At 65.8% G+C, this 113,877-nt stretch carries 113 protein-coding genes and 1 pseudogene (1 of these 114 only partly in view); 57 read left to right on the top strand and 57 right to left on the bottom strand.

What is annotated here, in order from left to right; translation table 11 throughout:
- The 5 genes in view from CWS39_RS12625 to CWS39_RS12605 are tightly spaced (at most 1 nt apart) and all read left to right on the top strand, a layout consistent with a single transcriptional unit that may run on beyond the window.
- On the top strand, positions 1-80 hold the 3' end of the coding sequence (locus tag CWS39_RS12625) for an MCE family protein (RefSeq protein ID WP_199178097.1). It extends 949 nt beyond the left edge of the window; 80 of the gene's 1,029 nt are visible here — the last part of the coding sequence; its start codon lies beyond the left edge, outside the window; its stop codon occupies positions 78-80.
- On the top strand, positions 77-1,465 hold the full coding sequence (locus tag CWS39_RS12620) for an MCE family protein (protein ID WP_102143279.1): 1,389 nt from the start codon (positions 77-79) through the stop codon (positions 1,463-1,465). Before CWS39_RS12625 ends, CWS39_RS12620 begins: the two co-directional genes overlap by 4 nt.
- Positions 1,462-2,919 (top strand): MCE family protein, encoded by a 1,458-nt coding sequence (locus CWS39_RS12615; protein WP_142386840.1) that lies wholly within the window; start codon positions 1,462-1,464, stop codon positions 2,917-2,919. The genes CWS39_RS12620 and CWS39_RS12615 overlap by 4 nt, the downstream gene beginning before the upstream one ends.
- Entirely contained in the window at positions 2,916-4,055 is a 1,140-nt protein-coding gene (locus CWS39_RS12610) for an MCE family protein (RefSeq protein ID WP_102143252.1), read from the top strand. The genes CWS39_RS12615 and CWS39_RS12610 overlap by 4 nt, the downstream gene beginning before the upstream one ends.
- 1 nt (position 4,056) lies before the next feature.
- The gene (locus CWS39_RS12605) at positions 4,057-5,517 is read left to right on the top strand and encodes an MCE family protein (RefSeq protein ID WP_102143251.1); all 1,461 of its coding nucleotides are present in this window, start codon (positions 4,057-4,059) and stop codon (positions 5,515-5,517) included.
- 17 nt (positions 5,518-5,534) lie between these two features.
- On the opposite strand, the gene CWS39_RS12600 is transcribed toward CWS39_RS12605, so the two are convergent.
- From CWS39_RS12600 to CWS39_RS12580, 5 genes are all read right to left on the bottom strand, one after another.
- A complete protein-coding gene (locus CWS39_RS12600) occupies positions 5,535-5,726 on the bottom strand; it encodes a hypothetical protein (RefSeq protein ID WP_102143250.1) in 192 nt (63 codons plus the stop codon).
- A gap of 272 nt (positions 5,727-5,998) precedes the next feature.
- Entirely contained in the window at positions 5,999-6,613 is a 615-nt protein-coding gene (locus tag CWS39_RS12595) for an isochorismatase family protein (RefSeq protein WP_102143249.1), read from the bottom strand.
- On the bottom strand, positions 6,610-7,800 hold the full coding sequence (locus CWS39_RS12590) for a cytochrome P450 (RefSeq protein ID WP_199178090.1): 1,191 nt from the start codon (positions 7,798-7,800) through the stop codon (positions 6,610-6,612). Before CWS39_RS12590 ends, CWS39_RS12595 begins: the two co-directional genes overlap by 4 nt.
- A gap of 32 nt (positions 7,801-7,832) precedes the next feature.
- A complete protein-coding gene (locus CWS39_RS12585; RefSeq protein ID WP_306768831.1) occupies positions 7,833-8,066 on the bottom strand; it encodes an SDR family NAD(P)-dependent oxidoreductase in 234 nt (77 codons plus the stop codon).
- 16 nt (positions 8,067-8,082) lie between these two features.
- Positions 8,083-8,910, bottom strand: coding sequence for a mycofactocin-coupled SDR family oxidoreductase (locus CWS39_RS12580; protein WP_102143248.1), 828 nt, complete (start codon positions 8,908-8,910; stop codon positions 8,083-8,085).
- Positions 8,911-9,082: 172 nt separating this feature from the next.
- On the opposite strand from CWS39_RS12580, the gene CWS39_RS12575 reads away from it, so the two are divergent.
- Entirely contained in the window at positions 9,083-9,910 is an 828-nt protein-coding gene (locus CWS39_RS12575; protein ID WP_102143247.1) for an enoyl-CoA hydratase/isomerase family protein, read from the top strand.
- Positions 9,911-9,919: 9 nt separating this feature from the next.
- Here the strand turns inward: CWS39_RS12575 and CWS39_RS12570 are convergent, their stop codons facing one another.
- The 4 genes from CWS39_RS12570 to CWS39_RS12555 are packed head-to-tail and all read right to left on the bottom strand — an operon-like array spanning position 9,920 to position 13,832.
- The gene (locus tag CWS39_RS12570) at positions 9,920-10,699 is read right to left on the bottom strand and encodes an SDR family oxidoreductase (RefSeq protein WP_102143246.1); all 780 of its coding nucleotides are present in this window, start codon (positions 10,697-10,699) and stop codon (positions 9,920-9,922) included.
- Between the two features lie 29 nt (positions 10,700-10,728).
- On the bottom strand, positions 10,729-11,805 hold the full coding sequence (locus CWS39_RS12565; RefSeq protein ID WP_102143245.1) for an acyl-CoA dehydrogenase family protein: 1,077 nt from the start codon (positions 11,803-11,805) through the stop codon (positions 10,729-10,731).
- The gene (locus CWS39_RS12560) at positions 11,802-12,950 is read right to left on the bottom strand and encodes an acyl-CoA dehydrogenase family protein (RefSeq protein ID WP_102143244.1); all 1,149 of its coding nucleotides are present in this window, start codon (positions 12,948-12,950) and stop codon (positions 11,802-11,804) included. The genes CWS39_RS12565 and CWS39_RS12560 overlap by 4 nt, the downstream gene beginning before the upstream one ends.
- Positions 12,951-12,962: 12 nt before the next feature.
- The gene (locus tag CWS39_RS12555) at positions 12,963-13,832 is read right to left on the bottom strand and encodes an SDR family oxidoreductase (RefSeq protein WP_102143243.1); all 870 of its coding nucleotides are present in this window, start codon (positions 13,830-13,832) and stop codon (positions 12,963-12,965) included.
- Between the two features lie 109 nt (positions 13,833-13,941).
- Here CWS39_RS12555 and CWS39_RS12550 point away from each other — a divergent pair, with 109 nt between their 5' ends.
- The 3 genes from CWS39_RS12550 to CWS39_RS12540 are packed head-to-tail and all read left to right on the top strand — an operon-like array spanning position 13,942 to position 17,148.
- Complete coding sequence (locus CWS39_RS12550; protein WP_102143276.1) at positions 13,942-15,168, top strand: Zn-ribbon domain-containing OB-fold protein; 1,227 nt, start codon at positions 13,942-13,944, stop codon at positions 15,166-15,168.
- Positions 15,165-16,325, top strand: a complete 1,161-nt coding sequence (locus tag CWS39_RS12545) for a thiolase C-terminal domain-containing protein (RefSeq protein ID WP_102143242.1) — start codon at positions 15,165-15,167, stop codon at positions 16,323-16,325. The genes CWS39_RS12550 and CWS39_RS12545 overlap by 4 nt, the downstream gene beginning before the upstream one ends.
- A gap of 13 nt (positions 16,326-16,338) precedes the next feature.
- Positions 16,339-17,148: an enoyl-CoA hydratase/isomerase family protein gene (locus tag CWS39_RS12540; protein WP_102143241.1), complete on the top strand. Its 810-nt coding sequence runs from the start codon at positions 16,339-16,341 to the stop codon at positions 17,146-17,148.
- A 3-nt stretch (positions 17,149-17,151) separates the two neighbouring features.
- Here CWS39_RS12540 and CWS39_RS12535 read toward each other — a convergent pair whose 3' ends face one another.
- The 5 genes from CWS39_RS12535 to CWS39_RS12515 all read right to left on the bottom strand — a co-directional run bounded on the left by CWS39_RS12535 (position 17,152) and on the right by CWS39_RS12515 (position 22,215).
- Complete coding sequence (locus CWS39_RS12535; protein WP_102143240.1) at positions 17,152-17,988, bottom strand: PaaI family thioesterase; 837 nt, start codon at positions 17,986-17,988, stop codon at positions 17,152-17,154.
- Positions 17,985-18,725 carry a FadR/GntR family transcriptional regulator gene (locus CWS39_RS12530; RefSeq protein WP_102143239.1) on the bottom strand — a complete coding sequence of 247 codons (741 nt, stop codon included), beginning with the start codon at positions 18,723-18,725 and terminating at the stop codon, positions 17,985-17,987. Before CWS39_RS12530 ends, CWS39_RS12535 begins: the two co-directional genes overlap by 4 nt.
- Positions 18,726-18,829: 104 nt before the next feature.
- Positions 18,830-19,972 carry an acyl-CoA dehydrogenase family protein gene (locus CWS39_RS12525; protein WP_102143238.1) on the bottom strand — a complete coding sequence of 381 codons (1,143 nt, stop codon included), beginning with the start codon at positions 19,970-19,972 and terminating at the stop codon, positions 18,830-18,832.
- A 13-nt stretch (positions 19,973-19,985) separates the two neighbouring features.
- Positions 19,986-20,981: an acyl-CoA dehydrogenase family protein gene (locus tag CWS39_RS12520; protein WP_233213481.1), complete on the bottom strand. Its 996-nt coding sequence runs from the start codon at positions 20,979-20,981 to the stop codon at positions 19,986-19,988.
- Between the two features lie 28 nt (positions 20,982-21,009).
- Entirely contained in the window at positions 21,010-22,215 is a 1,206-nt protein-coding gene (locus tag CWS39_RS12515) for an acyl-CoA dehydrogenase family protein (RefSeq protein WP_102143237.1), read from the bottom strand.
- Positions 22,216-22,329: 114 nt separating this feature from the next.
- Here CWS39_RS12515 and CWS39_RS12510 point away from each other — a divergent pair, with 114 nt between their 5' ends.
- From CWS39_RS12510 to CWS39_RS12500, 3 genes are read left to right on the top strand one after another with little or no spacing between them, the layout of a single operon-like run.
- Entirely contained in the window at positions 22,330-23,832 is a 1,503-nt protein-coding gene (locus tag CWS39_RS12510; protein ID WP_102143236.1) for an aldehyde dehydrogenase family protein, read from the top strand.
- On the top strand, positions 23,829-25,040 hold the full coding sequence (locus CWS39_RS12505; RefSeq protein WP_102143235.1) for a CaiB/BaiF CoA transferase family protein: 1,212 nt from the start codon (positions 23,829-23,831) through the stop codon (positions 25,038-25,040). Before CWS39_RS12510 ends, CWS39_RS12505 begins: the two co-directional genes overlap by 4 nt.
- On the top strand, positions 25,040-25,987 hold the full coding sequence (locus tag CWS39_RS12500; protein WP_102143234.1) for a VOC family protein: 948 nt from the start codon (positions 25,040-25,042) through the stop codon (positions 25,985-25,987). Before CWS39_RS12505 ends, CWS39_RS12500 begins: the two co-directional genes overlap by 1 nt.
- A 17-nt stretch (positions 25,988-26,004) precedes the next feature.
- Here CWS39_RS12500 and CWS39_RS12495 read toward each other — a convergent pair whose 3' ends face one another.
- From CWS39_RS12495 to CWS39_RS12475, 5 genes are read right to left on the bottom strand one after another with little or no spacing between them, the layout of a single operon-like run.
- Positions 26,005-26,928, bottom strand: coding sequence for an SDR family NAD(P)-dependent oxidoreductase (locus CWS39_RS12495; protein ID WP_102143233.1), 924 nt, complete (start codon positions 26,926-26,928; stop codon positions 26,005-26,007).
- A gap of 9 nt (positions 26,929-26,937) precedes the next feature.
- On the bottom strand, positions 26,938-28,128 hold the full coding sequence (locus CWS39_RS12490; RefSeq protein WP_102143232.1) for an acetyl-CoA hydrolase/transferase C-terminal domain-containing protein: 1,191 nt from the start codon (positions 28,126-28,128) through the stop codon (positions 26,938-26,940).
- Positions 28,125-29,270: an acyl-CoA dehydrogenase family protein gene (locus CWS39_RS12485; RefSeq protein WP_102143231.1), complete on the bottom strand. Its 1,146-nt coding sequence runs from the start codon at positions 29,268-29,270 to the stop codon at positions 28,125-28,127. Before CWS39_RS12485 ends, CWS39_RS12490 begins: the two co-directional genes overlap by 4 nt.
- Position 29,271: 1 nt before the next feature.
- Complete coding sequence (locus CWS39_RS12480) at positions 29,272-29,499, bottom strand: hypothetical protein (protein WP_233213480.1); 228 nt, start codon at positions 29,497-29,499, stop codon at positions 29,272-29,274.
- 17 nt (positions 29,500-29,516) lie between these two features.
- Positions 29,517-30,668, bottom strand: a complete 1,152-nt coding sequence (locus CWS39_RS12475) for an amidohydrolase family protein (RefSeq protein WP_102143229.1) — start codon at positions 30,666-30,668, stop codon at positions 29,517-29,519.
- Positions 30,669-30,816: 148 nt separating this feature from the next.
- Here CWS39_RS12475 and CWS39_RS12470 point away from each other — a divergent pair, with 148 nt between their 5' ends.
- Positions 30,817-31,626, top strand: a complete 810-nt coding sequence (locus CWS39_RS12470; RefSeq protein ID WP_102143228.1) for an SDR family NAD(P)-dependent oxidoreductase — start codon at positions 30,817-30,819, stop codon at positions 31,624-31,626.
- Positions 31,627-31,629: 3 nt separating this feature from the next.
- Positions 31,630-32,544 carry a TIGR03619 family F420-dependent LLM class oxidoreductase gene (locus CWS39_RS12465; protein WP_102143227.1) on the top strand — a complete coding sequence of 305 codons (915 nt, stop codon included), beginning with the start codon at positions 31,630-31,632 and terminating at the stop codon, positions 32,542-32,544.
- 131 nt (positions 32,545-32,675) lie between these two features.
- Here CWS39_RS12465 and CWS39_RS12460 read toward each other — a convergent pair whose 3' ends face one another.
- The 5 genes from CWS39_RS12460 to CWS39_RS12440 form a co-directional block, all read right to left on the bottom strand.
- Entirely contained in the window at positions 32,676-34,268 is a 1,593-nt protein-coding gene (locus CWS39_RS12460) for a transposase (protein WP_233213479.1), read from the bottom strand.
- Between the two features lie 141 nt (positions 34,269-34,409).
- Positions 34,410-34,958, bottom strand: a complete 549-nt coding sequence (locus CWS39_RS12455) for a nuclear transport factor 2 family protein (protein ID WP_142386839.1) — start codon at positions 34,956-34,958, stop codon at positions 34,410-34,412.
- A gap of 15 nt (positions 34,959-34,973) precedes the next feature.
- Positions 34,974-35,582, bottom strand: coding sequence for a TetR/AcrR family transcriptional regulator (locus CWS39_RS12450; RefSeq protein WP_102143224.1), 609 nt, complete (start codon positions 35,580-35,582; stop codon positions 34,974-34,976).
- 3 nt (positions 35,583-35,585) lie between these two features.
- Positions 35,586-36,380, bottom strand: coding sequence for an SDR family oxidoreductase (locus CWS39_RS12445; protein ID WP_102143223.1), 795 nt, complete (start codon positions 36,378-36,380; stop codon positions 35,586-35,588).
- 14 nt (positions 36,381-36,394) lie between these two features.
- On the bottom strand, positions 36,395-37,393 hold the full coding sequence (locus CWS39_RS12440) for a DUF7064 domain-containing protein (protein WP_142386838.1): 999 nt from the start codon (positions 37,391-37,393) through the stop codon (positions 36,395-36,397).
- A 91-nt stretch (positions 37,394-37,484) separates the two neighbouring features.
- Here CWS39_RS12440 and CWS39_RS12435 point away from each other — a divergent pair, with 91 nt between their 5' ends.
- A complete protein-coding gene (locus CWS39_RS12435; protein WP_158240337.1) occupies positions 37,485-39,131 on the top strand; it encodes a PEP-utilizing enzyme in 1,647 nt (548 codons plus the stop codon).
- Here the strand turns inward: CWS39_RS12435 and CWS39_RS12430 are convergent, their stop codons facing one another.
- Both CWS39_RS12430 and CWS39_RS12425 read right to left on the bottom strand, forming a co-directional pair.
- A complete protein-coding gene (locus CWS39_RS12430) occupies positions 39,132-39,737 on the bottom strand; it encodes a MarR family transcriptional regulator (protein WP_102143220.1) in 606 nt (201 codons plus the stop codon).
- On the bottom strand, positions 39,734-41,275 hold the full coding sequence (locus tag CWS39_RS12425) for a pyruvate, phosphate dikinase (RefSeq protein ID WP_233213478.1): 1,542 nt from the start codon (positions 41,273-41,275) through the stop codon (positions 39,734-39,736). Before CWS39_RS12425 ends, CWS39_RS12430 begins: the two co-directional genes overlap by 4 nt.
- A 239-nt stretch (positions 41,276-41,514) precedes the next feature.
- Between CWS39_RS12425 and CWS39_RS12420 the strand changes: the two genes are divergently transcribed.
- Positions 41,515-42,033: a TetR/AcrR family transcriptional regulator gene (locus tag CWS39_RS12420; RefSeq protein ID WP_233213477.1), complete on the top strand. Its 519-nt coding sequence runs from the start codon at positions 41,515-41,517 to the stop codon at positions 42,031-42,033.
- A 100-nt stretch (positions 42,034-42,133) separates the two neighbouring features.
- Here the strand turns inward: CWS39_RS12420 and CWS39_RS12415 are convergent, their stop codons facing one another.
- From CWS39_RS12415 to CWS39_RS12395, 5 genes are all read right to left on the bottom strand, one after another.
- The gene (locus tag CWS39_RS12415) at positions 42,134-43,270 is read right to left on the bottom strand and encodes an acyl-CoA dehydrogenase family protein (protein ID WP_102143218.1); all 1,137 of its coding nucleotides are present in this window, start codon (positions 43,268-43,270) and stop codon (positions 42,134-42,136) included.
- Positions 43,267-44,760: a class I adenylate-forming enzyme family protein gene (locus CWS39_RS12410; RefSeq protein WP_102143217.1), complete on the bottom strand. Its 1,494-nt coding sequence runs from the start codon at positions 44,758-44,760 to the stop codon at positions 43,267-43,269. The genes CWS39_RS12415 and CWS39_RS12410 overlap by 4 nt, the downstream gene beginning before the upstream one ends.
- A 231-nt stretch (positions 44,761-44,991) precedes the next feature.
- Entirely contained in the window at positions 44,992-45,822 is an 831-nt protein-coding gene (locus CWS39_RS12405; protein WP_102143216.1) for an alpha/beta fold hydrolase, read from the bottom strand.
- Between the two features lie 3 nt (positions 45,823-45,825).
- A complete protein-coding gene (locus CWS39_RS12400; protein WP_102143215.1) occupies positions 45,826-47,046 on the bottom strand; it encodes a cytochrome P450 in 1,221 nt (406 codons plus the stop codon).
- A gap of 18 nt (positions 47,047-47,064) precedes the next feature.
- Positions 47,065-48,219 carry a thiolase family protein gene (locus tag CWS39_RS12395; RefSeq protein WP_102143214.1) on the bottom strand — a complete coding sequence of 385 codons (1,155 nt, stop codon included), beginning with the start codon at positions 48,217-48,219 and terminating at the stop codon, positions 47,065-47,067.
- A gap of 135 nt (positions 48,220-48,354) precedes the next feature.
- Between CWS39_RS12395 and CWS39_RS12390 the strand changes: the two genes are divergently transcribed.
- From CWS39_RS12390 to CWS39_RS12375, 4 genes are read left to right on the top strand one after another with little or no spacing between them, the layout of a single operon-like run.
- Positions 48,355-49,854, top strand: a complete 1,500-nt coding sequence (locus tag CWS39_RS12390; protein ID WP_102143213.1) for a class I adenylate-forming enzyme family protein — start codon at positions 48,355-48,357, stop codon at positions 49,852-49,854.
- Between the two features lie 11 nt (positions 49,855-49,865).
- A complete protein-coding gene (locus CWS39_RS12385; protein ID WP_102143212.1) occupies positions 49,866-50,177 on the top strand; it encodes a hypothetical protein in 312 nt (103 codons plus the stop codon).
- Positions 50,178-50,179: 2 nt separating this feature from the next.
- Complete coding sequence (locus CWS39_RS12380) at positions 50,180-51,067, top strand: alpha/beta fold hydrolase (protein ID WP_102143211.1); 888 nt, start codon at positions 50,180-50,182, stop codon at positions 51,065-51,067.
- 23 nt (positions 51,068-51,090) lie between these two features.
- Complete coding sequence (locus tag CWS39_RS12375) at positions 51,091-52,068, top strand: NAD-dependent epimerase/dehydratase family protein (RefSeq protein ID WP_199178094.1); 978 nt, start codon at positions 51,091-51,093, stop codon at positions 52,066-52,068.
- On the opposite strand, the gene CWS39_RS12370 is transcribed toward CWS39_RS12375, so the two are convergent.
- From CWS39_RS12370 to CWS39_RS12360, 3 genes are read right to left on the bottom strand one after another with little or no spacing between them, the layout of a single operon-like run.
- Positions 52,065-52,904: an enoyl-CoA hydratase-related protein gene (locus tag CWS39_RS12370; RefSeq protein ID WP_102143209.1), complete on the bottom strand. Its 840-nt coding sequence runs from the start codon at positions 52,902-52,904 to the stop codon at positions 52,065-52,067. The genes CWS39_RS12375 and CWS39_RS12370 overlap by 4 nt on opposite strands.
- 17 nt (positions 52,905-52,921) lie before the next feature.
- The gene (locus CWS39_RS12365) at positions 52,922-53,560 is read right to left on the bottom strand and encodes an NAD(P)-dependent oxidoreductase (protein WP_102143208.1); all 639 of its coding nucleotides are present in this window, start codon (positions 53,558-53,560) and stop codon (positions 52,922-52,924) included.
- A 26-nt stretch (positions 53,561-53,586) separates the two neighbouring features.
- Positions 53,587-54,816: an amidohydrolase family protein gene (locus CWS39_RS12360; RefSeq protein WP_102143207.1), complete on the bottom strand. Its 1,230-nt coding sequence runs from the start codon at positions 54,814-54,816 to the stop codon at positions 53,587-53,589.
- A gap of 148 nt (positions 54,817-54,964) precedes the next feature.
- Here CWS39_RS12360 and CWS39_RS12355 point away from each other — a divergent pair, with 148 nt between their 5' ends.
- Positions 54,965-55,576 carry a TetR/AcrR family transcriptional regulator gene (locus CWS39_RS12355; RefSeq protein ID WP_102143206.1) on the top strand — a complete coding sequence of 204 codons (612 nt, stop codon included), beginning with the start codon at positions 54,965-54,967 and terminating at the stop codon, positions 55,574-55,576.
- 99 nt (positions 55,577-55,675) lie between these two features.
- On the opposite strand, the gene CWS39_RS12350 is transcribed toward CWS39_RS12355, so the two are convergent.
- The gene (locus CWS39_RS12350) at positions 55,676-56,323 is read right to left on the bottom strand and encodes a TetR/AcrR family transcriptional regulator (protein ID WP_102143273.1); all 648 of its coding nucleotides are present in this window, start codon (positions 56,321-56,323) and stop codon (positions 55,676-55,678) included.
- A gap of 120 nt (positions 56,324-56,443) precedes the next feature.
- Here CWS39_RS12350 and CWS39_RS12345 point away from each other — a divergent pair, with 120 nt between their 5' ends.
- Complete coding sequence (locus tag CWS39_RS12345; RefSeq protein ID WP_102143205.1) at positions 56,444-57,451, top strand: Rieske 2Fe-2S domain-containing protein; 1,008 nt, start codon at positions 56,444-56,446, stop codon at positions 57,449-57,451.
- 164 nt (positions 57,452-57,615) lie between these two features.
- Here CWS39_RS12345 and CWS39_RS12340 read toward each other — a convergent pair whose 3' ends face one another.
- From CWS39_RS12340 to CWS39_RS12330, 3 genes are read right to left on the bottom strand one after another with little or no spacing between them, the layout of a single operon-like run.
- Entirely contained in the window at positions 57,616-58,632 is a 1,017-nt protein-coding gene (locus CWS39_RS12340) for a DUF2889 domain-containing protein (RefSeq protein WP_199178089.1), read from the bottom strand.
- 9 nt (positions 58,633-58,641) lie between these two features.
- Entirely contained in the window at positions 58,642-59,067 is a 426-nt protein-coding gene (locus CWS39_RS12335; protein WP_102143204.1) for a Zn-ribbon domain-containing OB-fold protein, read from the bottom strand.
- Between the two features lies 1 nt (position 59,068).
- Positions 59,069-60,253 (bottom strand): thiolase family protein, encoded by a 1,185-nt coding sequence (locus CWS39_RS12330; RefSeq protein ID WP_102143203.1) that lies wholly within the window; start codon positions 60,251-60,253, stop codon positions 59,069-59,071.
- A gap of 106 nt (positions 60,254-60,359) precedes the next feature.
- Here CWS39_RS12330 and CWS39_RS12325 point away from each other — a divergent pair, with 106 nt between their 5' ends.
- The 3 genes from CWS39_RS12325 to CWS39_RS12315 are packed head-to-tail and all read left to right on the top strand — an operon-like array spanning position 60,360 to position 63,589.
- On the top strand, positions 60,360-60,818 hold the full coding sequence (locus CWS39_RS12325) for a MaoC family dehydratase (protein ID WP_102143202.1): 459 nt from the start codon (positions 60,360-60,362) through the stop codon (positions 60,816-60,818).
- Between the two features lie 17 nt (positions 60,819-60,835).
- Positions 60,836-62,029, top strand: coding sequence for a thiolase family protein (locus CWS39_RS12320; protein ID WP_102143271.1), 1,194 nt, complete (start codon positions 60,836-60,838; stop codon positions 62,027-62,029).
- A 6-nt stretch (positions 62,030-62,035) separates the two neighbouring features.
- Positions 62,036-63,589 carry a class I adenylate-forming enzyme family protein gene (locus tag CWS39_RS12315; RefSeq protein ID WP_102143201.1) on the top strand — a complete coding sequence of 518 codons (1,554 nt, stop codon included), beginning with the start codon at positions 62,036-62,038 and terminating at the stop codon, positions 63,587-63,589.
- Here CWS39_RS12315 and CWS39_RS12310 read toward each other — a convergent pair.
- On the bottom strand, positions 63,586-64,071 hold the full coding sequence (locus CWS39_RS12310) for a CAP domain-containing protein (protein WP_102143200.1): 486 nt from the start codon (positions 64,069-64,071) through the stop codon (positions 63,586-63,588). The two genes, CWS39_RS12315 and CWS39_RS12310, sit on opposite strands and share 4 nt — an antisense overlap.
- A gap of 51 nt (positions 64,072-64,122) precedes the next feature.
- Here CWS39_RS12310 and CWS39_RS12305 point away from each other — a divergent pair, with 51 nt between their 5' ends.
- Positions 64,123-64,482: a DUF732 domain-containing protein gene (locus CWS39_RS12305; RefSeq protein WP_102143199.1), complete on the top strand. Its 360-nt coding sequence runs from the start codon at positions 64,123-64,125 to the stop codon at positions 64,480-64,482.
- Here CWS39_RS12305 and CWS39_RS12300 read toward each other — a convergent pair.
- On the bottom strand, positions 64,461-65,726 hold the full coding sequence (locus CWS39_RS12300) for a TetR/AcrR family transcriptional regulator (protein WP_255413008.1): 1,266 nt from the start codon (positions 65,724-65,726) through the stop codon (positions 64,461-64,463). The two genes, CWS39_RS12305 and CWS39_RS12300, sit on opposite strands and share 22 nt — an antisense overlap.
- 14 nt (positions 65,727-65,740) lie before the next feature.
- A complete protein-coding gene (locus tag CWS39_RS12295) occupies positions 65,741-66,049 on the bottom strand; it encodes an acyl-CoA synthetase (protein WP_102143197.1) in 309 nt (102 codons plus the stop codon).
- Positions 66,050-66,149: 100 nt separating this feature from the next.
- On the opposite strand from CWS39_RS12295, the gene CWS39_RS12290 reads away from it, so the two are divergent.
- The 5 genes from CWS39_RS12290 to CWS39_RS12270 all read left to right on the top strand — a co-directional run bounded on the left by CWS39_RS12290 (position 66,150) and on the right by CWS39_RS12270 (position 71,598).
- On the top strand, positions 66,150-67,328 hold the full coding sequence (locus tag CWS39_RS12290; protein ID WP_102143196.1) for an amidohydrolase family protein: 1,179 nt from the start codon (positions 66,150-66,152) through the stop codon (positions 67,326-67,328).
- Between the two features lie 77 nt (positions 67,329-67,405).
- Positions 67,406-67,846: a lipoprotein LpqH gene (locus CWS39_RS30035; protein WP_255413006.1), complete on the top strand. Its 441-nt coding sequence runs from the start codon at positions 67,406-67,408 to the stop codon at positions 67,844-67,846.
- Between the two features lie 16 nt (positions 67,847-67,862).
- Positions 67,863-68,057 carry a ferredoxin gene (locus CWS39_RS12280; protein ID WP_011724409.1) on the top strand — a complete coding sequence of 65 codons (195 nt, stop codon included), beginning with the start codon at positions 67,863-67,865 and terminating at the stop codon, positions 68,055-68,057.
- A 77-nt stretch (positions 68,058-68,134) separates the two neighbouring features.
- Complete coding sequence (locus tag CWS39_RS12275) at positions 68,135-70,429, top strand: acyl-CoA dehydrogenase family protein (RefSeq protein WP_102143195.1); 2,295 nt, start codon at positions 68,135-68,137, stop codon at positions 70,427-70,429.
- Positions 70,414-71,598: an acyl-CoA dehydrogenase family protein gene (locus CWS39_RS12270; RefSeq protein ID WP_102143194.1), complete on the top strand. Its 1,185-nt coding sequence runs from the start codon at positions 70,414-70,416 to the stop codon at positions 71,596-71,598. The genes CWS39_RS12275 and CWS39_RS12270 overlap by 16 nt, the downstream gene beginning before the upstream one ends.
- A gap of 11 nt (positions 71,599-71,609) precedes the next feature.
- On the opposite strand, the gene CWS39_RS12265 is transcribed toward CWS39_RS12270, so the two are convergent.
- Positions 71,610-72,599 (bottom strand): acyl-CoA dehydrogenase family protein, encoded by a 990-nt coding sequence (locus tag CWS39_RS12265; RefSeq protein ID WP_102143193.1) that lies wholly within the window; start codon positions 72,597-72,599, stop codon positions 71,610-71,612.
- A 93-nt stretch (positions 72,600-72,692) separates the two neighbouring features.
- On the opposite strand from CWS39_RS12265, the gene CWS39_RS12260 reads away from it, so the two are divergent.
- The 6 genes from CWS39_RS12260 to CWS39_RS12235 are packed head-to-tail and all read left to right on the top strand — an operon-like array spanning position 72,693 to position 79,125.
- The gene (locus tag CWS39_RS12260) at positions 72,693-74,249 is read left to right on the top strand and encodes a class I adenylate-forming enzyme family protein (protein WP_102143269.1); all 1,557 of its coding nucleotides are present in this window, start codon (positions 72,693-72,695) and stop codon (positions 74,247-74,249) included.
- Positions 74,246-75,058 (top strand): crotonase/enoyl-CoA hydratase family protein, encoded by an 813-nt coding sequence (locus tag CWS39_RS12255; protein ID WP_102143192.1) that lies wholly within the window; start codon positions 74,246-74,248, stop codon positions 75,056-75,058. Before CWS39_RS12260 ends, CWS39_RS12255 begins: the two co-directional genes overlap by 4 nt.
- The gene (locus CWS39_RS12250) at positions 75,058-75,915 is read left to right on the top strand and encodes a mycofactocin-coupled SDR family oxidoreductase (RefSeq protein WP_102143191.1); all 858 of its coding nucleotides are present in this window, start codon (positions 75,058-75,060) and stop codon (positions 75,913-75,915) included. Before CWS39_RS12255 ends, CWS39_RS12250 begins: the two co-directional genes overlap by 1 nt.
- Before the next feature lie 9 nt (positions 75,916-75,924).
- On the top strand, positions 75,925-77,220 hold the full coding sequence (locus CWS39_RS12245; protein ID WP_102143190.1) for an FAS1-like dehydratase domain-containing protein: 1,296 nt from the start codon (positions 75,925-75,927) through the stop codon (positions 77,218-77,220).
- 7 nt (positions 77,221-77,227) lie between these two features.
- Positions 77,228-78,370, top strand: coding sequence for an acyl-CoA dehydrogenase family protein (locus CWS39_RS12240; protein WP_102143189.1), 1,143 nt, complete (start codon positions 77,228-77,230; stop codon positions 78,368-78,370).
- Positions 78,367-79,125 carry an enoyl-CoA hydratase gene (locus tag CWS39_RS12235; protein ID WP_102143188.1) on the top strand — a complete coding sequence of 253 codons (759 nt, stop codon included), beginning with the start codon at positions 78,367-78,369 and terminating at the stop codon, positions 79,123-79,125. The genes CWS39_RS12240 and CWS39_RS12235 overlap by 4 nt, the downstream gene beginning before the upstream one ends.
- A 30-nt stretch (positions 79,126-79,155) precedes the next feature.
- On the opposite strand, the gene CWS39_RS12230 is transcribed toward CWS39_RS12235, so the two are convergent.
- The gene (locus tag CWS39_RS12230) at positions 79,156-80,019 is read right to left on the bottom strand and encodes a thioesterase family protein (RefSeq protein ID WP_102143187.1); all 864 of its coding nucleotides are present in this window, start codon (positions 80,017-80,019) and stop codon (positions 79,156-79,158) included.
- A 117-nt stretch (positions 80,020-80,136) separates the two neighbouring features.
- Here CWS39_RS12230 and CWS39_RS30165 point away from each other — a divergent pair.
- Positions 80,137-80,247, top strand: a pseudogene (locus CWS39_RS30165) (CAP domain-containing protein); the annotation flags it as partial.
- 143 nt (positions 80,248-80,390) lie between these two features.
- Here the strand turns inward: CWS39_RS30165 and CWS39_RS12220 are convergent.
- A complete protein-coding gene (locus CWS39_RS12220; RefSeq protein ID WP_199178093.1) occupies positions 80,391-81,284 on the bottom strand; it encodes an LLM class F420-dependent oxidoreductase in 894 nt (297 codons plus the stop codon).
- Positions 81,285-81,333: 49 nt separating this feature from the next.
- Complete coding sequence (locus CWS39_RS12215; RefSeq protein ID WP_102143185.1) at positions 81,334-81,930, bottom strand: flavin reductase family protein; 597 nt, start codon at positions 81,928-81,930, stop codon at positions 81,334-81,336.
- Between the two features lie 236 nt (positions 81,931-82,166).
- Here CWS39_RS12215 and CWS39_RS12210 point away from each other — a divergent pair, with 236 nt between their 5' ends.
- Complete coding sequence (locus CWS39_RS12210; RefSeq protein ID WP_102143184.1) at positions 82,167-82,955, top strand: SDR family NAD(P)-dependent oxidoreductase; 789 nt, start codon at positions 82,167-82,169, stop codon at positions 82,953-82,955.
- Here the strand turns inward: CWS39_RS12210 and CWS39_RS12205 are convergent.
- Positions 82,931-84,151: a CaiB/BaiF CoA transferase family protein gene (locus CWS39_RS12205; protein WP_431306122.1), complete on the bottom strand. Its 1,221-nt coding sequence runs from the start codon at positions 84,149-84,151 to the stop codon at positions 82,931-82,933. The genes CWS39_RS12210 and CWS39_RS12205 overlap by 25 nt on opposite strands.
- A gap of 130 nt (positions 84,152-84,281) precedes the next feature.
- Between CWS39_RS12205 and CWS39_RS12200 the strand changes: the two genes are divergently transcribed.
- A complete protein-coding gene (locus CWS39_RS12200) occupies positions 84,282-85,361 on the top strand; it encodes a CaiB/BaiF CoA transferase family protein (RefSeq protein ID WP_102143183.1) in 1,080 nt (359 codons plus the stop codon).
- Positions 85,362-85,387: 26 nt separating this feature from the next.
- Positions 85,388-86,128, top strand: coding sequence for an alpha/beta fold hydrolase (locus CWS39_RS12195; protein ID WP_102143182.1), 741 nt, complete (start codon positions 85,388-85,390; stop codon positions 86,126-86,128).
- Positions 86,129-86,136: 8 nt separating this feature from the next.
- Here the strand turns inward: CWS39_RS12195 and CWS39_RS12190 are convergent, their stop codons facing one another.
- The 10 genes from CWS39_RS12190 to CWS39_RS12145 are packed head-to-tail and all read right to left on the bottom strand — an operon-like array spanning position 86,137 to position 96,035.
- On the bottom strand, positions 86,137-87,366 hold the full coding sequence (locus tag CWS39_RS12190; RefSeq protein WP_102143181.1) for a CaiB/BaiF CoA transferase family protein: 1,230 nt from the start codon (positions 87,364-87,366) through the stop codon (positions 86,137-86,139).
- A gap of 8 nt (positions 87,367-87,374) precedes the next feature.
- Positions 87,375-88,529: an acyl-CoA dehydrogenase family protein gene (locus tag CWS39_RS12185; RefSeq protein WP_102143180.1), complete on the bottom strand. Its 1,155-nt coding sequence runs from the start codon at positions 88,527-88,529 to the stop codon at positions 87,375-87,377.
- 23 nt (positions 88,530-88,552) lie between these two features.
- The gene (locus tag CWS39_RS12180; RefSeq protein WP_102143266.1) at positions 88,553-90,043 is read right to left on the bottom strand and encodes an aldehyde dehydrogenase; all 1,491 of its coding nucleotides are present in this window, start codon (positions 90,041-90,043) and stop codon (positions 88,553-88,555) included.
- Between the two features lie 13 nt (positions 90,044-90,056).
- Positions 90,057-90,842 (bottom strand): enoyl-CoA hydratase/isomerase family protein, encoded by a 786-nt coding sequence (locus CWS39_RS12175; protein WP_102143179.1) that lies wholly within the window; start codon positions 90,840-90,842, stop codon positions 90,057-90,059.
- Positions 90,839-92,371: a class I adenylate-forming enzyme family protein gene (locus CWS39_RS12170; protein WP_199178088.1), complete on the bottom strand. Its 1,533-nt coding sequence runs from the start codon at positions 92,369-92,371 to the stop codon at positions 90,839-90,841. Before CWS39_RS12170 ends, CWS39_RS12175 begins: the two co-directional genes overlap by 4 nt.
- Positions 92,371-92,895 (bottom strand): aromatic-ring-hydroxylating dioxygenase subunit beta, encoded by a 525-nt coding sequence (locus tag CWS39_RS12165; RefSeq protein ID WP_102143177.1) that lies wholly within the window; start codon positions 92,893-92,895, stop codon positions 92,371-92,373. Before CWS39_RS12165 ends, CWS39_RS12170 begins: the two co-directional genes overlap by 1 nt.
- Positions 92,892-94,187 carry an aromatic ring-hydroxylating oxygenase subunit alpha gene (locus CWS39_RS12160; RefSeq protein ID WP_199178087.1) on the bottom strand — a complete coding sequence of 432 codons (1,296 nt, stop codon included), beginning with the start codon at positions 94,185-94,187 and terminating at the stop codon, positions 92,892-92,894. Before CWS39_RS12160 ends, CWS39_RS12165 begins: the two co-directional genes overlap by 4 nt.
- Positions 94,184-94,642, bottom strand: coding sequence for a Zn-ribbon domain-containing OB-fold protein (locus CWS39_RS12155; protein WP_102143176.1), 459 nt, complete (start codon positions 94,640-94,642; stop codon positions 94,184-94,186). Before CWS39_RS12155 ends, CWS39_RS12160 begins: the two co-directional genes overlap by 4 nt.
- Positions 94,639-95,757, bottom strand: a complete 1,119-nt coding sequence (locus tag CWS39_RS12150; protein ID WP_102143264.1) for a thiolase family protein — start codon at positions 95,755-95,757, stop codon at positions 94,639-94,641. Before CWS39_RS12150 ends, CWS39_RS12155 begins: the two co-directional genes overlap by 4 nt.
- A gap of 32 nt (positions 95,758-95,789) precedes the next feature.
- Entirely contained in the window at positions 95,790-96,035 is a 246-nt protein-coding gene (locus tag CWS39_RS12145) for a hypothetical protein (RefSeq protein WP_102143175.1), read from the bottom strand.
- A 195-nt stretch (positions 96,036-96,230) separates the two neighbouring features.
- On the opposite strand from CWS39_RS12145, the gene CWS39_RS12140 reads away from it, so the two are divergent.
- The 10 genes from CWS39_RS12140 to CWS39_RS12095 all read left to right on the top strand — a co-directional run bounded on the left by CWS39_RS12140 (position 96,231) and on the right by CWS39_RS12095 (position 108,239).
- The gene (locus CWS39_RS12140; protein ID WP_102143174.1) at positions 96,231-97,160 is read left to right on the top strand and encodes an alpha/beta fold hydrolase; all 930 of its coding nucleotides are present in this window, start codon (positions 96,231-96,233) and stop codon (positions 97,158-97,160) included.
- A complete protein-coding gene (gene hpaH, locus CWS39_RS12135; RefSeq protein WP_102143173.1) occupies positions 97,157-97,978 on the top strand; it encodes a 2-oxo-hept-4-ene-1,7-dioate hydratase in 822 nt (273 codons plus the stop codon). The genes CWS39_RS12140 and hpaH overlap by 4 nt, the downstream gene beginning before the upstream one ends.
- Positions 97,975-98,745: an aldolase/citrate lyase family protein gene (locus CWS39_RS12130; RefSeq protein WP_306768830.1), complete on the top strand. Its 771-nt coding sequence runs from the start codon at positions 97,975-97,977 to the stop codon at positions 98,743-98,745. The genes hpaH and CWS39_RS12130 overlap by 4 nt, the downstream gene beginning before the upstream one ends.
- On the top strand, positions 98,742-99,860 hold the full coding sequence (locus tag CWS39_RS12125) for an LLM class flavin-dependent oxidoreductase (protein WP_102143172.1): 1,119 nt from the start codon (positions 98,742-98,744) through the stop codon (positions 99,858-99,860). Before CWS39_RS12130 ends, CWS39_RS12125 begins: the two co-directional genes overlap by 4 nt.
- Positions 99,861-99,973: 113 nt before the next feature.
- A complete protein-coding gene (locus CWS39_RS12120; RefSeq protein WP_102143171.1) occupies positions 99,974-101,146 on the top strand; it encodes an acyl-CoA dehydrogenase family protein in 1,173 nt (390 codons plus the stop codon).
- 19 nt (positions 101,147-101,165) lie between these two features.
- The gene (locus tag CWS39_RS12115) at positions 101,166-102,188 is read left to right on the top strand and encodes an acyl-CoA dehydrogenase family protein (RefSeq protein WP_102143262.1); all 1,023 of its coding nucleotides are present in this window, start codon (positions 101,166-101,168) and stop codon (positions 102,186-102,188) included.
- Positions 102,185-103,336, top strand: coding sequence for an acetyl-CoA acetyltransferase (locus tag CWS39_RS12110; RefSeq protein ID WP_102143170.1), 1,152 nt, complete (start codon positions 102,185-102,187; stop codon positions 103,334-103,336). Before CWS39_RS12115 ends, CWS39_RS12110 begins: the two co-directional genes overlap by 4 nt.
- A complete protein-coding gene (locus tag CWS39_RS12105; protein WP_102143169.1) occupies positions 103,337-104,833 on the top strand; it encodes a class I adenylate-forming enzyme family protein in 1,497 nt (498 codons plus the stop codon). It abuts the gene before it with no gap.
- 9 nt (positions 104,834-104,842) lie between these two features.
- The gene (locus CWS39_RS12100; RefSeq protein ID WP_102143168.1) at positions 104,843-105,658 is read left to right on the top strand and encodes a mycofactocin-coupled SDR family oxidoreductase; all 816 of its coding nucleotides are present in this window, start codon (positions 104,843-104,845) and stop codon (positions 105,656-105,658) included.
- A gap of 118 nt (positions 105,659-105,776) precedes the next feature.
- Positions 105,777-108,239 carry a CaiB/BaiF CoA transferase family protein gene (locus CWS39_RS12095; RefSeq protein ID WP_102143167.1) on the top strand — a complete coding sequence of 821 codons (2,463 nt, stop codon included), beginning with the start codon at positions 105,777-105,779 and terminating at the stop codon, positions 108,237-108,239.
- A gap of 108 nt (positions 108,240-108,347) precedes the next feature.
- On the opposite strand, the gene CWS39_RS12090 is transcribed toward CWS39_RS12095, so the two are convergent.
- On the bottom strand, positions 108,348-109,028 hold the full coding sequence (locus CWS39_RS12090) for a TetR/AcrR family transcriptional regulator (protein ID WP_102143166.1): 681 nt from the start codon (positions 109,026-109,028) through the stop codon (positions 108,348-108,350).
- 140 nt (positions 109,029-109,168) lie between these two features.
- Here CWS39_RS12090 and CWS39_RS12085 point away from each other — a divergent pair, with 140 nt between their 5' ends.
- The 6 genes from CWS39_RS12085 to CWS39_RS12060 are packed head-to-tail and all read left to right on the top strand — an operon-like array spanning position 109,169 to position 113,842.
- Entirely contained in the window at positions 109,169-110,305 is a 1,137-nt protein-coding gene (locus tag CWS39_RS12085) for an amidohydrolase family protein (RefSeq protein WP_102143165.1), read from the top strand.
- Positions 110,306-110,309: 4 nt separating this feature from the next.
- Positions 110,310-111,509 carry a thiolase C-terminal domain-containing protein gene (locus tag CWS39_RS12080; RefSeq protein ID WP_102143164.1) on the top strand — a complete coding sequence of 400 codons (1,200 nt, stop codon included), beginning with the start codon at positions 110,310-110,312 and terminating at the stop codon, positions 111,507-111,509.
- Complete coding sequence (locus tag CWS39_RS12075; RefSeq protein WP_102143163.1) at positions 111,506-111,949, top strand: Zn-ribbon domain-containing OB-fold protein; 444 nt, start codon at positions 111,506-111,508, stop codon at positions 111,947-111,949. Before CWS39_RS12080 ends, CWS39_RS12075 begins: the two co-directional genes overlap by 4 nt.
- 13 nt (positions 111,950-111,962) lie before the next feature.
- The gene (locus CWS39_RS29530; protein ID WP_102143162.1) at positions 111,963-112,172 is read left to right on the top strand and encodes a hypothetical protein; all 210 of its coding nucleotides are present in this window, start codon (positions 111,963-111,965) and stop codon (positions 112,170-112,172) included.
- Between the two features lie 15 nt (positions 112,173-112,187).
- Positions 112,188-113,648 (top strand): aldehyde dehydrogenase family protein, encoded by a 1,461-nt coding sequence (locus CWS39_RS12065; protein WP_102143161.1) that lies wholly within the window; start codon positions 112,188-112,190, stop codon positions 113,646-113,648.
- Positions 113,645-113,842, top strand: a complete 198-nt coding sequence (locus CWS39_RS12060; RefSeq protein WP_102143160.1) for a hypothetical protein — start codon at positions 113,645-113,647, stop codon at positions 113,840-113,842. Before CWS39_RS12065 ends, CWS39_RS12060 begins: the two co-directional genes overlap by 4 nt.
- The last annotated feature ends 35 nt before the right edge of the window (positions 113,843-113,877 follow it).

Here is a 113,877-nt window from a genome sequence, read left to right as displayed (position 1 = left end):
TCAAGCTCAATGGGAAGGGCGGTCAGCCGGTGTATGTGAAGCTCGCCGGGCAGGACTCGGGGAGGTGCACGCCGAGATGAAGTCCTTCCAGGAAAGAAATCCGCTTGTCGTCGGCGCCATCGGGCTGGGGATATGCCTTGCGCTGATGCTGGCCGCGCTGCAGTACGACAAGTTGCCGTTCATGTCCCAGAAAAAGGAGTACTCCGCATATATCGCTGAGGCCGGCGGGCTCCTGTCGGGCGCCGAGGTGCGGGTGAGCGGGGTCGCATCGGGCGAAGTGGGAAGCATCAAGCTGGACGGTTCGCGCGTGCTGGTCACGTTCGACGTCAAAGACGACATCAGGCTGGGCGAGCGCACGGAGGCGGCCGTCAAGACAAACAGCGCCCTCGGGAGCAAGATCCTCGAGATCACTCCGCGGGGAGACGGCGAACTGTCGGGACCTATACCTCTGGACAGAACAAAGTCGGCGTATCAACTGCCGGACGCGATCGCGGATCTCACCACCGCGATCAGCGGGCTCGACACCGACCAGTTGTCCGATTCACTGAAGGTGCTGTCTGAGACTTTCGCTGACACTCCACCCGACGTGCGCGCCGCGGTCGAAGGGGTGGGACGGTTCTCGCAGACCCTGAGCGAACGGGACGCGGAACTGCGCAGTCTGCTGTCCAATGCCGACAAGGCGACGGGGATTCTGGCCGAGCGCAGCGACAAGATCGTCAGCTTGGTGCACGACACCAACGAGTTGCTCGCGGCGCTTCGTAGCCAGAGCGCTGCGCTGGACGCGTTCTTCAACAACCTATCGGCGGTGAGCCACCAGCTGGAGGGGTTCATCGCCGAGAACCGGACAGAGCTCAAGCCGGCGCTGGAGAAGCTCAACGGCGTGCTCGCCATCGTCGACAACCACCGCGAGCAGGTGAAACTCGCCGTCAAGGGGCTCAACCGCTACGCGCTCGGTCTGGGCGAGTCGGTATCGTCGGGTCCGTTCTTCAAGGCCTATCTGGTCAACCTTCTCCCTGGCCAGTTCGTCCAACCGTTCATCGATGCGGCCTTCTCCGACCTCGGGCTGGATCCCAACGTGCTACTGCCCTCGGAGATGACCGATCCGCAGGTGGGCCAGCCCGGCACGCCAGCGCTTCCGGTTCCGTACCCGCGCACCGGCCAGGGCGGAGATCCGAGGCTGACGATTCCCGACGCGATCACCGGCAATCCCGGTGATCAGGGCTGCGGACCGCCCGGCTTGCCGCTGCCCGGGCCCACCGGCTGCTACCCCTACCGGGAGCCGCCACCAGCTCCGCCGCCAGGCGGCCCGCCGCCGGGACCGCCAGCTCTGGCGCCGCCCGGACAGGAGTCGACGCTGACCCCGCCGCTGCAGATTGTGGAGCCCGCACCCGGCGAGCAGACACCCCCGGCACCCCACGCCGCCGGCTCTGCGCCCGGGCCCGTGTCCTCGGAGGGAGGCCAATGAGCATTCTGAGTTCCCGCGTGGGAAAGATCGGGCTGGCCGCTGCGCTGGCGGTGCTTTTGGTCGTCGGAGTCGTGACGGTCATGAGGCCGGGTGCAGGCCAGCGCGTCACGGTGGTCGGCTACTTCGAGAACAGCAATGGGATCTACACCGGCGACGACGTGGTGATCCTCGGTGTCCCCGTCGGCACCGTGGAAAAGATTGAGCCGCAACCCTTCCGGTCCAAGATCACCTTCTCGTTCGACGAAGAGTACAAGGTGCCCGCGGATGCGAAAGCCGTCATCCTCTCACCCGCATTGGTGACAGCCAGGGCTATCCAATTGGTCCCGGCCTACAGCGGCGGGCCCACAATGCAGGACGGAGCTGTGATCCCGCAGGAGCGCACTGCAGTGCCTGTTGAGTTCGATCAGTTCCGCCAACAGCTGGAACGGCTCGCCGACACTCTGCAGCCGACATCGCCCGGCGGGGTGAGCACCCTTGGTGAGTTCATCAACACCGCTGCCGACAACCTGCGCGGTCAGGGCGCGAACATCCGTGAGACTCTGATCAAGCTGTCGCAAGCATTCTCGGCCCTCGGCGACAACAGCAAAGGCCTTTTCGGCACTGTCAAGAACCTTTCGATTCTGGTCTCTGCGCTGCAGGACAGTACCGACGTCCTACGACAACTCAATGAGAATCTAGCGGCGGCATCCGGGCTCGTCGCCAACGACCGGAACGAAGTCGGTGCCGCCGTGCGCGATCTCGCGGCAGTAGCTGACGATCTGCGGAGCTTTGTGGCCGAGAACAGGGATACCCTCGGCACCACCTCAGAGAAACTGGCCGGCGTGACGCAGGTGCTCAATGACAACCTCGCCGACATCAAGCAGTTGTTGCACGTCGCCCCCAACGCGTTCCAGAACTTCTTGAACATTTATCAACCTGCGCAGGGCACCTTGACCGGTGCCTTGGCGGCGAACAACCTTGCCAACCCGCTCCAATTCATCTGCGGTGCAGTCCAAGCCGCATCGCGGATGGGTGCGGAACAGTCGGCGAAGTTGTGCGTCCAGTACCTGGCGCCCATCGTCAAGAACCGCCAGATCAACTTCTTCCCATTCGGGCTGAACCCGTTCGTCGGCGCGACCGCACGGCCGAACGAGGTTACCTACAGCGAGGATTGGCTGCGCCCCGACTACATTCCGCCTACCGGTTCGTCGGAGGGACTGCCGGCGGAGGCTCCTGCGCTGCCAGCATCCGATGTACCGGCGCCCGGCGGCCCGCTTCCGCCCCCGGGCAATGTGTTCACCCGCTTCGGCGAGCCTGCCAACCCGAACCATGGTCAGGCGCCGTTTGTGCCGGGTCGGCCCAACGAGCCGGTGCCGCTCAACCCGGGTGATGCGCCGGTAGTGCCCGCGCCCGTATCCACTGATCCGGCCGCCGGGTTGCCCGGCATGATGGTGCCCCCGGGAGGTGGGCAGTGAAACGGAACGGCCAGTGGTACACGGTCAGCGGCCTCCTCGCGCTGGCAGCGATTACCGTCTCAGGTTGCGCCGACTGGCGGGGACTGAATTCATTGCCCCTGCCTGGGACTGCGGGTGGTGGCCCAGGCGCCTATACGATTCAGGCGGAACTGCCGGAAGTCGTTAATCTGCAGAACAATTCGCGGGTCCGGGTGAACGACGTAACGGTCGGCAACGTCACTAGGATCGACCGTCAGGGATGGCACGCGCTGGTGACCATTCGGTTGGACGGGAACGTCGATCTACCTGCCAACGCCACCGCAACGCTGGGGCAGACCAGCCTGTTGGGTTCGCTGCACATCGAGTTGGCGCCGCCGACCGATGTGCCGCCGCAGGGCAAGCTGAAGGACGGTTCGCTGATTCCACTGTCGAACTCGAGCACGTATCCGACCACCGAGGAGACACTCAGTGCGCTGTCGTTGTTGCTCAACGGCGGTGGCGTCGGCCGGATCGAAGAGATCACCAAGGAACTGAGCACGGCCTTCGCCGGCCGCGCCGACGACCTACGAAGCCTACTCACACAGCTTGACCTGTTCGTGCAGTATCTCGACGACCAGAAAGACGACATCCTTGCCGCCGCAGATAGTCTGAACAATCTGGTCGGTCAGATTGCAGAGCAAAAGCCAGTCGTCGACAGGGCTCTCAAAACGGTTCCGCAGGCGCTCTCGGTCCTGCGGGACGAGCGCGAGACCATCGCCGAGGCAGTAGACAAGCTCGGGAAATTCAGTGCGCTGGCCGCCGATTCGGTCAATCAGACAAAAGAGAATCTGGTCAAAGAGCTCAAAGACCTTGGCCCGGTATTGGAATCACTTGCCAATGCGGGCCAGGATCTGACGCGTTCGCTGGACTTCTACTCCACCTTTCCGTTTCCCAAACCCACACTCAGCAAGTGGTTACGCGGCGACTACGCAAACCTGACCGCAGTGATCGATCTGACCTTGAGTCGTCTCGACGCATCCTTCTTGACCGGCACATTTCTGGAGGGCGAGCTGACAGAGCTCGAAATGCAATGGGGTCGCACCATCGGTCAGATGCCCAGTCCGTACACGGCCCGCAATCCGCTGGTCGTTCCGTACCACTTCAACCAGGGGCCGTGACGTGAACCTAACCAGGCGGATACTGATCCAGTTGGCCGTCGTGGCGGTGGTCGCGCTGGCCGGGGTCGCGGTGATGTTCTTCCCCGTGTTGAATCTGCAAGCGAAGTGGTTCGGCATCGGCCGTTACACCGTGACCGTGCAACTGCCGCAGGCGGGCGGCTTGTATGAGCGTGGCAACGTCACATACCGCGGCTACAACGTGGGCGAAGTGAAATCCGTTCACCTCACCGACACCGGCGTCGAGGCCGATATGCTGCTCGACTCCGACATCAAGATTCCGTCGGACGTCAACGCCGAGGTACACAGCGTATCGGCGATCGGTGAACAGTACATCGACCTGCTTCCGCGCTCCGCCGATGCGCCGCCGTTGAAGAACGGTGATGTCATACCGCGTGACCGAACCACTGTGCCGCCGAATATCAGCTCGCTGGTGGACGCAACCAACAAAGGGCTGCAAGCGATCCCTCAGGACAACCTCAAGACCGTGGTGGACGAGGCGTACCTCGCGTTCGGCGGGCTCGGCCCAGAGCTCGCTCGATTCGTGCAGGGTGCCACGGCGCTGGCAATCGACGCACGCGCGAACATCAACGAGCTGACCACGCTCGCCGACAAATCCAAGCCGATCCTGGATTCACAAACTGAAACGTCGGATTCCATCCAGGCATGGGCGGCGAACCTTGCCACTGTGACCGACCAGTTGCGCAACGAGGACGCGAACCTGGCGACGGTTCTCCGGGATGCTACGCCTGCGGTCGACGAAGCTCGCGCGCTCTTCGATCAGCTGCAGCCGACGTTGCCGATTGTGCTGGCGAACCTTGTCAGTGTGGCGGAAGTGGCGGCGGTGTACCGGGGCAACGTCGAGCAGCTCCTGGTTCTGCTGCCGCAAGGTGCGGCATCGATTCAAGCCGTCGGTGTGGCGAACCGAAACACGAAGCAGGACTACATCGGGGGCTTCCTGAGCTTCAACCTGAATCTCAACCTTCCCCCAGCGTGCACCACCGGGTTCCTACCCGCCCAGCAGCTACGGTCGTCCGCACTCGAAGACTATCCACCGCCTCCCGAGGGTGATGTGTATTGCCGGGTTCCGCAAGACGCGCCATTCAATGTGCGCGGGGCCCGCAACACGCCGTGCGTGGAGAAGCCGGGCAAGCGCGCCCCGACGGTGGACATCTGTGAGAGCGACGAGCATTACGTGCCGCTCAACGACGGCTACAACTGGAAGGGTGATCCCAACGCCACCCTCTCGGGGCAGGATGTTCCTGCGCCGCGGGATCCGTCGGCACCCGGCGCGGGCCCGCCGCCGGCCGCGCCGGCGCCCCCGCCCATTGCGGTCGCGGAGTACGACCCTTCATCGGGCAGCTATGTGGGGCCGGATGGCCGCACGTACACACAATCAGATCTTGCCCACGGCGGAGAACCAAAGACCTGGCAGGACTTGGTGGTACCTCCGGCCGGGAACTGACCGATCGCTGAGAGGGCCTACGCCACAGGAGATTTGGTGAAAATGAGGGTCAGATTGTCGAACTGATCGGCCCGGTAGTCCGGCATGCCGGTCGGAACGATTTCGTGATTTCGTGCCAGCATCCGTTCCCGGTAGCTGTGAAAGTGCCGTTCGACGGTGACGCCGGTACGAGGACCTCCGCTTTGGCCCAGCCCGGCATCTTCTTGCATTCGCCCTGACCGTTCGGGGGCGCCAAGCACACCGTGACATCAGTGGGCTGTGCGGACGGGTCGCAGACTTTCGGATCCAGGGTAGCCCGAACCGCCTTGGCCCCGCCGGGAAGCAGGACCAGCTCCGGCGGCGTCAGGACGTACTGACAGCCCGCTGATCCCGCGGATGATTCATCGACCGGTGACGCAGTTGCCAAACCCGCGGCGCCCGAGAGTGAGATCACCGCGATTGCAGATGCGAACGTCGAACGGAGCAGGGTCATTTCGGCATCCTAGTCTGTGGCAGCCCATTCGGTGATGAGTTTGGCCACGGTGGTGATGCGGCCCAGCACCGCAATCGTGTTGTCCAGCACCTGGTTTCCATATTCGGCTGGTGTCCCGCCCACGGCGTCGCGCGGAACGACGAGGTGGAAGCCGGCCTGCGTGAGATGTCCGGCGGTGATGGGCAGCGCGAGATTCAGCGACACCCCAGCCAGGATGACCGTGTGCACGCCAAACCCTTTCAAAACCGGCAGCAACTCGGAATCCATGGTGGGGAAGAGGCCGTGATGTCGCGGCAAGACCAGGTCATCGGCTGCCAGAAGCTCCGGGACTACCTGGGTTTCGGCTTTTCCAGGTGCCCATCCCGCGGTCGCCGGGCCCAACGCACGCCACAGCCGGGCCGTGCCCGTGTGCGTGCCACCCAGTGTCCCCTCGTAGGTGGCGTGAACCACGAGGTGGCCGGATGCGCGGGCGGCATCGAGGAGCTGACGTAAGCTCTCGACGAGACCGGCGGAGTCAGCCGCCAACGCAGGCAACACCGAATCCGGCCCGAGAACACCGTTTTGGCATTCCACGCAAACGACGGCAATGCCATCGGTGCTGGGCCTGCCGGTGGCGGGCGTCATCGGTTCGACCTGTACCGTAGGGGCAACGTTTCGAGCCCGAATGTGTTGGCGGGGAAGGGAATCTCGGGTATCCAGCCTGGGGCCAGCTCGAACTCGGGAACCCGCTTCAGCCACTCGTTCACAATCAGGGTCAGCTCCATTCGAGCGAGATGGGACCCGAGGCAACGGTGCGGTCCGCCACCGTATCCCCAGTGCCGGTGCACCTTTCCATCCATCACCACATCGTCGGTGGATATGTCGTCACTGCCGTCGCGGTTGATGGCGGCCAGAGGTAGGCGAACCGGTGTATCAGGCGGCAGTGTCACGCCGGCGATGGTGACGGTCTGGGTGGTGAACCGCGGCACAAGGGGCGCCGGAGGCTCCAGTCTGACGATCTCTTCGATGAAGACGGCTACCTGGTCCGGGTCTTCTCGTAAGGTGGTTCTCAGCTGGGGATTACGCGCCAGTTCCAGCAGCGCAGAACCCATAGCCGACGTGACGGTGTCCAGGCCCGCGAGAACGAAGAGGAAGCCGAGCCCCAGCGCCTCGGCGTCGTTCAAGGCGTCCTCGCCGGTGAGCACCTGCGACAGGATGTCATTGCCCTTGTCCTGACGACGCTCGTTGATCGCCTCGGTCAAGTAGGTGAACAGTTCGAGCGCGGGCGTGGTGTCGACGCCTTCCAGCGTGGGGTGCTCCGACAGCGCGATGACGGCGTCCTTCCATGCGATCAGCCGATCACGGTCCTTCAGGGGAAGCCCGAACAGCGTGAGAAACACCTGCGACGGGTACGGAATCGCGATGTCGGCCATGGCATCACACTCGCCCTTGGCGGCCGCGGCTTCGACGATGTCAATCGCCTGCTGCTGCAGTGACGGCAGCATGTCCTTGAGCGTGTGCGGGCTGAAGAAAGGTTGCAGGATCTTACGGAATCGGGTGTGTTCGGGCGGGTCGAAAGCGATCGGCACCAGCGGCAGCGGGCTGCCGAGGGAGTCGAATGCCTTCTTCGAGGAGAAGAGTTCCGGGTGGCGCAGCGCCGCAAGGACATCGTCGCGCCGGGTGAGGTAGTACCAGCCGTCCATGAGCACGACCGGGCCGGCGTCTCGGAGAACTTTCCACCCGATTCCGCGGTCGGCGGCCATCGGCAGTGAGGCCCAATGAAGTTCGGGCACGCCCTCGATCACGGGACGACGATCCTGGTCAACACTCATTGCGCGACTCCCACTCGCTTTAGTCCTTGCTCTCAGAAAGCCGAATGGTGCAAACCTCCGTCGACCTCGATCCACGCCCCGGTGACTCCCATCGCCACACCGCCGTCAGCGCGAATTGCATCCACGGCGTCGTCGACATCGACCTTCGTTCGTGCCAGAACCGCGACCCGGCAGCCCTCCGCCGCAAGCATTCTGGCGACTTCGAACCCGATTCCCTTACTGCCACCGACGACCAGCGCCGGCTTGCCCGCGATCCCGTAGTCCACGAGTCGGCCTTGCTCGTTAGCGCCGCACGTCCATGCCCGCGTCCACCTTCAACATGCTTCCCGTGAAAGAGCGGCCCGCATCGCTGATCAGAAACAGAATCGCGTTGCTGACATCGCGTGGCTCGATCAACGGCAGGTCCGGCAGCGCAGTCTGAACGGCGTTGACCATGCGAGGATTCTCCTCGATCACCCTGAACAACGCCGGATTGTCGGTGATCATCGGAGTCGCGCAGTTGGTCGGCGCCACCGCGTTGACGCGGATGCGGTCAGGGGCGAGCATCGCCGCATAAGCACGAACCAAGCCGACGACGGCGACCTTGGACATCAGGTAGGCGTCACTCCCGCCGCCACCATCGGTCAAGTCCAAGAGCGCGATCATTGAGCTGGTGGCGATCAGATTGCCACCTTGGCCGCGCTCTTTGAGATGGGGGATGGCGACCTGGAAGGTATTCCAGACGCCGATCAACATGATGTCGAGGCCCAGCCGCAGAGATTCCGAGGCGTCGCGCTCGTCGGGGTTGGTCAAGACCACCCCGGCATTGGCGATCGCGGTGTCGATATGGCCGAATTGCTTCACGCCCGCGTCGAAGGCTTCCTGCAGCGCGGCCTTGTCGCGGACGTCGGCTTTCCGGAAAAGCATCTCCTGACCGGTCTTCTCGACGAGGCGAGCAGTCTCCTCGAGTTCCTCGTAGGTGCCCAACTTGTAGGGCACGGCGTCGAGGTCCTCGCAGATGTCGACACCGACGATGTTCGCGCCCTGTTCGGCGCACATCACGGCGTGCGATCGGCCCTGACCACGCGCGGCTCCGGTGATGAAGACGACGCGGCCGTCGAGTGAACCCATTGATGTATTCCTCCGGTGGTCGTTCGAGGTAGTCGCGCTCAGCCGCGCGCTGCTTTGCTGGTGATGCGTGTGAACTGCGCCACGTCGATGATGTTACGCCGCGAACTTGGAATCATACAACTATTTGGCTAATTTGAAGGAGCAGGCAGATCATGCTCCGGAAGGCACACCTATGTCCCACGCGCTCAATGGCGGCCCCCGCCCACCCGACGGCGACTGGCTCGGCACGCCGTATCTGACGTTCGAACGCGAAGGCCCGTTCGCGATCTGCACGCTGGACCGGCCGGCCGCCCGCAACGCGATGACGCCGGCGATGTACTTCGGCATCCGCTATGCGATCAACCGGGTCAATGCCGACCCGGATCTCGCCGGGCTGCTCATCACCGGGACTGGTGACGTGTTCGCGCCGGGCGGCGATCTGGGCCAAGCCGGCGAAGACAACTGGATGGACTTCGCGACGACCATGGGTATGGACGTGACCCCGTTCGACGTGCTGCGGCAGTCCGCCAAGCCGGTGGTCGCCGCCGTCAACGGGCTGTGCCAGGGCGGCGGTTTGCAGATCGCGATGTGCAGCGACCTGGCTGTCGTCAGTGAACGCGCCACCTTCCGGGTCCCGGAGTTGTTCCGTGGGATCGCCGATACCTATTACAGCCAGATGCTGGCACGCCTGATCGGGCCCGTCCGCACCCGAGACCTGATGTTCACCGGACGCACGCTGTCGGCTGCCGAGGCGATGGAGTGGGGCATGGTCTCGCGCGTCGTCCCGCACGACAAGCTCTACGACGTGTCGCGCGAGCTCCTCGCGCAGTGCTGTCGAACCGCGCCGGCCGCCAGGGGAGTGATCAAGGCCAGTTTGGACAACTACATGGGCCTCTACGACCGGATCGGCATGCAGGCCAGCATGTTCGGGCCCGAAACCCGCGAAGGTTTCCTCGCATTCAAGGAGAAGCGGTCGCCGACGTGGGTCCATCCGGACCTGCGCGTCGACGGCCGCCTCTGACCCACACGCCTACTTCGGCGTGAACCGCTGCGCACCGTCGAGGCGCATGACCTCGCCGTTGACATAACCGTTGCTCAGCAAAAAGGCTGCGGCGTCGGCGAATTCGCTCGGGGCGCCCAAACGCTTCGGGAACGGGATATTGGCCGCAAATTTGGCGATGGCCTCCTCGCCGACCGATTCCATGATCGGCGTCTTCATCGTTCCCGGGGCGATGGTGTTGACCCGGATGCCCGCCGAACTCAAGTCACGGGCCGCCGCGATGGTCAACCCGATCACCCCGGCCTTTGCTGCGGCGTATGCGGTCTGCCCGATCTGGCCCTCGTAGCCCGCGATGGACGCGGTCAGTACGAGCGCACCCCGTTCACCGGACTCGAGGGGCTCGGCTGCCGCGATCGAGGCGGCAACAAGCCGTGCCACGTTGTAGGTCCCGGTGAGATAGAGGTCGATCGTCTTGGTGAAGCCGTCGAGATCGGCCGGCTTGCCGTCGCGGCCGACGATGCGCTGCGCGACGCCGAAGCCGCCGTGCGCGACGACCGCATAGCGCAACCGGCCAAGCTGATTGGCCTGTTCGATGGCACCCAGAACGGAGTCCTCGCTCGTCACGTCGGTACTGACGAACTCGGCGCGGCTGCCCAGCTCGTCGGCCAGCGCCTTGCCTTTGTCGGCGGCGAGATCGGCGATGACCACGCCGAGCCCGTCGGCGTGCAACCGCCGCACGGTGGCCTCACCCAGGCCACCCGCACCGCCACTGACGATCGCCGATGCGCCTTTGAATTGCTTGATGGTCACGAGTTCTCCTTATTGTCAACTGTTTTCGGTTAGAACAGATTGCCGATCACCAGGTCCCACGGCTCGTCGACCGTCAGCGCCATGCGGCCAAGTCGGCGAGCGTGATGCGCGGTGCTTCCGTAGTCGTCGGTCCAGCTCTGCGCCCGCATGGTCGCCGACCACAGCGGGTGCTCGACGGTGACGCCGATCGCGCCATGCAGCTGATGCGCGATCGTGGTCACCGACCCGACGGCCCGGCCCACCGCAACTTTCGCGACGGTGACCGCGTACTCGGTTTGCGCCGAATCGAATCCGTGATCCGCCGCCGCAGCGACGGCCAGGGTCGCGGCGGCCCTGGCGCGTTCGATGTCGCCGGCCATCCCCGCCAGCGCGTGCTGGACCGCCTGAAACTTGGACAGCGGGCGGCCGAACTGGACGCGCTGGCTGGTGTGCTCGACCGTCAATGCGGCGGCGGCGTCGAGTGCACCGATGATCTGCACACAGCGGCACCATGCGCCGCGCAGTGCCAGTTCGCCGGCGACCGCGTTGTCGACGAGGGTTAACTGGTCGGCGATGACGTCGAAAGCGATCCGATCGCGTGGCTCTCCGGCGAGGTTGTGGCCGTCCTCAACGGTGGCGGTGTCGACGTCGAGGACCCCGACCCGCGCCCCGTCGCGACCACGCGCGAACAGCAGCACCGCCGCGGCCGCTCTGGTCCACGGCACGTCGCTCGCCGTCCCCGTGACCCGACCGTCGGTGAGTTCGGCGTCGGCGATCGCGACGGTCAGGGGACCGTCGGGAACATCGATGCCGGCCTGCGCGCCCAGCCAGGCGGCCAGCGCATCTGTCTCGGCCAGCGGCACCGCGCCTGCGTGCCGCGCCACGCCGTAGAGCACGATCGCGAGCTCCTGCGGACCGGCGTCCAGGTCCGGCGTGCTCGTCAAACGGGTGAGCCCGGTGTCCTCGAGATTGCGCCACAGGTCGGCGTCGAACTCCTCGGGGACCCGACGGCGACCGAGCCTGGCGTCGAAGGACCGCCGTGCGATGTCGTCGACCAAGTGGCGCAGCTCGGCGCCGTCGTCGTCTGCGGTGCCGGTGGCAAGAACCCCGCCTGAAAGTGCCGTCACCGCAACCCCATTTCGCGGGCGACTACGCCTCGCAACACCTCGTTGGTGCCGCCGCGCAGGGTGAACATCGGCTTGTGAAGCCATGCCGTGGTCAGCATCGCTGACAGCTCGGGGTTCGGCGCCGACCCCTCCACGAGGTCGGCGACCAACTCGACCGATTCCGCCTCGAAGCGGGTCCCGAGATCTTTCACGAGCGCCGCCAGGCTCGCCGCATTCCCGCCTTCGGTGAGTGTGCGGGCCACAGAGAGCGACAGCTGGCGCAGCGAGACGAGCCGCGCAAGCAGATCGCCGACGGCCACGGCCGTCCGGTCGTCGGGGACCGGACCGTCTGCCAGCGCGCGGATCGCCGACAGCAGCAGAGGGCCGGTGGACAGGATGCGCTCGGGTCCGCTGCGCTCGAAAGACAGTTCCGAAGTGACCTGCTGCCAACCGTTGCCGACCTCCCCGAGCACGTCGGCGTCGGCGACGAAGACCGAATCCAGATTGACCTCGTTGAAGTGGTGTGCCCCCGACATCAACAGGATGGGTTCAACGCGCACGCCCTTGGCATCACACGGCACCAGGAACTGACTGAACCCGGCGTGTCGGTTATCCGGGTCCGGTGGGCTGGTGCGGGCAAGCACCACCACCTGATGAGCGTGGTGGGCGCCGCTTGTCCACACCTTGGTGCCGGAAAGGACCCAACCACCTTCGGCCCGAACGGCTTTGGTCGCAACGGCCGCGAGGTCCGATCCGGCTCCATGCTCACTCATGCCGATCGACGAGTACAGCTTGCCCGCAACGATCTTCGGTAGCAGCCGTTCGCACTGCTCTTCGGACCCATATGACAGCAGAGCGGGCGCCACCTGACGGTCGGCGGTCCAGTGCGCCGCCACAGGAGCTCCCGCGGCGATCAGTTCCTCTGTCACGACGTAGCGGTGCAGGTGCCCCACCTCGTGGCCGCCGTAGCGCTTCGGGATCGTCAGCCCGAGAAAACCGGCCGCACCCAAGCGCGCCGAGAACTCCTCGTCCCACTGCCCCAGCCAGGCGTCGACTGCCGGCTCCCAGCCGAACTCAGCATGGTCGGCCCGCAGGAAATCCCGCACAGCGGAACGCAGTTTGACCAGTTCGGGTTCACGGGCCGTCAACGCATCAAACGAACTCACCGGACGAAACTCCTACACCGTCGGCAGCGGGGTCGACGACAGGTAGAAGTTGGGGGTCAGGTCCTCGTCGCGGGCGGCCAACCGATACTCCGACAGGTCGTCGTCGTCCCATCCCTCTTCCCGCAGAATTTCCTCGTCGGTGTAGAAATGCCCGCTGCAATCTGTGGCCGGTCGGGTCACCAGGGCGTGCACCGCGTCGGCCATGATCTGCGTATTGCGTGCCTGGGCACGCACGACGTCCTCGCCCATCGCGACGATCATTCCGGTGCTCGCGACCGTCGTCGCGGGCCACAGCGAGTTGACGGCGATTGGGATCGACGCGAACTCTTCGGCCCATCCGAGCGTCAGCAGACTTTCGGCGTACTTGCCGACCGTGTGTCCGACGTGTGCGCCGACCCATCGCGGGTCGAGATTCAGGGGTGGCGAGATGTTGACGATGTGGGCGTTGTCGGAGTTTCGTAGGTAGGGGTACGCGGCCTGCACGACGGCGAACGGCCCTTCGACATTGACACCGAGCAGGCGGTGGAAGTTTTTCGGCGGCAGATTCGGGGTGGTGCGCAGATCCAGTGCGCCCGCGTTGTTCACCACGACATCCATCCCGCCGAACTCCTCGGCAGCGGTGGCGATGGCGCTGGCTACTCCGTCGGCGTCGCGGACGTCGACCGGGAGCGCCAGCGCCCGGCCTCCGGCGCTGCGCACTGCCTCGGCGGTCTCGGTCAGTGTGCCCCCGATCTTCGGGTTCGGTTTTTGGGTCTTGGCCAGCAGTGCGACCGCCGCTCCGTCGGCGGCGGCGCGGATGGCGATTTCGCGACCGATGCCGCGGCTGCCGCCGGTGACGACGACAACGCGATCCTTGAGGGTGCGAGGACCAAGAGCTCTCACGACGCTGTCTTCTCCCTGGCTAGGTCGCCGATGACATGAAATGCTATAACTATATAGCTCATTACCAAATTTGTAGCACCGCGGTGCCCCAGTGGAGGACAACGAAGCCATGACGCACGTCGTCTCGATCGGCACCTATCTGCCGCCATGGACAGTGCGTGAACGACGGGTCAAGGGGCCGGACGAGGACGCGCTGACAATGGCGGTCGCGGCAGGTCGGGCCGCTGATCCCGACGCGACCGCGGCACGTGTTGTGCTGGTGTCGCGTGATTTCCCGCTGTTGGAAGGCGGCAACGGCGCGGTGCTGCTGGCTGCGCTGTCGCTGCCGGCTGACACCCCGGTGGCCGAAGTGCTCGGCGGCGCGCCCGCCGTGCTGGACCAACTCGTGAGCGCTGTACCGGGCACCCTGATCATCGGCGCCGACGACAACGATCTCGCGGTGGGCGCGGCGGCCGCGTTGACGGGCGATGAGGGCGTACCCGTGGCTGCGGCCGCTCGCCAGACCCGCAGCCTGCCGTTGACCGCGCGCGGCGAGGACGGCACCCGGCACACCTACGCCGACCCCCGACTGCAGCGCGAGGTCGGGGTGCGCTCGACGCTCGCCCGACTGGGCCTGCGCGGGACCCGCACGGTGGTTGCGGTGGCAGGCGCTCCGCCCGCCCAACTCGGTAGCGATCTCGACACATCCGGCGCCGTCGCGGACGCGACGGCCTCGGCCGCGGCGAGTATCCGACTGCTGGCCGATGCGATCGAGGCGGGCGCGGAGGGCCTGCTGCTCGCCGTCGAACAGGCCACCATCAGCGCGGCCGAACTCGCGCTCAACGGCACCAGGCCGCGAATATTCCGCGACGAGTTTCCGCCGCGCGACCTGCCGAAGACCCGCGTCGCCGACGGCGTAGGAATCCCGATCTCGATGCCCGCCTACGCTCGTGCGTTCGAGCCCAAGATTCGTTGGGAAGCGGCGGTTTTCGACGAGAGTCCAGGCATCGACTCCGCACCGCAGTTTCCGCCGCGACTGCGCGTGAACAACGCCGGGCAGCTGGCCACCGAGTACCGCCTCGAGCCGTTGCCGCGCACCGGCACCGTGTACACCCACACCACCGTGCGGATACCGGTGCCCGACCTGCCGAGCCCGTATTCACTGGCCGTCGTGCAGCTCGACGACAGCCCGGTGCGGGTGCTGCTGAAGGTGACCGGCGTGCCCGCGGGCGCGGCGACGATCGGACAGGAGGGGATCGTGGTGCTGCGCAAGATCGCCACCCGCGCTGGAATTCCCGATTACGGGTACGCGTTCTGGCCGGGACGTACGCTCGTGGCCCGAGGAGCTAAGGCATGAGAAACGTCGCCATCGTCGGGGCCGGGATGACCCCCTTCGCCGAACACTTCGAGCTGGGCATCAAGGACCTGGTGCCGATGGCATACGCCGAAGCGGTCGCCGGTATCGACAAGGGCATCGACAAGACCGAGATTCAGGCGGCGTGGTTCGGTGAGCTGTCCACCACCGACGGCTTCCCGTCGGGCATCCTGGCCGACACCCTCGACCTCACCGACATCCCCGTCACCCGCGTCGAAAATGCCTGCGCCACAGGCAATGACGCGATCCGCAACGGAACCATGGCGATCGCGTCGGGACTCTACGACGTGGTGCTCGTGGTCGGGGCCGACAAGGTCCGCGAGACGTCGTCGAACACCACGTTCTGGGACTGGGCGGCGATGACCCGCGACAACGCGTGGGACTATCCGCTGGGGCTGGTCGCGCCCGCGAACTTCGCCTTGCACGTGATCCGGTACCTGCATGAGTCGCCGGCGACCAAGGAACACATGGCGATGGTGGCGGTCAAGAACCACTTTCACGCGCTGAAGAACCCGAAAGCCCAGCTGCGCTACGAGATCACCGTCGAGCAGGCACTGGCGGCGCCGATCGTGGTCGAGCCGTTCGGGCTTTACGACTGCACCCCGCAGAGCGACGGCGCGGCCGCGGTGATCCTCGCGGCAGAGGACGTCGTGGATCGCTACACCGACCGACCGGTGTGGGTGCGTGGGGTGGGGCTCGGCATGGATCGCGTGATGCACCAGCACAAGAGCGACATGACGACCTTTCCGCCGACGGTTCGTGCGGCCAAGACGGCGATGGCCATGGCCGGCGTCACGCCGCGTGACATCGACGTCGCCGAGGTGCACGACTGCTTCACCGGCGTTGAACTCATCAGCTATGAAGACCTCGGCTTCGCCAACCGGTTCGAGGCCTACAAGCTGGTCGAGGGGCGTGAACATTACGTCGGCGGCTCGATCCCGGTCAACCCCAGCGGCGGCCTGAAGGCCAAAGGACATCCGCCTGGCGCCACCGGGGTGGCCCAGTGCTACGAACTGTTCAACCAGCTTCGTGGTCAGGCCGAGAACCAGGTTGACGGTGCCCGAGTTGGGTTGGCCCACAACATCGGTGGTCCGACGGCTGTCTCGGCGGTCACCATCCTTTCCAACGAGAAGAATTGACGGGACGATACACATGACTACTTCCGAAATCGCGACCCTGCCCGGATACGAGGAGTTCGCCCCGTGGCTGCTCGTCGAGAAGCGCGGCGGTGTGCATGTGGTGAGCATCAATCGTCCCGAGGCGTTCAACGCGGTCAACGAGGAAGTTCACCACGCGTTCGCCACCATCTGGCGTGTTCTGTCGGCAGACAACGACGTGAACGCAGTGGTGACAACCGGTGTGGGCAAGGCGTTTTCGGCTGGCGGCGACATGGTGATGTTCGGCAGGCTCATCGATGATCCGGTGGCGCGTCAGTTCCAGATCGCCGAGGCGCGCACGGTCTTCCTCGAGGTGATCAACTTTCCCAAGCCGCTGGTGTCCGCGGTCAACGGTCCTGCGGTCGGGCTAGGCTGCTCGATCGCGCTGCTGAGCGACTTCCTGGTGATGGGACAGAGCAGCTACCTGGCCGACCCGCACGTCGCAGTCGGACTGGTCGCCGGTGACGGCGGAGCCGCGATGCTTCCGCTGCTCATCGGGTTGATGAAGGCCAAGGAATACGTGCTGCTCGGTGACCGGATCACCGCGTCGGACGCCGAGAAACTCAACCTGGTCACCAAGGTCGCCGCGGACGACGCGGTGCTGGACGAGGCACTTGCGCTCGGTGAGCGACTTGCTGCACTGCCGCCGCAGGCGTTGCGCGCCAGCAAGATCGCGATGAACATGCATCTGTCTCGTGCCGCGCTTGGCGTGCTGGAGTACGCGCTGGCCGAGGAGTACACCTCGTTCAGCACGCCGGAGTTCAAGGAGCGGGTGGCGGCTTTTCGGGCTCGGTCGAAGAAGTAGGCGTCAGCGGTAAGCCGTCACCCTGGCGGTAAGCGCCACCCGGCCGTCGTCACCGATGGCCTGCGCGTCGGCGACCCCGGAGCTGCGGCCGACGCGCACCGGAGCGGCGACGTAGTGGGAGCTGCCGCCCGCGAAGAACGGGCGCAAAAAGTTGACCCGCAGCGACGCCGTATGCAGATGGGCCACGGATCGGTCGGAGTTCAGCACAGCCGACGCTGCCAATTCCAAACCGGCCGATGCCATGCCGCCGTGGATGATGCCGATGTCGTTGTTGAGGTCGGGATCGGGGTGCTGACGCAACACGACTGCGCCGTCCTCGCCGGTATCGATCTGCACCGCCATGAGATCCGCCAACGTCGGCGCCTCTACAAGCGACGTTCGCGGCGGTTGTTTGGCGGTAACGCCGTCCGCGGGAACGAACGCGGAACGCACTGTGCCGGTGCCGATCTCGGTGTCACCGCAGGTGAGCGTGCAGATCGACAGCGGCGCATTCCCGACCGAACCCACCGCGCGGGCGGTGGCCACCACAGGCGGGGCGCCCGCCTCCATAGCGTCGGTGACGTCGGCGCTGACCTCCAGCGAGAGTTCGCTCGACACCGTCCACCGATCCGTTTGGCGCCGATAGTGATTGACCACCCCGGCGGCGGCGTCTACAAGGATTGCCAGCGGCCCGACGGCGGGCGCGCCGGTGACCGGATTGCGCAAGCCCGAGATCGGCATCGACATCACGACCGTCGCGTCGGCGAGGCTCGCCGCAACAAACTCGATCCCGAACCGGATCTGTACCGCGGCGGGCGTCTCGATGTCGTGCTGAACTTCTCGCTCGTCTACCCCGGTCATTCGAGGAGGTCTACGACAGTGGACAATTCGGCACCCGACAACACGAATGCCTCGGCCTTCTGCAGATGCTTCTTCCACAGCTCGCCGGCCTTCTCCGCCTCGCCCGCTTTGATCATGTCCAACACCATGCGGTGCGTCTTCACCGAACGACTCACCGCCTGCGCGGCGCGAGTGCCCTCGGTCGGTTGCAACGACCGATTGGCCTTCTCCACGATGTGATGGAGCATGTCGCTGACGATCTGCAAAGTCTTGTTGCCCGACAGCCGGGCGATCGCGGCGTGAAAATCGGTGAGCTGGTCGACAGTGTCGCCGCCCGGTTGCAGCTCGGCTTCGCGTTCGACGATCTGCTCGAGCTCGGCGATCACTGCCGGATTGCGGTCCTTCGCGAGTTGGACAACCATCGGGGTCTCCAGGGTCACCCTGGCGTCGTAAACGTCCTTGAGAGTCACTCCCTCGTACTCGAGGATGAGCCCGGCGTAGCGGGCCAGTGTCTGACGTCGCGGCCGGGTGACCCGCGCGCCGCCGCGCACGCCGCGCTGCACCTCGATGAGCGACTCGGACTCCAGCACACGGAATGCTTCGCGCAGGGTCGGCCGGGACACCCCGAACCGCTCCATGAGCTCGGACTCGGGCGGCAGCATGGTGCCTTCGGGGATCTCGCCGCGGATGAACATCCTGCGCAGCACGGTGGCCACCCGATCGGCCATCTTCGGTTCCCGAAGGCTGGTGACCTCCATATCGACCTCCACGCTCCCTTGACGGAATCAACTAACTATTTGGCAGGTTAACCGAATCACCGCCCTTGGCCGGGAATTAAGCGCCTCGCAGTGACCAACGTCATCTAGAAACCCATGGCACGCCCCATCAGATCCTTCATGATTTCCGTGGTGCCGGCGTAGAGCCGCTGTACCCGCGAATCCCGCCACAGCCGGGCCACTTCGTACTCATTGATATAGCCGTACCCGCCGTGCAGCTGCAGGCAGCGGTCGATGATCTCCCACTGGACTTCCGAGGTCCACCACTTCAGCCCCGCCGCATCGGCGGCGGAGAGGGTGCCGTCGTTGACCGACAGCACGCACTGATCGAGATACGTCTGCGCGGCGTCGAGCTTGGTCTGCATCTCGGCCAGAAAGTGTCGGTTGACCTGGAATGTGCCGATCGGCTGTCCGAAGGCGGTGCGCTCCAGTGCGTATGCCTTCGTCAGCTCCAACGCCCGTCGCGCCGCAGGAAGCGCGTAACACGCGACGCCGACGCGCTCGCTGGGCAGGTTCGACACCAGGTGGTAGAAGCCGCGGTTGAGCTCGCCGACGAGATTTTCCTTGGGCACCCGGACGTCTTCGAAGAACAACTCGGCGGTGTCAGCGGAATACTGTCCGATCTTGTCGAGCTTGCGCCCGCGGGTAAAGCCCTCCATCCCGTCTTCGATCATCAAGAGGCTGATGCCCTTGTGACGCGCCGTCGGGTCGGTTTTGACGGCGGTGAGCACCAGATTGGAGAGCAGCCCGTTGCTGATGAACGTCTTCTGCCCGTTGACGACCCAGTGGTCGCCCTCGTCGCGTGCGGTGGTCTTGATGCCCGCCAGGTCGGAGCCGGCGGCGGGCTCAGACATCGCGATCGAACCGATCAGCTCACCGGAGATGAACCCGGGCAGCCAGCGTTGCTTCTGCTCCTCGGTGGTGAGGGTGTTCAGGTACGGCATCAAGATGTCGTTCTGCACGCCGAGACCGATGCCGACCGAGCCGGTCATGAACATCTCCTCGGAGATGATCTGGTTGAACCGGAAGTCTTTGACGCCGAGGCCGCCGTATTTCTCGTCGAACTCCCAGCCGATCAGCCCGTGTTCACCCGCGGCAAGCCATGCCTCGCGGCTCACCTTGCCGTCGCGTTCCCACTTCTCGATGTTCGGCACGCATTCGCGCTCGAAGAAGGCGCGCGCGGTGGCGCGGAAGTCGTCGTGCACTTCTTCGAATATGTTGCGCCGCATTCGTTTCCTCTCCTCAGCCCCAGTTGACGACCGCGGGCAGCGCACGGCCCGGCGCGTAGATCTCGAATAGTCTCTCGGCGAGCAGTCCCTCGAGCTGTTGGTGTGAACCACACAGCGAGTCGATCTGGAAGCCGCGGGTGACATAGCGGTGCAGATCGTGTTCGGCGGTCAACCCGATCGCGCCGCACACCTGCAGCGCGGCGTCTGCGATCGCCCGGTGCGCGCGGCCCGCGGATGCCTTCGCGGCCATCGCCGAGAGGCTTCCGCCGTATCGCCATGTCTCGTTCAACAGCGCGCGGGCGCCTTCCAGGCTTGCCGATGCATCAGCCAGCAGATGCCGTGGCGACTGGAATGAGCCTATGGGAGAACCGAATTGGACGCGGACGCGGACGTGCTCGACGGCGATACGCAATGCCTCGTCGGCCAGCGCGACCAGTTCGGTGGCCAGGGCGCGGTGCGCGGCGGCGATCGCGTGGCCCCACTCGGTCGACGCGTCGGTGAGATCGCCGGCCAGCGGTCCGCTCACCCGCGTCCAGAACACCGTCGGGTCGAACGTGTCGAGTCGTTCACCGAGCAACTGATCGCTGTCGACAACGCCGAGCGACACCGCGCCCATCGGGCCGGACGCCGGGACCGCGAGTCGCCCACCACTTGGCAATGGCCCCAACACGATTCCGGCCACCCGCTGGGCGTCGGAGCCCGGTGCGCAGCCGTCGGCCGCGTCGGGCAGCACGATGCCGTCGACGGGTCCGTCCAACAGCGGCTGCAGTTCGGCCAGCATCACGGCGCTGAGGCTGTCGGTGTGTGCCAGCGAGCGGCCCTGGGCGCGAAAGAGCAATTCGCACGCCTCGACCGGGTACTCCGCCTCGATGTCCGACCATCCCAGCTCGGCCAGCGCGGGACCGATCACGGTGTGCGCGTCTGCTCCCTTGCCTGCGATCTGGTCGAACAACCGGAACACGGCCTCCTCGACCATCGGCCACGTTTCGTCGGTCAACGGGTCGCTCATCTTGGCCCTCTGCTCTTCGCGCAAGCGCTCATCGTTTTTCCTTCGGGAGTCCCAGCAGGTGGTCGGCGATGATGCCGCGCTGCACCTCGGCGCTGCCGCCCATGATCGTCGCGGCGCGGGTGTACCACCACTTCGCCCGAATGGCGTCGAGCTCTCTGCCGTCAGCGCCCGCCCCGGCGATCAGCCACTCGCGGCGGGCGTCCATGATGAGGTCGTTGATGTCTCTTTCGGCCTTGGCGCACAGCAACTTGTCGACGCTGCTGTTCGGGCCGACGGCACGGCCCTCGGCGAGCGCGCGCACCGTAGTCGCGGCGCGTGCCTGCGCGGCCAGCACCGCAACGTAGAGCTGGGCGAACCGGCGTCTGTCCGCTGACGACGAGCCGTGCTCGGCCATTTCGGCGCGCAGCCAACTCAATTCGGTCAGCGCCGTCGTCAGTGAGGCGTAGCCGTACATTCCGCGCTCGTACTGCATCAGGTGCATCACCACACCCCAGCCGCCGTCGACCTCACCGAGCAGTCGCTCACGCGGCACCCGAACGTCATCGAAGAACACCTCGGCCAACTCGCGACGACCGCTGGCCAGTGCGATGGGGCGCACCGTGATGCCGGGGCTGTCCGCGTCCACCAGGAAGGTGCTCAACCCTCGGTGGCGGCTTTCCGGGGTGCCGGTGCGGACCAGGGCCAAAAACCTCGTGGCGGTGGGGCCCTGGCTGGTCCAGATCTTCTGCCCGTTCAGGATGAAGCCGCCCGCGCCGTCGTCGACGGCGCGGCTCCGCAGCCCCGCCAGATCGCTTCCTGATTCCGGCTCGGAGAAGCACTGTCCCCACCACTCGGCGCCGCGCAGGTAATTCGGCAGATACTGCGAGGCGAGTTCGGGCGCGTACTTGATCACGGCCGGGCCGAGCACCTCGAGCGTCCAATGCTGTTCGGGAACCGGCAGCATCGCCGCGGCGAGCTCCTCGAAGTACACCGCGCGGTGGATTTCGGTTCCTCCGTAGCCGCCTGCCAGTTCGGGCCAGCCGTAGCGGTTCCACCCGGCCTCGTACACGCGCGACAGCACGACGGCGTGGTACGCCAGCTCGTCTTCGGTGTTGTCAAATGACGAGTTGCGCCACTCCTCGGCCCAGTCGAGGTCACGCAGGTAGCGCCGGAAGTCCTCGCGGTAAGACGCGACGTCCGAGACATACTGCTGCTGGCGGCTGGCGTTCACGACGTCGTCGACAGGGGCTGACAACTGGCACGCCTTTCCTGGGTCGAGGGGCTGTACGGTCGGGGGTAGAATCCGCTAAACAATTATCTATAACAGGTACACTAACGCACGACCCCACCTTCGCCATAGGGAGCGCCAATGACGGCATCACCGGTCGCCGCAGCCACCGTCTCGTTCAACCCCGAATCCCGTCTCTACATCGACGGGCGATTGCGTGAATCGTCGACGGGAAAAACCGCCGACAACATCAACCCGGCCACCGAGGAAGTGCTCGGTGTGTGCACCGACGCCGGTGCCGAGGACATGGACGAGGCCATCGCCGCCGCACGACGCGCCTTCGACACCACCGACTGGTCGACCAACCACGAATTCCGCCAACACTGTCTCATGCAGCTGCACGACGCGCTGCAGGAGGAGAAAGAGGATGCGCGCGCCGAGCTGATCGCCGAGGCCGGCTCTCCGGTGGGAATGACCTACATCGCTCAACTGGACTGGCCCCTCGCCGACGCGGTCCGGTGGCCGGCGCAGTACATCTCGAAGTTCACCTGGGAACGTCAGCTGGACGTCGACGCGAAGATGGGCGAGCCCTACAACCGTGTGGTGGTCAAGGAGCCGATGGGCGTCGTCGGCGCGATCACGCCCTGGAACTTCCCGGTGGAGATCATCGCCAACAAGGTGGGGCAGGTGCTGGCCACCGGCAACACCATGGTGCTCAAGCCCGCCATCGAAACACCGTGGAGCGCACTGCGATGGGGCCGCATCATCGCCGAGAAGACCGACATCCCACCGGGAGTCGTCAATGTCGTCCCGGCGTCGGACAACGACGTGGCCCAGCGGCTGGTCACCGATCCGCGAGTCGACATGATCTCCTTCACCGGCTCGACCGCGGTGGGCGAGCTCATCGGGCGGCTGTCCGCGGCAACCATGAAGCGCAATCTCATGGAGCTGGGCGGCAAGTCGGTATACCTGCTGCTCGAGGACGCCGACCTGGCCAGCACGGTCCCCGGGTGCATCGGCGCCCTGATGCATTCGGGCCAGGGCTGCGCGCTGACCACCCGAATGTTGGTGCCCCGCAATCGTTACGACGAGGCCGTCGAGCTGGCCACCGCGACGTTCGCCTCGGTCACCGTCGGCGATCCAACCGACCCGGCCAACTTCTGCGGCCCGCTCATCTCGGCCAAGCAACGCGACCGCGTGCTGGGCTATATCGAGGTGGCCAAGGAGCAGGGCGCCAGGGTGACGGTCGGCGGCGGGAAGCCCGAGGGATTGGACCGCGGGTACTTCGTTGCGCCGACGGTTCTGGCCGACGTGGCACCCGACCACCGTGTCTTCCAGGAGGAGATCTTCGGTCCCATCATCACGATCACGCCCTACGACAATGGTGACGACGGTGCCGTCGAGATGGCCAACAACTCGGTCTACGGGCTGGCGGGCACCGTGCTGGGCTCCAACGAGCGTGCGATGGCCGTTGCCCGGCGAATTCGGACCGGGTCGGTGAACATCAATGGGGCCATCTTCTACGGCGCCGATGCGCCGTTCGGCGGCTACAAGATGAGCGGGATCGGCCGCCAGAACGGCATCGAGGGTTTCGAGCAGCACCTGCAGACGAAGGTCATCGCCTATCCCTTGGAGTCGGCGTGAGCGACATCCTGCGCGGAATCCGCGTCGTCGAACTGGCCGCCTGGACGTTCGTCCCGGCCGCCGGGGCGGTACTGGCAGACTGGGGTGCCGACGTCATCAAGATCGAGCACCCGGAGACCGGCGACCCCCAGCGAGGCCTGATCAGCTCGGGCATCGTCACCGGTGCGGGGGGAGTGAACCACTTCATCGAGCAGCCCAATCGTGGCAAGCGCAGCATCGGCCTGGACACCTCGACTCCCGAAGGGCTGGAGTTGTTGATGAAGCTGCTGGAGACCGCCGACGTCTTCGTCACGAACCTGCTGCCCGACTCGCGGAAGCGGATGGGGATCGACGTCGAGCAGGTGCGCGCGCGCAACCCGAAGATCATCTACGCCCGCGGGCACGGCTACGGCACCAAGGGTGATTTGGCTTCGCAGGGCGGCTTCGACTTGGCGGCGTACTGGGCCCGCGGCGGGATCGGCGAAGCATATGCGGCCGGCGACGGTTCGTATCCGCCAATCCAGCGGCCGGCATTCGGCGACTCCTACGGCGGGCTCGCCATTGCGGGCGGGATCGCCGCGGCGCTGCTGAAGCGGGAGCGCACCGGCGAGCCGTCCGTCGTGGATGTCTCTCTTCTCAACGCAGCGATATGGCAGTTGGGGCCCGATATCGTCGGCTCGGGCGTGACAGGCCAGGACATCCCGAAGTTCAACCTCGACGAGATGCCCAACCCCGTAGCCAGTATCTACAGGACCCGAGACGGCCGATTCATCGCGTTCGTGCTGTTGCAGGCCGACCGGTTCTGGGCGGACTTCTGCACCCGGCTGGGGCGGCCGGACCTGATCGACGATGAGCGGTTCGCCAACGCGATGGTGCGTTTCGAAAATCGCAAGGAGTGCATCGCGGAGATACGTAGTGCGTTTGCGGCGGAGGATCTTTCCCACTGGGAGAAGGCGTTCGCCGGATTCGACGGGGTGTGGGACGTCATGCGCACCGCCCACGAGCTGCACTCCGATCCGCAGGCGATCAAGAACGGTTATCTGCCCCGGGTGACGGATGCCAACAACAACGAGTTCGCGCTCGCCGCCAGCCCGGTGCAGTTCGATGAGACGCCGCTTTCGCTCTCGTGTGCGCCTGGTCACGGGGAGCACACCGACGCGCTCCTGGCCGAGCTGGGTTTCAACGAGGACCAGATCATCGATTTCAAAGTGAAGTCGGTCGTTCTGTAGTGGTGTCCGACGACCTTGCACGCCGCTTCCTGCACGTCAACTTGAATTGCGCGTCGCTGGACTCGACCGAAGACCTCTACGTGAGACAGCTGGGGCTCTCCGCGCGCATGCGGACCGATCCCAAGGTGCCAACCGATGGCTCGATCCTTGGTCTCGATGGCGAAACCTACTGCGCCACATCGTTTCTCTACGATTCGCGCGGTGGTCGAAGCGGTTGCGCGCTGGAGGCGATCGAGTACCACAGCCCAGCGCTGAAACGCGACGAAAGCACTGATCCGGCGCGCCCGGGCATCCGGTCGGCGTTGATGACCGTGGCCGACTTGGCAGGCACTGTCGCGAGATTGCGTGACGGCGGCGTCACGGTGGGCGACCCCGTCGACGGACTGATCTCCGGTGCAAAGTCGGTTCTCGCAATAGATCCCGACGGCGTTGTCGTAGAACTCGCGGAGATTCCCGGTGCCGATGCATCCGGCGGCGCTTTGTTCGGCGGAGTCCGTATCGCGGCGATCGATGCGGTAGCGACCGGCGAGTTCCTGACGGCGATCGGATTCGTCGAGGTGCAGGCGCCCACACTGGTCGACGTGTCCGGTGATCAATTGGTTCCGCGCGGGTCAGCCGACGCGGTGGAATGTGTGGTGTCGCGGTACGCGGTCCCCGAGGATGCCCATCAGTTCAGTCTCATGGTTGTGCAGCACCCCGGGACCCGCCACCAGGATCCCGTGCCTTGGGGCGGCAACCACCAGGGGCTCTACCGGTGTGCGATGCGGGTCGAGGACACGGACAAGGCACTGGCCGCAGTGCCGGATTCCGTTGAAGTGATGGGAGATCCGGTCTGGTGTCCGCTGCCCGGCACCAAGATCGAGGGCCTCTACATCGCTTTCCTGCGCTCACCCGACGGGGTCGTCTTCGAATTCGTCGAACGGCCACTGAAGTTCTTCAGCCGCTGAGTCTTCTGGCCGCGGTTCTAGGCAGTCGGCAGTGGGCCCGCCAGGCCGCGCGGTGACGTGCTGTACAGCCAGCTGACCGCTTGGCCGATTTCGGAGAACTGCAGCGACGCACCGTCTTTGGCGTGATACCGGGCCGGCGCCTCCGAGAAGCCCTCGATGCGGCTCAGCGTGTGCCCGTTGACGCGCAGGATCTGTCCGGTCAGCCACGACGACTCCGGCGACTGTAGCCACGCCACCACGTCCGAACTGCGGGCGGGGTCCAGCGCAGGGTCATCGGCCTTCTCGCCGCTAAAGAAGTCCTCACTGATACGGGTCACGGCCAGCGGCGAGATCGCGTTCACCGCAACCCCGTAACGACGCATCTCCATTGCGGTGACGACGGTGAGGTTGGCGATGGCGGCCTTGGCCGCACCGTAGGCGCTCTGGCCGACATTGCCCCACAGTCCCGCGCCCGACACCGTATTCACGATGCGCGCGTCGATCTGGTTGCCCGCCTTGGCCTGTGCGCGCCAGTACTGGCAAGCATGTCTCGTCACTGCGAATGTGCCCTTGAGATGCACGGCGATCACCGCGTCCCAGTCCGCCTCTGTGGCATTGGCCACCATCGCGTCGCGCACGATGCCTGCATTGTTCACCACACCGGTAAGAGTGCCGAATGTCTCGATGGCGGTGTTGATCATGTCGGCGACGTCGTCCCAGGATGCGACGGAACCGGTGTGGGCCACGGCCTTACCGCCCGCGGCCTCGATCTCGGCGACGACGTCGGCGGCGGGCCCTGCCCCGTCACCGGCCGTGCCGTCGCGACTCACACCCGGGTCGTTGACGATGACCGAGGCGCCCTGAGCGGACAGCGCCAGGCAGTGTCCGCGCCCGATGCCTCGCCCGCCGCCGGTGACCAAGACGACGCGTCCGGAAAGTGGTCCAGTCTCGGGTCTATTCACGGTGCTCCTCTATTCGAACAATGCGCTGATGAGTCGCCTGCGCTGCTCCCAGTCAGCGCCACGTAGGTCGGCATGTCCCGACTCGGTGACGATCAGGTCGATGTCATGGGCGGGGGTGGAAGCGGGCCGGCTGAGCGTGTCAACCAACGGTGAACGCCCGTTGACTGCCGTCGGGACGGCGATGATCGACAGACCGCCACGGCTCATCCGGGCCGCCGCGCAGTAGTCGGGATGCCCGCCGATACCCCCGACCACTTTCGCGCCGCGGCCTTCGACGTTGACCTGGCCGTACGGGTCGATCTCGATGGCGGTGTTGACAGCGACAAAGGGCTCACCGCGGGACAGCCGGGTGAGGTCGTGGGTGTAGTCGACGCCCCGCAGAATGGGCTTGCCGTCCGCCCAATCCCACAACTCGTGGGTGCCGAAAAGATAAGTGGCCGACGGCGTGTCGATCAGCATTCCGCGCTTGTCCAGGTCGACTACCGCGTCGGTGAGCATGCCGGTGTCGATGCGCAGCGGCACCCGCGTGCGTCGCAGCAATGCAGTTCCGAGTTGCCCGGGCCCGTACTGCAGCCGGGCGCCCTCGGGCACGAAGCGCAGCACCGCGTCCGCAAGTGCGTTGTGGACGGGTTGCGGGTCCTTCGGGGGGATTTGGGCCGGCCCTTCGTCGTTTCGTCCGGACACGTGGACCACCGCGGGATCCAGCGGTGGACCCGCGTCGGCGCAGGGCGCGGCGCCGTCGAGGACTGCGAGCACCGGCACGCCGGCGTCCGCAAGTCCTCGTTGCCAGGACACCTCGGTGCTGAACAGCAACCTCCCGTCCCGCTCGACGACGCGGGTAACCAGCACGTCGGGACGCAGGACTCCGGTCAGCAACGGGGGTATTGCGCTCAGCCGGGTGGGCACGAAACGTGCTGTCGGGCAGGCCAATGCGCTGCGCAGACCCCAACCTGGCATCAACGCGACAATCTCGGCGAACGCGTTGGGGTCGAGGCCGTCGAGCGGCGTGGGTACCCAGCCCAAGATCAGCCGCACCGAACCGATGTCGCGGGCGGCCGCGGAGATGACCGCCGACACCGGTGTGCCGTCATCGAGACAACGCAACGCGCCGACGCCGTCGCCGATCGCGACGGTGCCGCCTGGGCGCAGCTGATCTCGCAGCGCAGCGGCGAGCCCAGACTGGATGAAAGACGTTGTCAACGAGGCTCTTTGGGGAGACCGAGCACGCGCTCACCGAGGATGTTGCGCTGAATCTCGCTGGTGCCGCCGAGGATCGTCTGGGCGCGGCCGACCAGCATGTGGTGCACGAGCTCGTTGTCCGCAGGATCGGCGCAGGCATCGGTGCCGAGCACTTCGGTCGCCATATCGCCCAGGTCGCGGTCGGTCTCCGAGGTCATCAGCTTGAGCACGGAGAACGCCGCCGACGAGGTGTCGCCCGCGTCGATGGCGCGCTGCCACGTGTAGCGCAGCAGCCACATCCGCGTCCACAGCTTGGTCATCGAACGCGCCAATACCGGGTCGAGCAGATCGTGCTCCCGGGCCGCCTCGACCATCCGCTCGTGCAACCGGAACATCGCCACCGCCTGCGACCCCAGTGTCAGCCGCTCTCGGCCGAGCGTCATGATCGCGATCGCCCAGCCCTGGCCGACCTCGCCGATCAGCGCGTCGTCACCCACCTCGACGCCGTCGAGGAACACCTCGTTGAACTTGCTTTCGCCGTCCATCTGCGTCAGCGGCCGCACACTCACGCCGGGGGAGGCCATCGGGATGACAAACATCGACAGTCCGCGGTGCCTGTCGGCGTCCGTGCGGGCGAGCAGCAGTCCGTAGTCGGCGGAGTTCGCCGCCGAACTCCAGACCTTCTGCCCGCTGATCCGCCAGCCCGTCGCCGTCTTTTCCGCCTTGGTGCGCACGCTCGCGAGGTCGGAGCCGGCGCCGGGCTCGGAGAACAGCTGTGTCCAGATGTCGTCGCCGACCCGGATTCGTTCCAGGTAGCGCGACTTCTGCTCGTCGGTGCCGAACTTGATCAGCACCGGCCCGGCGAGGTCGATCGCGGTGATGGCGAGCTGACGTGGAACGCCGGCGCGCGCGCACTCCTCGGCGAAGATCGCCTGGAACGCGACCGACGCGTCGGCGCCGCCGTACTCGGCGGGCCAGTGCAGGCAGACGTATCCGTGTTCGGCCAGGTACTTGTGCCAGACCCGGCCGGGCGCCACGTCGGCGGCGGTCGGCGTCGGCCCGTAGTCGCGCAGACCTGACGGCCTGGGAGCATTTTCGAGGAATGCGCGGATCTGCGACCGAATCGCGGCAACGTCTTCGGTGCGTCGGGTGGCTACCGGCACATCACTTCCTGTCGCGATAGTTGGTGTACTCGTCGCGTATCGACTCCATGGCGTTGAGCCGCCGTTGCAGCAGCTGGATCTCCGGATCGTCGGTGCTCTTGGCCGTCAACTCGTCCAAGCGGGACCGGGTGTGACCGATTTCGTCGACGAGGCGTTCGCGGGCCTCGTCCTTGGTCAACAGATCCTGATCAGTCCAGTCCGAGACCGGCAGCTGTTCGATCCGGTCCATACGGTCCTCTCCCTCGCTCATGCCGCCCGCGGGAAGTTGTAGAACTTGCGGGTGTTGAGCTCGACGATCTTGTGCACCTCGTCGTCGGGTACGTCCTTGAACGTCTCGGCGGCACGCTCCCGGCTCTTCGGCCAGTACGAGTCGGAGTGGGGGTAGTCGCATTCCCAGGTGATGTTGTCGATCCCGATGACGTGGCGGTTGTCGACGCCGAAGTCGTCCTCGATGAAGCAACCGTGGATGTGCTTCTTGAACAGGTAGCTCGGCGGGTGGTCCTGGTTGATGTTGTTGTAGAAGCGGTGCTTGCGCCAGACGCTGTCGGCGCGTTCGAGGATGTAGGGAATCCAGCCGATGCCGCCTTCGGACAACCCGATCTTGAGGTTGGGGTGCCGGTAGAGGGTGTTGGAGAACAGCCAGTCGGTCATCGCGGTCATCGACATGGTGCCCATCAGGGTGATGAACACCGCGAACGGGGCGTCCGGAGCGATCGGTGGTGGGAAGCCGCCGGACCCGAAGTGCTGGGCCAGCACGAGGCCGGTCTCCTCCATCGCCGACAGCAGCGGATCCCAGTGATCGGAGTGCACCGACGGAAGCCCCAGCTTGTCCGGCAGGTCCGGGAAGGTCACGACCTTCGCGCCTTTGGCAGCGACGCGGTAGACCTCCTTGACACTGGCGTCGAGGTCCCAGAACGGCAGCATCGCTACCGGGATGAACCGGTCTGGGGCGGTGGCCGCCCACTCGTCGAGATGGAAGTCGTTCCATGCCTGCGAACACAGCTTGGCCAGTTCCTTGTCCTCGCCCTCGGCGAACACCGCACCGGCGAAACGCGGGAAGGACGGGAAGCACGTCATCGCCTTGACCCCGTCGATGTCCATGTCGGCGACCCGGGCCTTGGGGTCGTAGCAGCCGGGGATCATGTCGTCGTAGCGCACCGGCTCGATGCCGTACTCCTCAGGCGGCTTGCCGGCGACCGCATTCAAGCCGATGTAGGGATAGATACGGCCTTCGTACTCCCAGACCTGGCACATCTGGCCGTTGTCGGGACGCTCCCACTCGATGATCTTCGGCCCGGCCTCCAAGTACTTCTTGGGCAGCCGGTCGCTCCACACCTTCGGGTGCTCGATCAGATGGTCGTCGACGGAAATCAGGTCCATCCATGGCTGCAACGGCACTGGTGCCTCCCTCAGAGAGCTAAACAGAAAAACATTTAGTTATTTTGTTAGAGTAGCCACCGACGACCGCTGCGGCAAGCACGCGGTCCGTCGGCCCGCTGTAGATAGAAAGGCAGTCACGCGTGATCGGTTCCGACGGACGGCGATCATGAACTTCGATCTCGAGGGCAAGCGGGCACTCGTGACCGGAAGCAGTTCCGGCATCGGGGCGGGAATTGCCGGCACTCTCGCTGCCGAAGGAGTGTCGGTGGTTGTACACGGCCGCAACGCAGAACGGGCTGTGGCGGTGGCCGAGCGCATCAGGAGCGAGGGCGGGCAGGCTGCCACGGCGGTGGGCGATCTGGCCACCGAAGACGGGGCGGACGGTGTGGCCCACGCCGCGGTTGAGGCTTTCGGAGGCATCGACATTCTGGTCAACAACGCCGGCGGAACGTCGGAGACCGGTACGCAGTCGTGGTTCGCACTTCCCGTATCGGAGTGGGGGGTCACCTACCAACGCAATGTGCTGTCGGCGGGGTATCTCATTCACGCGCTGGTGCCGGCGATGAAGGAGAACGGCTGGGGCCGCGTCATTCAGATCGCATCCGCGGCAGGAATCATTCCGACCTCGGGCCAACCGGATTACGGACCGTCGAAAGCAGCGATGATCAACATGTCGATGGGGTTGTCAAAAGCGTTGGCCGGCACCGGCGTCACGGTGAACACCGTGATGCCCGGGATGATCATGACCGATGGGCTGCGCGACTTCCTGCGGATCTTCGCGCAACGCCGCGGCTGGGGCGAGGACCTCGACCGGGCCGCGGAATACGTGCTGAAAGGGACTGGCCAGACCGTCCATCGGATCGGCCAAGTCAGCGATGTCGCCTATGCCGTGGCGGTACTTGCAAGTCCGAAAGCGGAGTTCTTCAACGGCATGAACCTCCACATCGACGGCGGCGCAACCGGATCGATCTACTGACCCATGAAGTTCACAGTCGAGTACCCCAGCGACGTTCCGACTGCCAGCCGGGAGTTCCGCGACCCCGGCGTCATGCGCGCTCTCGCAAGTCGCGTCGAAGCGCTTGGCTTCGACGCCATCGCGCTTGCTGACCACCCGGCGCCGTCGGCGAAGTGGCGGCGCTCGGGCGGCCACGACACGTTCGACCCGACGGTGGCACTGGCCTTCTTCGCTGCTGCCACCACCGCGATGAGGCTCATGACGCACCTGTATGTGCTGCCGTTCCGCAATCCCTACCTGGCCGCGAAAACGCTCACCTCGTTGGACATCGTTTCCGGCGGACGATTGATTGCCGGGGTAGGCGCCGGCTACCTGCGCTCTGAATTCTCCGCTCTCGGAGTCGATTTCGACAGTCGCGCAGAACTCTTCGAAGAGTCGCTTGGTGCGTTGCGCCGGATCTGGACCCATCCCGAGCAACCGGTCAGCGGGTCGCATTTCGCGGCCACCGGAGAGATGAATCTCGACACACCCGTCCAGAAGCCCCATCCACCACTGTGGATCGGTGGCAACAGCGTGGCGACGATGCGACGCGTCGTCGAACACGGCAGCGGCTGGAGTGTGGTGGTTGCACCCGCGACCGTGGCGTCATCGGTGCGTACCGCGGCCATCGAAGGAGTGGACGACTTCTCCCGAGCGGTCGACAAGCTCCGTACCCTACTGGCCGCGGCCGGCCGCGACCCGGGCGGTGTCGAAATCCAAGTCGCCGCACCGACAGTCGACTTCGACGACTCCGCTGCCGTGGCCGCTCTCGACGACTACGTGATGGGCATGACCCGCGCCGGCGCCACCTGGATCCTCGCTCATGTCGACGCCACCTCGGCGTCCGCGGCCGAGAAGTACCTGACGCGCTTCGCGGACCATTTCGGTGTGGCCGGTTAGCGATTCACGTTCCTTGGCAGCGGTCATGTGGCCCTAACGGGTTGATCGCACGCACCTGGTGGGTGTCGCGATTTGTGAGTGGTGGCCGGTTAGGCATGGTGAGCGCTGACAGCTGTGGGGCAATCGGGGGTTTACCCCGTGGCGAGCGCTCTGTGGTGGAGTCGGGTGAGGTTGAGTACCGCGGCGGCTAGGTGCAGTTCGGCGTTTACGGCGTGCATGCCTCGGCGGGCGAAGCGGCGTAAGCCGATTCGGTCTTTGAGGTGTCCGATGACGGGTTCCACGGTGGCTGATCGGCGTTTGTATTTCTCGGCGTTTTCGGGTTGGCGCATCTTGTGGCGCATCGCATCCAGTGGCGACAGATCCGGCGGTGGCGGCCCGTGGGCCGGGTTGTGTTTGGCGCCGTGGTGGACCTCGCGGCATTTGCCGGGGGCGATCAGCCTTGGCGGGTCCTCGCTGGTGAGGTTGTCTTCGGTGAAGTAGCCGTTATCGGCCAACGCCAAGCCGATCGTCTTACCCAGCGCCTCGGTCTGGGTGGTGGCCGCGGCCAGCGCGGGTGTGAAGCAGTTGGTGTCGTTGGCGTCTTGGGAGACGTGCACGCCGATCACGAGGTGGTCGTCAGAGGACACGATCTGGCTGTTGTAGCCCTGCACGATTCCGCCGCCGGAGCCTTCGGTCATCAACCGGGCCTGGGGGTCGGTCAGGTTGACCACCACCGCGCCGCCACGCTGGGCGCGGCGGGCATCTTTGTAGGCGCGTATCCGCGCCGCGGAGCCCCGCCGATCTGCCAACCCCGCGGCCTGCTCGGCGCGTGCCTGCTCCAGCGCAGCCTGCCAGCGCTTGAGGATCCTACGTAAATCTTTGCGCCGCTCGGTGATTGGCTTACCGCCCCCGTCGCCCAGCTCAGCCAGCCGCTGCTGGTCACGGGTGATCCTGAGCTCATAGAGACGCACCTTGTCGATGCCCGCCGGCGGCGGACCGGTCGGCACTTCACCGGCCTCGGTCCGGCGCAGGTAGTCCTGTTGGCGGGCCGCATCAGCGGCGTCAGCTTCGTCGTGGCGGGCGTCTTGGCGAGCGATCTCTTCCATAGCTTTCTTGATCGCGGCGGCCCGACCTGCCTTCGTGCCCAACTGCGGCGGCGGTGACTGGGGACCGCCGGCGGCGTCCTCGGCGGCGTCCTCGGCGGCGTCAACGTCGGCTGCCTCACGCACCGCGTCGGCGGCGATACGGCGGGCCTGCTCGCGCACCCAGTCCTGGGAGCGGTTGGCCGATTTGGCCGCGTTGGCCGCGATCTTGGTGCCGTCAATGGAGATCACCCCTACCGACACCATCCCGGCTTCCGCGCACAGGCGCAGCACCTGGGCGAACACCTCGACAAACGCCCGGTCGTGGGCGGCGCGGAACCGGGCGATCGTGCTGTGATCCGGCGGGTCCTGCGCGCACACCACCCGATAGGCCACATGATCGGTGCACAGCTGTTCAATGCGGCGCGAGGACCGCTCCCCGCAGGCATAGGCATAGATCATCAACGCCAACAACATGTCGGGGTCATAGCCGGCGCGGCCGACCCCACCAGTGCGGCGGGTGGCGTGAAACTCCGACGTATCAAGGCGATCCACGACGTCGAGGACAAACCACACCAGATGCGAACCAGGCAGCCAGTCCGTCATATTCGGCGGCAGTAGGAACTCCTGATCACGCTGCACCAGACGATACGAACGAGCCATACCTCATCGTTTCGCGAGCGACACTCAAGACCAAGCACCGCGACCGGCATTTCGCAACAGCCACCTGGTGCGAGTAATCAACCCGTTAAGCACGCCGAGCCCGGCGCGCAGGATTATAAGCTCAGTCTCGGCGCAAGCGATTCACGTTCGCAGGCCGCGCGGAAACGCGGTGAAGAACGCGTATGACGGATCGTCGGCGCCCATTGTTCCCGCAGCGAGGCCCCTGGTGATGGATTCGTCGCGCAGCTTCGCCGGAACGGTCATGTCCTGCGCCCAGTCGATGACGCACTTGCGGTGGGCGAACTTCCACTGCCCTTCGCTCTTGGAATAGCGATCGAGATAGCGCCCACCCGTGATCAAGAGATACGCGCCATCCTCTTTCTCAAAGCGGTGATACGCGATGATGTAGGCCTCGCCCTCCGCGCTTTCCGGCCCGGTGACCCGGATCAGATGATTCGTGATGTTGTGTTGGATCGCCGCCAGTTGGGCCGTCATCATCTCGATCGAGTCGAGGAACTCCTGCGCCGTGTTGGTGGTGTTGAAGCCGTGTTCGTCAAGTGCGCCCGTCTGGTAGAGGCTGCGGGCGAGCGCGACGTCGCCGCGGTCGACGGCGTGGCAAAACTGCAGGACGAGGTCTCGGATCGCGTCCTTGGCGACGAGCGTGTCGGTGTCAATGTTGGCCGTCGTCATGGTGTTTGACACTCCTTATCGCGGACGTGGCAGTGCGGCGGTGATCGGCATCCGGTCTTCGACCTGACGCCACCGATATTGGGCATCCTCGACGGAGCAGTCGAGCAGGTCGGTCAGGGCCGAGCCGAGGATCACCGGGCCAAACGTCACGACCAACAGCATGGCCGCAACAGTGCGCAGTTCCTCCGGCGCCTCGGCCAGGTCCGCGGGCGCCTTTTCGCGCAAGTGCTCGGTGGTCTGATCGACGGCTTCGGAGAACCATCGCTTGGCATTCGGCGTGGCCTCGATCAAGATGCGGCGAATGTAGGCCGCCAGCTTCGGGTTTCCCGACATCAGGTCGTCGAAGGCGACGAGTTCCGGTCGGGCGGCGTCGACGCGGGCGCCGCCTGTCGCCGCGCTCGCGGCGTCGACGAGCCGGGCCGTCACCCAGGTGCGCACATCGTCGGCCAACTCGGCCTTCGTCTTGTAGTGGTGCTGCACCACGCCGACGGATACGCCGGCGTGCGCGGCCACCTGGCGGATTGTGGTGGCGTCCAGCCCTTGCTCGCCGACAAGGTCCAGCGCTGCGGCGCGCACACGCGCCTTGGTGGTCAGGTCGCTTTCGTCGATGCCTGGGTTCGCCATGGGTTAGAAGGCGCTGCGGTGCGAGCCGCCGTCGACGTTGATGAACTCGCCGTTGATGTACCCGCCAAGCTCGGAGGCCAGGTACACCACCAGGCTGGCTTCCTCTTCCGGACGCCCCACACGGCCGGCGGGGATGTCGGCGGTCACGCCGCTGAGCACCTGCTCGGCGGTGATACCACGTTCGGCCGCAACCTTGTTGACGTATTCATGCATGCGCTCGGTTCCGATCCAGCCGGTCGCGACGGTGTTGACGGTGATGCCGTAGCTACCGAGTTCGTTGGCCATCGACTTGTTCAGCCCGACCGCCGCCGCGCGGGTGCTGTTGGCCAGCATGTGCCGCAGGCCCGGTGGTGGTTCCTTGGCCGCGCCGGATCCGACGTTGACCAGGCGACCCCACCGCTGCTGCTTCATGTGCGGCAGGCAGGCCCGCGCCATGTACACCAGGCTGATCGTCATGCTCTTGAACGCGTCGATGAGGTTCTCGTCCGTCAGGTCATCGAACGTGGCCGGGCCGGGACCGTGCACGTTCGACACCGCGATGTCGGGAGGCCCGAACGCCTCGGTGGTCTCGGCCACGGCGCGAATCACGTCGGCCTCCAGCGTCAGGTCGGCCGACACGCCGATGGCCTCGCCGCCGCTGGCCCGAATGGCGGCCACGGTTTCGTCGATAGCCTCCTTGCCCCGCGCGACGACGGCGACCTTGCAACCTTCCTGCGCGAACATCTCGGCGGCCTTACGGCCGACGCCACGGCTTGCCCCGGAGACGAGCGCGACCTTGCCGGCGATACCCAAATCCATTGTCAGCTCTCCATTTATTGTGTCGGTGCGTTGCCGATAGGTAGGTCTGCGCCCATCGCGAACTGTCCGTCGCGGACTCGGTCGCGATATAGGCTGAACGACCAGGCGTCTTGGTCCTGGCCGTAGAACGAGACGCCGCGGTCGTCGCCGTGGCCCTCCCAGTGCATCGCGGTGACCCACGAGAACAGGTTGGGGCGGGCGTGGAACGGCGCGCCGTTGACCGCTTCACCGGTGACCTCGAGCCGCCGGCCTTCTTCGTCAATCCCGGTGACCCGCACGACTTCCGGGCGACCGGAGGGGTGCCTGCGCACCACCTCGCGTGAGGCCGTCTGCAGATGGCGGACCTGTCCGCCGATCACTAAAACGCCGCCGACGCAGGCATAGTCGGTCTCCGACGCGCCAGCGCACATGAGGTGCCACGCGAATTCGGGCGACGCGACGCCCAGCGTCGTCGTGGCGTATCCCATCCCGTCGCCGAGATCCGGGCGTGGGCCCCACGACCGGTCCCGCCCGACGTACGAGTCGACGACGTGGCGTTGCCCGTCGATCTGCAGCCAGCCGCGAGCGTGCCCGAGTTGGTCGTAGTGGCCCTTGCCCAGGAACCGCAGATCGTGCTTGAGCACCTCATAGGGCGGCGCGATGCCCTCCCACGTGACGTTGAACGACACCTTCTGCCGCAGAGACGACGGAGAGGTGTAGCGCAGGCGGTACCGCATCAGCGGCTCGAGACATTCGACGCTGACACCGTTGGCGAAGCTCACGTTCGGCAGCGCGCCATCGGGCATCGGCAGCTGTTGCTGCCAGTCGTAGAGCCGCATCTCGAACGGGGATGTGGCGAACCCCTCCCACACCGCGACGCCGCACGCCGAGATGCCCAGGTTTGCCCGCAACCAGGGGTAGACGATGCACGACAGCCCGGATTCGGGTGCGTCGAAGTTGAAGTAGTAGGTCTCCGACCACCAGAAGTCATCCGACACCGGGGCATGCATCGCGTCGTCGGCTGGGGTGATCACCACCCGACTTTCGCACCATCGACCGCGTGTGTCAATGCTAATGTATCGAAAACCATACAAATACATCGTAGCAGCGTATGCTCTCATCGACGTGGCTGAGGAAAGGACGACGATGGCCCATCGCGACCTGCTGGCCGACCAAGACAATCCCGTGCACGGGGTCAGCGCCCCCGACGCCTTCTGGAGCTCGTCGAACATCGGCGAGGCGATGCCGGGCGTCATGACGCCATTGAGTTGGTCGATCTGGAGCACGCCCGCCGAATGCAGCATGCGCGAGCCCTTCGTGTCGATGGGGGTGCTGCCCCGCAAGGAACGCGGCGTGCCCGCCGACCCGACGGAGCGGACTGTCAACATCTTCTTCGGCAGGGTCGCCGGACGCGTGGATTTCCTGACCCGGATGGGTGATTCGCTGCCGGGGACCACCGGCGCGCGACTGGCCGAGCGCATCTACGGCATCGTGCCGCCGAACTACCGACCGCACCGCCGACGTCGGCGCTATCCGCTGATTGCGGTCCGCTCCACGACCGCCTTCCTGACCCTGCCCCGAAAGCTGCGCGCCAATCAACGTGAGACGGACCGGTGGTGGCGCAACCGCATCGGCGCGGTGGCCACGATGACCTACGACGAGGTCGTCGCACAGCTGGCCGAGGCGCGAGAGCGCTTCCTGCGCAGCGTGATTCTCGACGGCCAGGCGGTGGCGTGCGTCGTACAGCCCGCGTTCGAAGCGCTGTCGGCCTTGATCGAGCACACCGGCGTCGGCGACCTCACCGCACTGACGAGCGGCTACGGCGATCACGCCGAAACCGCGATGGTCCATGACCTTTGGGCCGCATCGCGTGGCCGGCTCGCCGAGGAGGAGGTGGTAGCCCGGCACGGCTACCACGGCCCGAGCGAGGGAGAGCTGTCGGGCCGCGTCTGGCGGGAGGACGCGGCTCCGTTGCGCAGCGCGCTCACCGGATGGGCCGCTGTCTCCGAGGAATCCGATCCGCTGATCGTCGAGCAGCGCAAGCGCCGCGAACGCGAAGACCTGGAGAACCGGCTCGTCGCCAGCCTGCCCACCTGGCAGCGGCCCGTTGCACACCTGGTGCTTTGGATGGCCGAGCGCGGAACACCGATGCGTGGCGTCGCCAAAGCGGCGTTTCTGCAGTCACTGGACATGGCGCGGGCGTGCGCGCGGAGGATCGGTGTCCTGCTCGCCGAGCGTGGCCTGCTCGCCGATCCCGAAGATGTGTTCTTCCTGACGGTCGACGAGATCACGGCGCAACGGTTCGACGACCTGACCGCGCTGGTGGCCCGACGCCGGCAGCGCCATGAGCAGTACCGCGCGATGGCTCTTCCGGAGACGTGGCAGGGCATGCCCACACCGCGCGAGCACGTCTCGACCGACGGCGTCACCGAGTTGCAGGGTGTCGGAGCGAGCGCTGGCGTGGTGGAAGGCAGAGTGCGGGTGATCCTCGACCCGGCGGATCCGGACGCCGAGGTGGAGCCTGGTGAAATCCTGGTCACTCGGATGACCGACCCGAGCTGGGCGTCGTTGATGTTCTTGTCCAGCGCTCTGGTGGTCGACATCGGCGGGACGTTCAACCACGCCGCAATCATCGCCGGCGAGTTGGGAATTCCCTGCATCGTCAACACCAAGGACGGCTCCCGTGCGCTGCACACGGGCGACTATTGCCGCATCGACGGGAGCACCGGGACCGTCAAGATCCTGGAGCGCGCGCAGTCCCCGAAAGGCTGATCAACCATGGCCGGCCCGCGCCTCGTCCTCGCGCGTGAGCCCGGCGGCGCCGATCAGTTCCTCGTGCAGTTCGAACCAGACGGTGTGATACGAGTCGATGATCGGGCGGGTCAGCCAGGCGGTATCCCCTGAATGGACTTTATCCAGCGCGGCACGCAGCTTGTCTGCGTAGGCGGCCAGGCGCGGGAGTTGCGTTGCGGCCGTGGTGATTACGGGCATCACCTGCTCGTGCACACGATCCAGGCGCGCGAGCACCGCGACGTCGTAGTCTGCATCGTCGTGGGTGTTCGGCGATCCGTCTTTGAGCTGCCAATCTGACACCAGTTCCTTGAAAGCGGCGTTCACACTGCGGAAGTCGTCGTATGCGGAGGCGAGGGCGTCCTGGTCGATTCCGGCGCGTTCGGCGGCCAGCAGCTCGCGCAGCCGCTCACGTCCCGCCTCGGTGAGGCGCAGCGACTTGCCCGCCAGCAGGAGACCGGACTCGGTCAGCGAATCCACCACACGTGTCATGGCGGCAGGGTCCTCGCCGATCGTCTGCGCCAATGCGTCGGTATCGGCGATCCGGCCCTTCAGGCGAACCCCTTGGAGGACTTGCAATTCGGTCACGGCGTGTCACCCTCCTGTGTTCGCTGGATCGCGGTCAGCATGGTGACCAAGGGCGTGTCGCCGGGCGCGCCCGCCCGCAAGGCGCTGTGCCGGTAAGCGATCTCGGTCAGTTCCTTCAGATCGGGGGAGTCGTCCTCTGACCACGCGGTCAGCTCCAGAACGCCTTCGCGGACTTCACCTTCGTTCCCGTCGACGGTGATCAGCTTTCCGTCGAGTGCTTCGGCCACGCCGCGTCCGCAGCCGACCACAGACGGGCGGCCGAGCTCGCGGCTGACGACCGCTGCATGGCTGGTGGCGCCGCCCGTCTCGGTCACGATGCCACGAGCCGCGAGCATGCCGGCCACGTCATCGGGGCTCGTCGCCGTCCTGACCAGGATCACGTCCTCATCACGCTCAGCGGCATCGATCGCCTCGTCGACGTCGGTATATGCCCTGCCTGTCGCCACGCCGGGCGAGGCGGCCAGACCGGACGCCAAAAGCGTCGCCGCTAAACGTGTTTCGGGCTGCAGCGCCGGCATCAACAGCGTGCGGACGTCGTCTGGGGTGACGCGCGAGAGCGCCTGGACGTCGTCGATCAATCCCTCGCGTCGGAAGGCGAGGGCGAGGCGAACCGCGGCCTGTGCGGAGCGTTTAGCCCTGCGGGTCTGCAGCAGCCAGAGCTTGCTGTCCTCGACGGTGAACTCGATGTCCTGCACGTCGCGGGTCAGCTCTTCCAGTGATCGCGCCGCGCGCATCAGCTCGTCGTACACCGACGGGAGCTGTTGTGCCAGCGCCGAGATCGGTTCGACGTCGACTGTGCCGGAGACGACGTCTTCGCCTTGCCCGCCGGCGAGCCATTCACCGAAGGGGGTGTTTGCGCCCGTTCGGGGATCACGGGTGAACAGCACACCCGTGCCCGATTTGGTGTCGCGGTTGCCGAACACCATGGCCTGGACCACCACGGCAGTACCGGCAATGTCGTTGAGACCGTGGTGACGCCGGTAGGTGACGGCGCGGTCGCCGTTCCACGACTTGAACACAGCTTGGATCGCATCCCGCAGTTGCCGATGTGGATCGTCGGGGACGTCTGCGTGGTCGTCGGCAAGCACGATGCTGCGATACATCCGGCGGAACCGCTCATGGGTATCGCGCGCGAACGATTCGCTGAATTCCTGCGCCATCGCCTTTTCGACGGCGTCGTTGATGCCGAGGTTGAGGACCGTGTCGAGCATGCCGGGCATGGACTGGGCCGCACCGCTGCGCACGCTGACCAGAAGCGGCCGCGGCCCCGCGCCAAACGTGCGTGACGTCTCATCCTCGAGTCGGCCGATCTCCGCGAGCACGTCCGGCCAGATCGCTTCCATCGTGGCGACCGGATCGTCGAACCAGCGTGCGCACGCATTGGTGCTCACGCAGAACGCGGGCGGAACCGGAAGACCATGCGCCCGCATTGCGTTGACGCCGAACCCCTTGTTGCCGACGACTTCCCGCGACAGCGCGGCGGAGCCGTCCAAGGGAATGACATCGGGGATGCGGCCCGCCGCAGATCTGCTGATCACCGTGCCCGCCTACGATGCGACTGTATCATTAAACAATACAAACACATCGTCAGCGAAACAGGCAACGGTACCTCCGGCGGTGTTGTCGACCTACGTACGCAGCCGCCCTCTAATGTCTTTGTCGGACACAGACGCATTTCGGAAAGACGGCACCCACACCGATGACACCGCGCGATCGATCGCCTAGTTCCCGCAAAGGGTTGGACACCACGCCCAGGGAGCGAATCCGCTACGCGGCGATGGAGTTGTTCGCTGAGCGGGGGCGTCGGGGGCCGACGCTCAAGGCCGTGGCCGAACGCGCCGGGGTGTCGCCGGGGCTGGTTCAGCATCACTACAAGACCAAGCAGGGGCTGCTGGCCGGTGTCCAGTCGTGGGTGGCCGAACAACTCGCCGACATCGGGGGAGAACTGTCGTCCGGTGAGGCGAACCTCGGCGTCGACTCCGCCCGATACGACGCCTTCCTGGCGGCGAATCCGGTTGTGGCCGCATACCTTCGACGCGTACTGCTCGAATCCACGGCGATCGGCAATACCGAGTGGTTCACCGACGCCGTCGCGCTTCGGCGCGAACGACTCGGTGGCGACGAACCCGAACGCTCGGAAGTGACGGCGGCGATGGTGGTACTCGTGGACCTCGCACCGGTTTTGTTGGGTCCGCTGCTCGAACACGCGCTCAACTGCGATTCCGCGGAGTTGGCCGCGCGATGGCGCCGGGTGGAGACGACGCTTCTGGGCCTGCCGTCCGGCCAGGCCGGCTGACTCGCTTACCGTCGAGGCGCCGAGACTGCGTGCAGATCGCATTTCGGCGCAAAATCGCGATCTCCTCGCAGTCTCGGCGAGTTCGCGACCGCTCCTCGGCTCACACGATGTTGGCAACCGCGGCATGCCGGTCCCAGTGCTGTGCGGGTAGGCCGAACAAGACTTCGTCGGTGCGTGCCCGGCGCAAGTAGAGGTGCGCCGCGTCCTCCCAGGTGAAACCGATGCCGCCGTGGATCTGGACGTTGGCATGCGCGGCACTGCGCAATGCTTCCGAGCACACCGCCTTGGCCATGCTCGCGCGCCACGCGGACTCGCCCGGTGCGTCGCCGTCGAGGGCCTCCAGTGCCGCCTGCGATGCCGAACGCGCCCATTCGAGGTCGAGGAGCATGTCGGCGCACTTGTGCTTGATCGCTTGAAAGCTGCCGATCGGCCGACCGAACTGCTCGCGGGTGCGCGCGTACTCGGTGGCGATCTCCAGCACCCGTTCGCAGGCCCCTACCTGTTCGGCCGACAACACCGCCAGCGCCAGGTCGACATTGCGCTCGATGATTCCCTCGACAGGTGCCGCACCCGTCAGTCTCAGCGCTGGAGCCCCGGTGAAGGTGATGGATGCCATGGGCCGGGTGCCGTCGAGCACACGTTCCGCCTCGACGACGACGGTCTCGGCCGCCGGGTCCACCAGGAACAGCGCCAATTGGTTGTCGGACATTGCCGCGACCACCAGGTCGTCGGCCGCAGATCCGTTGAGTACATGGCGGACTGTGCCGTCGAGGGCCCAGTCGTCGCTGTTCGATCGGGCGACGAGTGTCACCGAATCGCGCTGCCACAACCCGCCGTCTCCGGTGATCGCCGCGGCGGCCGTGCGATGTCCGTCCAGCAGCCCGGAGAGCCGTTTCTCGCTGTCCGGATCCGCGTCGCGCGTCTCGAGCAGCAGGCCGGTCGCCAACACCGCCGACGCGACGAACGGCACGGGTGCCAGTGCGCGGCCGAGTTCGTGGGCGACGACGCCGAGGGCGTTCGCATCGAAACCTGCGCCGCCGAGGTCTTCCGGCATGGCGATCGCGGCGACCCCGACCTGACTGCAGAGCACCTTCCACAGTTCGGTGTCGAAGCCCGCCTCCATCCCGCGGCCGTTGTAGGCAACAGCGCGCACGCGCTCCTCCGGTGCGAGCCGTTCACACGCGGCGCGCACGGACTGGGCGAGCTCACGACTCTCGTCCGGGGACAAGCCTGTCATTGGCTTCCTCCTGAAATTTGTTGAGCCAGCTCCGCTTTCGCGATCTTGCCCAGGCCGGTCATGGGAAACTCGTCGACGAGGACCAGCCGCTCGGGCCACTTCTGCTTCATCAGCCCCCGTTCGTCCAGAAAGGCGCAGAGCTCGTCGAGGGTGACGTCGCGGTGGCGCGACGAGCGGCGCACGACTGCGCACACCAGCTCGCCGCGCAGTTCGTCGGGTTGTCCCAGCACGGCGACCTCGTCGACAAGGGGGTGCGCGAGCAGTTCGTTCTCGATCTCGTCGGGTGCGATGTTCTCGCCCTTGCGGATGATCAAATCCTTGGTGCGCCCCGTGATCACGATGCGACCATCGGGCCGCAGATAGCCCCTGTCACCTGTGCGGAACCAGCCGTCTGACGTCAGCGCCTGCCTCCATTGTTCGGCGTCCACGTAGCCCGGCGTCAGGTTGTCGCCGCGCAGCTCGATTTCCCCGCTGTCGCTGATCCTGACCTCGGACCCCGGAATGGGGCGGCCCGAACTGTTGCTCTGCTGCTCCTCGGTGTCGGTGGCCGGGCTGACACATACCATGGCGGCCTCCGTCATGCCGTAGGCGTGCACGATGGGGACGCCCATCTGCTCGCGGACCTGCTTGTGCAGTTCGGGCGGACACGCCGCCCCGCCGCCGATCAACATGCGAAGCGAAGGGATGAGCGGCTCGCGGCTCCCGCTCGCGATCTGTGCCGATAGCAGCATCTGATAGAACGCGGTGCTTGCGCCGGTGACGGTCACGCCATGCTCGGCAAGCAGTTGGGGCAGCGTTTCGGCGTCGACCTTGGGCACCATCAGCACGGGAAAGTCCGCGATCAGCGCACTGGCCAGATAGACCATGCCGCCGATGTGCGCGATGGGAAAGGCGATGGTGCCAACCTCGTCGGGATGTTGCCCCAGACCCAGATACTGGGCGTACCCGCAGGCCGCAGCCAACAAGGTGGCATCGGTGTGACGCACGCCCTTCGGGCGGCCGGTGGTGCCGGAGGTGAAGTAGATCCATCGGGTGGCGTCGGCCGAATGGGGTTGGCACAGTTGGGGATGCGGGTCGGCCGGCAAGGCCTGCAGCCGTTCAACGAAATCGTCTGGCAGCGTGACGATGCGAGTACCAGGTGGGGAGTTGGCGGCCGTCGAACCGTCGACCACTAGAGCGTCGGCTTGGGCGACGTCAAGTGCCGCGCAGACCTCGCGCTGTCGGTACAGGTGCAGCACCGGTGCCTGGGTGACGGCGCTGCGGGCCAGCGCCAGCATCAGCAGCGCCGCCGAGGTGAGCGAGGGTAGCTGCCACGCGACGGTCATCCCCGGTCGGATGCCTGCGTCCCACAGCCAGCGGGTGCCCGCCGTCGACAGCGCGGCCACCTCGGCGACGGTCAGCGTCGCGCCGGCGCAGTCGCGTAGCAGCGGCCGATCTGGTCGCGCCGCGGCGGACTCGTCAAGCAACCGGGCGACGGTTTCAGCCGTCACTGCGCGACCTCCTCCGCCAGACTCTAAGCACTAAACATTTAACCATTTCGGTGGCCGTGTCGTACAACTTCGGCCCAGCGCCCCCGCCGCAGGGACATTGGGCTCGGGTCACCTCGACCGTGCGATTTCATACGCGACATGCCGGTGTCGGCGTATCAATCCGCACAGTCGCGTCCGGGCGGTGCCTATTTGTCGGTCAACGAGCTGCCTGCAAAAGGGCCCGCCGGGCCCTTATTTGACGAATTCGCTGATGGCACTGGCAGTTGCATCCGGCTGATCCAGCATGACGTAGGTCGAGCTGTCCTCGATGGTGCGCACCTCGGCGTTGGGAAACGTCTCGGCGAGCCGTTGCGCATGCGAGAGCGGGAACATCTTGTCGCTGGTTCCCCATGCCATCAGCACCGGTTTGTCCCAACGCTTCAACGCGTCCACTGCGGCCAGGGTGTGGCTGGGCTTGAGGTCGGCGGTGAATCGGGCGGCCTCGCGCCGCACTGCGGCGGACGCCAGAAAGCCACCAAAGATCGCGGGCCTGCGCGCCGCGTCGATGCCATTTCGAGTAACTGCCGACGTGAAGGCCTTGAGACCGGGCGCAGTCGTCAACGCCTTCAGCACGAGCGAGCCGAGGGTCTGATTCAGCGCGCACAACCGCACGATCGGCGCGAAGGAACTCGGCGGAAAATGCTCGAAGCTATCGCAATTGGTGAACACCAATCTCGACACCCGGCCCCAGTTCAGCGCGGCGTCTCCCAGCGACGCGAGCACGATCCCGCCGCCGGTGTCGTTGGCCACCAGCGTGACGTCGGACAGATCGAGCGCTTCGAGGAGGCCGAGGATCAGCCTGCCCGACGCGGCGACGCTGAGATCGACGTCCACGCCGACCGGCTCGGCCTGAGCACCGAACGGCAACGTCGGTGCAATGCACCGGTGGCTGTCGGAGAGGCGGTCGACGACGTCCTGCCACAACCGACCGGTGACATACGCGCCATGGACGAACACCACCGCCGGCCCGGAACCCGTGTCGGTGTAGTCGATTTCGACATCGCCGACGGCGACGGAGGGCACCGATCAGCCCAGGCGTGGACCCGGTGTGAACTTCACCGGCAATTCGCGCACCGCATACACCTCGCCCGCGTCCTCGAAGAGTTTCGGCTCGCCCGCGAGCTCGAAGTCCGGCAGCCGCTTCAACACCTGCGTCAACATGACGTCAAACATCATCTTGGCGTAGTGGGATCCGAGGCAGCGGTGCATCCCTACTCCAAATGCCATCTGCTTCTTGGCATTCGGCCGAGACAGATCCAGCGTGTCGGGGTCTTCGAACATCGCCGGGTCGCGGTTGGCGGCCGCCCACATCAGAATCGCTCTGTCGCCCTTGCACAGCTGCTGCCCATGGAATTCGGCGTCACGTGAGACTGTGCGGGCCAGGCCGAGAGTCGGTGTATACAGCCGCAGCAGTTCGTCGGTGCCCTTCTTGACCAGGCTCGGATCGTCGATAAACTGTTGGCGCAGTTCGCGATCCCGGCACAGCCGCAACAACACGTTGCCGGTGAAGCCGCTGGTGGTGTCCATGCCGCCCAGCATCATCAGCACCGTGTACATGGTGATCTGGCCGTCGTCGAGCGGCTTGCCGTTCAGCGTGCCCCGCAGGATGTCGCTGAACAGGTCGTCGCCCAGCCCCTGGGCCCGGCGCTCCTCCATGTGCTTGACGATCTCGGCGAACATCTCCATGCCGGCCGTGCCCGCCTTCTCTGGATCGTGGGCCCGATCGTGCACGGTGGTGTGCACCCAGTGCACCCAGTTCATGTACCTCGACTCATCAAAGTTCATCAGCCGCAGGATCAGCCGGGCAGGAAGTGGCGTGGTCAGCTCCCCGACGAGATCACACTCCCCGCGCTCGATGAACGCGTCGATGGCCTCGTTGGTCATCGCGATCGCCGACTCGCGGAACCGCTCCGCCGCGCCCGGCGAGAACCGCTTGAGGGTGATCTCACGCAACTGCTGGGTCTCCGGCGGGTCCGATTCGATCGGCAGGATCGGCAGCGGCAACTCGCTGGCGGGCACGCCGACCGACGGGTACGAGTTGAACAGGTCGTCGTCGCGGGCGGCCTCGAACACCGAGGCATAGTCGACCAGTGCCCAGAACCCTTCGTAGTGGTCGGAATGCGCTACTGGGCAACCGCTTTCGCGCATTTCGCGAAACTTCCCGTACGGGTCCTCACGGAACTCGGGCGAGTGGTGATCCAAGTCAACTTCCGCGCGACGCTGAGCTTCGGTCTGAGCGTTGGTCATTGCCAGTATTGCCTTTCGTTATCTGGAGAGGATCGCGACGGCCGCAGTTCCGGGCGCCCCGTAGAGCTGAGCCAGAGCCACCCGCGGCTCGTTGGGCACCTGCCTATCGCCCGCGGTGCCGCGCAGCTGATGCACCAACTCGAACACCTGCCGCAGCCCCGATGCGCCGACGGGCTCGCCGTTGGCGAGCAGGCCGCCGTCGGTGTTGATCGGCAGCCTGCCGCCGATTCGCGTGGCCCCGTCGGCAAGCAGCGCCTCCTGCTCGCCGTCCTTGCACAGCATCGTCTCGGCCATGTGAATGACCTCGGATCCGGAGTCGGTGTCCTGCAGCTGCGCGACGTCGATGTCCTCGGGACCGATGCCGGCGATTTCGTAGGCTGCCTTGGCCGCTTCGGCGGTAGTACCGGGAACGATGGGCAACTCGATCGAGGTGCGCAGCAGTTCATACGCGCCCTCGCGGCGGCTACGCAGCGCGCTCGATCGCAGATAGATCGGTGTGTCGGTGTACTTCTTGGCCGCGTCCGCCCGGCACACCACCACCGCGGCTGCGCCTTCGTTGGGGTTGCAGTACATGTATTGCCGCAGTGGGGCGTTGACGATCGGCGAGGCCAGGATCGCCTCCTCGCTCATCGGCTTGCGCCGCCAGGCGTTGGGATTGCGCGCGCCGTTGTCGAAGTTCTTTGCCGCGACGCGGGCCAGCGCCTGCTCGGTGATGCCGTGGTCATGCATGTACCGCATGATCTTGGTGCCGAAGTAGTGGGTGGTCAGAAACATCCCTTGGTCGCCGTACCACTGCGGCAGCCCCGACACCGAGGGGTCGGCGCCGAAGGCGCCACGCGGATGCTTGTCCAGCCCGACGCCGACCGCGATCTCGGCTTCGCCAAGCGCGACGTCGCGGGCGGCCAATGTGAGCAGCGAGTTGCCGGTTGCGCAACCGCTCAGCGTGGCGCGTGCGGGAATCCCTGTCATGCCGACCAGGCCGGTGATCGCTTCAGGGTTGGCCACTTCGAGGCTGCCTGCGTAGAGGCTGTCGACATCGGCGAAGTCCACACCGGCGTCACGCAACGCCCTGCTGATCGCCACGGCGCCCATTTCCAGCGCCGACCGGTCCTCGTATCGTCCGAATGGGTGGAGGCCGACGCCGATGATGGCGATATCAGGCGTGCTGCTCATTGAGCTCCTCTGGCGTCTGCGCGCAGTCGAACCGAGAGTGCGCGCTGGATTTGACGTCGATAACTCTATAACTATATACCTGATTCTCAGCGAGAGTCTAGAATCGCCCTACCCCGCGAGTGAAGGCTGAGTGCGTTGAGCATTTCGTTGTTGTTGGAGATGGCGGTGTCGGAGGACCCCGACCGGGTCGCCCTCGTGGACGGCGCCAACCGCCTGACCCTCGCAGAGCTCAGCGCGTTGGCCGACGGCGGCGCGGCCATAATCGCCGCGTCGGGCACGCAGCACGTGGCCTACGTCGGCTCCGGGGGCATTATGGCGCCGCTGCTGATTTTCGCTTCGGCGCGCGCTGCGAAGGCGTACACGCCGATCAACTACCGCCTGAGCGCGGAGGGGATTCAGGAGCTGATCGGACGGCTGCCGGATCCACTGGTCATCGTTGACAGTTGCTACCGCGAGATGGTCGGCGACGCGGGCAAGCGCGTGATGGACTCCGATGAATTCCTCGCCGCGGCACGCACCGCAGAGCCGGCCGCAGAGTTCGCCGACCTCGATGACGTGGCGATCGTGTTGTTCACGTCGGGCACCACATCGAAGCCGAAGGCCGTCGAGTTGACCCACGGCAACCTGACCAGCTACATCACCGGCACCGTCGAGTTCGGTTCGGCCGAGCCCGACGACGCGGCGCTGATCTGTGTGCCGCCGTATCACATCGCTGGAGTGAACGCGGCGATCTCGAACCTCTACGCCGGCCGAAAGATGGTGTACCTGCCCAATTTCGATGCCCGCGAGTGGGTGCGCCTGGTTGTCGAGGAAAAGGTGACGACCGCGACAGTCGTCCCCACCATGCTCGACCGCATCGTCACCGCTCTCGAGCAGGATCCTGTCGAGCTGCCCTCGCTCCGCAACCTGGCTTACGGCGGGTCGAAAGTGGGACTTCCGTTGGTGCGCAAGGCGATGGACCTGCTGCCCCACGTCGGGTTCGTCAACGCCTACGGCCTCACCGAGACCAGCTCGACCATCGCGGTGCTCACGCCCGACGATCATCGCGAGGCGTACGGCAACACCGACGAAGCCGTCGCGAGGCGACTCGGTTCGGTCGGCAGACCGGTGCCAGGCATCGAGGTACAGATCCGCGACGAAAACGGTCGTGTCCTGGGGCCTGGCGAGCCCGGTGAGCTCTATGTGCGAGGCGAACAGGTTTCCGGAAAGTACACCGGAATCGGATCGGTGCTCGACGACGAAGGCTGGTTCCCCACCAAGGACATCGCGACACTCGACGAGGCTGGCTATCTGTTCATCACCGGGCGGTCCGACGACACCATCATTCGCGGCGGCGAGAACATCGCACCCGCGGAGCTGGAGGATGTGCTCATCGAGCATCCGCACGTGCGCGAGGTCGCTGTGGTGGGCGTGGAGGATCCGCAGTGGGGCCAGGCTATTGTCGCCGTAGTGGTTCCCGCAGCGGGCGTCGACCCCGATCCGGATGAACTGCGCGAGTTCGCTCGGAAGTTCCTGCGAGGATCACGGACCCCGGACCGCGTCGTGTTTCGCGACGAGTTACCGACGAACGCGACCGGCAAGCTGCTGCGCCGCGAGATCGTCGAAAGCCTGAGCGCTGCGATGGCCGAAAAGTAAAGGAAGTCAACATGATCAAGAACGGCACTCGGCTGCAGAGCCAGGTGTGTGACACCCAGGTTATCGTCGTCAGGGCCGCCGACAGCCTCGACGACCTGCGCTGCGGCGGGCAGCCGATGGTAACGTTGGATAGTCAAGAAGGCACCGAGAAATCCGGCGGCGCACCCGATCCGGCGTTCGCCGAAGGCAACGTGATGGGCAAGCGTTATGTCGATGAGACCGGCGCCGAGGTCTTGGTGACGAAAGCGGGAGCGGGCACGCTGAGCGTGGGGGAGACGGCACTGCGCCTCAAAGAGGCCAAGCCGCTGCCGGCCAGCGACTGACGATGGCGAGTCAGCAAGCGGCACTGAATATTCCGGCCGACGACGTCACCTTGGCCGCAGACGCATTTGGTGATCCGGCCGATTCGCCGGTGGTGCTTCTGCATGGCGGCGGCCAGACCCGGCATTCGTGGAAGGCGACCGCGGCGGATCTCGGCGGGCAGGGTTGGTACGCCCTGACGGTCGACCTGCGCGGGCACGGCGACAGCGGCTGGTCGGCCGACGGGCGTTACGACCTCGAGCGCTTCGCCGCAGACGTGGTCTGCATAACCGAGTTCCTCGGTCGCCCTCCGGTGCTCGTCGGTGCATCGCTGGGAGGCAATGCGTCGCTGGAAGCGCTTGGCGGCAGACCCGATCTCGCGCTCGGCCTGGTGCTGGTCGACGTGTCGCCGTTTCTGCAGCCGTCGGGAACCAACAGGATCCGCAACTTCATGGTGTCGCACGCCGAGGAAGGGTTCGGCTCACTTGAGGAGGTCGCCGACGCAGTCGCCGCGTACCTTCCTCACCGCCCCCGACCGCGCAACCTCGACGGCTTGAAAAAGAACCTGCGGCTGCGCGACGGGCGGTGGTACTGGCACTGGGATCCGGCCTTCATGGCCTCACCCACCGACCAAGCGGTGCAGCGCAACCAACTCATCGACCCCGCGCGGCTGGGTGCGGCGGCCAGCAGCCTGCGGCTGCCGACGCTGCTGGTGCGCGGAGGGGAATCCGATGTGCTCAGCGTCGACGATTCGATCCGCTTCCTCGACCTGGTGCCGCACGCGGAGTTCGCCACCGTCGCAGGCGCTCACCACATGGTGGCCGGCGACGACAACGCGGTCTTCGAGAACGTGCTCGGCGACTTTTTGGAGCGGCGGGTCCGATCTCGGCTCAGATTGCTTGCCCAGCGGTAGGCGGTGAGAGTGCTGACGTGGCGATGAAACTGGTAATCGGCGCGAGCGGGTTCCTCGGTTCGCACGTCACGCGACAACTCGTGGAGCGGGGGGAGCGGGTGCGAGTCCTATTGCGCCGCACCAGTTCCACCGTCGCACTCGACGACCTCGACATCGAACGGCACTACGGCGATGTCTTCGACGACGCAGTGCTGCGCGACGCAATGGACGGCTGCGACGACGTCTACTACTGTGTCGTCGACACCCGGGCCTGGCTGCGTGACCCTGCCCCGCTGTTCCGCACCAATGTCGAGGGCCTGCGCCACGTCCTCGACGCCGCCGTGGACGCAGACCTGCGGCGTTTCGTGTTCACCAGCACCATCGGCACGATCGCACTCAGCGAAGACGGTCGACCGGTTACGGAGAACGAGCCGTTCAACTGGGCAGACAAGGGCGGCAGCTACATTCGGTCGCGGGTCGAGGCCGAGAACCTGGTATTGCAGTACGCACGGGAACGGGGACTGCCTGCGGTCGCGATGTGCGTCTCGAACACGTACGGCCCCGGCGACTTTCAGCCGACTCCACACGGGTCGCTGGTGGCCGCGGCGGGCAAGGGCAAGATGCCCGTGTACGTCAAGGACATGTCGATGGAAGTAGTCGGCATCGAAGACGCGGCTCGTGCACTGATCCTGGCCGCAGAGAAGGGCCGCGTCGGCGAGCGGTACATCATCTCGGAGCGCTACATCAGCGCGCGCGAACTCTACACAACGGCTGCCCGGGCAGGCGGAGCACGGCCGCCGCGGATCGGAATTCCGTTGAAGCTCATGTACGCACTGGGCTTTTGCGGAGACCTCGCAGCGAAGCTGTTGCGGCGCGACATGCTGCTGTCGACGCTGTCGGTGCGGCTGATGCACATCATGTCCCCGATGGACCACGGCAAGGCCGAACGTGAACTCGGGTGGCAACCGGAGCCGATCCACGACTCCATCCGCCGCGCGGTGGCGTTCTATCAAACGCGCTAGACCTCGCCCGCCTGCTCGCGGGGCAGTCGGCCGCGTGCCAGCAATTCGGCGCGCAGCGCCTGCGCGTCAGAAGTGTGTTCCAGCACCGACATCACGTCGGCCGACAGCTGGAGATGCTGGCGCATGCCCATCTGCTCCCATGCGCGCACCAGCATGGTCTTCGTCGCCATCAGCGTGGATAGTGGGGCACGGGCGATCTTGGCTGCCAACGATTCGGTCACTGGTTCGAGCTCGGCGCGGGCGACTACGCGGTTGACCAAGCCCATCTTCAAAGCCTCTTCAGCGGTCAAAGTCTGTGCGGTATAGAGGTATTCGGCGGCGCGCTTGTAATTCATAAAGACCCACGGCTCGATCATCGTCTCCCCGCCCGCAAATCCGAGGCCGGGCACTAGCGGCATCTGGAAGTAGGCGTCCTCGGAGGCGATGGTGATCTCGGGTAACAGCGCCCAGTACGTGCCCCCGCCGATCGCATAACCGTGTACCTGCGCGATCATCGGCTTCGGGAACTCCCAGTATCTCAGGGTCGGCCAAAGGAAGAGTTCCTTGCTGCCCTGGTAGTTGCTGCCCGTGTGGGCCTGCGAATCGGCGAACTCCGGGTAGGCGTCGGGCGCCATGACGTGTCCGGCGCAGAAGCCCTTGCCGCTGCCCTTGACGATGACCACCTTCACCCCGTAGTCCTGCCGCGCCTCGTCGAGGCAGGAGTCGACCTGGCTCACCATCTCCGAAGACTGGGCGTTGGCCCGTTCCGGCCAGTCGAGAACGATGCGGGCGATCGCACCGTCGCGCTCATAGCGCACGACGCCGAGATTCCTACGATGAAAACGTGTTTCGCTCACCGCGACCTCCTTGGCGGTCAGTTGCTGATTGCCGGCGCCGCCCGCGAGAACGTCTTGTCGTTGAGTTGGGCCACGAGAAACGCGGCGATGTCGGCCCGCGACATCGCCGAACCAACCTTGTCGCGGCCGAGAAAGCCCACGCGCTGAGTGCCTTTCGGCTTTGTGTTGTTCGGACTCGTGATGCGCGCGATGGTCCAGTCCAGATCCGAGTTGGTGACCGCCTTCGTCATGCCGACGATTTCGCGCAGCCCATTGGGGAACAGGGTTCCGGCGATGACGGGCAGGATCCTGGCCTTGAGCGTCGGCTTGTCGCGCTTGTCGGGCACTGACGGCGTCGCCAGGCCGATGTATCGTCTGACGCCCTCGGCCTGCATGGCGGCGACGATGTTTCTCGTACCGTCGGTAACCGGCGTGCCCTTCGCCTTGCGGTTCAGGGCAGGGCCGAGCGCACTGATCACCGCATCTGCGCCGTGCACTGCCTGTTGAATTGCCTCGGCGTCCGACAGCTCGCCGGTTACGACGGTCAGATGCAGATCGGCGACTTGCAGCTTGCAGGGATCACGAACGTAAGCGGTGACGTCGTGGCCAGCAGCCAGCAGTTCGGCGACGACCAAGCGGCCGATCTGGCCGGTCGCGCCAAACACCGTGACACGCATTCACATTTCCGTCATCGACGCAGGCGTCAAGCGTTCACGAGAGCCGGCGGCTTGACGGCGTCCGGATCGGGGTTGGCGATCGGCAGGCCCATGAAGCGCCGCGTGTTGTCACCCATGAAGTCGTAGGTGCGCCGCTTGTCCATGCCTTCGGCGTATTTCCAGTAGCGCTTGGGCTCCGCCAGGCCCTCGGGATGCGGCCAATCGGAACCGAACATCACCTTGTCCCAGCCGACGGTCTCAACGACGTCGGCGACCTTGCCTTCCCAGAACGGGCTGACCCAGCAGTTGCGACGGAACACGTCGTGCGGATGCTCAAGGAAGTTCTGCGGCATCTTTTTGTAGGTCATCTCGAGGTCATCGAACAGCGGCTTGATCCACGCACTGCCGTTCTCCACGCTGGCGATGCGCAGCTTCGGGAACCTCGTCAGAGTGCCGTGGCAGATCAAACTGGTGACCATGTCGGCGATCTCGCGGTGGCCCAACGCCGTCCACTTGAACGCGGACATTTCAAATGCGTTGGCGGTGTCTGCGGGCTCCCACTTTTCGATGTACTCCTGCAGTGGAGGCTGGCTCGCGTGCAACACGATCGGCAAACCGGCGTCCTCGACGTCACGCCAGAACGGATCGAACTCGGGCAGGGCCGGTGAGCGCCAGCCCTTGTAGCCAAACACCGGCGCCGGCTTGATCAGCGCGACCTTGGCGCCGTTGTCCAGGATGTACTCCAGCTCGCGACGCGCCTCGTCGACAAGGCCCAGAGTGAGCACCGGTGTCGAGTAGATCCGGTTGGCGTAGGTGAAGCCCCAATGTTCGAGCATCCACTGGTTCAGCGCGTGGATGATGGCCACGGTCAGGTCGGGATCCTCCGCGGAGGCGTGCTCGACGAGGTTGGCCAGCGTGGGGTAGTTCAGGCATGCGTCGACGCCTTGGCGGTCGAGTTCGGCAATCCGGTCCTCAGGGTTGCGCGCGCCGGGCGGCGTGTCGATGCCACGGCCCGACATCTCCCGCATCGACAGGCCCTCGGCGTTCTGGCCGGCGTAGAACTTCTCGTGCGCGCCGGGTGCGGCGACGCGTTCGAACGTCGGGTTCGGCATGTAGTCGTTGATTTTGTTACGGATGGCGATGCGGGTATGCCTGCCGATCTGCACGAACTGCACCTTCGACTTGAACTTCTCGGGCAGGAACTTCGTCAGCGCATCAGGGGTCTCGTACATGTGCTGATCGGCATCGAAGATCGGTGCCTCGGTGAACTGCGTCATCGGTGTGCCTCTCGCTGCTCTTTCATCGGGCTTGGTACGAGCTTCGCTCAACGTGACGATTGTGTCAAGTACAAGCCGATATCCACATATACAGAGCAAATTACGTCGCTAGATTGCACTTGACGCTACTGTCACATATAGTCGCGCCATGACGTTGACTTCGGGCGTTCGTGTTGCACCCCAACCCGACGTCAGCCGCGGTGAGCGCACCCGCTCGGCGATCCTCGAGGCCAGTCGCCGCCTGTTTTTGGAACGCGGGTACGCCGGTACGCCGATCAACGCGATTACCGAGGCATGCGGTATCTCCCGCGCTGGCTTTTACACCTACTTCAAGGACAAGCGGGAGATCTTCAACGTCCTCGGCAAGACTGCCTATCACGACGCGCTGGCCGTCATCGCCGAGTGGGCCAATGCTCGAGAACCGTTCGGTCCGGCCGATATTCGGACTTGGGTTGGTCATTACTTCGACTACATGGACCACCACGGCGCCTTCGTGCTGGCGTCGGCGCACTCCGCGCCCGACGACGAGGAGTTCCGAAACTCGCGTAACCGCATGGTGACTCGGGCATCGTGGAAGCTCGGACAGGCTATCGCCGGCGACGGGGCGCACTCACCGGAGGTCATCGGCGTCGCGGTGATGGGCCTGCTGGACCGGGCTTGGCACACGGTGCACCGGCAGACCGTAGCCGTCGACCGCGACGAGATGATCGCCGTCGTCGCCGAGATGATTGTGGCGATGACGACACCGTCCGCGTCGTGATCGTTTCGCTCGACGCGCCGCGACAGTGCCCGAGGTCCGATCGGCTATTTCATGCGAAGGTCCTGATGACGTTGCTCCGGGAATACTATTCCCAAGAAATCAGGCATTTTCTGCAACGCCATTCCCGACGAGGTCCGGATGTACCGCCGGGGCCGAGAGTCCGGTCAACATCAATGTGACCACCTGGTTGCGCACCTCATGGAAATCGGTGTCCACGCGGCCTCGGATGCGTGCTTCGAGGTGACGCACGGCCACAGCGTGAATCGCGAACGAATCGAGTTCGGGGCGTGCGTTGGGCAGACTGCCGTCGGCGAGACCCGCGGCCAACACGTCGGTGAGCACTTCTCGGTGCCGGGCGTAGGTGGCCTCCAACGCCGTAGCGATGCCGGGCGCTCCGGTGACGTCCGCCGACATGAAGGCCAAGGCGTCGCGAAATCGCGTCTCGTCCCAGCCGATACTCAGGTAGTTCTCGATCCACGCGGCGACCGCGGCGGCAGGCGTGTCGGCGGCGGCTACTGCCTTCTGCAGAGCGGTCAGGATCAGGTCGCCGGCCCACTCCTGCATCGCGATGATCAGGTCGTCCTTGCAGGAGAAATGCCGATAGAAGATCCGTCGGTTCACGCCGGCGGCGCGCAAGATGTTCTCGATCGACGTGGTCGTCCCCGTCGACGAGCCGCCCTGGCTGATCAGCCGGTACGCGGCCCGCATGATCGCATCACGCTCCGACTGGCGACCATCGCTGCCCATTTTGTGCTCCATATTCCGGGAATACTGTTCCCAAATTAGCACGCGTATTGTGTGGGAACGCCATTCCCATTAGTGTGAGTGTCATGCGTTACAAGAAGTGCGCTACGTCAGGGAGTGAGTATGAAGGGCCTGCCCAGCATGCAGCCGACTGGATGGTTTCAAGTCGCATGGAGTGCCGATCTTGCCGATGGCGACGTCTTACCCCTTCGCTATTTCGGGGTCGAACTCGTCGCGTTTCGCGATCTGCAGGGGGCGGTCCACGTGCTCAACGCGCACTGCCAGCACCTGGGGGCCAACCTGTCCAGGGGCGGATGCGTCGTCGAGGACGGTATCCAGTGCCCCTTCCACGGCTGGGTGTGGAACGGGGAAGGACGTAACGTCCGCATTCCCTACGAGAGCCGTCCCAACCGGGGGCGCAAGGTGCGGTCCTGGCCGGTGACCGAACGCAATGAGTCCATCTACATCTGGCACGACGCGGCGCGTCGCCCGCCAATGTGGGAGGTGCCCGACGGGTTGCGGGTGCTTGGGGACCACATCCGCGATCGCGACTACATGCCCGTTGGGCCCGAAGCGCGCATCAAGTTCCCCGGCATCCATGTCCATCCTCAGGTGATCGCCGAGAATGCCGTCGACCCGCATCACTTCCGGTTCGTTCACAAGACGCCCGTCAGTCCCACCGTGCTGCGTGAGGACGTCGACGACGTGACCTGGTCGGCGAAGGTCGGCTTCGGCCGCAGGTGGAGCGACGGAGTCGACCAACCGGGAGAAACCAAGAACACGTTGGAGATCTATTGGTCTGGCATCGGCATTTCGTTCAACGGCGAGCACACCCGCGAGGGGTTCCGGGTCATCGCTATTTGCGCCACTCCGGTCGACGATACGACGTCAGACATCTTCTCCACCTACTGGATTGACGAGGCGAGCGGCAATTACGACGAACGTCTGAAAGCAGCGCAGACGGCATTGCCGGACGACATCGCGATCTGGGAACACCAGATCTACATGGATCCGCCGGGTCTGGCCACCTCGGAAGCCGCCGGCTTCAAGAAGTTACGTACCTGGGCGCGCAGCTTCTATCCCGACTCCGAGGCGGCCGCTTTCGAACCGGCGTCGGCAAGCGTCCATTGACCATTAGCGCAGAAAGGCATCATCTCGGACTGGATCGCTGCGCACATGGGTGCGCGAGTCGTCGACATTAAACGTCAAGCGCTGGGCTATTCCTGATCACGCCGACCATCGTGGTTCGGTTGGTCTTTGGGGAGCCCTCGGCCCTGGTGCCCTGAGGTCGGGAGCTAGTCGCCGCGCACCACATCGATCAGCGCCTCGGCGTCGGCGACGCTGCGCAGTAGATCGTTGAGGTGAGTGCACGTGCTGGTACCGGTCAGCTCCTGACGAACGCGGAAGTGCAACTCCGACAATGCCATTCCAGTAATCCTCGATGCACTGGCGACGGCGCCAGGGCACTCCCGCCATGGCAGAACCCGCGGCGTGGCCTCCGATGCGACGATGAACCCGCTGTCCGTGTCCACCGTCGCGGTCAACGTGTATTCGTGGATGATCGTCTCGGCACCGTCGGCGCGCACATATGTATCGCGGAACATGGCATCGATACCTGCATGAGTGGGTCCTGCGTCATAAACGTCCAGACGTCGCCGCCGGCGCATCGCGTGTAATGACAGCGGTGGCATCTGGTGCCAGGCGTACGGGTCATCGTCATCGTCGAGTTTCGGCGCGACCGGGCCGGTCACGACCGCAGGATCACCTCGCTCGAACGAAGTCATCAACATCCCGCCGCTCGCGAATCCCGCACACTGGTCGGCCACCGGCAGGTACCCCGACCTCGTGAACTCCCCGAGAACGCCGGAAGCCGACAGTGCATGCCCGGAGATCAGCGTCGCGACGGGCACGTCGTCAAGCAGGGTGTACCGGAGGTCACGCGCCGCCCGAAGCTCTGGTGCCGCCTTGTCGGCCGCGGCACGAAACCCGCTCATCGCCGGTGCGCCGCACAGGTGGGCGACCGTCTCTACCGGCGGCGTGACCTCGACATGCCGGACGACGCGAGCCACCATCTCGATGGTCGCCGATATGCCGGCCGTGGCGATCTCTGTTGCGGCTCCGTCGTAGGCGGTCCACAAGTCGCGTCCGCGTCCGTTGAGATACACCGGATCCAGCGACCCCACGTCGCGCGTCATGTCGATTGATGTCGTGCGGCGCACCGACCGCGGACGGCGCTTCGGTGTCGCGCTCGTGGGTTCGTGGATGCCGTGCAGCGGATGCAGCGCGAACTCCGGCATGCCCAGGTCGGTCACAGGCTGATGCTATGCGGGGCGGAACGCGTACGTGAGAAACGATTCGCCGGCTTCGGTTTCCAGCGTGGTGGTCGCTGACACCATCCGCTGGCCGATCTGCAGGTCGGCTGCGGCCGCGTCGATGATGAGCGACTCCACCAGTACGCCCTCGGCAAGCTCGATGTAGCCGACGATGTAGGGCCGGAATGTCTTGGGATCCCGGCTGCCCTTGTACGGCAGTGGGGGGGCAAACTCCTGCGTGGTGAACGTGTAAAGCGTTCCCTCCGTGGACAGCTCGATCGGTTCGATGTCTGACTGGATGTCCGGGCTTCCGTCAAATAGTTCCGGACGCTCCGCTGGGAACTTGACGACACCGGTGCTGCGCCGCCGAGACCCACGCAGCACCGCGCGGTCGCCGTCGACCCGGAAGAGTCCGTCCGCAATGAGGTTCGTCATCTCATGCCACCTCAATGACCATCGCCGCACCCATTCCGCCGCCTGCGCACATCGACAGCACGCCGATTCCGCCTCCGCGCCTGCGCAATTCGTAGATCGCCGAGGTGACCATGCGCGCGCCCGTGGCGGCGATCGGATGGCCCAGGCTGATACCGGAGCCATAGACGTTCACGATCTCCTCGTCGAGTCCGAGTTCTCGGGTGCACGCGACGGCTTGAGCGGCAAAGGCCTCGTTGATCTCGAACAGGGCGACGTCCTCGAGCTTGCGGCCTGCCAGCTCCAGCGCCTTCGGAATCGCCTTGATCGGTCCGCTGCCCGTGCGGGTCGGGTCGAGTCCGACCTGCGTCCAGGACAGCACGTGGGCCAACACGTTTTGCTTAGTGTCAGGCGATGCGAGTGCGACGACCGCCGCCGCATCGTTGATGCCCGACGAATTCCCGGCAGTCACGGTGAAGCCTTCGATCTCGGGATGCAGCACCTTCAGTCCGGCAAGCGATTCCATTGAACTGCCGCGCCGCGGATGCTCGTCTTCGGCGAACGTGATCGTCGACCCGTCGGCTTGAGGCACCTCGATGGGGATGATTTCGTCGGCGAACGACCCGGCGTCGATGGCCTTGATCGCACGCTGATGGCTTCGCAGTGCCCACTCGTCCTGATCCTCGCGGGTGATCCCGAACTGGATGTTGCAGTTGTGTGCGACGGTGATGGACATGTCCATCGCGGGCGCTTCTGCGGTCGGTGGATGCGATTCGGGGAACCACTGCACGTAGTCCTCGGCGGACTTACCGGAGGTGAACGGCTTTCTCTTTTGCATGATCGGCGCGGTCGATAGCGACTCCATCCCACCGGCCAGGATCGCGCGGCTCATCCCGGCGGCGATCTGCCCCGCGCCCACCGCGATGGCGGACAGACTCGACGCGCACTGGCGATTGACGGCGAGGCCGGGAACGTTGATCAGGCCGTTAGCCACCGCGATGTAGCGGGCACTGTCCCCGCCGCCCTGCATGCTCTCGGCCAGGACGAAGTCGTCGAAGTCGGCGCCGTCCAGGCCAGAGCGCTCGATGACGGCTGACACTACGGGTTTGGCCAGTTCGATGGCGGGCATGTTGGCCAGCGTGCCCTTACGCGCCGTGCCGATTGGTGTTCGGGCGGCGGCGACGATCGCTGCGCGGGACGTGGTGGGCATGTGTCTCCCAAGGTCGTCGGTTGTCGGGCCGGTTGCCCAGCGGGCTCGGTCAGTCTATACCGTTAAATAGATATCTGTATTTCGGGTGGCGACGACGGGAGCGCGAGTGAAGACGATCGGATCCATTGACGACGCGATCGCACTGATCGGCGCCGAACTCGGAGTCAGCCGCTGGGTCGACATCGACCAGAGCCGCATCGATGCCTTCGCCGACGTCACGATGGACCATCAGTGGATCCACGTCGACGTCGAGAAAGCCAAAGCCGAGAGCCCTTACGGCGCAACGATCGCGCACGGGTTCCTCACGCTGTCGCTCATCCCCGGGGTGAGCAAGGACAACTACCGCGTCGAGAACGCGAAGATGGGCATCAACTACGGCCTGAACAAGGTCCGCTTCCTGGCGCCGGTCACCGCGGGCAGCCGCATCCGGGTGCGATCCGAGCTCGCGGACGCCACCAAGGTCGCCGACGACACCGTCAACCTGACCGTCCGCCACACCGTGGAGATCGACGGCGTCGAGAAACCCGCCGCGGTCGCTGAACTCATCGCCAGGTTCGTGTTCTGATGGCTAACCTCACCAAGATGACCGGCGGTCCGTTCGACGGCAAGGCGATCCTGACGGGCGCCGGCAAGTCGCAGGTCGGCCGTCGGCTGGGCCGCACGGGTCTGGACCTGACGCTCGAAGCCGTGCTGCGCGCGATCGAAGACGCGGGCCTGGCCGTCGACGACGTCGACGGCATCGCCAGCTACCCCGGACCCGGCGTGCCCGACCCAGGCTTCTCCGGCGCCGCCGTCCAGGAAGTCCGCAACGCGCTTGGACTGAGCTGCCGGTGGTACGTCTCAGCGATGGAGACCGCCGGGCAGATCGGTCCGGTGATCGAAGCGTGCATGGCCGTCACCCTCGGGCTCGCCAACCATGTGGTGGTCTATCGCTCGGTGTGGGAGTCGACGGCGGCTGCGCAGTCCGGTGGTGGACGCGCATCGGTGCTCTTCACCGGTGGCAAACTGCCGCCCCATCTGGAGTGGGTGGCACCGTTCGGCGCGCTGTCGGCGGCGAACTGGCTGGCCATGCCCGCGCAGCGATACATGCACGACTTCGGGTTGACGCGTGAGCAGCTCGGTTGGATCGCGCTCAATGCGCGGCGCAACGCAGCGATGAACCCCGACGCCGTCTACCGCGAGCCGATGACCATGGACGATTACCTCGGGGCGCGCATGATTTCCGAGCCATTGTGCCTGTATGACTGCGACGTCCCGTGTGACGGCGCGACTGCGGTCATCGTGTCGCGCCGCGACGCCGCCAAGGGGCTGCCGCGTCATCCACTGACTGTCGAATCGGTCGGACCCGGGATGTTCGAACGCGCGACATGGGATCAGCGGTCGGACATCACCACGATGGCCGCCCACGATTCTGGGGCGACTCTTTGGCAAAACACTGCATTAACGCCTGCCGACGTCGACATGGCCCAGATCTACGACGGCTTCTCCTTCCTCACCGTGATGTGGCTCGAGGCCCTGGGCTTCTGCGAACACGGCAAGGTGGGCGAGTTCATCGAGGGCGGTGAACGGATCGCGCGCGACGGCGCGCTGCCGATCAACACCAGCGGTGGCCAACTGTCGGGCGGTCGGCTGCACGGCATGGGCTTCCTGCACGAAGCCTGCGTGCAGATGTGGGGGGAGGGTGGCGACCGCCAGGCGCCCAAGACACCCGAGGTGGTCGCCGTCGGGGTCGGCGGCGGGCCGGTGGCCGGGTCGATGCTGTTGAGCAGCAGGTAGCTTGCCGTGACCGCCGACGGACTCGACCTGACGCTCGGCGATGTCGTCACCGACAACGCGGTGCGTTTCGCCGACGTGCCCGCGTACAAGATGGGGTCTCGGCAGCTCACTCACGCGCAGCTGTATCACCGGGCGGTGCGACTGGTGTCGGCGATGGCGGCGGTGGGTGTGCGACGGCAGGACCGCATCGCTGTGCTGAGCCGCAACAGCGTCGAGTTCGGCGAGGTGATGGCGGCGACGCAACTGAGCGGCATCATCATGGCGACGGTCAACTTCCGGTTGGCGCCCGGTGAGATGCTCGACGTGCTCAAGCGAGTAAGTCCGTCGATCGTGTTCTGTTCCGACGAATTCGCTTCGGTGATAACAGAACTCGTGCCGAAACTGTCGACTGCGCCGCTGCTGGTGAACATCGGCGGGTCGGGGCGCACCGGAATGGTGGACTTCGAGGAGTTCGTGGCGGGCGGTGAGGGCGCACGGCTTGCGTTCGCAGCGCGACCCGACGATATCGCCTGCCTGCTGTTCACCAGTGGCACCACCGGCGCGTCGAAATGCTGCATCCTCGGGCAGCCGGAACTTCGACGGGTGGCGTTCACCATGAACGCCGAAATGCAGACGGGCAGCGCCGACCGCGGCTTGATCAACATGCCGATGTTTCACGTCGGGGCGATGGCGATCATCGGGGGATTGCACGCCCGGGGTGGCAGCGTGGTGTTGCAGCAGCAGTTCGATGCGGCCGAGGCCGTGCGGCTGATACCGCAAGAGCGAATCACGTTGGTGCACTTGGCGCCCGTGATGCTGCGGGCACTGCTCGACGAGGTAACGGATGCGCGGGCATTGGAGAGTCTGCGGACCGTCATCTACGCGGCCGCACCGATGACCATGAGTACCCTCAAGCGGGCGCTGGCGCTGATGCCGCAGGCAGGGTTCCTCAATCTCTACGGGCAGACCGAGGCGATCGTGTCGGGGTTGCCACGAGAGATGCACTCGGTGGATGGCGCAGATGCCTTGCGCTCCGTAGGCTTCCCGTTTCCCGGCGTGCGAGTACGGATCGTCTCCGACGACGACCGCGACGTGCCCCTCGGTGAACCCGGCGAGATCGCGGTGCGCTCGGACTCGCTGTTCCGCGGCTACTGGGACGATCCGGTCGCAACGCTGGCCACCCTGCGCGACGGCTGGTGTCACACCGGCGACATCGGGCGGTTCGACCACCGCGGGCTGCTGTACCTCGTGGACCGCAAGAAGAACGTGATCATCACCGGCGGGGAGAACGTGTACTCGCCGGAGGTGGAGGAGGTGCTCGGCGGCCTAGACGGCGTCGCGGCCTGCGCCGTCGTCGGCGCGCCTGACGAGAAATGGGGCGAGGCGGTCTGCGCTGTTGTGGTGCCGGCGGCGGGCGCGACCCTCACGCTTGAGGCGATCCAAGACTTCGTCCGGGCCAGGCTTGCGGGTTACAAGGTGCCGCGACGGCTCCTGGTCGTCGACGAGTTGCCGGTGCTGGTCAGCGGCAAGGTGGACAAGAAGCGCCTGCGCGCCGAAGTCGCAGCGGCGGCGGTCGATTAGCCGGGCTGGCCGTACACCGCGACCACCACGGAGCGGTCCAGGCTGTTCTCCGACCACACGCCTATCGCGGTGTTCGAGCAATCCTGCATGATCGCTCGCAGTGGCGGGTTGTGCCACCACTGGTTCAGGATCTCTATGCCGCTGATCGCCAGCGCCGGGTTGATCGCGACGGTTTCGGACACCTTGCCGACGAAGCCGGTGCGGTTCGCCCGGTCCTGCGGCGTGGAGCCGTCAGAACCGATATCGCCGTTCAGCGCCCGGTTATGGAGCACGTCGAGGGTGTGCAGGCGGGCCGCCTCCACGAGCCGGCCATCCAGCTGTGGCTCGCCGGGACAACCGTTCTGCGCCTGCGCGGTGTAGATGTTGACGAAAACGCTCTCGTTGAGACGCTTGTTGTCGGCATTCGCGAGCGGCACGGCTGATCCAGCCGCGAGCGCGACCACCAGGAACAACATCGCCACGACACGCCGACCGAATGTCATGCCCACATAGGCTACACGTCAATCAGATAAATGAATTACGCTTTCGGTTCTATGAGGACGAAGAGGTTCACCGTCTTGGCCTTTGCCCTGCTGGCGGGGGTGGGCGCAGCGGTCATGGGCACGCCGGCCGCGTCCGCAGACGCGGTTGCCTATCTGATCAATGTGACAGTGCGGCCGGGATACAACTTCGCCAACGCCGACCACGCCCTCGCCTACGGCCGTGGCATTTGCGACAAGATTGCCCAGGGCAGGCCGTACGCGCAGCTGGTTGTTGACATCAAAACCGACTTCCGTACCAACGACGAGTTCCAGGCCTCCTACCTGATCAGCCAGGCCGCCAACGAACTATGCCCGGCGCAGATTTGGCAGTTGCGCAGATCCGCCGCGGGTTACGTGGCGGCGCCAGGCTGACCAAGTAGCGACCGGCACAACAAAGCGACGATGACTTCCGCGGCGTGGAGGTCGCCGTCCCCCGCCGCGGTGGGCTCGGTCATCCGCCCGAGCGTGGCCAGTACCACGGCCGCCGCCGTCGCGGAATCCATCCCCTCGGGCAGGCTCGAGGTGCTCAGTAATGCGGACACTGCGTCGTGCATCGCAGCGACGCCGTCGGTGGCGCCCGCATCAGGCAGTCGCTCGGCGACAGTACCGTCGAACCAGGCGCGAATGACGCCGCTGTAGGCACGGTGGAAGCGGACGTAGTCAAGCGTCCAGTGCGAAAACGCCTCGATGTCAACTGTTTCGGCCGCCAGCCGCTTCAAGGCGGCGGCGTGGTGTTCGATCTCGCGTACGGCCGTGCGGGTCAGCTCGGCGAAGATCAGGTCCTTGGTGCTGAAGTGCCGGTACAGGGTCGCGCGACTGACGTCCGCGGCCGCGGCGATCTCCTCCATCCGGACCGCGTAATAGCCGCGCTCTGCGAACAGTGCAGAACTGGCCCGCAGCACATCCTGTCGGATGGGAGAGATTGTCTCTTCGGCCGCCGCACGAGGGGCGGTTGCAGTCGGTCCCGGCGCGATGGTCACGGAGGTCGTGCTGTGCTCCGCATCGGGAAAGAGCATGGCCTGCAGAGCGATCGCCAGAGAGTTGGAAACGGTTGCACGCGAAGGCAATCCGTACATGCCGCGGTAGCGGTACAGGTTGATCATGTGGGGGAGACGCATGAGCGCCGCCGCGGCGTCGTCAAGTTCCAACCCGTGCAACGGCGCCGAGCGCAGCCGTTCGGTGATCCGCTGCCTGAACTTTTCCGGCACCGATTGGGAGTCGACGACCGTCAGGCCCATCACCGTGCCGATGCCGGGGTATTCGGCGAACACCGCCGCGTGTGCGTCGTAAATATCGGCCCAGCCGTGCATCCACGTCGTGAGGTTGGCAAGTCCGTCTGCGGTGGGTTTCAGTGGGCCCAGGCTCTCGGCGTGTTCGAGCACGGCTCGTGCGGAATCGCGGGCCAGCTCACCGAAGATCGCTTCCTTGTCCGCGAAGTACTGATAGACCGTCGCGCGCGACGCGCCTGTCGCCGCCGCGATCATGTCGATCGACGCGCCGTGAAAACCGTTCTGCAGGAAGACTTCCGCTGCGCATCGGAGTATCCGGTCGCGGGTGTGCATGCCCCGCCGGCCAACGGCGGCGTTGGTTGGGGGCGCATAGCCCGCCCGCCGCATCTTGTTGGCGGCGGTCATTCGATGGCAGGTGACGTCGGCAGGTTGCGCTTGGCTTTACCCGGGTAGCCGAAGAACTTCTCGAAGTTGGCATCGTTGATGGGCTGTGCCGAATTTCGGTCAGCGGCCGCGCGCAGCGCCTCAAGCCGAGCCCGCGCCTTCTCGAGGTCCGCGGTCTCGCCGGCGTCCTGAAGCCGCGCGACGTCGTCGCGGGCAGCCGCGATTTCGAGACGCAGCCGCTCCCCGGCTTCACCGAACGTGAGCAGGTCGTGGTCGTCTTCGTCGAGCTTTTCGCGCTCCCGGGACGGCCGCTGTGTTTCCGGCATGGTCCACCTCTCACCTCTGGACTTTTGTGACCTCCATCATATACCGTCGTGAGACGAATTGTCAGAAATCAAGACGACATGTCAGAAAATGGGAGCAGCTATGCCACTCCAAGACCATCACCAGATCGTGTCGGTCGACGACCATCTCGTCGAACATCCTCGGGTGTGGCAGGACCGCCTGCCCGAGAAATTTCGTGAGGAGGGCCCGCGGATCGTCGAGATGGACGGCAAGCATTTGTGGAGCTACGACGGCCAGATCTTTCCGACCATCGGCCTGAATGCCGTTGCGGGGAAGCCGCCGGAGGAGTGGGGTATGGATCCGGTCCGATACGAGGACATGATTCCCGGCTGCTACGACCCGGTCGCCCGCGTAGCCGACATGGACCTGGACGGCGTGCAGGCAGCGCTGTGCTTTCCGTCGTTCCCGGGTTTCGGCGGCGGCACATTTCACCGCGCCAAGGACAAGGAATTGGCGCTGCTGTGTGTGAAGGCGTGGAACGATTTTTACATCGACGAGTGGTGCGCGACTGCACCTGATCGCTATATCCCGCTGGCGATCCTGCCGACATGGGATATCGCGGCCTGTGTCGAGGAGGCGGAACGCGTCGCCGCCAAGGGCGCGCGCACGGTGTCATTCCCGGACAGCCCTGTGCCACTGGGGTTGCCGTCGTTTCATTCCGACCATTGGGATCCGTTGTGGCGCGTCTGCTCGGACGCCCACATGCCGCTGTCTCTTCATTTCGGTTCGGGCTCATACGTTCCAGGCTTCTCGTTCTCATCCATGGCGCCGGTTGCGGGTCAGATGCAGATGCCGGACGCACCGTTCGCCGTTGCCATCACGCTGTTTTCGTCGAACTTGATGTGGTCGACGGTCGACCTGCTGTTCTCCGGAAAACTGCAGCAGTTCCCTGATCTGCAGATCTCGCTTGCCGAGGGTGGCATCGGCTGGGTGCCCTACATACTCGAGCGGTCCGACTACGTGTGGGAGCGGCACCGCTACTACCAGCCAATCGACTTCGATGCCCGGCCATCGGATCTCTTCCGGAAGCACTTTTGGGGCTGCTTCATCGACGATGAACACGGCCTGAAGAACCGCCACGAGATCGGCATCGACCGCATCACGCTGGAGATCGACTTCCCGCACAGCGATTCCAACTGGCCGAACTCTCGCAAGCGCGCGGCAGAGGTGCTTGCCGACGTGCCCGATGACGAGTGCTCGCTGATAGTCGAGGAGAACGCACGCAGGATGCTCAACTTCCCGCGCTTGACCGCAGCCTGACCGGGGGTGTCGAATAGGGAAAATGTTTAGCGGATTACCCGCTGACGCCGACCAGCAGTGGGGAATTGAGGTGGTTCGTGGACAGCCGATTCGCTGCAGGCGCCGCCGCGTTGTTGGTTGTTGGCGCTGTCGCTTCGTGCTCGGACCCGGAACCCGCTGCGCGGCCGGCCGGCGGCCTGCCCGCAGGCACCGCAGAAGTCAGCATCGGGGGCGCAGGTCCGGGCACGACGAACGCAGTGAGCTGCACGACCACGGGAACCCTGACGACAATCAACACCGGTGACGAGAATTCAGGCACGACTTCGTCGATCGACAGCACGGAAGGCCTGACGCTGCAGTACACCGAAATAACCAACGTCGGGGGTTTCACCGGCAGCTACTGGGCGGACCTGGGTCCGGCGGCTGAGGTTGAGATGACGGCTGGGACATACCTGATGACCGGCAGCGCAACGGGATTCAAAATCGACAACCCCAGCGCGCGCACCTCCGAGACGTTCTCGATACGAGTGGCCTGCTAACTCGAAAGGATTGACGATGAAAGTTCGCCTCGAACAATCGAAGTGCGTCGGTCACGCACAGTGCTACGCCGTCGATCCGGACTTGTTCCCGATCGATGATTCCGGCTACAGCATCCTCGAGGCTCATGAGGTCAAGCCGGGAGACGAGCAGAAGACGCGCGACGGCGTCGCCGCCTGCCCGGAGTTGGCGCTCATCCTCGAAGAGGATTGAGCGGCGCACTTGCCAAGTGCCGGCCCGACAGGCGAGACTGCTCACATAAGTAACCAAGTTAACTTTGTGGGGTGCAGATGTCGTCTGCCGATTGGCGGTCCCGGCTCGAGCGACTGCTAGCCGAGCACCAGCGTGAACAAGCCGCCTTAAGCGCCAAGCCCGACCGCATCGAGGCCGCCCGCGCGTGGCACGCAAAGCTCGTCGACAACGGCCTGGCCGCGCCGGGCTGGCCGAAATCCGTCGGCGGCCTGGAGTTGTCGCTCGAAGACCAGCTCGACTACTACCGGATGACCACTGCCGCCGGGGCGCCGCCGCACCCGTGCCCGCTGTCGTTCATCCTCGCTCCCACGCTGATCCAGCACGGCACCGACGAGCAGAAGAAGCGGTTCCTGACGCCGCTGCTGCGCGCGGACGAGTTCTGGTGTCAGGGTTTCTCGGAGCCAGGCGCGGGAAGTGACCTCGCCTCGCTGTCCACTCGCGCCGTCCGTGACGGTGACGTGTACCGGGTCACCGGGCAGAAGGTGTGGACGTCGATGGCCGACCGGGCCGACTGGATGTTCGCGCTGGTGCGCACGGGTCCGCCCGGGCGCTCGACAGAGGGCATCACGTACCTATTGATCCCGATGGACAGTGCGGGCATCACCGTTCGGCCGCTGCGCGATATCAGCGGCGCGGCGCATTTCGCCGAGGTGTTCCTCGACGACGTCGAGGTGGCCGTCGAGAACCGCGTCGGCGCCGAAGGGCAGGGCTGGTCCATCATGCGTACCTCGCTCGGCCACGAGCGGGCCACCGCGTTCCTGGCCGACGAGTTCAAGTACCGCAAGACCGCCGACAAGGTCATCGAGCTCGTGGCGTCGCGGCAGTTGGGTTCCGATCCGCAGGTGCGCCAGGACATCGCCCGGCTCGAGTCGGGCGTGCGCACCATCGCGGCAAACAGCGCCCGCGCACTGGCCGCTGTGCTTCGCGGCGAGGATCCCGGCGGCGTGGCGTCGGTGAACCGCCTGGTGAAGTCGGAGTTCGAACAGCACATGCATGCACTCGCGCTGCGTGCCGCCGGACCGCACGCGGCGCTGGGCAGTCGGGCCCCCGGCGCAATCGACAAGGGCCGCTGGACATTCGGGTACCTGATGAGTCGCGCCACCACCATCGGCGCGGGCACCGCGGAGATTCAGCGCAACACGATCGCCGAATCGGTGCTCGGGCTGCCGTCGCACCGTGGCGAGGGCCGGCGAGCCGCGGCGGTGGTCCCCGGTGCGCCGCTTGCCGTCGCCGAGGCGGACGAGCGTGAACTGCGCGAGGTGCTGGCTCGGGCACTGCAAGCGCGGGTGGATGTCGAGGCCCTGCTCGACCTGAAACGACCGCACGATGCCACCGACGGCGCCGTGTGGTCGGCGCTCGTCGAGTTCGGCCTGCCCGGCCTGGCCGTCGACGAGGCGCTCGGCGGCGGCGGTGCGCCAAGGCGCTTGCTCTGCGCGGCGATCGAGGAGGCGGGTAAGGCGCTCGCCGCGGTCCCGCTCGTTCCCACGGTGACGGCGCTCGATGTCGCGGTCGCGGTTGGCGCGAAGGGGGTGGCCCAGCGAATCGCGGCAGGCGCGCCCGCGGCGTTCGCGGTTCCGTTGCACGACTCCGGTTGGCTGACAACGGGTTTGGAGCTTCCCGGCTGGGACGGGAAGCAGTTGACCGGTGTGGTGCCGATCGTCGCAGGCGCGCCGACGGCGGAGGTGTTGTTGGTGCTGGCGCGGGCTACCGGAGGCGACGGCGAGGTGCTTGTCGAGGTCGACCCGGGCGCCGACGGCGTCGACGTAAAGGCTCATCAGCCACTCGATCTCACCGCGACCGTCGGCGCGTTGACGCTGAACGGCGCTGCCGGGCACGTGCTGTCGGACGGCGCCGACTTGCGGCACGGGTTGCGCGTCGCCCGCGGCCACACTCTGCTTGCGGTGGCGGCGGATTCGGTCGGTGTGGGTTCGCGTGCGTTGGCGATGTCGGTGGAATGGGCCGGTGAGCGGGAGCAATTCGGTCGCCCGATCGGCAGCTTCCAGGCGGTCTCGCATCGCTGCGCGGACATCCTGGTGGCCTTGGAAGGTGCCCGCAGTCTGCTCGTGGCTGCCACCGACGCACAGACGGAAGCCGACGACGATGAGACGGAATACCTCGTCGAGTTGGCCGCAGCCGCCGCGTTCGATGCAGCGGTGGCCGCCACCGAAGGTGCTCTGCAGCTCCACGGAGGCATCGGCTTTACCTGGGAGCACCCGGTGCATCTGCTGTTGCGGCGGGCGAAGGCCAACGCGGTGTTGGTCGGGCGCGCGGAGGCATTGCGGGACCGCGCGGCGGGCGCCGTATTAGGAGGGCGACAATGGAATACGGCATGAGCCCTGAGTTGGCGGCGTTCCGCGCCGAGGTGCGGGCGTTCATCGCCGAGCACGCCCCGGCGATTCCGCCCCGGGCGGGGGTGCGCAGCGCCGAGAACGACGCCGAGTTCAACGCATTGCAGGAGTGGACAGGTCGTCTGTACGAGGCGGGGTACGTCGGAGCGGACTGGCCCGTGGAATTCGGAGGCCGTGACGACTTCACGCCCGAACACTCGATCATTGTGGGGGAGGAGCTCGCTCGCGCGCAGGCGCCTGGGGCGCAGAGCGGTAGCGTGCTCGCGTCGCACGCGCTGATCCATTACGGCACAGACGAACAGCGTCGACGCCATCTCCCCAAGATTCGCGCGGGCCGTGAACTGTGGTGCCAGCTGTTCAGCGAGCCGGGGGCGGGCAGTGACCTGGCGTCGCTGCGCACTCGCGCCGTCCGCAACGGCGACACCTACACAATCGACGGCCAGAAGGTGTGGACGACCGACGGGCACTGGGCGCGATACGGTTATCTGCTGGCACGCACCGACCCAGATGCGCCGAAGCACAAGGGCATTAGCGCGTTCATCCTCGACATGTCCGCGCCCGGGGTGAGTGTGCGACCACTACGTGAGCTGACCGGCACCTCCGATTTCAACGAGGTGTTCTTCGACGGTGTCGAGGTGCCGGCCGACGCGATGATCGGCGAGCCCGGCCAGGGTTGGGCGATCGCGAACGCCACGCTCGCCCATGAGCGCACCAATGTGGGTGGAATCGTGGTGAAGCTGCGGCTGGCGATCGATGCCTTGATTGATCTCGCCCGTCGGGTCACCATCGACGGCCGCCCCGCTATCGACAGCGATCGGGTCCGCGACCGGATCGGCCAGTTCAGCGCCGAGGTGGAGGCGTTGTCGGCGTTGACGTATGCCAACTTGACCCGCTGGCTTCGCGGCCGCGAACGCATGCACGACGCGGCGATGGGCAAGCTGATTTTCAGCGAAATCAACTTGGAGATGGCGGCTTTCGCGGTCGAGTTGGCCGGTGAGGATGGTGTGCTCATCGAAGGTGACGACAACGTCCTCGACCACGGCCGCTGGCAGGACGAGTGGTTATATGCCCGCGCCTACACCATCGCGGGCGGCAGTTCGGAAATCATGCGTAACCTCATCGCCGAACGCGGGCTTGGCCTGCCACGCAAGTGACTGCGCTCGCGCTAGACCGGTACCAGAGCGGCGCGGTGCTCGGCAACGGTTCCGTCGACGGCTTCGTCGACCTTGATGCGGCGCAGGAACAGATGCAGGTCGTGCTCCCAGGTGAACCCGATTCCGCCATGCACCTGCAGCGCGGTGCTTGCGACCCGGCTGGCCGCGGACTTCGCGTAAGCCACTGCGGCCGACGCCACACGCGAGCGGTGCTCCGCCGGCGCTTCGTCGAGCGCGACCGCCGCCGCCCACAAGGCCGTGCGACCAGCCTCCACACCGACGGCCATGTCCGCGCAATGGTGCTTCACGGCCTGGAAAGATCCGATTGGCGCACCGAACTGTTCACGTTGTTTCGCGTAAGTGACCGTCATCTCGAGCAGTCGTGCCGCACCGCCGAGCGCGTCGAACGCGCGGTGTACCGCCAACGCGTCGCGCACGTGTTGCAGAGTTCCGGTTGGCAGCGCCTTCCAGTCGAGCACCGACGCGTCGAGGTCCAGCCGCGCCCACGACCGGGTCAGGTCCAGCGTCGTCATTGTCACAAGCTTCGGGTCACGCCCAAGCGCCACGAATTCACCGTCGGCGGTTCGCCTCACGACCGCGAAAACATCCATATCGGCGGCCATCGGGACGGGGCACGAGACCTGATCGGCTGCGCGGGCCACACCGACGAGCAGCTCGCCCTCGGCAGCCCCGGCCGCTTCCGGCCTGCCCGCGCGCTCCAGCAGCCAGGCGCCGATCGTCAGATCCGCCAACGGCAACGAGCTTGCTGCGTATCCGTGCGCCTCGCTGCACACCGCCAGATCGACGTATGTGCCGCCGACGTCCGTTGTCAGAAGCGCCAACAGTCCCGACTCCGCCGCATGGGCGACGGCGGCGGGATCGACGCTGGTCGGTGCCGTGTCGACGGACTGTCGCAGGCGCGCGATCGGATCGTTTCGGTCCAGCCATGCCCGCTCGGCGTCGGCGAGTTGTTCCTGTTCGCCGGTCAAGCCGAAGTCCATCCGCAGCCCCTTTCAGAAGGTTGACCTAGTAAACCATGTCTGTATACATTTAACTAGATGGCGCATGCGGCGCCGAGTCTGCAGAAAGTGACGATGACGAGCATCCAAGAGGCGCTGGGCCGGTTGTGGCGTGCCGACGATGACGCTCGGATGCTCCAGTGCGACGGGCAGTGGGCGACGTGGGGTCAGGTTCGGGCTTTGACCGAACAGATCAACCGCGAGCTGTCCGCGGTGGGGTGCGGACCGGGCGGTCGTGTCGCCGTGGTGCTCGGTAACCGCATGGAATCGGTGGCGGCGCTGATCGCGATATTCCGCGCTGAGCGCACGCTGGTCACGATCAGCCCGCTGCAGCCCGCCGAGCGCTTGAGCGCCGACCTCGTCGCATCCAGCGCTGACTACGTCCTGGCGCCGCAACATCTATGGAGCGAACAGGTATTCGCCGACGCGGTCGCCGAACTCGGGGCCGACGCGTTCAGCGTCGACGGAGGTGAGGTCGTCGCCCGTGCCGCTGCGACCCGCGAACCCCGGGACGGCAATCCGGGCATCGCCATCGAGATGCTGACCTCGGGGACTACCGGGCCCGCCAAGCGTGTTCCGTTGGGGCGCAAGCAACTAGAAGTGTCGCTGTCGGCAGCCCTGCGTCACAACAACCGACCTCAGGTCCGTGACAAGCCGCCGCTCGCGGGCGCGGTCGGCATGGTGACGCTTCCGATCGTGCACATCGGTGGCCTGTGGTCGCTACTGCAGGCGCTGGTTGCCGCCCGCCCCATCGTGATGCTGGAGCGGTTCTCGTTGGCCGGCTGGCACAGCGCGATCAAGGAGCACAAGCCGATCCTGGTCGGTTTACCGCCGCCGGCCATTCGCGAGGTACTGAACTCCGACATCCCGCGTGAGGACCTGGCCAGCGTGCGCGCCATCAATACCGGTACCGCGCCGGTCGATCCGGAAATGGTGGACGCCTTCGTGGAGCGCTACGGCATTCCGATCCTCATCACCTACGGCGCCACAGAATTCGCCGGCGCGGTCGCCGGATGGACATTGAAGGACTTCAATGCGTCGTGGACCGAGAAGAGGGGCAGCGTGGGTCGCCCGTTTCCCGGCGTGCGGCTGCAGGTGATCGGCGAGGACGGCACCGTGTTGCCCCCCGGTCAGTCCGGACGGCTGCAGGTGGCCTCTGCCCAGGTGGGCAACTCCGCCGAGCGCTGGGTCACCACAAGCGATCTCGCACACATCGACGAAGACGGGTACCTCTACATCGACGGCCGTGCCGACGACGTCATTGTCCGGGGCGGGTTCAAAGTGGCACCCGAAGCCGTCGCGGACGCGCTGCGCACACATCCTGCTGTCGCCGACGCCGCGGTGGCCGGAGTCGACGATGCGCGGCTGGGCCAGCTTCCGTTGGCAGCCGTCGAAGTCCGCAACGGCGCGCATGTCAGCGAAGAAGAGCTGCGAGCGCACTGCCGGCTACTGCTGACGCCGTACGAGGTCCCAGCACGGGTGTTTGTCGTCGACGAGCTGCCGCGAGGCGCTGCGCTGAAGGTCGACCGCCGCCGGCTGGTAGCAACGTTCCAAAAACTTCGCGGCGAGCGGCCGCGGGAAGACGCGCATGCGCGAGCGAAATCCGCCGAAAAACTAGGGAGGGAATCATGACTCAGGTTGACAGCGACACGGTCAAAGAGACGGCCGCGCTCGTCGAGCGTCGTGGCAACGTCATGGTCATCACGATCAACCGGCCCGAAGCACGCAACGCCGTCAACGCGGCGGTCAGCACCGCGGTTGGTGATGCCCTGGAGCAGGCGCAAGAGGATCCCGAAGTCCGCGCGGTGGTGATCACCGGCGCGGGAGACAAATCTTTCTGCGCCGGAGCGGATCTCAAGGCGATCTCGCGTGGTGAGAACCTGTTTCACCCGGATCACAGTGAGTGGGGCTTCGCTGGATATGTGCGCCATTTCATCGACAAGCCGACCATCGCTGCCGTCAACGGCACGGCGCTGGGCGGTGGCAGCGAACTCGCGTTGGCCAGCGACCTCGTCGTCGCCGAAGAGCGCGCCAGTTTCGGTCTTCCTGAGGTCAAGCGCGGACTGATCGCCGGCGCGGGTGGTGTGTTCCGCATCGTGGAACAGCTGCCCCGCAAGGTGGCGATGGAGCTGGTCTTCACCGGTGAGCCGATGTCGGCCGCGGAGGCGCTGAAGTGGGGCCTGATCAACCAGGTGGTGCCCGACGGCGCCGTCGTCGACGCGGCATTAGCTCTGGCACAACGGATCACCGTCAATGCGCCGCTGGCGGTTCAGGCCAGCAAGCGGGTCGCCTATGGCGCCGACGGCGGTGCGATACCGGCCGAGAATCCGTCCTGGGAGCGAACCGCGCGAGAGTTCGGCGTGCTGCTCGAATCCGAGGACGCCAAGGAAGGGCCGCTGGCCTTCGCCGAGAAGCGCCAGCCGAATTGGAAGGCACGATAATGGGACGCGTACAGGACAAAGTCGTTCTGGTGACCGGCGGTGCCCGCGGTCAGGGCCGCAGCCACGCGGTCAAACTGGCCGAAGAGGGCGCCGACATCATCCTCTTCGACATCTGTCACGACATCGAGACCAACAAGTACCCGTTGGCCACACCGCGCGACCTTGAGGAAGCCGGTCTGGAGGTCGAGAAGACCGGTAGACGCGCATACACCGCGCAGGTTGACGTCCGTGACAAAGAGAGACTGACCCGTGAACTCGCCAATGCGATAGCCGAATTCGGTGGACGGTTGGATGTCGTCGTGGCCAACGCCGGTATATGCCCGCTGGGCGGCGATCTGCCGATCACCGCGTTCGCCGATGCATTCGATGTCGATTTCGTCGGCGTGGTCAACACGGTGCATGCCGCGCTGCCGTATCTCAAGAGCGGCGCGTCGATCATCACGACGGGATCCATCGCGGGCATGATCGCGGCGACGCAGGCGGCGAGCGCCGGAGTCGGGCCGACCGGCCCCGGCGGCATGGGCTACAACCTCGCCAAGTCGTTCGTGGATCAGTACACCAAGGCGCTGGCGCTGCAATTGGCGCCACTTTCCATCCGCGCCAATGCCGTTCACCCGACCAACGTCAACACACCGATGCTGCAGAGCGAGCCGATGTATCGCGTCTTCCGGCCGGATCTGGAGAATCCCACCGCAGAGGACGCCCTGTTGGCATTCCCGGCGATGCAGCCAATGCCGATCCCGTACATAGAGCCCGAGGACGTGTCGAACGTCGTCTGTTTCTTGGCGTCCGACGAGTCCCGCTACGTCACCGGGCTGCAGTTCAAGGTGGACGCCGGCGCAATGCTGCAATTCTAGGAGGATCCGATGACCACAACCGAGGCGTCCGACGCCGACACGGCCGCCGTTGAAGGCCGCATCACTGACGAGGACATCGAACGCGCCAAGGCGCAGATCGGGATTGCCGTCAACCAGCGCGACGAGGCGTGGAACAAGGTGCCCAGCGCCGACGCGATCACGCATTTCGCGTTCGGCTGCGGCGACGACAACCCGCTGTTCTACGACCCCGATTACGGTCCGAAGACCCGCTGGCACGGGCAGATCGCACCGCCGACCTTCGCGATCTCCACTGGCATCGACCAGACCCCGAAGTTCACCGATCCCGAGCGCAAGAAGTTGTTCCGCGGCCTGTTCCGCGGCACCGGCAAGTACTACGCCGGGGTGAAATGGACGTGGTATCAGCCGATTTACGCCGGACGGCCAGTGCTCATGGAGGCCTACACGGTCGACGTGCAGGTCAAGGAGAGCCAGTTTTCGGGGGGCCGCTCGGTCAAGGAGACCTACCGATTCCTCTATGTCGACATCGACGGCAACCCGATCGCCACCCGCGACGAGTCCTATATCAGCGCCGAACGCCACGGCTCCAAGAAGTCCGGCAAGCTGGCCGGCGTCGAACGACAGCACTGGACCGAGGAGGCCTTCGCCGAAGTCGAGGCCGCGTATGAGGCGGAGGTTCGCCGCGGCGCCGAACCGCAGTGGTGGGAGGACGTCAACGTCGGTGACGAACTGCCGCCGGTGATGAAGGGACCGCTGACGGTGGTGGACATCATCAGCATGCACATGGGTTGGGGCTGGGGCGGTTACGGTGTCGGGCCGCTGAAGTTCGCTCATCAGCTTCGCAAGCGGATGCCCGCGTTCTATCAGCCTGACGAGTACGGCGTTCCGGATGTGGTGCAGCGGTTGCACTGGGATGCCGAGCGCGCGAAGGCGCTGGGCATTCCCGCACCGTACGACTATGGCCAGATGCGCGCCGCCTGGGTCAGCCATCTGCTGACCAACTGGATCGGCGACGATGGCTGGCTGGCGGAGATGGATCTGCAGGTGCGCGGCTTCAACTACCACGGCGACATCCACCGATGCACCGGGAAGGTGACGGGAAAGGGGGACGATCCGACCGAGACCGTCTCGTTGGAGGTGTTCGCCACCAATCAGCGTGACGAGGCGACGACGAAAGGCACGGCGAAGGTGCTGCTGCCGTCCAGGAAGTCCGGTGCGGTCGTTTTGCCAGTACCGGACGAGGACTTGAGAAGGCGTGGGGCTCAGGTGGTCTCACGAGTATCAGGCAAGGTCGGCGAGGAGATGCGCCGCTTGTACGGAGAGTGAGCCGGGTATGAAGAGACTTGTCCTCGAAGCCGAGCACGAGGCGTTTCGCCAGACGGTTCGACAGTTCGTCGAGCAGGAGCTCGCGCCCAACGCAGAGCGGTGGGAAGCTGACCGGCTGGTGGACCGGTCGGCATGGGTCGCGGCGGGCAAGTACGGCCTGATCGGGTTCAACATGCCCGAGGAATACGGCGGTGGCGGCGTCGACGACTTCCGGTTCAACGCCGTCATCGACGAGGAGATCGCCCGCTACGGCGGTCCGGCACCGTCGTTGAGTCTGCAGATCGACGTCGTGGGCCCGTACTTCGCGTCGTTGAGCAACGACGAACAAAAAGAACGCTGGCTCCCGGGTATCACCAGCGGCGAGCTGATCGTGGCGGTCGCAATGACCGAGCCAGGAGCGGGTAGTGACCTGGCGGGCATTCGCACGTCGGCCGTGCCCGACGGTGACGATTGGATCATCAATGGCGCCAAGACATTCATCTCATCGGGCATCAACTGCGACCTCGTCGTGGTGGTGTGCCGCACCGACCCCGACGCGGGCCACAAGGGCTTCACGCTGTTCGTGGTCGAAGCGGGCATGGAGGGCTTCACCCGCGGACGCAAGCTCGACAAGATGGGGCTGCACTACCAGGACACCGCCGAGCTCAACTTCGACAACGTTCGGGTGCCATCGGCCAATCTGTTGGGCAAGGAGGGCCGCGGCTTCTATCACCTGATGCACAATCTGCCCTCGGAGCGATTGTCCATCGCCATTTCGGCCATTGCGGGGGCGCGCGAAACCTGGCGTCAGACATTGCAGTACGCCAAGGACCGCAAGGCCTTCGGACAGCCGATCGGCAGCTTCCAGCACAACCGGTTCCTGCTCGCCGAGATGGACACCGAACTCGAGATCGGCGAGCAGTACATCGATCGCTGCCTGCGGGCCGTCATCGACGGTGAACTGACGGCGGTCGAGGCGGCCAAGGCGAAATGGTGGTGCACCGAGACCGCTAAAAAGGTGATCGACGGCTGTGTGCAGTTGCACGGCGGCTACGGCTACATGACCGAGTACCGCGTCGCCCGCGACTACATGGACAACCGCATCATGACGATCTTCGGTGGCACCACCGAGATCATGAAGGACATCATCGGCCGCGATCTCGGTCTATGACGATCGGCGTCTCGGCCAGTCGCGCCGACGGGATCCTGCGGCTGACGTTAAACCGCCCCGACAAGCTGAATGCCGTTGATACGCCGATGCTCAACGAGCTCCGGGAGCGCCTCGACGAGTCGGCGGATGACGCATCGGTGCGCGCCGTGCTGCTGACCGGCGCCGGGCGCGCGTTCTGTTCCGGCGGCGACCTGACCGGCGGCGACACAGAAGGCGCCGTGCTGGCGGCGAACGCGGTGGTGCGGGCGGTCACGGATTTACCCAAGCCTGTCGTCGCCGGCGTGCACGGACCGGCGGTCGGCTTCGGGTGTCCGCTCGCTCTGGCGTGTGACTTGGTGGTTGCCGCGAGATCAGCCTATTTCCAACTAGCTTTCAGCAAGGTCGGGTTGATGCTCGACGGCGGAGCGTCGATGCTATTGCCTGCTTCAATCGGGCGGGCGAGGGCGGCGCGCATGGCGTTGACAGCCGAGAAGATCTCGGCAGCAACCGCATTCGATTGCGGCATGATCTCCCACGTCGTCGATGATGCTGACTTTGAGACCGAGCTGGGCGAGGTCATACGGGCGGTGGCGGCTGGGCCGACACAGTCGTACCGGTGGATTAAGCGCGCACTGGCGGCCGCAACCTTGTCCGACCTCGAGCGGGTGCAGGCTCTCGAGGCCGACGGTCAACAGCGGTTGGTCGAGACGTCAGACTTCGCCGAAGGCGTACGCGCGTTCCGGGACAGGCGTCCGGCTGAATTTCGCGGTGAGTGAGCAGTATTGGCGTGAGAACCGGATGGGCCGTTAGGTCCAGAGCATCGACGAAGGTGGCGCGAAACCCGGGTTCGCCAACGCCGTTGCCAGCCCGCTGCCGATGGGTCCGGCTTGGTCGAACAACGTGGCAACGCCGGTAGCGACCCCGCCGTGGTCGTAATGCGTGACCGATGCCAGTCCTATGTAGACACCTTCCGGCATGCGGCTGAGGGATACCGTGTAGTCGGCGTTGATGAACTGTAGTCCCTCTGTGCCCCAATGGGTTAGCGAACTGGTGACGTCTGCGGCCATCACCGCGCGGGTGAACGGCGACAGCGGCTCGTCATCGACCAGCAGCTTGGTCTCCCGCACCCACGCGAACTTCTGCCCGTCGTGTCTCCACTCGGTGACGCCGACGCCCGGACTGCCCGCAACCGGATCGCGACCGTACGAATGCAGCAACATGGGCAGGTCGTCAGGCACCACAACGGGTTCGGCCGGAATCGGTGGCATGGTGACGGGCCATGTCCACACCTTGTCCGCGCCATGTTCACTGCGGCGAAGGTACAGCGCGCTGGCGCGTGCCACGATCGCGTCGTTCTGCCTCATGACTGCGTCCACGAGTCGAATTCGTCGGCCGTGACGCACTACTGACGAATGCACCTGTACCGGGTGCAGCGCCACCGGCCTGAGCAAGTCGACCGTCAGGCGGGCGGGCTGCAGGTCGACGTCATCGACTTGTTGTTCGACCGCACGCCCTAGCAATCCGCCGATGTAGTTGCCGCTCAGGGACGGACCCCACGGCCCCCTCGCAAGAGGGGTTGGCACGTAGTCTCGGCCGTCGGTGACGAAGAAGCACGTCGGCACAGCTCGGGCCGAAGACGACGAGGCGCCCGCGCCGCGTTGCAGTGCCATCGGATTCAGAACCTTCCCTCGCACGATAGTCAGGCCAATCTCCGGAGAAATATATAACTATCTAGCTGTTTGCGATATGGTGGTCACCATACCAACGAGGCTTGGACGAGGTGAGAAATGGATCCCAACCCGGACTACGACGTAAGCGACGAGTTGGAGTACGGCATGAGTTGGTTCGCATGGATACTGCGCGGCGTGTATCCGCCGCCCGCGTATCCACCGGCGTAAGTGGCTGCCGCTCGAGGACGAACAAAGCAGACGTAGCGATACATTGGGCAGGCGGAGGTCGCGAAATCTGCAGGAGGGTCGTGGGTCCCGGCCCAACCACAGCCCTGGCGCAGATCTCGGCGAAGCAGTTCTGCGCCATCGGGCTACCCGACCAGCTCGGCCGATATGAGCTCGCAATCGGCGCGGAAGTCGGAAAAGCTTCGGCTGGCGGGCTCGATGGTGATCCAGGTGACCCCGGCGTCAGCATACTCGGCCAGGCGCGGCCTGACCGAATCGACGAAGTCCCCGCAGTCGCCACTGACGAGCTTGCTCGCTTCAAACGGAACAAACGAAACGTCAGCGGGGTCTCGGCCACGTTCGGCGCGTTGCTTGTTCACGTCCGCGATGAGGCTGGCGAGCCGCGTGATGTCCGCCAGCGCGGGAGTGCGGGTGATTGCAGCCATCTCAGCGGACTGGCCCATCGGTATCCAGCCGTCGGCGGTCTCGACCACTCGTCGCCGCGCCGCCCTACTGTTGCCTCCGATCCAGATCGGAGGGCCGCCGGCGGTGGCGGGCAATGGCAGTGCCACGTGTCCGGCGACCCCGAACTCCGGTCCGTGGTGCTCGTCGCCCGCCCAGGTGGCTTTCCACGCGGCGATCGCCTCGTCCAAAAGCGCTCCGCGGCGGTGGAAGTCAGCGCCGAGGGCCTCGAACTCCGATTTCAGGTACCCGGCGCCGGTACCCAGGGTGAACCGGCCGCCGGACAGCAGGTCGAAGCTGGCAGCGGCCTTGGCCGTCAAGTATGGGCTTCGATAGCCGGACACCAGGATGGAGGTCATCAGCCGCAGCCGGCTGGTCGCCGCGGCGGCGAAGGACAGCGAGACGAAAGGGTCGAAGGCATGATGGCCGCCGTGCGCCAGCCAGTGCTTGTCGGGGTAGGGGTGTTCGCTCATCGAAAAGCCATGGAACCCAGCGTCTTCCACCACTTTGGCGACCTCGCCGAGGCTCGCTCCTTGGCTCCAGCGTTGCCAGTGCTTGACAGCGCGCATCGGAAACATCACGTTGTACTGCAACTTCACGGGTGAGTCCTCGAGCCGGGCGGAGCGCTCAGCGCGCAACCCGTGCCGCGGCTTGTGCGCGGAGCTCGCGTGCGTGCTGGAGTTGCGGTTCGTGGTTGGCTTCGTAGCGCTCGATCCAGTCGTGGGGCAGTTTGGCCCAGGCTTCGCCGATGCGCAGCCGTTGCGCGGAGCTGAAGACCTCGGCGGCCACAACGTCGCCGACGAAGATGGTGTTCTCGTCGTTGTCCAGTGCTCCGGTGACGCGGCATTCGACGTAGCTGTGGGCGTCGAGCAGGATCGGCGCGCCTGTGACGCCGGGTTTGGTGCGCAGGGAGGCGAGCTTGTCGCCGTCGCGTCCTGAGCTGCCGCCCAGGGTCATCAGGATGTTTATCGACGCGTCGATCTCGTCGGGTCCCGCGGACAGCATGTGCATGACGAAGACGCCAGAGTTGATCAGCATGTCGTGGGTCTTGTTGTACTTGGTCAGGCTCACGGTGGCCCGGGGCAGTTCGGGCACGATGCTGGCCGAACCGGCCGACAGCGACATCAGGCCGTTGGCGAATCCGTCGTCGATCGTGGTGACCGCCACCGGGAACGGGCGCAGCCCCGCCAGTACTTTGTCCGCGGCCGCGAGGTCGATCGCCATGTGTGTCTCCTAGGGGCTCGATGCCCTCCAGTATTAGCGGATACTACTGTCAGATGCAAGCCTGGAAATATCATCGATCGCGCTGAACAGATGGCACAAACATGCTGATTAACTGGATAAAGTGGCCCAGATCGCATCGAAAATGTTAGAGACAAATCTGTCAGATATAGCTGCGCCAACCATTGCCATCCATTAGTCTTCTGGCGACCGTGTTCACGTTGAGGGGGCTGTTGGTAGTGGATCTTCAGGTTCGGGACAAGGCATTCGTGATCGTCGGAGGCACCGCAGGCATGGGTTTGGCCGGCGCCACGGCACTGGCCGCCGAGGGTGCCGCCGTCGTGGTGGTCGGTCGTGACGAGACGAAGGCCAAAGACGCCGCCGTGGCGCTCGCTGATGCCGGGGCAACCGCGGCGCACGGTCTTGCATTCGACGTGAGCCAGTCCGGAGAAGCTGTCAGGGCAGTCGAGGCCGCCGTCGAATTGCTGGGCCGGCTTGACGGAATCGCCGTCACGATGGGCACAGCAGGCATGATGCCGATCGACTCCGACGACGACGCGTGGGACGCCGCCTTCCACGACGTGCTGCTGGCGACCACCCGCAGCGTGCAGGCGGCCCTGCCGCACCTCGCGAAGACGAAAGGTGCGATCGTCACCACCGCCGCGTACTCGGCGCGCTCACCGCACGAGCCGAGGCTCCCCTACGCGAGCCTGAAGGCGGCGGTGGCGACGTTCACCCGCGGTATCGCCCGCAGCCACGGCAAGGATGGGATCCGGGCCAATTGCATTGCGCCCGGCGCGGTGGAAACCGATGCGCTGCATGCTATTCGCGGGTACATCGCCGAAAGCAAGGGATACCCCTACGAAGAAGCGCTCGAGCGGGCATTGCCCGAGGACTTCGGTTTCGACGCGGCGCTGAATCGGCCGGGACAGCCCGACGAGATCGGGGCGCTGATCGCCTTTCTCCTGTCGGATGTATGCGGCTTCGTGACCGGCCAGACGATCTACGCTGACGGCGGTGCCCCGTAGTCGGCTTCCGATCCGATGGTGGTCACCCCTGAGCTGACGAGGTCCGCGATCGACTCATCGGTATAGCCCAACTCGCACAGGATCATTCGGCTATGAGCGGCCAGCCCTGGGACGTCTCCGAGCCCAGCCTCGACCCCGCCCAACATCGCCGGTGGTAGCAGCGCGTCGATCGCACCCCCGGGCGTGCCGATCTCCCGCCATCGGTCTCGGCCGGCAAGTACCGGGTGTGACCAAAGAGCCTCAACGTCATTCATCCGCGCGGTCGCGATGCCCGCGGCCTCGAGCCGGTGCGCCAACTCGTCTGCGGTCATCGATGCGATCGCGGCGTGGATGATCGCCTCCAGGTCGTCGCGGTGGGTCACCCGGTCGGGGTTGGTCACGAACCGCGGGTCATCACACAGCCCCGGCGTTGCCAATACCTCATCGCACAGTCGGCGCCACTCGCGCTGGTTCTGAACAGCGAGCAGCACTGTGCCGCCGTCGCCGGCGGTGAACGGACCGTACGGTGCGATGGTTGCGTGCCTGGCGCCCGTGCGCGGCGGTGCGGTGCCGCCGTAGTGCGCGTAATAGGCGGGCTGGCTGACCCATTCGACGAGCGACTCGAACAACGACACCGACACCGGGCGCGCCTCGCCGGTCGTGGCGCGCACGTACAACGCGGTGAGAATGCCCGAAAAGGCGAACATCCCGGCCGCGATGTCGGCCACAGAGATGCCTGTGCGTGCCACGTCGTCGCCGGTCCCGGTGACCGACAACAGGCCAGCCTCGGCTTGGACCAGTAGGTCGTATGCCTTGCGGTCCCGCCACGGGCCCGTTGAGCCGTAACCGGTGATATCGCAGACGATGAGCCGCGGGTACTCGGTGGCCAGAGATGTGGCATCCAAACCCAACCGGGTGGCTGCGCCCGGTCCGAGGTTCTGCACCAACACGTCTGAGGTGGTCAGCAGTTGGCGCAGAATGCGTTGTCCCCCAGCCTGTTTGAGGTCGAGGGTCAACGACTCTTTGCCTCGGTTGAGCCAGACGAAATAACTGGAGTCACCGTGCACACTGCAGTCGTAGCCGCGGGCGAAGTCGCCGCCGTCGGGCCGCTCCACCTTGATCACCCTGGCGCCAAGGTCCGCGAGTAGCCGGGTGGCGTAGGGCGCCGCCACAGCATGCTCGAGGGCCACGACGGTCACACCGGACAGCGGGCTCACGCAAATCCCTTCGGTAATTGATGACACTACCGTCAGATTAGCTCCTCTGGATATAACGAGCTACCGCTGTAACTGTTAAAACATCGCAGGAACTTAGATACAAGATGTCAGAATAGTTTACGATGGCGGCGTGACGCAGGCAGCCGCTCTCGCGGGCACACGGGTCATCGAACTGGCGGGCATGGGACCCGGTCCGCACGCAGCGATGGTGCTGGCCGATCTGGGCGCCGACGTCGTGAGGGTGCAACGCGCCGGTCAACTCGCAGGCCCACCCAACCCACAGCTGAGGGGGCGTCGGGTCGTGGAGGCGAATCTGAAGGATCCTGGCGACCACGCCGCGGTGCGTCGGCTCATCGATCGAGCCGACGTGTTGCTCGAGGGCTTCCGTCCGGGTGTGACCGAACGCCTCGGCCTGGGACCGCAGACCTGTTGCGCCACCAACCCCGGACTGGTGTACCTGCGGTTGACCGGGTGGGGGCAGACAGGCCCACGCGCTTTGCAGGCCGGCCACGACATCAACTACATCGGACTCACCGGGCTGCTGCACGCGATCGGCCCTGCCTCCCAGCCGCCGGTGCCACCGTTGAATCTGATCGGCGACTACGGCGGAGGGTCGATGCCTGCGGTCATCGGAGTGTTGGCCGCACTAATCGAACGCCAGAGGTCTGGCCGCGGTCAGGTGGTCGACGCGGCCATCGTCGACGGCGCTGCCCAGCTCGGGCAGGCCATCTGGTCCATGCGTGCCGGCGGACGCTGGTCAGATGACCGGGGCGCCAACATTTTTGACGGCTCGGCGCCGTTCTACCGCACCTATGAGTGCGCCGACGGTCGTTATGTCGCCGTCGGCGCTCTGGAACCGGAGTTCTTCGCCGAGATGCTGGCGACCCTGGACATCAACCCCGAAAACGTCGGTCCGCAGCGCGACCAATCCGGCTGGCCCGCGATGCATGCGGTGTTGTCGGACAAGTTCGCGCAGCGGTCCCGTGACGAATGGAGTGCCGTCTTCGCCAACACCGATGCATGCGTGACTCCCGTGTTGAGCATGGCGGAAGCGGCCGCCGACGCGCACCTGAGGGAGCGCGAAGTGTTCATCGAAATAGACGGCGTCACGCAGCCGGCGCCGGCTCCGCAATTCTCCCGCACTCCCCAACCCAGGCCATCGGGTCCACCTCGGCACGCCGAGATGGCGGACGATATCTGGCAGGACTGAGCCGTCGACACAAGGAATCTCCAACCATGCCGCTGCCCGACCTCGTACTCGTCCACGGTGGAGAGCACGCCGCCGACTGCTGGGACCTTGTCATCGCCGAATTGCGGTGCCAGGCACCGGAATTGCGCACTCTCGCCGTAGACCTCCCGGGTCGCGGCCGCACACCAGGGGACCTCGCAACCGCGACGATCGCCGAGTGGGTGGACTCCGTCGTCGCCGACATCGAGCGGGAAGGTCTCGGCGAGATCGTGATCGTCGGCCACTCCATGGCCGGGGTGACGGTGCCGGGCGTCGTCACCAAACTCGGCTCGGCACGGGTGCGCGAGATGATCTTCGCCACCGCGTTCGTCCCTCCGCAGGGCCAGGCGATCGTGGACACCCTCAGCGGCCCGTTGGCGTGGTTCGCCCGGCGCGCTGCGAGATCGGGAAAGCCCACCAAGGTGCCGCGGTTCGCCAACCAGTATGCGTTCTGCAATGGCATGACCCGGCAGCAGCGCCAGTTCGCGTTGGCGCGGTTGTATCCGGAATCTGCCCGCATCCCAGGCGAATCCGTCGACCGCAGCGCGCTGCCCGCCGACGTGCCGCGCACGTGGATACTCACCACCCGCGACAGAGCGCTGTCGCAGAAATCGCAGCGGGCCAGCATTGCGGCGCTCGGCGGCGTGCAGGAGGTAATCCCCATCGACACCTGCCATGACCTGATGATCAGCCATCCGCAACGGCTGGCGCAGATCCTCGTCGATCGCTGCCGGCTATACGCGACGTAGCGTCGCAGTCAGGTGATGGCGCCTTCGATCTTCAACTCGATGAGCTCGTGGTCGTCCATGCCCAGTTCTCGCAACACCTCGTCGGTGTGCTCGGCGAACATCGGTGCCCGGGTCAGATGCGTTGCCGCCTCGTCGAATTTGACCGGATTCGCGACCAAGCGCTGTGGGTTGCCCTGGGCGTCGAGCACGTCGGCGATGCGTCCGTTGGCGAGCAGCGACTCGTCGTTGGCGACTTCCCAGGCGTCCTGCACCGGTGCCCACTGGCCATGTAGCAGACTCAGCAGCTGGGTGCACTCGTCGAACGTCCGCGTGCCGATCGCCTCGGCGAGTAGCGCAGTGGCTTCGTCAGTGTGTGCGGCCAGCGCCTCCAGCGTGGTGAACCGCTCGTCGACGGCGGCCGCGTCGAGGCCGAAGACTCGGCACACGGGGGCCCAGTACCTGGTCGGCTGCAACATGGCCAGCTGGATGAAGCGGCCGTCGGAGCATCGGTAGGCCCCGGTCAATGGGTTGCCCGGCGCCTGTGTGCGGTGGTCGATCTTCGGCAGCGGGCAGCCGTACAGCATCGCCAAGTTGACGCTGGACTGGTTGGCCCACGCCCCCACCGCGAGCAGCGACACGTCGATGACCGACGTCTGCCCAGTCGTCTGCCTGCCGAAGAGGGCCGCGGCCACCGCCCCGGCGATGGTGATGCCGCCGATGTTGTCGCCGAACGCCCCTGCGGGCATGCCCGTCGGCACCTCCGAATCGGTCGGCGTGACACCGTCGGCGTTGCCCGCCCGCGCCCAGAACGCCGTCGTGTCGTGGGCGCCCGTCTCACGGTCGGGTCCTTCGCTTCCGAAGCCGCTACCGGCGACATAGATGATCGACGGGTTGATGCGCCGTATCTCCTCGAGGTGGATGCGAAGCTTCGCCCGCGCCTCTGGCAACAGGTTGGTCAGAAAGACGTCGCTGCGCCTGACGAGCTCCTCGAACACCGGCCGAGTCTGCTTCAGCGCCAACGACAATCCGACGCTGCGCTTGCCGCGGTTGGGCGCCTCGACCATGGGCGAAAACGACACCCCCGGCGCGGTAGCGGAGCGACCGGCCACCGTGACGAGCCCCCGCTGCGCATCACCGGTCACGGGGTTCTCGATCTTGATGACGTCGGCGCCCCAGTCGGCGAGGACCGCGCCCGCGGAGGGCACGAAGGTGAACTGCGCGACCTCCAGGACGCGCACCCCGGTCATAGGCTTCTGCATGACACTCCCTACTTGACCAACGAACGGGCGATGATTTCGCGCTGAACCTCGGTGGCACCTTCGCCGAGTCGTTTGACGCGCAGGTCGCGGAACCACCGTTCCAATGGAAGCTCGGTGGAGATGCCGAGGGCACCGTGAATCTGGATGCATCGGTCGAGCACCTTGTAGGCGGCCTCGGTGCCGTACATCTTGGCGACCGACGCGTCGACGCGGACGTTGCGGCCGAGGTCGGCGTTCCATGCGGCTTGGTACACCAACAGTCGGGCTGCGCGTAGCTCCACTTCACTGTCGACGAGCATCCATTGGATTCCTTGCTTGTCGGCGAGCCGACCGCCGAAAACGTCGCGGTCCCTGGCCCATTGGCACGCCATGTCGAGCGCTGACTGCGCGATGCCGATCGGGCCCGCGGCATAGACGATGCGGCCGTGCACCAGGAAGTCGCTGGCCAGCGCGAAGCCCTGGCCGTCCGCTCCGACCAGTTGTTCGGCCGGTATCCGCACATTGTCGAAATGAAGCTCATAGGGAGCGAAGGAGGCCATCACCGGGATGCGGCTGAAGGTGAGCCCGGGGGTGTCCTTCTCGACGATGAAGGCCGAGATTCCATTGCGACCCTCGCCGGTGCGTGCGTAGACGACGCCCCAGTCGGCATCGGGGGCGTGAGAGATCCACATCTTGGAGCCGTTGAGCACATAGCTGTCGCCCTCGCGGACCGCCTTGAGCTGGATGGCCCGCGCCGGATCGGATCCGCCGGAAGCCTCGGTGATTGCGGTGTAGGCCTTGGTCATCGTCCCGTCGATGATCGGTTGGGCGTACTTCGCGAACTGCTCTGGCGAAGCCTTGAACATGATGTTGGGCGGGTTGCCGCCAAATGCGCCGAGGGCCGGAAAGAACGCGCCCATCCGGCATTTCGCGGCTTCCTCGGCAACCACCACCTGCCCGAGCACACTGAGTCCGGCGCCGCCGTATTGTTCGGGCGTCTGCAAGGCCCACAGTCCGAGCTCGCGTGCCTTGGCCTGCAATTCGACGAGCCGGTCGCGAGGAAGCCCCACGGTGTCGTGGTCCAGCTTCTCTTCGATCGGATGCACGTGGGCATCCATGAAACGGCGCACCGTATCGCGGAGCAGCACGAGTTCGTTGGGCAGTTCCCAGGCGCCGGTGTCCATGTGGTCGCTCCTGTTTCAGACGCTCAGCCGAGGGTGAACGGGTCCCGGGTCGCCCCGGTCAGTTCCACCCACACCGCCTTGGTCTCGGTGAAGTCCTTCACTGCGTCGATGCCGTTTTCGCGGCCGATGCCGCTATAACCCATGCCTCCGAACGGAACATGCGGTGCGACAACGCGATAGGCGTTCACCCACACCGTGCCTGCACGCAGCTTCGCCGCCACCCGGTGTGCGCGGTGGACGTCCTTGGTCCACACGCCTGCGGCCAACCCGAACTCGGTGTCGTTGGCCGCAGCGATGGCCTCATCCTCGTCGGCGAAGGTCATCACTGCGAGCACGGGCCCGAACACCTCCTCGGCGACGGCCCGCATGGAACGATCGACACGGGTCAGCACCGTCGGCTTGACGAAGAAGCCGCCTAGCTCGCTGGCCGGTTCGCCGCCATAGGCCACCGTCGCGCCCTGTTCGCGGGCAGAGGCGAAGTGCGACAACACCTTTTCGTACTGCGGCTTGTTCGACACCGGCCCCATCTCGGTCGCCGGATCCTTGGGGTCCCCAAGCTTGATGGTCGACGCGCGGGCGACGATGCGCTCGACCAGAGCGTCGGCGACGCGCTCGTGGACGAGCAGGCGCGAGCCCGCCAGGCAGGTCTGGCCGGTCGCGGCGAAGACGCCGGCGATCACGCCGTTGGCGGCAGCGTCCAGGTCGGCGTCGTCGAACACCACCTGTGCGGACTTTCCGCCCAACTCCAAGGTGAAGCGGGTCATGTTGGCGATCGCGGCCTTGCCGACCTGGATGCCGGTGGCGGTCGACCCGGTGAACGCGATCTTGTCGACGCCAGGGTGTGAGGCCAAGGCAGCGCCGGTCTGCGGGCCCCAGCCGGTGACGACGTTGATGACGCCAGGCGGAAAACCGGTCTCGGCGAACAACTTTGCGAATGCGAGCGTCGACGCCGGCGTGTGGTCGCTTGGCTTGACGACAAAGGTGCACCCTGCCGCCAGCCCGGCGGCGAGCTTCCACGTCAGCAGCAGCAGGGGTGAGTTCCACGGGGTGATCGCACCGACCACGCCGACCGGCTCGTGGCGCGTGTAGACGAAGAAGTTGGGCTTGTCGACCGGGACGACTTCGCCCTCCAGCTTGTCGGCCAGCCCGGCGTAGTAGAAGTAATAGTCCGGCAGCGCCTTCATTTGGCCGACCATCTCGCGGGTCAGCTTGCCGCCGTCGCGGACCTCCAACTCGGCCAGATTCTCCGCCTCGCGTGCGATGAGCTCGCCCAACCGCCACAAGAGTTTTCCCCGCGCGGTAGCGGTCAACTGACCCCAAGGCCCACGCAACGCGGCGCGCGCGGCGGCCACCGCACGATCCACGTCAGCCGGCCCGCAGTCAGGCACGCGCGCCCACGGCAGCGCGGTGTACGGATCGATGCTGTCGTATGTACGTCCCGATTCGGCCGCGACTGACTCGCCTCCGATCACCAGATCGAAGTGCACCAGTTGTTCGGTGGTGGTGTCGGTCATCTCGACCATCTCCTCATCGGATGCGCGGCGCCTTCTTGTTGGCACGGGAGTCGGTCCGCCCTGCTCCGGCGTTGCCCAGATCCGTGTAGAACTTTCCGTGGCGCGCGGCGGTGCTGGGCGGCAGGTCGCGAGCCTCCCACATGGCGCGGACCGTGCCCTGGACCCCGAGGGGCCGACGCGCGGCGATTTCACACGCCAATTCGGTTGCCCGCGCGCGCAACTGATCGTCGGGGACTACTTCGGTCACGATGCCGATTCGCAGAGCGGTCTGTGCCGACATCCGTTCTTCGCTGCCCAGCAGCGCCCACCGCATCACCTCGCCGTAGGGCACCCCGAGGGCGAGCATGCCCATCGGTTCCAGCGCGGAGACGATACCGGCGTTGGCGTGCGGATCGAAGAAGGTTGCCGTTTCACTACAGATCGCGAAGTCGCATTCGTTGACGAAGTACATTGCACCGCCTGCCACGATGCCGTGCAGCGCCGCTATCACCGGCTTCCACACCCGGTGCGCCTTCGGTCCCAGCAGCTCTCCGGGGTCTTCCTGGTTGAAGATGGATTTGTGGGTCCACCACGTTCCCTCGGACACATCGATGCCGGTGCAGAAAGCCCGGTCGCCGTTGGCGCACAGCACCGCGACCCGGATGTCGTCGTCGTCGCGGACCCGCGCCCACACCGTGGCGAGCTCGGCGGCCATCTGCTCGGTGAAGCTGTTCAGCTTCTCGGGCCGGTTGAGCGCCACCGTGGCTACATGATCGCTCACCTGGAACTCGATGGTCTGCAGGCTGTCCACGTCAGTCACGCGCCCGATCCTACATGTCTAACCTGGTTAGCGATCTCGCGTTTGAGAATCTTGCCCGCCGGCCCGAGCGGGAACTCGTCGCGGTACTCGAATCGGCGCGGCTGTTTGTAGCCGGCCAACTCCGCGCGGCACAGCCTGGCAAGCTCATCGGTGAGCGCCGCCCGGTCCTGGACGTGGGACTTGGGGATCACCACCGCGACGGGCGTCTCGCCCCACTCGGCATCCGGCACGCCGACCACCGCGACGAGGTCCACCCCGGGGTGCTGCCCGATGACCCGCTCGATCTCCGCGGGGTAGACGTTGAAGCCACCGGAGATGATGAGGTCGGTACGACGGCCGGTGATGTGCAGGTATCCGTCGGCGTCCAGGTAGCCCAGATCGCCCGTACGCAGCCCGTCGGGGCGGAATGTCTCCGCCGTCTGCTCGGGCAGGTTCCAATAGCCGACGGCGTTGGCGGGGCTGACGATGACAATCTCGCCGACGTCTTCGACTGCGGCCTCGTGTCCATCGTTGTCGACGACGCGGATCGCGCACATCGGGGTTTCCCGCCCGCACGAGGTGGCGATCGATGTCCGGCCCGCGACGATGTCACGGTGATCCTGCGGCGTGAGAATGGTTGCCTGCCCACCGCACTCGGTGAGCCCGTAGCGCTGCTGCAGGTCGCAGCCGAGCAGGTCCATGGCCTTGCGGGCCAGGCCGGGGGGAACCGGCGCTGATCCGTAGGAGATCCGGCGCAGGCTGGACATGTCGCGTCGCGGGCCGTTCTCCAGGATGGCCAGTGTCCTCTGCAGCATGGTCGGGATGAACGTGGTGAAAGTGATTGCGCTGCGCTCGATCTCGTCGATCACCGCCTGCGGGTCGAAACGCTGGTGTATCACCATCGTCTGGCCGAGGTAGAGCCAGGACACGGTGCGCACCATGCCGCCCGCCGTAAAGAACGGGGTGGTGGCCAGCATGACGTCGGAGCGGTTGGCCTCGGTCACCAGGTTGGTGTCCGCCGCCTGGTAGAGCAGACCGCGGTGGGTGTGCATCACGCCCTTGGCGCGTCCGGTGGTGCCGCTGGTGTAGAGGATCACTGCGACGTCGTCGGGCGAGACGGTGACCGGCGGCGCGACGGGTTCGGTTGCGGCTAGCGCGGATTCGTATTCATCGCCGACGGTCAGTACGACATCAAGGCCGTCGATTTCACCGGCGAACGTTTCGTACTGGTCGGCATGGACGATCACGGCTCGTGCGCCGCAGTCATCGCGGACATGAGCCACCTCGTCGGGCGCTAGCCGGATGTTCACCGGCACCGCGATCAGCCCCGCCTTGGCCAGGCCGAACGAGATTTCGGGCCACTCGATGCAGTTGCGCGCGATCACCATCACGCGGTCGCCGGGTGCCAGGCCCTGCCCGGCGAGGTAGCCGGCCAGCCGGCGGGCCCGCTCGTCGACCTGGGGCCAGGTGTGTACCCGGTCGGCGTCGACGAGGGCCCGCTTGCGCGGGTAGCGGCGCGCGTTGTTGGTGGCGATATCTCCGATGAGCATCAGATCAAAAATGCCAATGTCTCGACCGGACCGCCCGCGTCGACCAGGTGCACGACCTTGCGGACCAGCCGTGGGCCATCCGCCGTCCGGCGAATCGTATGGATGACGCGACCGGCCCAGAAGCGTTGGCGGAAACGGTATTCGAACAAAGCGAAGTTGGACTCGACGGTGACGGTATCGGCGTCCTCGGCGACCACCTCGCTGTTGGACACGACGCGTCGCATGACCGACGGCGGGGTTTGCGAGTGCCGATTGCCGGTGTTGAGCTGAGCCACCCGGCTCTTGATGCGCCGCCGGTTGTCGTTGATGTAGGCCAGGGTTGTGCGCGGATCGTCGTCGGGATGCATGGGGACTCGGTATTCGACGGTGTCGTCGTCATCGGCCCACAGCGATTCCCACTCCGAGTAGCGGCCTTCGTCGGCGAGCCGAGCCTCCAGATACAGGAAGGCCAGGATTTCGGGATCCGGAACCGGCCGCAGCGCGGGACGGGTCTGGGCGTCTTCTGATGCAGCGTTGACGGTCACGTGCGCGCCCCTCCGCCGACGACCGCGGCCCACTGGGCATAGAACCCGCGTTGCGGTGTCTCAGCGCTCTTGTCCCGGTTGATGATTCCGCTGTCGTCGGTGATGTCGTTTTCAACGCCGCGCGCCAGCACCAGCCACTCGGGCAGTTCGGCGGCCAGGCCCGCCTGGTTGCGCATGCCGATCTCGCCGTCGTCGGCGATCAGGAACCCCGCAGGACCCATGGCCCCCTCGGAGCGCCGCAGCGTGCGTTCGTTCAACTCGTCCTGACCCGGGATCAGCACCGCGGTGGTGTAGGCGATGGTGCGATCAGGGGCCTGTGGCTCGACGAACATCACGTTCATTTCCGCCAAGAACAGGTTGGGCCAGATCAGCGTGTGAGGTGGACCCACCACCAGCGCGTCGTGCGCCTGTTCGGGACCGTAGGCCTTCTCCAACGCATCGACGTAGGAGGCGAGCTTGGCTCGTGGGATGCGGCCGTACCAGACGAATTCCTCGTCGAGCTTGCGGTATTCGTCGCTGTAGTCGATCTCGGAGTGGCCGTTGCCCAGGTCGCGAACGAGCACGTCGACCTTGGTCGGTACGTGTGACACCTTCGCGGGCTTGATCGCGTCGTACACCGAGGCGTGCGTGAACAGCGCGTGGTAACCGTCGACGTTGTTCTCCACCACCATCTTCCAGTTGGCGTGGTGCAGGTGCTTCATCCAGTTCGCCCGCAGGTCGATCTGGCGGTTCGGGGAGAGGTTGAGTAGCCGGTCGATGGCGTGTGTCGCGTTGCCGAGGTGTTCGCGCAGCGAGATGCCTTCTGCCGCCAGCGAGGCGAAGATGAAGCCGCCGTAGCTGTCGACCCGTGGTGCCTGGGCCAGTCCCAGCTCGGAGCGGATCTCGTTGAACGCCTCCCCGTAGCCTTCCCGCATCGGAACGCCTTGCAGCGCACCGGTGTTGTTGAACGTCCAGCCGTGGTAGGGGCAGCGAAACGAGTTCGCGTTGCCCTTCTCGGCGTTGCACAGTTTGTTGGCGCGGTGCGTACACCGGTTGAGCACGACTCGCACGACGCCGTCCTTGCCGCGCACCACGACGACCGGGTCGTAGCCGATCATTCTGGTGAGATAGTCGCCGCGCTCGCTCACCTCACTCTCGTGCGCCACATACACCCAGCCCGTCTTGAAGATGGTGTCCATTTCGCGGCGAAAGATCTCGTCCGACGTGTAGACCGACCCGTGCACGCGGTCGCGTTGAACGATGTTGGTCACGTCGAATTCGTCGAGTGGGGGCGCTGATTCGAGTGTGGTCACTCGTCCTCCAGGGTGTCGATGGCTGGTATTGCAACGTCGCCGAGCCGACGGAATCCGATGTGCACGGCGCTGCCGATGGCCGGGGTCGTGCTCATGGGCAGTGTGGTCGTCATGATCAATCGATGCCCGCTCGCCAGTTCGACGTCGACGATGGGGTAGGGGTGTTGTGTGCGCACCAGCCCGGGCTCGCACCGATGCATCAGGGTGGCGGTGTGAACTGTGCCGCGCAGTTCGACAGTGCGCCAGGTGCTTTCAGTCGATCCGCAGTTGTCGCAGATTTCCTGGTCGAGGTCGAGGGTTTGCGCGCACGCGGCGCAGAACGGCAGCGCGAGCTCACCGCGATTCGTCGCTCGATAGAGCGGTGCCAGCGGGTCGTCGGCGGCCAGAGGCGCGAGCGACGGGTCGAGTAACCAGTCGTCCACCGTCTGCTCGGTCGGCTTGACGACGGCGCTCATGCCGCCCGCTCCAACACCAGCGCGGCGTGGTGGTCGAGACGGCCGCCGATACCGCCGACCAGCGCGACGGTGGCGGCCGGGACCTGGCGTTCGCCGCCGGCGCCGCGAAGTTGGATCACCGCTTCGGCCAGGGGTGTCATGCCCTGGAGGTAGAAACCGGAGAGCTGCCCGCCGCCGGTGTTGGTTGGCAGCGTGCCGCCTGGCCCGGTGTGCCCGCCACGCACGAAGTTGCCGGCCGGTACGTCGCCGGTGAGCTTGTACTCGTCGAGCAGTACCAGGGTCACGATCGAGAACGGGTCGTAGAGTTCGGCGACGTGGAGGTCGGACCGCGTCATGCGGGCCTGCTCGAGCGCGTCGTCCACTGCCTGACCGCCGCCCCCGAACCATGACTCGGCTCCCGCACGCCGTCGCCGCACCGGATGATGTCGGCCGATACCGCGTACCCGAACTCGTTGATTGCCAACCGAACTGCGGCCAGTCAGCACGACCGCGACCGCCCCGTTCACCGGCCGCGCACAGTCCAGCAACCGCAACGGCTCGGCGATCGCCGGGCTGGCGTCGTAGCCGGCGTCGTCGAGCGGTTCACGGTTGACGGCATCGGGATTGCCTTGCGCCCACGTGCGTGCGGTGGTGGCCACCGTCCGCAGTGCGTCGGTGCCTGTGCCGGTCACGTGCAGCCACCGCTGGGTCAGCAGTGCATAGGTAGGCACCGACCCAAGGAGGCCCGAGGCCCTTTCCAGCCCCCGTACACCGACGTTGCCGCCACTTCGCGCGTAAGTCGAACCTGCCCCCCGCCCTGCCACGAGCGGCGCGTCGGCGAACACGCACAGCACGGTGCACGCCTCGCCAGTAGTGATCGCGTGGCGGGCGCGCTGGATCATCGCGACGGTCGTCGCACCCTTGATCTCGACGTGCTCCAGCAGGCGCAGATCCGAGAAGCCGCCCTGCGCGGCGAAACCGACGCCGAGCCGGTCGGGCCGTACGCCTTGCGAGGAGCCCACCAGAAGCCCGTCGACTTCGGCATGTCCGATGCCGGCGTCGGAGAGTGCGGCGGCGCTTGCCTGGGCGGCCAATTCGAGCGGGGCGCTGCCGGGCCGAAGCGACATCTTGGTCATGCCCAGTCCGACCAGGTCGACGGCCGGGGTGCTCACGCTTGTCCCTTGGGCCGACGTTCAGCCCGGTAGTTGCCCACGCGCAGCCACTCTTCGCGGTCTTCCGGCGTGGCCAATGTGAAGCTGGCCAGCTCCAGGGGACACAGGAACACCTCTTCGCCGCTTTCGAGGTCCTCCACGAGCAGACGCGGGCCGTTGCCGCTTTCGTCCAACGACACCCGTACGGCCGCGAACTCGTTCGCCAGCTCAGCGAGCACGCGGCGTCCCGGCGGAGTGTCCACCTGCCCAGTTTTACCGCATATGACTGTCAGAATCAATGGACAGCGACTCGGCGTTGTTGACTTGATCGACTGATTCTGGACCGGCCTAAGCGTTTCTTTACATGCGAACATGGCGGTTGTGGGACCATGATGGACACGTAGAACCCGCGCGGCATAAGTTGACAATGCTGTCAGAAACGTGGCGAGAAGGGCGACATGACGCGATCGCAGGCACCTGATACCGACGCCGATGCCGTCGGCCGGTTGGACACCGAGAACTACCGCAGCCTGTGGATGTATCTGAAGGAACTCGAGTTCCGGCAGGGCTTCGTCGAGATCCCTGTCAACGGAGTAGCCGTCCGCACGCGATACGCCGAGGCCGGGAGCCCCGACCGGCCGCACGCCATCCTGCTTCACGGGACGGGCGGACACTGGGAGACGTTTGCCCCCAACCTCGCCGCGCTCTCCCAGCACCTTCATTGCGTGGCGATCGACATGGTCGGCAACGGCTTCTCCGACAAACCGGACTACGACTACGAGATCGCTATCTATGTCGAACACGTCCTGGGGGTCATGGACCACTTCGGCATGACGTCGGCGAATTTCGTCGCCATGTCACTCGGTGCGTTCGTCGCGTCGGCGATGGCCGTCGACCACGCCGAAAAAGTGGACAGGGTGATCCTGATGTCACCGGCCGGGCGGGAGGCGTCGGCGTCGAACATGGCCCGCATCCGCGCGGAGCGCACCAAGGCGGTCAACGAGCCGACGTGGGAGTCGTTGCATGCCGTGTTCGCCCATCTGATCGCCGACGAGAGCAACCGGTTGCCCGATCTCATCGGCCTGCGCCAGGCGATCTATCGGCGCGAGGACACCCGCAACACCATCGACCGGCTGCTGATCCTTCAGGACGAAAAAGTGCGGCGCCGCAACCTGATTCCCGACGACAAGTGGCGCGGTATCACCGCGCCCGTGATGATCGTCGCCTCGGGTAAGGACCACGGCGTGTACCAGGACACCGCACGCACCCTCGCGGACCTCATCCCCAACTCCGAGGTGTTCGAGATGCCCGCGGTGCGGCACTGGCCGCACTTCGAGGATCCTGAGTCGTTCAATGCGGCGGCGGTCGAGTTTCTGACCCGATCATGACCAGGCCGGCCGAGGACGAGCTCGCGGATATTGCGCGTCGGCTGTACGAGGCTGAGCAGAACCGCACGCCAATCCGGCAGCTGTCGCTGGACTATCCCGACATGACGATCGAGGACGCCTACGCGGTGCAACGGGCGCTAGTCGCGCTGAAGGTCGCTGACGGTCGAGAAGTCAAGGGCCGCAAGATCGGGTTGACGTCGAAGGTGATGCAGCGTGCGGTGTCGATCGACGAACCCGACTACGGCGCGCTGTTCGACGACATGTTCGTCGAGGACGGGGGCCGCGTACCTCTCGGCCGATTCATCCGGCCGCGCGTCGAGGTCGAGCTGGCGTTCGTCCTCGGTGAGGAGCTCAGCGGGCCGGGCGTCACCCTGTTTGACGTGTTGCGGGCCACCGAGTTCGTCACCCCTGCACTCGAGATCCTCGATGCCAGGGTGCAGATGTCGGATCCCGAGACCGGTCACCTGCGCACCATCGTCGACACCATCGCTGACAACGCCGCCGACGCGGGCCTGGTCCTGGGCGGGCGGGTGGTGCGGCCGCTGGATGTCGACCTGCGGTGGGTGGCTGCGCTACTACTGTGCAACGGTGTGATCGAGGAGTCCGGGGTGGCCGCCGCGGTGCTCAACCACCCCGGAAACGGTGTCGCGTGGTTGGCCAATCGGCTTGCTCCGCACGGGGTTTCGCTGCAGCCCGGTGAGGTGATCCTGTCCGGTTCGTTCACCAAGCCGGTGTTCGCCGAACCAGGGGACACCTTCGTCGCCGACTACGGGCCACTGGGCACGGTGTCGGTGTCCTTCGGCGACGAGGCCTCGTGACAAATCGCTGGGCGGGGCGCATCGGGGCCGGTCGGCCCCGGATCGGCATGTGGCTGGCCTCGGGTAGTGGGTACGTCACCGAGATCTGCGCAGGGTCTGGAATCGATTGGGTACTGCTGGATTCCGAGCATGCGCCCAACGATCTGCGCACCATTCTCGAGCAGTTGCAGGTGCTTTCCGGGTACCCCGACGTCGACGTGCTTGTGCGACCGCCGTCCGCCGACCCCGTGTTCATCAAGCGACTTCTCGACGTCGGCGCGCAGAACCTGATCGTCCCGATGATCGACGACGCGGGCGAAGCCGCGGCGGCGGTAGCGGCCACCCGCTACCCACCGGAAGGCATCCGCGGCGTCGGAAGCGCGCTTGCCCGGGCATCCCGGTGGAACCGCATCTCCGACTATCTCGTCACCGCAGACGCCTCGGTGTCGCTGACCGTTCAGGTGGAGTCGCTGTCCGGACTGGCGCACCTGAGCGAAATCGCAGAAGTCGACGGGGTGGACGCGGTGTTCATCGGACCCGCCGACCTGGCGGCGTCGATGGGCAGGCTCGGGCAGCCGGAGCACCCAGACGTGGTGAACACCATCGAGACTGCGCTGGCAACCATCGTGGAGCTCGGCAAGAGCGCGGGGGTCAACGCGTTCAACAAGGCGATCGCGCAGCGATACCTCGCAGCGGGGGCGAGTTTCGTGCTGGTCGGCGCCGACGTGGCGCTGCTCGCCCGCGGCGCCGAGAAGCTGGTCGACGAGTACAAGGAGATGCGTTCATGATCGAGCTCGCCACTGAGGTGCGCTGGCAGGACCGCCGGTTCAGCGTTCCGATCGAACGGATCCGGTACTCAGAGGAACTCGGCTATGACGCGGTGTTCACGGCTGAGGGCTTCGGATCCGAAGGGCTGGTCCCGTTGGGCTACATCGCGGGACATACCTCGAAGCTCAAGCTCGGTACCCGCATCGCCCAGGTGACCAGTCGACCGCCGGCGCTGGCGGCGATGGCGTTCCAGACGCTCGACCATCTTGCCGGTGGTGGACGCGTGATGGTCGGGCTGGGGAGTTCCAGTCCCGTTGCCGCCGAGGGATTTTACGGCCGCAAGTGGGGAAGTCCCACGCGGCGGATGCGCGACTACATCTCGATCATGCGGCAAGCGTTGAGGGGTGACACCATCGAGTACCAGGGCACCGAGTGGTCGGCGCCGTACCGTGGGCCAGAAACGGCAGGTGTCGAGCCGGTCGCCGTCGGACTGGATGTCCTCGCCGAGCTGCCGATCCTGGTGGCCGCGGCTGGGCCCCAGATGGTCAGTCTGGCTGCGGAATTGGCGGATGGTTGGTTACCGCCGGCATTCACCCCCGGCATGTTGCCCGCCGTTGCGCCACTGCTTCAGCGGGGCTTCGAGCGCAGGAACGACGGCAAGAGCCTCGACGACTTCGCGATCTGGGCCCACGTGGATGTTCTCGTCGACGACGACGTGCGAGCGGCTATGCACCCCTTCAAGGAATACGTCGTCACCTGGTCTGCAATGTTGCGGCCGTTCATGGAGGCACGCGGTTACTCCGACCTCGCGCAACGGCTCGCAAACATGCTTGCCGACGAGGATGCCGCCGAGGCCGAAGCGCGCGTTCAGGCCGGTGGCACATTGCTGGAGGGTGCGCGTTGGCAGGAGGCCCTTGACGCGGTGCCGGACGAGTACATCGACGAGGGATGGCTGGTCGGTCCGGTGTCTCGAATCCGCAAGCGGGTCGAACCCTGGCTGGACTGTGGGCTGACGGGCCTGGTCGTCCGCTACGGCCCCGAAATGACTCCCGAACCGGTCCCAGAGAATCTGGAGGTGTTCGCGGCCATCGCCGAAGTAGCGGGTAAGCGCCCGAGGAAGCCATCTGAAATCTGACTAATGCGTCACCAATCACAATGCGGAGATTGCTGTTCCATGCCCTATGACATCTGATGAGTCGAACGTAATGCCTTTATTTCTGACTATCATGTCACCTATACTCCCGGATTATGGATCTCGACTTCACGCCTGACCAGCTCGAGTTCCGCGACCGTGTCCGGACCTGGCTCGACGAGAGCAAGCCGTCCGAGCCGCGCCCCCGCGACGACGCAGGCATTCGCGAATACGATCTCGCCTGGCAACGCACCCAGTGGGAGGGTGGCTGGGCGGGCATCGCGTGGCCGAAAGAGTACGGCGGGCAGGGCTTGACCCTGATGCAGCAGCTGATCTGGTACGAGGAGTACGCGGCGCGGGGGTTCCCCGGCATCGACGCCTGCTTCGTGGGGAACTCGCACGCGGGGCCGACCCTGATCACTAGGGCCACCGACGAGCAGAAGTCGTTTCACCTGCCGAAAATCCTTCGCGGCGAGGTGATCTGGTGTCAGGGCTTTTCCGAGCCCGACGCCGGCTCCGACCTGGCGGCCCTGCGCACCAAGGCCGTCATCGACGGCGACCACCTGGTGGTATCCGGGCAGAAGCTCTGGACGAGCTTCGCGACGGTCGCCGATTACCAGGAACTGCTGGTGCGCACCGACAGCAGCGGGAGCAAGCACAAGGGCATCACGTGGGTGATCTGCGACATGAACACGCCGGGTATCGATATCCGTCCCATCGAGACCATCGAAGGCGGTTCAGAGTTCTGCGAGGTGTTTTACGACGACGTCCGCATCCCGCTGTCCAACGTCGTCGGCGACGTCGGCGAGGGCTGGTCGGTCGCGATGGCCACCCTGTCGTTCGAACGCGGAACCGCCTTCACCGCCAATCAGGTGCGGCTGGCGAAAATCATCGAGGACCTCATCGACTATGCACGCGACCACGTCGGTCCGGACGGGCGCAGACCCGCCATCGCAGACGATGAGATTGCGCGTCGACTGGCACGGGCGCGCGCCTCGGTGGCATCCCTGCGCGCACTCACCTACACCAATATCTGCGAGGCCATGAGGACGGAAACGCCCGGCCCGCGCGGGTCGATCGTCAAGCTGATGTACGCCGAATTGACCAAGGAAATAGGCAAGTTGGCGATGGACATCGTCGGCCCCGCGGCGCTCCGGCTTTCGTCGCGGTGGGACGTCGACGGCTGGGTCGGTTATTACTACTACAGCTTCTCGCAGGCCATCGGTGGTGGGACGTCGGAGATTCAGCGCAACATCGTCGGCGAACGTGTGCTGGGGCTGCCCCGGTGAACTCACTGAGGAGATCGTCGTGAATCTGCTGCCAGCACCCGAACAACTCGAAATCGTCTCGGCGGCAGGGGAGTTCCTTGCGGAGCGGATGCCTGTCGAACACATCCGCGCCACACGCCACGAGGAAGCCCCGGTATCCGAAGCACTTTGGCGGGAGGCGGGTGAGTTGGGCCTGCTCACGCTGGGCCTGGACGAGGAAGCCGGTGGCTCAGGCCGACCGATCGACGACGAGGCCCTGGTGTTCATGGAACTCGGCAAGAGACTCGCGCCTGGTCCTTTTCTGGCGGGCACCTTGGCCGCGCGCGTGGCGGCTCGATGCGGGGACGCCGCGCTGGCGGAGCTGATCGGTGCGGGACGGACGCGGGTGGCGCTCGCGGTGCTGCGTGGCGACGGCGGCGCGCAACCCGTGACGGGGACCTTCGACCTTTTCGAACCGGCGGGCGCAGCGCTCGCGCTGGTGGTGGCCCGTAGTGGCGCCGCACTTGTCGACATCGATTCCTTCGGTCCGCTGACGGCGGTCGAGGCGGCGGATCCGGGCAGTCGAATAGCCTCCGCCACAGTCGATTCCGCCGAACCCCTTTACTGGCTTCCCGCGGAGGACGAATGGATCTGGGGCCGCGCCACAGTACTCGCGGCCGCGTACCTGACTGGGTTGGCGGCGGCAGCGGCCCACGCCGCGACGAAACATGCCAAGACCCGCGAGCAGTTCGGCAAGCCCATCGGCGTGCACCAGGCTGTCAAACACACGTGCGTCGACATGGAGATCGCGGCAGAGGCCGCGCAGGCGCAGACTCTGTTCGCCGCGATCGCTTTGGCGGATGGGCGAGCCGATGCGCCGCTGCAGGTGCTTTCGGCTGCGGCCGTCGCGGGGTCTGCGGCCGTTGACAATGCCGCGGCGGGCATCCACCTGTTCGGGGGGATGGGCTACACGTTCGAGAACGACATGCACCTCTATCTCAAGCGCGCGCACGTGTTTCGGCACCTCTTCGGTGAGCCGACCGACGTGCTGGCCGAGTTGCTCGCGCAGGACCGCGCGCAGTGAGCGGCGCCGTCGCGATCGCGGGAGTCGCGCTTTCCGACGTCGGCCGTGTCGACGACAAGGGTCCCTACGACCTCATCGCGCAGGCCAGCCGGAGGGCGTTGGTGGACGCTGGGCTGACACCCGCCGACGTCGACGGACTTGCGTCCACCGGTCAGGGCACGTTGCCCCCGGCGGATGTCGGTGAGTATCTCGGGTTGCGGCCCCGCTGGGTCGACTCGACGGCAGTCGGCGGGGCGTCGTGGGAGGTGATGGCTGCCCACGCTGCCGACGCGATCACAGCGGGGCACGCTGACGTGGTGTTGTTGACCTACGGCTCCACAGCCCGGTCGGATCTTCGAAAGGGCTTGCGGGGCGCCAACATCAACTGGGGCGCGCGCGGCCCTTTGCAGTGGGAGGCACCCTACGGCCACACCTTGATCTCCAAGTACGCCATGGCCGCGCGCCGTCACATGTACGCCTACAGCACCACCATCGAGCAGCTCGCGGAGGTGGCGGTGTCCGCGCGGTTCAATGCTGCCGAGAACCCGCAGGCCTACTACCGCGACCCCATCACCGTCGACGACGTGCTGGCAGGCCCGATGATCGCCGACCCGTTCACCAAGTTGCACTGCTGCATTCGCAGTGACGGCGGAGCCGCGGTCGTGCTCGTCAGTGCGGAACGGGCGAAGGACCTACGGAGTCATCCGGTCTGGGTACTCGGCTCGGGCGAGACCACCTCGCACATGCTGACCTCCCAGTGGGATGACCTCACCGTTGGCCCCGCCGCGGTCAGCGGACCGTTGGCCTTTGCACGGGCTGGCGTTTCGCCCGCCGACGTCGACGTTGCCCAGCTGTACGACGCGTTCACCTACATGCTGCTGCTCACCCTCGAGGACCTGGGCTTCTGCGGGAAGGGGGAGGGCGGCCCATTCGTCGAGCAGGGTGCGCTTCGGCTGGGCGGCGAGCTGCCCACCAACACCGACGGCGGCGGACTGTCCGCGTGCCACCCTGGCCAACGCGGCCTGTTCCTCCTGGTCGAGGCGGCACTCCAGCTGCGCGGTGAATGCGGGCCGCGGCAGGTTCCCGACGCCCGCATCGCCTGCGTCAGCGGTACCGGCGGCTGGTTCTGCTCGAGCGGCACGATCATCCTCGGCGCTGAGGAGCCGTAGGTGGCCGGCGCACCGCTGAGCACCGATGTCGCCGACACCCGGGCGATGTTGGAGGCTGCGGCCGCCGCCCACGGTGACGTCGAGGCGTACGTCGAGCCGGGCGCGCGAATCACGTTCGCGGACTGGGTGGGTCGGGCGCGCAGCGTGGCCACGCAGTTCGCCGACCTCGGGGTCGGCAAGGGCGACGTCGTGGCGCTGTGGCTGCCCTCGGGCATCGACTATGCGACGTGTTACGCCGCGGTGGCCATGATCGGCGCGATCACCACGGGACTCAACCCGCGGCTGGGCCGGCGCGAAGTCGAATCGATTCTGCAGCAGGCTGATCCGGCGTTGGTCGTCGCCGACGAACGGTTCGCCGTGCTACCGGGTCATCGGATGCTGTCGAGGGCAGCGCTGACCACCGACGTCTCGGGAACGGCGCCACCCGCGGTGGACCTGACGCGGCGGGACCTGGTCGCGTTGATCTTCACCAGCGGAACAACGGGCACTCCGAAGGGTGCGGCCTTCGACGCCGAGGGGTTGGCGGCCGGCGCCGCCGCCGCGGGAGTCATGAGCGCGCCCTACGACCGGCGCCTCACATCCACCCCGTTCGCCCACGCCGGCTACATGTTCAAGCTCTGGGATCAGCTGGTATGGGGTGCCACGCTCGTCGTCCCGCCCACACCGTGGTCGGCCCAGGGCATGTTCGACGTCCTGCGTGCCGAGCGGGTCACCGTCGCAGGCGCCGTTCCCACCCAGTGGGCCAAACTACTTGAAGTCGACGGTGTGGAACCAAGCGCATTGCCGCACTTGCGGATCGGGATCGCAGCCACCGCACCGGCGCCGCCCGAACTGGTGCGCCGCGTCGCCGAGCGCGTCGGAGTTCCGCTGGTGGTGCGGTATGCGATGACCGAGTGTCCGACCATCTGCGGCACCGAACCGAGCGATCCCCCTGAGGTGCAGTTCCGCACCGTGGGGCGGCCCGCGCCGGGAATGGACGTGCGCGTCGGCTCCGACGGGGTGGTCGAGGTGAACGGGCCCTGCGTGATGCGCGGTTACTGGCGCAATCCGGAACTCACCGCCGAGGTACTGCGGGACGGCTGGCTGCGCACCGGCGACATCGGCGTGCTCGGAGACGACGGCAACCTCACCCTCGTCGGCCGCAGCGGCGACGTGTACATCCGCGGGGGCTACAACGTCCACCCCGGGGAGGTGGAACGGACACTCTCCGGGCATCCCGGTGTCAAACATGCTGTCGTGGTTGGCCGCTCGGCACCGGTGATCGGCGAGCTCGGCGTCGCCTGTGTAGTGCCGGCTGACGAAACCTCCCCGCCGACACTTGCCGAGCTTCGCGCACACGTAGCGAGCGAACTGGCCGACTACAAGGCCCCCGACGAGTTGCTGATCGTCGAGGAGCTGCCGTTGACAGCGATGCACAAGCCGGACCGCATCGCCCTTCGCGAGCTGATCAACTTGCACCACAAAGACATTCAACGTCGACAACCGACACGAGGATAGGAATCAACCATGGGTAGACACGACGGACGGGTAGCGTTCATCACCGGTGCGGCGCGCGGTCAGGGCCGCGCGCATGCGGTCCGGCTCGCGTCCGAAGGCGCCGACATCGTGGCGGTCGACATCTGCCGGGACATCGAGTCGATGGACTATCCCAACGCCACGCCCGACGAGCTCGACGAAACCATCAAGCTCGTCGAGAACGAGGGCAGACGAATCGTCGCCCACCAGGCCGATGTGCGCGACGCGGACGCGCTGCAGCAGGTCGTCGATGAGGGCGTGCGCGAATTCGGGCGCCTCGACATCGTGATCGCCAACGCAGGCATCATTCGGCTCGGCGGCGACGGAGACCGCCGCCAGACCTTCCGCGACATCGTCGACGTGAACCTAGTCGGGGTGTGGAATACGGTCGAGGCGGCGCTGCCCGCGCTCATCGACGGCGGCCGCGGCGGGTCCATCGTGCTGACCAGTTCCAGCGCAGGCCTGAAAGGCACCGGGACCGACCGCGCCGCGGGACAGGCCTACACCGCCGCCAAGCGAGGTCTCGTGGGCCTGATGCAGGTGTGGGCAAACGAGTTGGCGCAGTACTGGATTCGGGTGAACACGATCCACCCCACCGGTGTCGCGACCGGCATGGTGATGAACGAGACGATGGGCAAGCTGATCGAGTCGGGTGACGTAGCGATTGCGGCGATGCAGAACGCGTTGCCCATTCAGGTGCTGATGCCAGAGGACATCGCCGCAGCGGTGGCATGGCTGACCTCCGACGAAGCGAAGTTCATCACCGGGGTGGCGTGGCCCCTGGACGCGGGTTTCGCCGTGCGTTGAGCTGAGCCGCCATCTTTCAAGACTAATGCATTGACATTAATCTCAGCCGCTGCGATGCTGGCGTGGCGTGAGTCACAACACGTGACGACGAGATCTGCCAGCACGTAGGGAGCGAACAATGCCGGAAGTCGGAACGGCGTCGGATGGCCCACTGGGCGGTCTTGTGGTCGTCGACATGTCCACGACACTGCCCGGCGCTCAGGCGACGCAGTTTCTTGCCGACTGCGGCGCCGAGGTCATCATGGTCGAGCCGCCGGACGGCAGCCCGCTGCGCGACCTCGCGAGCTGGCCCGCCCTGCTGCGCGGCAAGCGCAGCGTGACCCTGGACGTCCACGACGACGCCGACCTCGACAGGTTGCGCGGTCTCCTGCAGCGCGCCGACGTCATGGTGAACACCATGCGGCCCACGACCGCAGAGCGGCTGGGTCTCACCCACGATGCGCTGTCCGAGCGCTACCCGCGACTCGTGGTGGCGACGATCACCGGCTGGGGTTCGACGGGACCCTTCCGTGATTACAAGGGCTGGGAGGCCCTGGTCATGGCCAAGACCGGGGTCATGCACGAGAAGCGAGGTCTCGCCCCGCAACCGAGACCCGCGTACATCACGTTTTCCTACGCGGCGTGGGGTGCTGCTCACGCCGCTGTTCAAGGCGTACTCGCGGCGTTGCTCGAGCGCGAGACCAGCGGGCTGGGCCAGGTCGTCGAGACCAACCTGGTGACCGGTGTGGGATCGATGGATCCGTACAACTGGTTCTACGAGATGGTCCTCGAGCGGTATCCGGGCGCCTACGAGCCGATGGACGCCGCCTACGACGACCAGGGCCGCCCGCAGGCGTACCTCATCTACGCCTTGCTGGTGTGTCCGACCAAGGACGGCAAATGGCTGCAGTTCGCCCAGGTGTCGCCCAAGTTGATGGGGGCCTGGCTCACCGAGCTGGACCTGTTGGGGGAGCTCGCGGATCCGAAGTGGCAGGGCTTTCCCATGCTGCCAACCCCCGAGCTGCGCACCGAGTGGTGGGACATGATGATCGAGCGGGTCGGGTCCCGCACCCTTGCCGAGTGGCAGCAGGCAATGGCGCAGAACCTCGACCTCAGCGGCGAGTTGTTCCGCACGCCCGAGGAATCGCTGGACCATCCGCAGACCGTCCACGAGGGACGGTCGGCCGTCGTGACCGACCCCGAGCTCGGGCCGGTGCGGCAGCCATCAACCCTCATCCACGCCGACGGTCGGCCGTTGACCGAGCTGCGGCCCGCCCCACGGCTCGGTGAGCACAACGATGCGCTGCCGGCACAGGATTCGGTCGACGCCGCCGCGCCTACCTCGGCGGTCGCGCCGGACGACCCGCCCCTCAAGGGCGTGACGGTGCTGGAGTTCGGCAGCATGTTCGCCGGCCCGTACGGCGCGACGCTGCTGGCCGATCTCGGTGCCCGCGTCATCAAGGTCGAGCCGCTCGAAGGCGACAACATCAGAAACCTGGTCGCGTTCCCGGAGGCCGGTGGCGCAAAGGTGTTGCAGGGCAAGGAAAGTGTCGCCATCGACTTCACCAAGCCCGACGGGCTCGAGCTGGTGTACGAACTCGCGAAACGGGCCGACATCGTGCTGCAGTGCTTCCGCGGCCAGGCGGCCGAGCGGGCGAAAATCGACGAGGCGTCGCTGCGGGCGGTCAACCCCGATCTGGCCTTCGTGACGACGTCGGGTTACGGGCTCGACGGCCCCTTCGCGCATCGCGCGGCCTACGCCCCGTCCGTCGGTGCGGCGTCGGGCCTGTCGCTGATCGACAGCCATGACACCGGTGAGCCACCCGCCGACCTGGACGACCTGCACCGCAGGGCGGTCAGACTCCACGCGGGCGGAACGGTGCCCGCCGTGCAGTCCGACGGCATCGCCGCGCATGGCGTCGCCTCAGCGCTGCTGGTCGCGTTGTACGCCAAGCGCCGCGGCAAAGCGCTGCGCAACGTGGTCACCACCATGCTCGGCACCGTCCAGCAGGCGATGATCCCCTACAACGCCAGCTACTCGTCACGCCCGGCAGAGCGCGTCGCCGACGACGAGTTCTACGGGCTGAATGCGCTCTATCGGATGTACCGCGCGGCCGACGGATACGTCTTCCTCGCCGCGCCGCTGCCGCGCGAATGGCCCGCGCTGGCAAAAGCGATGTCGCCCTACATTGACCTGCACGCCGACGAGCGCTTTGTTGACGCCGACGCCCGCGCCGCCCACGACGACGACCTAATCGCAGCGCTGACGCCTGTGTTCGCCACCAAGACCAAGCTGGAGTGGGAGCGCGAACTGACTGCGCAGAACGTCGGATGCGTCGAGGTGGTGGAGGCCAACTCCGAGCTGGTGCTACAGACCGACCCGTACTTCGAGGCGGGCTACGCAGTCGAAGCGGTCAGCCCCATCTTCGAGGAGCATCGCCGGCTCGCGCCGCTGTGCCGGTTCTCGCGATCACGAACCAGGGCCGATGCGGGCTGCACGATCGGTCAGCACACGGACGCGGTGCTGCGCGAACTCGGCCTCGACGACGATGCGATCGGCGGCCTCCGCGCGGCCGAGGTGATCGGCGGCGGCTCGAGCTGAGCGCCGAACGTGCGATTTCATACGCCACCTCCGGCGTGTCGCGTATGAAACCGCACATTGGCGCGGCTTCCATCCACGGCTCGATTTGCATCCCCTGGCGTCCGCCCGTCAGGAGTCGTCAGAGGTGATCAGCGCCCGGGTCTCGTATGAAACCGGCGCGGTCAGCATGCCGACCCACGCATCCACGTAGTTGTGCAGCTGCGCCTCGCTGAGCCCATGCCCGGCTCGGGCCGCCGCGGCCAGCACGTTGATCAAGCTGATGTACAGCTGAAACGTCCGCCCGCGCCGGACCCGCTCGGGCAGGTCCTGCAGAGCGGCCTGCACCAGCTCCTCCAGCTGCTCCTGGGTCCATTCGTCATCGACGTGCTCGGGCCAGTAGTCGCTACGAGCCCGCGGATCCTCGCTGAGCCGGGCCAGGAACGGCACGAACATCTCGCCCGCCGCGATGCTGTTGGCCAGCGGCCGCACGAGCAGCCACACCACGGCGCGGGGGTCGGCCTCTTTGCCCTGCTCGCGCATCGCCGCGAGCATCTCCTGTCGGTCGGCTGCGAGCGAGGCCTGACGGTAGGAGACCAGTGCTCGGATCAGACCGTCGCGGGAGCCGAAGTGATACCGGATCACCGACGAGTTGGACTGCCCGGCGGCCTGCTGGATCTCCTTCAGCGTGACCGCCTCGATGCCACGGTTGGCGAACAGCCTCTCGGCGACCTCCATCAGCATGACCCGCGTGGTTTCCCCGGAGGCGTTGCGACGCCGCGTGCCCGCGGGCACGTCCGTCAGTTCGGTCATCACGTCTCCCACCGTCCGTCACAGTTCTACCGCGCGCCACACCCAACACCACAATAATAATGCAGAACTATTAAAAATCCTGGACTTCCTCTCAGCGGGCTGGCATCATCAGCAGCAGCGGCTCGGACCTTGGAGGACGAATGAGCATGATCTGGACGAACTCGGGTGACTCCCACTTTCTGGAGCCCGACGACCTGTGGCAGAGCCGGCTGCCCAAGCGACTCGCGGACCTGACCCCGCGCGCGGAGAAGGATCCCGACGGCGAGTACGAGACCGTCTTCGTCGACGGGCAGATCTTCCGGCGCAAGCTTCCGTCATCTGCGATGGAGGCCTTCTTCGAGGAAAGCATGAAGCCGAAGGGCATCCGCGACGCGAAGGCGCGGCTCGGCGACTTGGACAAGGAGGGTGTCTGGGCCGAGGTGATCTTCCCGTCGCTGGGCATGTGGGCGTCGACGTTCCGCACGCCGGAACTGCTCAAGGCGTGCATGCGCGCCAGCAACGAGTGGGCGCTCGAGGAGATCTGTGCGGTGTCGCCGCGCTACGTGGTGACCGCGCAGGTGTCGACGCTGGTGGTCGACGACGCGATCGAGGAGCTGCGCTGGGCCGCCGAGCAGGGCTTCAAGGCCGTCTTCCTGCCCACCACACCGCATCCGAGTGCGCCTGACTGGCACCGCAAGGAATGGGAGCCGTTCTGGGCAGCAGCCGAGGACGCCGGCATGGTGCTCGCCTTCCACATCGGCACCGACCCGGTCGACATGACCGTCGGGGGCGCCAGTGGCGGTGCGGGCATGGTTTACCGCGGACCGGGGGGAGCGGTATTGAACTATGCGGAGACGACGTTCTCGGGCCAGCGCGCCGCGATGAAGATGGTTGCATCGGGGGCCCTGGATCGCCATCCAAATCTGAAGGTACTCATCTCCGAAGGCGGCGCGACGTGGGTGCCGTTCCTCGGCGATCGGATGCTGGAGGGCTACCGCCAGCATCATATGGCGGTGCGGCCCAAGCTTTCCCGCAGTCCCAAGGAGATTCTGTTCAGCCAGGTCTACGCGTCCTTCCAGCATGACGAGACTGCCGTCGCGGCGTACGAGCACATGGGCTACAAGAACGTGATGTTCGGCAGCGACTACCCGCACATGGAAGGCACCTTCGGTCACACCCAGGACACTTTGAAGGGACTCTTCGACGGTGTGAGCGACGAGACCAGGCTGCGGATCACCCAGGGCACCTTCTACGAACTGTTCCCCGACGTGCCGCCCATTCCGGCTGAAAAGCTCTGAGCGCGTGTCGAATACATCGGGCCTACGTGACGTCGCGGTGGTTGGTGTCGGTGCCACCGACTATTACAAGCGCGGCGGGTCGCTGCCCAAGTCGATCACGGAATTGGCCGGCGACGCCATCCTGGCCGCGTGTGAGGACGCCGGGATCCCCGTCACCGACATCGACGGCTTCGCCTACTACTCCGGCGCCAGCGCGGGTTACACCGAAAAGATGGACACCGCCGACTTCATGGAAACCCTTGGCATCCCCGAGGTTCGGTTCACCGCGGCGTTGACCTCCGGCGGCGGCGGCTCGGCAGGGGCGATCGGGCTCGCGCGTGCCGCCATCGTCTCGGGTGACGCTTCGGTGGTGGTGACGGTGATGGCGTTGCAGCAAGCCAAGCAGCGTCTGGGCTCGGTATTCTCGGCGATGGACCCGGATCCGATCAACTCCTTCTTGCAACCGTCGGGGCTGTTCGGTCCTGGCCAGTTGATGTCAGTTCTGGCCCGCCGGCACATGCACCTGTACGGGACCCGCCGCGAGGCATTTGCCGAAATCGCGCTGTCGACGCGGACCAACGCGTTGAACCGCCCAAAGGCCATGCACCGGCAGCCATTGACGCTGGAGGACTACTTCAACGCCCGGATGATCGCAGAACCGTTGTGCCTCTACGACTTCTGCCAGGAGACCGACGGCGCCGTCGCAGTGATCACCACCAGCATGGATCGGGCCAGGGATCTGAAGCAGCCGCCGGTGCCTGTGGTCGCCGCCGCGCACGGTGGTGTCCGTGACTGGGGAAGAGCGTTCGCGTGGATGGGCATGCCCGACGAGTACTTCGCCTCCTCGGGCAATGCGCCCATCGCCAAGCGACTCTACGAGCAGGCCGGCGTCGGCCCCGCCGACATCGACGTGGCGCTGCTGTACGACCATTTCTCGCCGATGGTGTTGATGCAACTCGAGGACTACGGGTTCTGCGACAAGGGCGAAGGCGGCGCGTTCGTGGAAAGCGGGGCCATTCGGTTCGACGGCGGCAGCATCCCCGTCAACACCCACGGCGGGCAACTGTCCGAGGCCTACATCATCGGAATGACACACATCGTGGAGGGCGTCGAACAGATGCGCGGTACGGCCATCAATCAAGTGAAGGACGCCGAATTGGCTTTGGTCACAGGCGGTCCCGCGAGCCTGCCGGTGAGCGGCCTCATCCTGGGGAAGGCCGCGTGAGTACCGCTGCTGCCATTCTGGCCACCACCATCCCGGGCGAACACGTCCGCATTGCGGTCAACAAAGATACCGAGCCGTTCTGGCAAGCCGCGAAGCAACGCCGCCTCGTCGCACCCCAATGCGCGGACTGTCAGACGTTCCGCCTTCCCCCGACGCCGTTCTGCCCGAATTGTCAGTCGAAGTCTGTGAACTGGGTCGAACTCAGCGGTGCGGCAACGGTGTACAGCTTCGCGGTCGTGCATGGGTTCCCCGGCATGCCGGACCTGGTGCTGGTGCCTGCGGTGCTCGACCTGCCCGACGCGCCCGGTGCCCGGCTGGTGTCGAACGTCGTGGATGTCGCGCCCGACGACGTCTTCATCGGGATGTCGCTGCGCGTGGACTTCTCACCCATCGCGGACGGTTGGCTACTGCCGATCTTCCGCGTCGATCAATCCGATTAAGGAGTGAACCGCCGTGTCAGACGACAGTGCGCTGCACGAAAAGCCGCTGGAGTTCCTCACCAGCATCGCCAATACCGGCGGAGACTGCGACGGCCAGGCCATCCTCCCCGTGAACGGTCACTTCCGGTGCACGTGCTCCTGCGGTCAGTGGGACGTGGATGTCGACGATCCGCAGGAAGGTCTGAGACAGGCCCGCGTCCACACCGGTAGCGCAGCTGACTAGAGGAAGTAGCCGACGATGACGAGTTCTGTTGACGTAGAACGTCCTTCAGTCGAGTTACGCATCGGCGCCGAGAGGTTGTCTACCGGCTCTGGCGGTGTGTACCGGCACGTCGACCCCACGACCGGTCGACCCGACGCCAATGTGCCGATGGCAGGGCCGTCCGAGGTTGATCGGGCGGTAAAGGAGGCGCATGAAGCGTTTCTGAACTGGCGCCGTACGAAACCTGCGGACCGTCGCCGTATGCTGATGCGTCTGGCCGACCTCATAGAAGAGCATGCGGAAGACTTCGCGCGAATTGCCGCGCTGGACAACGGCACACCGATCGTTACCACGTCGGTGATGCTGCCAGTCGCGGTCGAGTGGACCCGCTACTACGCCGGCTGGGCGGACAAGATCAGCACGGAGGTGACCGCGACCCTGCGCGCAGACGGCGAGTTCAGCTACACACTGGCGCAGCCGTGGGGCGTGATCGGCGCGATCATTACCTGGAACGGCCCGTTGATCTCGTTGGCCATGAAGGTGCCTGCGGCGCTCGCGGCGGGGAACACTGTCGTTGTCAAACCGTCGGAGTTGACGCCCTTCACGGCGGGGCTCTTTGCCGATCTAGCCGGGGAGGCAGGGATTCCCGACGGCGTCATCAATGTGCTGCCCGGTGGCCCCGAGGCCGGCGCGGCGCTTGTCGAGCACCCGCTGGTGAAGAAGATCAGTTTCACCGGCGGACCCGATACGGCCCGAAAGATCCTGCGGTCCTGCGCCGACCTGATCAAGCCCGCAGTGATGGAACTCGGTGGCAAATCGGGCAACATCGTGTTCGCCGATGCCGACCTCGACACCGCGTGCGGTGTGGGGACCTTTATGTCGGTCGGCGTGCTCAGCGGCCAGGGTTGCGCATTCCCCACCCGGATGATCGTCGAGCGACCGGTCTACGACGAGGTCGTCGAGCGTGTCCGCACCATCGCCGGATTCCTGAAGGTGGGCAATCCTTTCGAGGCCGACACCGCCTCGGGTCCGGTCGTCAGCGAGCAGGCGCTGAACCGGATCCTAGGAATGATCGAGCGTGCCAAAAGTGATGGGGCCCGGCTGGTTACCGGTGGAGGACGCCTGGGCGGCGATCTCGGCGAGGGATACTTCGTGGAGCCCACAGTCTTCGCCGACGTGGACCCGCGGTCCGAGCTCGCACAAACCGAGGTGTTCGGGCCGGTGCTCTCGATCATCCCGTTCGATGGCGAGGAGCAGGCAATCGAGATCGCTAACAGCACTCCCTACGGGCTCTCCGGCTACGTGTTCACCAACAATCTGCGCCGCGCGCATCGGGTGGCCGAGGAACTCGAAACCGGGGAAGTGCTCATCAACGGCGCCCTCAACTTGGGTTGCACCCGGCCGTTCGGCGGCATCGGCATCAGTGGAATGGGTAAGGAAGGCGGCCGCCAAGGCCTCGAGGAATTTCTGCAGACCAAAACCGTGAGCATGGCATGACGTCGGCGAACGAGCGCCCGGCGTCCGACGACGACGTCCTCGACCACGCCAGCGCCTCGCTCACTCTGCATGTGCGCGACTTGGACAAGTCCGTTCAGTGGTACTCGAGCGTTTTCAGGACCGAAGCCATTCACCGTGGCACCGACACAAGTCTGGATGGGACCAGCACCTCGTTCGCCGTGTTCGTGCTCTGAACCGTCCCGGGTTTTGTGCGCACTTCCTTTCTTGG

The organism is Mycobacterium hubeiense, assembly GCF_002838065.1.
Classification (GTDB): domain Bacteria; phylum Actinomycetota; class Actinomycetes; order Mycobacteriales; family Mycobacteriaceae; genus Mycobacterium; species Mycobacterium hubeiense.
This window is presented reverse-complemented; position numbering and strand designations above follow the sequence as displayed.

Bases quoted from the DNA above. Each gene is read 5' to 3' on its own strand.
- CWS39_RS12620 (WP_102143279.1), top strand. From the start codon at position 77: ATGAAGTCCTTCCAGGAAAGAAATCCGCTTGTCGTCGGCGCCATCGGG.
- CWS39_RS12615 (WP_142386840.1), top strand. From the start codon at position 1,462: ATGAGCATTCTGAGTTCCCGCGTGGGAAAGATCGGGCTGGCCGCTGCG.
- CWS39_RS12600 (WP_102143250.1), bottom strand. From the start codon at position 5,726: ATGCAAGAAGATGCCGGGCTGGGCCAAAGCGGAGGTCCTCGTACCGGC.
- CWS39_RS12595 (WP_102143249.1), bottom strand. From the start codon at position 6,613: ATGACGCCCGCCACCGGCAGGCCCAGCACCGATGGCATTGCCGTCGTT.
- CWS39_RS12590 (WP_199178090.1), bottom strand. From the start codon at position 7,800: ATGAGTGTTGACCAGGATCGTCGTCCCGTGATCGAGGGCGTGCCCGAA.
- CWS39_RS12580 (WP_102143248.1), bottom strand. From the start codon at position 8,910: ATGGGTTCACTCGACGGCCGCGTCGTCTTCATCACCGGAGCCGCGCGT.
- CWS39_RS12575 (WP_102143247.1), top strand. From the start codon at position 9,083: ATGTCCCACGCGCTCAATGGCGGCCCCCGCCCACCCGACGGCGACTGG.
- CWS39_RS12550 (WP_102143276.1), top strand. From the start codon at position 13,942: ATGACGCACGTCGTCTCGATCGGCACCTATCTGCCGCCATGGACAGTG.
- CWS39_RS12545 (WP_102143242.1), top strand. From the start codon at position 15,165: ATGAGAAACGTCGCCATCGTCGGGGCCGGGATGACCCCCTTCGCCGAA.
- CWS39_RS12540 (WP_102143241.1), top strand. From the start codon at position 16,339: ATGACTACTTCCGAAATCGCGACCCTGCCCGGATACGAGGAGTTCGCC.
- CWS39_RS12535 (WP_102143240.1), bottom strand. From the start codon at position 17,988: ATGACCGGGGTAGACGAGCGAGAAGTTCAGCACGACATCGAGACGCCC.
- CWS39_RS12530 (WP_102143239.1), bottom strand. From the start codon at position 18,725: ATGGAGGTCACCAGCCTTCGGGAACCGAAGATGGCCGATCGGGTGGCC.
- CWS39_RS12525 (WP_102143238.1), bottom strand. From the start codon at position 19,972: ATGCGGCGCAACATATTCGAAGAAGTGCACGACGACTTCCGCGCCACC.
- CWS39_RS12520 (WP_233213481.1), bottom strand. From the start codon at position 20,981: ATGAGCGACCCGTTGACCGACGAAACGTGGCCGATGGTCGAGGAGGCC.
- CWS39_RS12510 (WP_102143236.1), top strand. From the start codon at position 22,330: ATGACGGCATCACCGGTCGCCGCAGCCACCGTCTCGTTCAACCCCGAA.
- CWS39_RS12480 (WP_233213480.1), bottom strand. From the start codon at position 29,499: ATGGACCGGATCGAACAGCTGCCGGTCTCGGACTGGACTGATCAGGAT.
- CWS39_RS12470 (WP_102143228.1), top strand. From the start codon at position 30,817: ATGAACTTCGATCTCGAGGGCAAGCGGGCACTCGTGACCGGAAGCAGT.
- CWS39_RS12465 (WP_102143227.1), top strand. From the start codon at position 31,630: ATGAAGTTCACAGTCGAGTACCCCAGCGACGTTCCGACTGCCAGCCGG.
- CWS39_RS12460 (WP_233213479.1), bottom strand. From the start codon at position 34,268: ATGGCTCGTTCGTATCGTCTGGTGCAGCGTGATCAGGAGTTCCTACTG.
- CWS39_RS12455 (WP_142386839.1), bottom strand. From the start codon at position 34,958: ATGACGACGGCCAACATTGACACCGACACGCTCGTCGCCAAGGACGCG.
- CWS39_RS12450 (WP_102143224.1), bottom strand. From the start codon at position 35,582: ATGGCGAACCCAGGCATCGACGAAAGCGACCTGACCACCAAGGCGCGT.
- CWS39_RS12445 (WP_102143223.1), bottom strand. From the start codon at position 36,380: ATGGATTTGGGTATCGCCGGCAAGGTCGCGCTCGTCTCCGGGGCAAGC.
- CWS39_RS12420 (WP_233213477.1), top strand. From the start codon at position 41,515: ATGGAGTTGTTCGCTGAGCGGGGGCGTCGGGGGCCGACGCTCAAGGCC.
- CWS39_RS12415 (WP_102143218.1), bottom strand. From the start codon at position 43,270: ATGACAGGCTTGTCCCCGGACGAGAGTCGTGAGCTCGCCCAGTCCGTG.
- CWS39_RS12400 (WP_102143215.1), bottom strand. From the start codon at position 47,046: ATGACCAACGCTCAGACCGAAGCTCAGCGTCGCGCGGAAGTTGACTTG.
- CWS39_RS12395 (WP_102143214.1), bottom strand. From the start codon at position 48,219: ATGAGCAGCACGCCTGATATCGCCATCATCGGCGTCGGCCTCCACCCA.
- CWS39_RS12385 (WP_102143212.1), top strand. From the start codon at position 49,866: ATGATCAAGAACGGCACTCGGCTGCAGAGCCAGGTGTGTGACACCCAG.
- CWS39_RS12380 (WP_102143211.1), top strand. From the start codon at position 50,180: ATGGCGAGTCAGCAAGCGGCACTGAATATTCCGGCCGACGACGTCACC.
- CWS39_RS12375 (WP_199178094.1), top strand. From the start codon at position 51,091: ATGAAACTGGTAATCGGCGCGAGCGGGTTCCTCGGTTCGCACGTCACG.
- CWS39_RS12365 (WP_102143208.1), bottom strand. From the start codon at position 53,560: ATGCGTGTCACGGTGTTTGGCGCGACCGGCCAGATCGGCCGCTTGGTC.
- CWS39_RS12360 (WP_102143207.1), bottom strand. From the start codon at position 54,816: ATGACGCAGTTCACCGAGGCACCGATCTTCGATGCCGATCAGCACATG.
- CWS39_RS12355 (WP_102143206.1), top strand. From the start codon at position 54,965: ATGACGTTGACTTCGGGCGTTCGTGTTGCACCCCAACCCGACGTCAGC.
- CWS39_RS12350 (WP_102143273.1), bottom strand. From the start codon at position 56,323: ATGGGCAGCGATGGTCGCCAGTCGGAGCGTGATGCGATCATGCGGGCC.
- CWS39_RS12345 (WP_102143205.1), top strand. From the start codon at position 56,444: ATGAAGGGCCTGCCCAGCATGCAGCCGACTGGATGGTTTCAAGTCGCA.
- CWS39_RS12335 (WP_102143204.1), bottom strand. From the start codon at position 59,067: ATGACGAACCTCATTGCGGACGGACTCTTCCGGGTCGACGGCGACCGC.
- CWS39_RS12330 (WP_102143203.1), bottom strand. From the start codon at position 60,253: ATGCCCACCACGTCCCGCGCAGCGATCGTCGCCGCCGCCCGAACACCA.
- CWS39_RS12320 (WP_102143271.1), top strand. From the start codon at position 60,836: ATGACCGGCGGTCCGTTCGACGGCAAGGCGATCCTGACGGGCGCCGGC.
- CWS39_RS12310 (WP_102143200.1), bottom strand. From the start codon at position 64,071: ATGACATTCGGTCGGCGTGTCGTGGCGATGTTGTTCCTGGTGGTCGCG.
- CWS39_RS12305 (WP_102143199.1), top strand. From the start codon at position 64,123: ATGAGGACGAAGAGGTTCACCGTCTTGGCCTTTGCCCTGCTGGCGGGG.
- CWS39_RS12300 (WP_255413008.1), bottom strand. From the start codon at position 65,726: ATGCGGCGGGCGGGCTATGCGCCCCCAACCAACGCCGCCGTTGGCCGG.
- CWS39_RS12295 (WP_102143197.1), bottom strand. From the start codon at position 66,049: ATGCCGGAAACACAGCGGCCGTCCCGGGAGCGCGAAAAGCTCGACGAA.
- CWS39_RS12290 (WP_102143196.1), top strand. From the start codon at position 66,150: ATGCCACTCCAAGACCATCACCAGATCGTGTCGGTCGACGACCATCTC.
- CWS39_RS12280 (WP_011724409.1), top strand. From the start codon at position 67,863: ATGAAAGTTCGCCTCGAACAATCGAAGTGCGTCGGTCACGCACAGTGC.
- CWS39_RS12275 (WP_102143195.1), top strand. From the start codon at position 68,135: ATGTCGTCTGCCGATTGGCGGTCCCGGCTCGAGCGACTGCTAGCCGAG.
- CWS39_RS12270 (WP_102143194.1), top strand. From the start codon at position 70,414: ATGGAATACGGCATGAGCCCTGAGTTGGCGGCGTTCCGCGCCGAGGTG.
- CWS39_RS12265 (WP_102143193.1), bottom strand. From the start codon at position 72,599: ATGGACTTCGGCTTGACCGGCGAACAGGAACAACTCGCCGACGCCGAG.
- CWS39_RS12260 (WP_102143269.1), top strand. From the start codon at position 72,693: ATGACGAGCATCCAAGAGGCGCTGGGCCGGTTGTGGCGTGCCGACGAT.
- CWS39_RS12255 (WP_102143192.1), top strand. From the start codon at position 74,246: ATGACTCAGGTTGACAGCGACACGGTCAAAGAGACGGCCGCGCTCGTC.
- CWS39_RS12250 (WP_102143191.1), top strand. From the start codon at position 75,058: ATGGGACGCGTACAGGACAAAGTCGTTCTGGTGACCGGCGGTGCCCGC.
- CWS39_RS12245 (WP_102143190.1), top strand. From the start codon at position 75,925: ATGACCACAACCGAGGCGTCCGACGCCGACACGGCCGCCGTTGAAGGC.
- CWS39_RS12240 (WP_102143189.1), top strand. From the start codon at position 77,228: ATGAAGAGACTTGTCCTCGAAGCCGAGCACGAGGCGTTTCGCCAGACG.
- CWS39_RS12235 (WP_102143188.1), top strand. From the start codon at position 78,367: ATGACGATCGGCGTCTCGGCCAGTCGCGCCGACGGGATCCTGCGGCTG.
- CWS39_RS12230 (WP_102143187.1), bottom strand. From the start codon at position 80,019: ATGGCACTGCAACGCGGCGCGGGCGCCTCGTCGTCTTCGGCCCGAGCT.
- CWS39_RS12220 (WP_199178093.1), bottom strand. From the start codon at position 81,284: ATGTTTCCGATGCGCGCTGTCAAGCACTGGCAACGCTGGAGCCAAGGA.
- CWS39_RS12215 (WP_102143185.1), bottom strand. From the start codon at position 81,930: ATGGCGATCGACCTCGCGGCCGCGGACAAAGTACTGGCGGGGCTGCGC.
- CWS39_RS12195 (WP_102143182.1), top strand. From the start codon at position 85,388: ATGCCGCTGCCCGACCTCGTACTCGTCCACGGTGGAGAGCACGCCGCC.
- CWS39_RS12190 (WP_102143181.1), bottom strand. From the start codon at position 87,366: ATGCAGAAGCCTATGACCGGGGTGCGCGTCCTGGAGGTCGCGCAGTTC.
- CWS39_RS12185 (WP_102143180.1), bottom strand. From the start codon at position 88,529: ATGGACACCGGCGCCTGGGAACTGCCCAACGAACTCGTGCTGCTCCGC.
- CWS39_RS12180 (WP_102143266.1), bottom strand. From the start codon at position 90,043: ATGACCGACACCACCACCGAACAACTGGTGCACTTCGATCTGGTGATC.
- CWS39_RS12170 (WP_199178088.1), bottom strand. From the start codon at position 92,371: ATGCTCATCGGAGATATCGCCACCAACAACGCGCGCCGCTACCCGCGC.
- CWS39_RS12155 (WP_102143176.1), bottom strand. From the start codon at position 94,642: ATGAGCGCCGTCGTCAAGCCGACCGAGCAGACGGTGGACGACTGGTTA.
- CWS39_RS12150 (WP_102143264.1), bottom strand. From the start codon at position 95,757: ATGACCAAGATGTCGCTTCGGCCCGGCAGCGCCCCGCTCGAATTGGCC.
- CWS39_RS12140 (WP_102143174.1), top strand. From the start codon at position 96,231: ATGACGCGATCGCAGGCACCTGATACCGACGCCGATGCCGTCGGCCGG.
- hpaH (WP_102143173.1), top strand. From the start codon at position 97,157: ATGACCAGGCCGGCCGAGGACGAGCTCGCGGATATTGCGCGTCGGCTG.
- CWS39_RS12125 (WP_102143172.1), top strand. From the start codon at position 98,742: ATGATCGAGCTCGCCACTGAGGTGCGCTGGCAGGACCGCCGGTTCAGC.
- CWS39_RS12120 (WP_102143171.1), top strand. From the start codon at position 99,974: ATGGATCTCGACTTCACGCCTGACCAGCTCGAGTTCCGCGACCGTGTC.
- CWS39_RS12100 (WP_102143168.1), top strand. From the start codon at position 104,843: ATGGGTAGACACGACGGACGGGTAGCGTTCATCACCGGTGCGGCGCGC.
- CWS39_RS12095 (WP_102143167.1), top strand. From the start codon at position 105,777: ATGCCGGAAGTCGGAACGGCGTCGGATGGCCCACTGGGCGGTCTTGTG.
- CWS39_RS12090 (WP_102143166.1), bottom strand. From the start codon at position 109,028: ATGACCGAACTGACGGACGTGCCCGCGGGCACGCGGCGTCGCAACGCC.
- CWS39_RS12085 (WP_102143165.1), top strand. From the start codon at position 109,169: ATGAGCATGATCTGGACGAACTCGGGTGACTCCCACTTTCTGGAGCCC.
- CWS39_RS12065 (WP_102143161.1), top strand. From the start codon at position 112,188: ATGACGAGTTCTGTTGACGTAGAACGTCCTTCAGTCGAGTTACGCATC.
- CWS39_RS12060 (WP_102143160.1), top strand. From the start codon at position 113,645: ATGACGTCGGCGAACGAGCGCCCGGCGTCCGACGACGACGTCCTCGAC.